Genomic DNA, 115,343 nt, shown 5'->3' with positions numbered 1-115,343 from the left:
GCACATACGTGGACAGCACCTCCCTTCTATTCAGCCTCTGTCAAAGCTCCCGCAATAGCACAGAGTCCCCATAAATTCTCTTTTTTAATCTTCTCATAAAAATACATTGAAAATTTTGTCTGAAACGACAGATCGGTATCAAAAGCGATTAGATTTGCTTTGTGAGTGTATTATAAACTCTAAATTTTGATTTGTCCAGTCTTGACAGAGACAGAAAATCTAATAATTTGTGAACATTCTGTGAAATTAGCACTCACCTCTTGACAGTGCTAATAATCCGTATTATATTACACATAGAACAAATAAAACAGATAAAACAAATTCTTCAATCTCTTTTTAAATGGGATCCGGAAAGACATTGAGGAATTGTTCTATAATAAGGAGGATATTACTATGATGCTCAACAGAAGAAATTACGGTTACAATTTATTCGATGAATTATTTAAAGATCCATTTTTCACCAACAGCTATGAACAGAGCGATACTTCTCTGATGAAGACGGATATTCAGGAAAAAAATGACTACTATATGTTAGACATCGAACTGCCTGGGTATCAAAAAGAAAATGTTCAGGCAGAGCTAAAAGATGGTTATCTGACAATCACTGCATCCCGGACAGAAGAAGCCTCGTCGGACGACAACAGTCGTTATCTGCGAAGGGAACGTTTTGCCGGAACCTGCAAGAGAAGCTTCTACGTCGGAGATCAGGTAGAACAGGAAGACATCAAAGCCGGATTTAAAGACGGTATCCTGAAAATTTGTATTCCCAAAGAAATCCCGAAGAAAATTGAAGAGAAACCTACCTTTATTCAGATAGATTAACCCCCCTTTAGCGGCGAACAGCCTATATACAACAAAAATTCCCCTTAGGGCTGTTCGCCTTTGTATACCTGATAATAGAAGGAGCCATTGCTAAGCGGATGAGAAATCATCCGGGAGCAGTGGCTCTCTTTTTGTATCAGAATTTCTTGTACACAGAGGGGTTTTTTTTGAAAACTTCTTGCACTCTCTCCTAGAAAAAGTTACACTTAATACAGTATTGACAGATTTTTCAAGGAGGCTGCTATGAAACAACTGATTTGCCTTGGAGACAGTCTCACCGACTGCGACCGAATGTTTACTCCCGACGGACTGGGGTATGGATACGTCCGTCAGCTAAATGACATGTTGCTGAAAAAAACTGCCTGGAAAACCGTCAACCGGGGTGTAAACGGCTTTACCTTAAATCGTGTGCTGGAAAATTTGAGCGCCGATTGCCTGAAACGAGACCCGGATGCAGTGACTTTGCTGGTGGGAATCAATGATATCAGTATGTGGATGTGTAACACCTCGGTATCTGTATTCTATCAATTGCAGAAATTCCGCTTAAATCTTTTAAAGCTATTTCGAAGACTTACCCAGTATACATCCGCCTCCCTTTACCTTCTAGAACCTTTCGTCTTTCCACGTCCAGCGGAATACTATAATTGGTTCGAACCCTTAAACGCCATGTCTCAGGTGATGCAGGAGCTCTGTGAGGAATACCGTGTTACTTTTATTCCCCTTCATCGTCCTCTTAACGACCTGGCACAGCAGGTGGGCTATTCTGCCCTGACCATCGACGGAATTCATCTGACACCGTCCGGTCATCGCATCATAGCGGCCAAACTTTATAAATATTTTGAGAATCCAGCATAATTTTTTCGAATTCCTTCATACTAACTCCCAAAGGAGTGAAAACAGATGAAGGAAGAAAAATTTCAAACTAATAAATATTGTATTTACGATGATGACATTTTAGGGACCAATGCCTGCACGGAGTGCACCGGTCTCATGCCCACTCCTGCTTCTAACAAAGAAGAGTGGGAAACTTACCAAGATATTTTTCAATTTTCACCAATGACGGAGACCAGGAGTGTCGAGGAGTCTTCGGTTCCAGACCCAAAAGACAAATAAACTACTCCCCTGGCATCCAAAAGGAGTACCTATGAAAAAGCAGCTTTTCTCAGCTCTATTCTGCTCGGCTGTGTTTGCCCTGAGTGGATGCCGGGAGTCCTCTCACGAAAAATTAAACGATCTTTTTGCTCACCAGGAAACTGCGACGGAGGCCCCCACGGCGACAGCCACCCCCACACCTGCCACACAGAGAACAAAAATTGATGAATTGTCTGGAACCTTGATGGCATTTGATGGCAGCCAAATTCTAGTCCGTCTGAAAGATCGCTCTGTCTGCTCTTTTCCTGTAGACAATGCCTCCTTAGAATGTAGACAAGGAATGCTCGCTGGCAGCGAGATTGTAATCATCTATGAAGGGAAATGCGACTTGGAGCACCCAGAAACTTTGAATATCCTAAAGGTAGCCGACCCCGTCGACTCCCAGGAGCTAAGAGTTCGAACCGTAGCCGGACAGGTAACTGACATGACTCTGAACACTCTGAGCATCCAGACCTCGCAAGGAGAGTCCCTGCGTTTCCAAACCACCGGGACAGAGCAGTTCTACTCCCAAGGAGTACAAAAAGGCACCTCTGTCTACATACACTTTCAGGGTAAATTCTATAAAGACGGCCAAGGGCAACTAGACACTCGCAATGTAAAAGTTCTGGATATTTCCGATCTGGAAACCATACCGGAACCCACACCCACTCCGACCCCTGACCCATCCCTAGAAGACAAAGAACAAATCAAGTATCTGACAGGGACCATACTCAACTGTAAGAACTATACACTGCGTCTACAACCAACAGGCTCTTCAAAGCCTTTGAAAATACCATTGAAAAATCTGACTGCCCGTTTTTCCTATGGAATCCACGAGGGCAGCCGGGCCACAATATCCTATACCGGTACCATTGACGGAACAAACCTAAAAGAAGCACAAATTCTCTCTATCGTTGGAGATGACCTTTCCATCCTTCCTCAGTCCCAGCAGACTGCCACGTTCACTGGCACGGTTCAAGCCTCTACCGGTAGCACAATCACTGTACTGACCGAAGAGCAGACTTTCGTGACCTGCGATATCTCCGTAACAGAACAAAAAGCGTCCGACTTGCCGCCGGGCACTTCTGTATCCATCACTTATAATCCTATCCAGGCCGCGACCACCGCCATTTATCCGGTCTTAGAGCTGCAAATACTGACCACTGTCTGAAGCTTTCTGTGGGGAGCGTCCTCGCGGCGCCCCCGCTGTGCTCTAGCCTCTCCGGAAACGTCTCTGAAGCTCTTCCTCGTTTTTTCGAATCCATCTATCCAGATTCTCCCCCTCACCGAGTACCTTCTGAAAAGCCCGGTACTCATCCACCAAACCCTGCCCGTGCAGTACCCGGTAAGCGCCGCCGTCACTTCCCAAAACGACCTTCGCACCGTACTCCCACGCGGCCTGAAGATTCTCAGCTTCTTTTTCCCAGATTTTTTTGAGTACTTCGTCCTCATACCGGCCGTCTCCAATCAGGTTATACACAGTAACCACTGTGGGTACCCACAGAGAAGAGCTGTCCGCCAGCATCCGCACGGTATCCTCCGAGATATAATTTCCATGCTCGATACTGTCCACGCCACTCTCTATGGCATCCCGCACTGCCTGGTCTCCGTTGGTATGGCTCATCACAGAAAATCCCTCCTCATGGGCAATATGTACCATCTCTTTCACTTCACTTAGAGACAGCGCACTTCCTGTCACTCTTCCTCCATGTTTGAAGTCCATCAGCCCAGTAGTCATAATTTTTATAAAATCCGCCCCTTGGTCAGCTGCCTTTCTGACCAGAACCGCATACTCCTTCATGGTATCAAAGCCATACCCTACAATAGAGCCGTAGTGCCCGTTTTTATGAATCGCAAAAACTGGGGAACGATAGTCAATTCCATATTCCGCAGCGAGCTCTTTTGCTTTGAGAGACACACCGAGATTATCCCCGCCCTCTCTCACATAGAAAATCTCATTCTTCACATACTGCTCAAATACGTGGCGTATCCAATCTTCCCGCACACCCCGCTCCTGGCGCCTGACCGCCTCCCGATAATTCACTCCATCCATAAAAACATGCGCATGACATTCTCCAAACATGATTCATCGCCTCTTTCTTACTTCCTCTGTCTCCAAAATTCTTCTATTTCATTCCTAGATGCCTTGACATTTCCCTGAACAAAAAACGGTTTTCCGCCTCCTCGTCCATTCAGTGCTTGATTCATCTGTCTGACCAGTTCTCTCAAATCTCCGCCCTTTTCTCCAATCGCATACTTGAAGCTACCATCCCCGGAATCGGAATATACCGCACACCGGCCCTGGCAGGTCTCCATGACTGCTGTCGCTAACCGGCGCACACTGTCAGCCTCCATCCCTTTTTCAAACAATAGCACATCTCCCGCTGCCAACCGGCGCCTCGCCTCCTGCTCGAAAGCCTCTGCCTCCATATCCATCACTCTACCTCTCAGCCGAAAATTTTCTTCCGCCAAACGTCTCACTGCCGCAGCCGTCTCTCCTGGCTTCGCGGACAGCTGCACGGATATTTGATGATTTTGTTCGGATATCTCATTCAGGTAATCCAGAACTCTCTTTCCACTAATCATCTCCATACGGACTCCTTCTCGGAATTTCTGTACAGACAGCAGTTTGACCATACCGATCTCTCCTGTATATGTCACATGTAGACCGCAGCACGCACACAAATCTGTTCCCGGAAATTCCACGAGCCGAACCCAGCCGGAGAGCTCCTTCTTGCTACGATAACATAGCTGTTTCAGTTCTTCTTCGGTGGGGTAGAGCACACGAGTCTGTATATTCTCCCAAATCACCTCGTTAATTTTTTCTTCCAGCTTTGGCAAGTCTTCTTCCGGCACAATTCCATTGAAGTCTATGGTAATTCGATCTGTTCCCATGTGAAATCCCACATTGTCGTAACCATATTTTTCATGAATCAGGCCACTGACAAGATGCTCCCCTGAATGCTGTTGCATCAAGTCAAAACGCCTATCCCAGTCGATATTTCCCTCCACCTGGCTTCCCACCTCCAGCGGACAGTCTGTATCATGCCAGACTTCCCCGTCCTTGCTGTGGACTTCCAAAACCTTAGCCTTGCCAAGCGTCCCTGTATCGTAGGGCTGGCCTCCTCCTTCCGGGTAAAACGCAGTCTGGTCTAAGGCAACTTCATAACCTTTCTTACCAGGTCTGCACTGAACTACCTTCGCATGAAACTTTCTCTGATATACATCTTTGTAATATAATTTTTCCGCTGCCATCTTCAACTCTCCTCAAATTTTACTGGCCTTTATTGCCTGCCCGTTTCAAGACTCGCTCGCAAGTCTTGGCGCGGGATTCGGGTCGACTTCACCGACATCATTCATCTCCGAATCCCTGCGCATTCTCGCGGAGCGTTTATCTGATGGGGGGAATATCCCCCATCGGATAAATTTTCTCTAACTGCCGGCGCAGCTTTTCCTCCTGCTCCTGTACCATCAACAAACCGCTGTGTGCAAAATACCTGGGGCAAGGATGGTACTGTAAATATTTTCCGCTGTCTGCGCTTCGTGTGAGATCTGTGAGAAAGACCAACATTTCCTGCCCCTCTCCCCACACTTCCTCCACAAATTCCAGGGCCCGATCTATAGCTGCGGCGATCTCCCCTTCCTTTTTGCGAAGCCCAGAAAGTTCTCTTTGAAATTCTGCCTTAAACACTTCGAAACCTTCCTGCCAGTCCTGGCTTCTCTGTTCCTTGACCTGATAGGCTGCTCGCCGCAGCGTGCGCAGACATCTCTCCTCTGTCTTCTCCTCTTCCTCCCCTAGAACACCAGCCTGCCGGCGTGTCTGCACCGCATATTCCTGCTGTCTGATAAACTCTGCAAAAATCACCTGGGCTTCCTGTTCCTTTCGTCCCTCTCCCCAAGTCTTCAATGTCGTCAATTTCTGGTGCAGTCTATCCAGAGTCTTTTTCTTAGCCTCATACTGGCTGAGCGTTCCATGAATTCCTGACAGCAGCAGCTGAACAGCTCCTAGCCTCTCGTCAATTCTGGCCTGCTGCAGTTTTTCCTTCATTTTCTGCCTGCGGGCAAGGTCCATCGTGCCGTCCAGCACCTCCCCCATGGGGTAATCTCCCTGATACCTCCGATACAGCCGATAATAAGAGGCAAAATCCTCAGCGATGGCTGGGCACTGCAGATACTCACCAATCACATCTTCTGTCACTGGGATATTCATTCGCTCATACTCCCTTAAAAGTTCCGCTAAGTCCTCCCAGCCCCTGGCTGTGACAAACTGCCTCTCTTCTCCTTTGGCCTCCATGTGGTAAAAATTCTGCGGCTTTACTTCCAGATAAGAGAGAACCGCCCCATGAATGTTGGCACTTTGCGCGTATTCTCTCCAAACATTCACATCTGCCTCCACCTGGATGCACCTCACCCTATCCAGAGTTACCATATCCAGCTCTCGAGCCGACTTATTATACTCGCTGGGATTTCCCGCAGCCGCAATCACCCATCCCTGGGGAATCTTATGATTCCCGAAGGTTTTGCACTGAAGAAATTGCAGCATAGTCGGAGCCAAAGTCTCTGATACACAATTAATCTCGTCGATAAACAGAATTCCCTCCTGCTTCCCCGTCAGTTCCATCTGCTCATAGACAGCAGCGATAATCTCACTCATTGTATACTCAGTAACTGTATATTCCTTGCCCCCGTATACCTTTTTCTCCACTAGAGGAAGTCCCACCGCGCTCTGCCTAGTGTGATGGGTAATCGTATACGCCACCAACCCCACCTCACACTGAGCGGCGGCCTGTTCCATCACTGCCGTCTTTCCGATTCCCGGCGGCCCAATCAACAACAGTGGCCTCTGGCGTCTGGACGAGATCCGGTAGTTCCCCTCCTCGTCCTTTGCCGTATAGGCCTGAACCGTATGAATGATTTCTTCTTTTGCCTCTTTGATATTCATGACCTGCTCCTTTGCTCCGTGGACGAAAGGTCCAGATTCAGATTCAGTCTCACTGCCCAGTCCGGCGCCTTTCCCTTCTCATACTGGCTGTTCAAAAATACAAATGCCGTCTCATAGTCAGGCCCCTTTTCCGGAAAAATCCCATCCCCGTCCGTGAAATACAACAGCCCTTTTAAGTTTTTCAGCTCTCCTTGCTTTCTCTTTCTCTCCACCAACTGAAATACCGGGCGAAAATCTGTCCCGCCGAATCCCCGGACTTTCAGATTCTGTACGTAAGCTTTCCACTCTTCCTGGGAGCGTATTCTCGTATACCCCTGAATCATAGAATCACACTGTATGATTATTACATTCATCCTATTAAAAAAGCTCTCCCTAGAACTCAAAATTTGATAGGTTTCCTCCATAAATTGTCGTACAACCTCTCCCGAACAGGAACCGGAGGTGTCGATTGCGATCACCAATTCTTCCAGCCGATGAACCTCCATGGATTCCAGAGGTTCCAAAAGCAGCAGTTTTTCATAGTGTTCCCGGCTGTAGACATACAGAAGATAGTCAAAACTCTCCATATCTATTAAAAGCTCCTCTCGAAAAACTGCATACCGTCTCAGAAAGCTGCGATAATCATAAGTTTTCTCTTTCTTCAATGTCAGAAGCGCCTCCACCGTCCCGCTTTTGACTCCGGTTCTGCGCTTTTGTTCCTGAGCTTGGATTCCAATCTGAGACCGAATCTGGTTCCAGCAGCGAGCCACCTCTCCCATGCGCGCAAGTCTTTCTTGAGCCCCGGAATCCCCCTTTTTTCCACAAGTCTCCCGGTTTGTACTCTCCGTTTTCCACAGACTATGATCGTCTCGGTGGAAAACCTTTTGTATCTCTGCCACATCCTGTGGATTCCTCAAAAGCCATCTATAAACCTCATCCGCTTGCACCGGTAAGGATATCTCCTCTAGCTTCTCATACCACTTTGACCTCATAAGCTCTGGCTCTCCCTGAGCTCCTAATTCATAGACTTTTTCTGAGAGATATTCCACGGTCCAATCACAGGCTGCATTCCAGAACTCCTCCTTTTTCTTTCCAGAGGCAGGCACATGGAGATACAACAGGTGCAGCACCAGATGAAAATATTCTCGCAGCAGTGTCTCCTCTTCCTCCAAAAACTTTTTCACCGTCTCCTGTGGATGATAAAAAAGAATTTCACCATCTGTGCCCAAGCCCTCAATCTCATAGGATGGACAATAGGAAAAATACCCGAACGCGGCTGAAAACTCCGGCATTTTTAGCTGAAGCCGGCTTCGTATTACCTGCAGGACTCTTGCCCCCTGCATTTCCGGTTCATACCGTTCTTCTCCGCCCATCTTATCTCTCTTTGCTTGAATCCCCGTCATCTTCCCTGTCCTCAAAGTTCATAGTCTTTCTCCGCAAACCCTTCTCGATATTTCAGACCCAAAAGCCAGGCCACTACCTCCGTCTGTCCGCAGGCTCTCGCTCTTTCCAGATAGAAATCCAGAAAGTTCAAATCCAAAATTTTCCTGTCCTTCAAAATCTTCAAGCCGGCGACCTCGCCTGCCTGAATCAGCTCTTCCGCCGCTGGACGCCGCCTTTTCCTGAGATAACACTCATACTCTTCTCTCACTGCCTCTGGAAGTTCCTGCCCTCTCAAAAATTCTTGAAGCGCAATGCGCAGACGCAGTTTCTCCTGCTGTGTGGAACGAAACTTATCTAACGCCTCTCTCCTACTCTCCATATCACACCTCTTCTCCAAATCGAAGCACTGCCGTATTGCGTCATGTGCATCCCTAGCGGAGTTTTTTATCGGAAACCTATAAGATTAAAGTGGGCAAGCTCATCTCAATTTCCCATCCTCGTTAATCTTAAAGCGCTCAGCCCACTTTACGCGCCGCCGCTTCACCGCTTTGCGGTGAAATTCCTCATTGCGGCGTGCGCATCCTTCGCAGAGCATTTTTTTGTTATAGGAAACCCTATAACAAAAAACGATCTTCCATGCCATTATAGCACAGAAGATCGTCTTCTATCCATATTATTCATATTTGCTGGCAGCTTTCAGCCTGGACATGGCCCTGGAAAGCGCAGCTTCATTCAGATGGTACTCCTGAATGCTCCTCTTTTGGCGAAGCCTCTCCTCAGCTCTCGCCTTTGCCTCCTCAGCACGCACACGGTCAATATCTGCCGGATTCTCCGCTGAATGGACAAAAATTTTGCCGCTGTTGTTGACGAATTCTACCATTCCACTGCTGACAACTGCTTCCATCTCTGTGCCATCCTCCTGGCGAATTGTCATAAGGCCAGGCACCAGGATCGCGATCAAGTCCTCATGGTGCGGTAGTATCATCCACGGCCCTCCGATGACCGGCAGGTTCATCGCCTGAGCTTGCCCCCTAAAAAAGACTTTGTCACTGGCAATGACTTCCAGTCCAAATGTAGACTCTGTAAGACCCATGGCCATCCTCCTTTATGCCTCAGACATCTCAGCTTTCGCTTTCTCAACTACTTCATCAATGGTTCCCACGTTGAAGAAAGCATTTTCAGGATACTCATCCATCTCTCCATTGATAATCATCTTAAAGCCACGAATTGTCTCCTTCAACGGCACGTACTTACCTGGTATTCCGGTAAAGGTCTCCGCCACATGGAACGGCTGGGACAAGAATTTCTGTATCTTCCTGGCACGGAATACGATTTTCTTATCATCCTCAGAGAGCTCTTCCATACCCAGAATCGCGATGATATCCTGCAGTTCCTTATACTTCTGCAAAATCTCCTGCACTTTTCTGGCCGTCTCATAGTGCTCTTCTCCGACCACATCCGCCTCCAGAATACGTGACGTAGACTCCAGCGGGTCCACGGCCGGATAAATACCCTGTTCCACAATCTTTCTGGAAAGCACCGTCGTCGCATCCAGATGAGCAAAGGTAGTGGCCGGCGCTGGGTCCGTCAAGTCATCGGCTGGCACATAGACCGCCTGCACAGATGTGACAGAACCATTTTTCGTAGATGCAATCCTCTCTTGCAGAGCGCCCATCTCATTTGCCAAAGTTGGCTGATAACCAACCGCGGATGGCATACGGCCCAGCAGTGCAGACACCTCCGAACCTGCCTGCACAAAACGGAAAATATTATCAATAAACAGAAGTACATCCTGGTTTTCCTTGTCACGGAAATACTCCGCCATTGTCAGACCTGTCTCCGCTACACGCATACGCGCTCCCGGCGGCTCGTTCATCTGTCCAAATACCAGAGCAGTCTTCTTGATAACGCCGGACTCACTCATCTCCGTCCACAGATCGTTACCCTCTCTGGAACGCTCTCCCACACCGGTAAAAATAGAATATCCGCCGTGTTCTGTGGCGATATTCTGAATCAGCTCCTGAATCAGTACGGTCTTTCCTACTCCGGCGCCGCCGAACAGACCAATCTTACCGCCTTTCGCATAGGGAGCCAGAAGATCAATAACCTTAATCCCAGTTTCCAGAATCTCTACCACTGGACTTTGCTCCTCAAAAGTGGGGGGCTCCCGGTGTATCTCCCAGTGTTCCGCGTTATCCAACGGCTCCTTACCGTCAATCGTCTGTCCAAGCACATTGAACAGGCGGCCCAGCACCTGATCTCCCACAGGCACCTGAATTCCACTGCCTGTGGCAGTCACTTCCATATCCCTGCAAAGCCCCTCACTGGCAGACAACATGATACAGCGCACAATATGATTTCCCATATGCTGAGAAACCTCCATCACACACTCTTTTCCTCCGTTGTTCACCTTCAGGGCATCCTGGATACTTGGAAGTTCGCCGTCTTTAAACTCTACGTCTACAACAGGTCCCATGACCTGTACAATCTTTCCAACGTTCATGCTTCTCACTTCCTTTTCTGTGCTTTTGCTCCCGCGATCACCTCTGTGATCTCTTGGGTGATCGCTGCCTGTCTGGCACGGTTAAACTGAATAGACAGATCTCTCAGCATTTCCTTCGCGTTGTCTGTGGACGACTGCATCGCCATCATTCGCGAATTATGCTCGCTGGCATAGGCTTCCACCAGACATCCATAGATCAGGCCTGTCAAATAATTCGGTATCATATAATCCAGTACTGCCTCCGGTGAAGGGTACAGAGTGATAAGTTCCCGGTGCAAATCCAAAGGAATATTCCGCTCTACAACCTCTTCTTTCTCAAGAGGAAGCAGCTGTTGAACGACAGTCTCCATCTGCACAGCATTGATGACCTTGGTATAAATGATACGAACCTCATCCAATTCTCCTTCCAGATAGCTCTCCACAATCAACTCAGAGAGCTCTCTGGCTTGATGCAGACTGGGTTTTTGAATATTCTGTTGGAAATCCTTATCCATATCCACATCTTTTTTCTTTCCGAAATATTGCTGCCCCACAATACCCAACACATACAACTTGCCATGGCCTGCTCTGGCCAGCTCCGCTTCTGCCAATTTTATGATATTGTGATTATAGGCTCCCGCCAATCCCTTATCAGCAGTCACCACAACCAACCCAATCCTGCGTTCCTCGCCTTGCTTATCCGCCCGCTTGTTAAAGAACTCATGTGTCATATCTGGCACATGGCGTAAAACTCTGGCAATCGCAGACTGTATTCCATAGAAATACGGCTCCGCATTTCCCAAAACAGTCTTCGCTCTTTTCAGCTTTGATGAGGAAATCAGATACATGGCATTTGTAATCTTCATGGTATCCTGAATGCTTTTCATCCTAGCCTGAATCTCTTTTTCATTTGCCATAGTCTCACCTGCTCTTCTTAAATTCCTCAGCTGTCTGAAGAATCTTCTGCTCCAGTTCCTCTGTCAATACTTTTTTCTCTGTCAGCTCCTGACCAATCTCAGGATGATTTACATCAAAATAGCGAAGCATATCCGTCTGGAATTTCTTTACCTGCTTGATCTCCACATCCACCATCATTTTATGGGTAGCCACCACAAGCGTAATAACCTGGTCTGCCATGGAAAGAGGATTGCACAGCGGTTGCTTCAACAATTCCATCAGACATTTACCGTACTGAAGCTGTGCCTTAGTAGCCGCGTCCAAATCAGAAGAAAACTGTGTAAACACTTCCATCTCACGGTACTGCGCCAAGTCAATACGAATACTTCCTGAAGCTTTCTTCATAGCCTTAGTCTGTGCTGCTCCGCCCACACGGGACACAGACAGACCCACATTGACAGCCGGGCGCATGCCTGCGAAAAACAGATCCGCTTCCAAAAAAATCTGTCCGTCTGTAATGGAAATTACATTGGTAGGAATATAGGCTGAAACATCCCCGGCCTGAGTCTCAATGATCGGCAGCGCTGTGATAGAGCCGCCACCGGCTTCTTCACTCAGACGACTCGAACGTTCCAAAAGTCTTGAGTGCAGATAAAAAACGTCTCCAGGATAAGCTTCTCGTCCCGGCGAACGTCCCAGCAACAAGGAAAGCGCACGGTAAGCCACCGCATGCTTAGATAAATCATCATAGACAATCAGCACATCTTTCCCCTGATACATAAAATACTCCGCCATTGCAGTCCCCGCATAAGGGGTAATGTACTGAAGAGGTGCACACTCACTGGCTGTAGAGGCAACCACAATACTGTAATCCATCGCACCATATTTCTCTAAAGTAGACACAGTCTTTGCCACCGTGGATGCTTTCTGTCCAATGGCCACATAGATACAAATTACCTCTTTTCCCTTCTGATTCAAGATTGTATCAATCGCGATAGAAGTCTTACCAGTCTGTCTATCCCCGATAATCAGCTCACGCTGTCCACGGCCAATGGGAAACATGGAGTCAATGGACAAAATTCCTGTCTCCAACGGAACACTGACCGATTTTCTGTCGATGATTCCCGGTGCCTCCTGTTCCACTGGACGGTAGTCGCTCTCCTTAATATCTCCTTTTCCATCGATTGGCGCTCCCAGAGCATTCACAACCCTACCTATAAAGGCATCTCCCACCGGGATACCAGCCTTCCTCTGAGTCCTAGCCACCTTTGTGCCTTCGCGGACTCCTTCATCACTTCCAAACAAAATACATCCAATACTGTTCTGACGAACATCCTGTACCATTCCTTTTAAACCGTTCTCAAAAGTCACGATTTCACCGTACATAGCATGGTCAATTCCATAAATTGTCGCGATTCCATCTCCCACGGAGATGACCGTTCCCACTTCCTGATCCTTGCAGACTTCCTCATAATTTTCGATCTCTTCTTTCAGGATGGAAATAATCTCATCGGAACTAATCGAACTCACTTCATTCACCTCCGCATTAATTTTTCTCCAAGTCTCTGATAACGCGCACGCAAACTCCAATCATACTCATGGTCGTCCGCCTGCAAAATAAACCCTCCCAGCAAAGACGGGTCCTCTATCAATTCCAAGAGCACCTGCTTTTTTCCGAAATGGTTACACAAAAACTGTTTCATTTCATCCATCTGTTTCTGGGTAGGTTTGGTCACATAGATAAGCCTGGCCGTCATGATTTCCTGGCATTTTTTCCTATATTCCTCATATCCTTGAAAGATCTCCTGGAGCAATGCCGTCTTTCCATGAACGTTCACGACTTTGATAAAATTCTGAATTTCCTTTGGAAAAATTCTAGAGATGGCTCTATCCTTTGCCTCACGGGAGATTGTCGGATTTCCCAATACCCCCTGAATTTGCGGAACATCGTTCAGAATTCTCTCCGCCTCTTGGATCACAGACAGCTCCATTCCCAGTTCATACAGAACTTTTACATAACTAATGGTTGTCTGTACCATAGGCACCACCTGCTTTTTTCAAAAATTGATCGTATAGCTCTAAATCCTGCTCTTGACTGCTCTTGTCCCCGCTGACCTTCATAGCAGCCGCCAAAGCAAGCTGAGCCACCTGAGTCTGCAATTCCTTCACAGTCTGGTCTTTCTCTCTTTGGATATCCTCCCGAGCTTTTACCTGAATCTGCTGCGCAGTGTTTTGTGCTTCCTGGAGCATACGCTCTGACTCCTTTTGAGCTCTCTTCTTGGCATCTTCCAAAATCGCCTCGCACTCCACATGTACATGCTGCAGATTCTCATCATACTTCACTTTTAATTCTTCTGCCTCTTTCTGACTGTTTCGGGCATTTTCAAGTCCTTCTTCGATCATTGTCTGGCGCTGGTCCATGACTCTCATGATCGGGCCAATCAAAAATCTCTTCATCAAAAAATACAAAACCAGCAGGTTGATGATGGTGAAGAGTAGGTTGATATTAAGCTGAATCACCTATCTCACCCGCCTTTCTTATAACATAATAATAATCAACAAAGCGATAACAAAACCATAGATCGCGGTTGCCTCTGCCAGAGCACAGCCCAGTAGCAAAGTAGATCTGATCTTACCTTCTGCCTCCGGCTGTCTCGCAATTGCATCCACTGCCGTTGCAGTTGCCTTTGAAATTCCCACTCCTGCTCCGATACCTGTAAGTACAGCAAGCGCCGCTCCGATTGCAATCAACATTGTAGACATAACTTTTTTCCTCCTAAAATAATAATATCTTTTGCCTGATTTGCCGGCAGACCAGACAGGACCGCCTGCGTTCTCTAAATTGCAGCTGTCTTCTCAACAACAGCCGTATTCTATTCTATAGCTTCACTGATAAACAATGAGGTCAAGAATACAAATACATAGGCCTGAATAAATCCATCAAAGAAATCAAAATACAAGCTCAAAAATGCTGGTATCACTGCCGGTACCACAAATTCTACTAATTTCATGATGATAAATCCGCCTAAAATATTTCCGAATAGTCGCATACACAGCGAAGTCGGACGAATTGCTATCTCCATTATATTAATGGGAAGCATCACCGGCGTGGGTTTCGCAAAACTTTTCAGCCACCCCTTTACGCCGCTTTGATGTATACCGGCATACTCGACCAGCAAAATACTCATAATCGCCAGTCCTGCCGTCACATTCAAATCCTTTGTAGGTGGAACAAAGCCAAATATCCCGACTATATTCGCGAACCCTATAAATAGGGTAATCGTAATCATATAGGGAACATACCGTTTGCCCCGTTCTCCCAGAACACCCATAAAAAACTTCTGGAAAAAACTGATGGCTGCTTCCAACAAAAGCTGCTTTTTGCTGACATTTTCCACCCTCAGATTCCGAACCAGAAGAATCGCCAAAATGGTCATAACTGCCATGATAATCCAAGTAACAACAACCGACTCTGAAACCGGTATTCCCCCAAATACTGGAATCTCAAACGCAGTTTTGCAATTCAGCTCTTCTATTAAACGCTCTGATATATTTCCCGTCTCATGTCCCTCCCTTTTGCTTATAGTCTCCAGGCTTTAAGCCCTCTAAAAATGTCCTTATCCCGGTCAGGCCGAGCCCTCTAAACGGCCTACTCCAAGATTCTTATATTTTACTCCCACCCCTTGAAAAATCAATAGAAAAAATAAACTATCTTTTAACAATTTCCCTCGTCAAAGTTCGCCAATTTGCATAAAACACATCGAAAATCCCCAGAATTATTATAGTAAACTTTTATCAACTCTTTCCTTATTTTTGTTGTTTACTCCGCTTTTTTTGTGAAATATGCAAATTTTCCATTCCTTCAAATATACAAGGTATACAAAGTACAGAAAAGTACAATTTTCGTTCTTGTTTGAGTCCTAAGTATCGTACACCTCTTGTTCAGAAGCACAGCACTTTGCGCATCGCTGCAATACCGCGGACAGCACACAACAAAGCCGCATATCTTCATAGTTTGCAGATATGCGGCCTCTTATACTATCTCTCTTTCTATTTTCTAGATTCATCCTTTGGCAATTTTGAGTACAGAGTCTTTGTGCTGACTCCTGGAATCATGCCAAGTTTGCCGGACAGCGCACTGATCGTCTCGTTGGGCGCATCCATCACAATACTGATAATTGAGATTTCCCGCTCCCGGTAGGGAAGTCCCATCCGTCCAATAATGCAGCGGCTATAATCGTGCAGAATCCGATTGATCTTCTCCGCTGCCTGTCCATCCTCCACGATAATTCCTATCAATGCAATTCTCGTTTCCATACAATTTTCCCTCTTATATTCTTAACTTCCACTGCCAGGCGGCAGCGCCATCACACAGGTATAGTCTCTCTCCGGCAGTGAAATCGTCCTCACTCTCACCGGAACCTGAAAGACCTCCTCCAAATACTGTTCTCCGAGTATCTCCCCGGCCTTTCCATATACAGACCTACCATCTTTCATCAACAGCAGGGCCCGGCTGGAAATTTCCACCGCATGTTCTGGAAAATGGGTATTGATAATTGCGGACAGTTTTTTTTCACCGCACAGCCTCTTTAACACTTCCAGCACAATCATCTGATTTTTGAAATCCAGATTCGACTCCGGCTCATCCAGAATCAGCAAAGAGGGCTCCGTGACCAACGCCCTGGCTATCAATGCTAACTGATACTCTCCTCCGCTGATCTGATTGCACAATTTGTTCTTTAGATGAGCGATTCCCACTGTCTCCAAACTCTCATCCACTCTTTCCCAGTCTTTCGCCCCCGGCTGGGCAAACGGCCCCAAATGCGCACTGCGCCCCATGACCACTAGTTCCCCGACCGTATAGACAAAGGAAGGATATTTCGCCTGAGGCACATAACCTACCCGTCTCCAAAATTCCTTCTGCCGAATATCCCGGATGTCCTTCCCATCCAGATAGGACCCTCCGCTAGTCCAAGGCAGTAGTCCCAGCATGCATTTCATCAACGTAGTCTTTCCGGCTCCATTCGCGCCCAGCACAGACAAAATCCCTGCTTCCTCAAACACGAAAGATATATTCCGAAGAATTTCTCTTCCCTTTTCATAGCAAAAGCAGCCATCCCTCACTTCAAATTTCATTGAGCAATCCCTCCTGTTCTTCTCAGAAGAATGATAAAAAATGGCGCGCCAATAATCGCAGTGAGAATCGAAACTGGTATCTCTGCCGACAACATACAGCGAGCCGCCGTGTCAATCACTAGCATGAAAATAGCTCCTAGCCCCATACTGGCCGGAATCACCCTCTGATTATTGCTTCCAAACAGCATCCGGCAGATGTGAGGAATCAAAAGCCCTACCCAGCCAATCAATCCGCACATGGACACAACGGAAGCAGTAATCATCGCAGCCGCCAGCACCACCACCGCACGAATTTTTTTCACGGATATTCCCAGGGAAATCGCCTCTTCCTCGGACAGCGTCATCGCGTTTAGCTTCCAGCGGAATAAAAACAGCAACGCCATGCCCGCCAAGATAAACGGAGCTCCCAGCACCAAAGTCTCCTTTGTCGTACTGGATAAACTTCCCATCAGCCAGAAAGTGATCGTAGGTAGCACATCCTGCGGGTCTGCCGCGTACTTTACCAGCGATACCAGAGCTGAAAATAAAGAACCCACAACCATTCCTGCTAAAACAATCATCACCACGGACGCCCGTCCGCCGCCTTTTTTGGGCCTGCTAACCATATAGACCAGGGCGACAGCCAAAAGCCCTGCAGCCAACGCGCTGGTCTGAATCGCCATGGAAGGCCAGCCAAACAAAATAGCCAGCACCGCGCCAAAGGATGCTCCTGTCGCTACTCCCAGCGTGTCCGGAGTCGCCAGTGGATTCGCAAACAGCGCCTGAAACGCTCCTCCTGCGCTGCTAAGGCCCGCTCCTGCCAGCAGAGCCAGGCCAATTCTGGGTAAGCGCACATTCAACACCACATTTTCCACAGTGCCGGACACTTCCTGCCCGGCCTTCGGAAAGAACACCGACCAGATCTGCCCCAACGTAATTTCATATCTTCCCATCGTCAGAGCAGCCAGGGAAAACAGCACAATCGCCGTTACAATCCCTATCGCCCATCCGACAAACCACTTTCTGGAATGTTCCATCTTACGTTCTCCAAACCGTCAGTCAAAATTTTCGGCTGCTGCCGAGGAAGGATTGTACATTCTTTCAATCTGGTCGTCTGTCAGACTCACCTGGTACAAATCCTGATAGTAATCTTTTACTTCCTTCGTGATATCCAAATCTGGAAAGAGATCTGGATATACTGTCTTAGCCATCCAGTACAGCGTCACAGGAGTGTCCGCACTAGGCGTATAGCTGCGGTAGGTTCCCAGAGGCATCTTATAGACCTGTTTATCCTGTACCGCTTTCACTGTGCTCCAATCGTCACCTCCCACGGCGTTATGATACAGGTCTTCCGGCTGAGTCGGCGTAAAATTCGTGATAATAATCACATCCGGATTCCACTGGTATACCTGCTCCATATTAATAACCGCATTGGAATTGTCCACCTCTATCTCTTCTGCCGCATTCAAAGCTCCCACAGCATCACACCAGAACTGGCCGAAAAAATGCTTTCCGGAAGTGACCATCTGCTGGTCATCATACTGGAACAGGAATAAAACCTTCTTTTTCTCTTCCTGTGGAATATCTTTTACCATTTCCTGCACCTGCTCATACACTTCTTTGCTGTAAGCTGAGATCTCCTCACTCTTATTACTGTTCTCAGGGAACATCTGACTCAAAAGAGCCGTCCACTGATCGTAAGTCTCCAAAATATCATAGTCCCACTTGCTAGGAGAGATGCCCACAGCCGGAATCTGTGCGTTTTCCAGCGTGGAGATCAGCTCACTGTTTCCAGCGCTACAAAAAACTACATCCGGCTCTAAAGCCAGCAGCGACTCCACATTCAGATCTGCCCCATTCATAAAGCTAGTATCTGCATCCAGAATCTCTGGAAACAGCTCTCCTAGCAGTCCAGACTCGGCGGCGCTCATACACACGGGGTCGATTCCCACCAGCTTCTTTGCAGACCCCAAAAATACAGTCAGCACGGAGGCCATGGGGTAAATGTCAGCCACTACGATTCGGTTGATCTCGGCTGGCACTTCCACCTCCCGGTCCGCATGGTCTGTGATTGTAATTGTATCCTTGCTCACTTCCTGCTCCGAATCTTTATCCGACATCTCCTCTGTCTTAGAGTCCTCTGCCTCTTTTGTCTCACCGCCGGCGCAGCCAGCGAAAGTCCCCACGGTCAACGTCAGACACATCATCATCGCCATTAGCTTCTTCTTCATCTTTCTACTCCTTTTCTCATCCATTCATTCCACGAAGTTCCCACAAACACAGGAATCTCTCTTCTCCAGATTCTTCCTGAATAACCCTCATGAGGAAATCCCAAAAAAGGTACGTCTTTTGGCTGCACTCCTTTGTATAGAGGATCTGCAATCACCAAAGAAGCCTGTTTCATCTCCCTAGAAATCTCCACCTCACCGGTACAACGGCCGTCTGACCGGTCTAGTACACCGGCATCCAGCTCCAAAGGACACAGTGCTCTCGCCGGCAGCCCAAAGTCCAGCTCCAAGCCGCGGCACATGGATGCCGCCCAGACAGCCTCTCCTATCACCAGGACAGGCTTACTCTCCCATTTCTCCTCAGAAATTCTCCTCCCGCCGGCTGGCCTTTGGTCTTTTCCGGTCTCTGCCGCGATATCCAAAGCCGCCAGCACCTCTTTTGTCATCCCTTCTCCGGTGGGAAGCCCCACCACATAAGGGATTCCATACTTTTCTTTCAGCACTTTCGCCAAAGCCATTCCCGCCGAAGACACCACTAAATTCACTTGGGCTCTTCCTGCCTCCATCAGTTCTTCCCAGGAGCTTCCCATTGCCCAGCAGCTCACCACCGGACAGCCTGCCTCCTCCAGCAGCTCTCTCATAGCCTCCACCGTGCCGGTCACAGAGAAATCCAGCGGTGTGACGCCCAACAGATTTACACTGGGGTGCTCTCCTCGCGGCAACTTCTCCACCTCATCCGGACAGAAACGTTTCGCGATTCCCGCGAGAGCCGTCGACACTCCTTTTACATAAGAACTCATCCCCGTAGTGGAAAAACCAAAAGAGGGAATCCCACTCCGTCTCTCGATCATCCTAGCCAGTCCTGGAAAGTCTGTCCCCATCATCGTAGGGATCAAAGTTCCCGCCAGCGCTACAAAACGGGGACTGAGCTGTCTGGCTGCGTCCACGACATCCCTGACTGTCTTCTCTTCATCCCCCAACACAGCCTCCATCTCCGAGAGTCCGGTGATATACACCATACTCGGCATGTGGTACCAGCGTGGTTCGTCGTGAGTGTTGTAGGTGGAATTACACCCAGATGCGTCATGCATAACCGTCATACCGCCCATCTCATAGAGAGCCGAACACACTCCTGACACATCCGCCGTATAAGTGGATAATATTCGATTCACCTGGTTCATCCACAACACCCCCATCCTTTTACCTGTATAATCTTCTCCACATCAGCCTCCTTCTTTGCCGCCTCGCGCATCCAGCGGGCCAGACAAATCACTCCGTCGTATCCCAGTAGTCCGCTACCTTCCACCATATTCACCAGAAATTTCGTCCCGGTATACCAAGCCGCCTTCTGTCCAATCGCCAAAAGCCTTCCGCCGTGCTCCTGCGCCTTGCTGTGGGGCAGCATCCCCATTTTCACCTGGACAGTCGCATACAATTTCAACTCAGGCGCGTTTGCTTGCAGCCATTCAAACGCAGATCTCTCAGGTTCAATAAAATTGTCCGCATAGACCTCCTTCACAGATATTCCATGCGAAATCAAAAGCTTTGTCAGTCCCAGCGGGCGGCTAGTAGCCGTATAGTCGACAGCCACTGCCACGCCTTTCAGCTCTTTCGCAGTCTCAGCCAACTCTTCTTCCGCCTTCCGACGCAGAATGTCAAGATTCGGAAGTTCCATCTTCAGGTACTGAGACAGTTTTTGCAAATTCTCGTCGATCTCCTCATAATCATAAGACAACGGCAAATGAAGATGAGGAATTCCCAGCCTTCTTTCCAATTCTTTTGCCGCAGCCACTGCGGCTGGATTGCAAGTAATATTAAGCTGACTCTCCCCCAACTTCTGATAATCTTCATAAGTTCTGCACAGACAGATATCTCCGATTTCATAGCCTGCTCCTCGAAGCATCTGAACGAACTCACTGCTCTCCTGAGTGAGCTCATTGTTTCCAATAAAATTCACCTTCCTGACCGGGGTCATTCTCTCATGAATCAGGCTATAAAGCTGCATCCGCATTTTGGAGTCCGGAGTCATCTTGCTTTTTCTCATAATGGGATTCATATAGCAGTCTGTAAAATCCACGTCTGGAAATTTCTCTCTGAGTCTTCGATATACATAGTCCAAATCACAGCCTATGAAGTGGTGCACACAGCTTGTATAGATCAGTACGGCCCTAGGTCTCTCAGGCATCCGGTTTAAAATATCGGTGGTCCCCTCGATAATCAGAGTCTCCATATCTCCATCCAGAAGGTTGTGATCTTCCACGGAAATCGTGGAGAATCTATCTGACGCGCCCATCTCGGCAGCCGTCAACACCACACCTCTTAGACATGCCTGGGCACAAACGAAAATCTGATGACTCTCCGGCAGCAGCATCCCTATATGAACAATGTTCCAAGTGCCCCTAGCTGGCGCCGCGTATTCCAGTCCCGATACGAAAGGTGCCGGAAACTTTGCCTCCTCAATAGTCACACAAGCTCCTCTCTCGTCCAATTCCCCCAGTGCTCTCATACTTCCTCCTTTTTGCAGGCGGTCAGCACCTGCCTAGCCAGCTCCTGATATCTAGCTGCCATCTCTCCATCTGGAAACGCCTCCATCACCGTTTTACGTTGTTCCTCTGCCTTTTGTACCTCCTCGCTGAAAGGCAGAATACCCACAATCTCTGAATGAATATCCTCTGCCAGCTCCTGGACTTTTTCCCTCTCTCTGGGAACGTTACGGCTGTTTAGGATAATCCCGCCCAGCGAAGCGTATCCTCTGTCCTCAAAATTTTCCACGGCCATGGCAATATTTGCTGCGGCGTGAATAGCCATGTTCTCTCCTGAAGTCAGCAAAAACACTTTTTCCGCGTAACCCTCACGGATAGGCATCGCGAATCCTCCGCAGACCACATCCCCTAATACATCATAGAGCACGATATCCGGTTCATAAATCTCAAAGGCATCCTTTTCTTCCAAAGTCTCCAAAGCTGCGATGATTCCTCTCCCCGCACAGCCCATTCCTGGAGTCGGTCCTCCTGCTTCCACGCAGAGAACTCCTCCTGCGCCTTCTGTGACCAGTTCTTCCAAGGGCACACTCTTACCCTTCTTTCGAATCAAATCCAAGACCGTATCCACGGAGTGATTCCCGTGGAGATAACTCGTGGAATCTGCCTTGGGGTCGCAGCCAATCTGCATGACCTTCAGCCCCATTTTCGCGAAGGCCAAAGACAGGTTCGAAGCCGTCGTGGACTTTCCAATCCCGCCTTTCCCATAAATTGCCATCTTAATCATACCTTATCCTCCCAACAATAGTCTCCCCGGTCTGACACCACCTGATAGCCGATAGCCGCGATGGATTCCTCCAGCCTTCTCTGACTCTCGGCGGCATCATCCTGAGTCCCTATCTTATTGTCATATAATAAATAATTTTTTCTCATATCCGTAGGCGAGATATTCGGCATCACCACATTGGCCCCCGCCAAAATCCCCTGTTCCCTGCCGTCAGCCACAATCGTTCCCAGCGCCGTGGTCGCAGGCAGCAGGACTCTCGGATGAATCAGACGAATTAAACTCAAAAGAAACAGAGTATCCTCCAATGTCCCCGCCTGGCAATCTCGAAAACAAGTGTCATGATGAGGAATAAACGGTCCGATTCCCACCATCTCAGGCCGAAATTCACCGATGTACAGCAAGTCCTGCGCCAAATTCTCCTCTGTCTGGTAGGGGGAACCTACCATCATCCCGCAGCCTGTCTGATAGCCAATATCTTTTAAATCCCGCAGACACCGCAGACGATTCTCCAAGCTTAGCTGAGGTGGGTGAAGCTTCCGGTAATGCTCCGGACAGGCAGTCTCATGGCGCAGCAGATAGCGGTTCGCACCTGCATCAAAATACCTCTGATAGCTCTCCTTGCTTTTCTCACCGATGGACAGTGTAATCGCACAGTCCGGGTATCTGTCTCGGATTGTGCTCACCAATTCCACGATTTTTTCATCGTCGAAATAAGGGTCCTCCCCTCCCTGAAGCACAAAGGTACGAAAGCCCGCCCGATATCCCCAGTCACAGCAGGCATAGATCTCCTCCGGCTTCATCCGGTATCTCACCACATTCGCATTTCCAGCCCGTATTCCACAGTAATAGCAATTGTTCTTGCAGTAATTTGTGAACTCTATCAGCCCACGAAAATAAATCTTTCTTCCATAATACCTGTCTGTCAAGGTCCTGGCCAGACCTGCCGCGTACAGCCGGTCTTCCTCCGTCTTGCTTCTCAACAGCCCTGCCAGTTCCTCCTCTGACAGCAGCTGGCCTTTGGCCAGCCAGTCAATTTTCTCCCTGTTTGTCATAAAATTCCCCCTATCCCATAAAAAGTGGGCAAGCCCACTTCCGGCTCCCATCCCCTCAATTTTTGAGGGGCATAGCTCACTTTGCGTGCCGACGCAACACCGCTTTGTGGTGAAATTCCTCTAACATAAAAAAGAATCCTGTTTGCAGGATTCTCCGCCTGCGGCGGGTCACTTTAACGACAACTTCTCTTTCGTCGCAGTACGATCTTGTGATATTTTGTATGATAGGAAGACATTTTCACTCATCGGCGTGACAAAGTCTTTCCTATCATATAAAAAACCCTTTCACCATTCGGCAAAAGGGTATAATATCTCCTGTAAAAGTCTCTGTCCGCTCACCTTTACACTCCGGGCCACGCCCATCGTCTTTCAGCACGATTGGTTATTACATATTCAAATTCTGCGGATTCCTGTCAGACAACTCTTCCGGGTCTCCTGCTGAATTCAGTATAACACTCTCCGCTTCCAAACACAACCTGAAATCTTATTTTATCAGGTTAAAAAATAATACTTTTCCGGTCTCCGTGCGAAAGAGCTTTGCTCTTTCCTGTATCTTCTCCTGAGTCCATTCCTCTTCCAAAGCACTTACCCATAGATCTGCCTCCACCAGAATCTGACATTCCATGCCATCAATATGGTCATAGTCATGGTGCACCTGAATGAACCGCGTGATCTTCTCCACCCACGAGGCCGGATAACCGCAATCGTTCAAAAATTCTTTGGCTATGGCAGGAGCCTCCTTTTTCTGAAGCTCCTGGCTGGCAATTCCATACTTTTCCTTACAGTGCTTTATGCCAATGTCATGGAGTATCGCAGCCGCTTCCAGAATCATCTGTTCTTCCTCAGACAGTCCTTCCTCCCGTCCAATCATCCCTGCCAAGGCCAGAACCTTCAAAATATGCCCACTTCTGCGGGGATGTCCTTCCTCATACTGGAGAGCCCTTAACAGTAAACCATCCTGATCTGCCATCTCATCTTCCTTTCTCTTTTACCCTTTCAGGTTGCTGATATCCTGAACTCCATCATTGTAATCATCCACGTCAAATTCCTGATCTCGAAAATAAAACTTTCTGTCCTCCTCTGTGATTTCCCTCAAAACTCTACAAGGATTCCCCACGGCAATCACATTGTCCGGCAAGTCCCTGGTCACCACGCTGCCAGTTCCAACAACCACGTTGTCCCCGATATGCACATTTGGATTGACCACCACGTTTCCTCCAAGCCACACATTATCTCCAATCGTGACTTCCTTTCCATACTCATATCCAGAATTTCTAGAATCCGGGTGTATCGGATGCCCCGCAGTATAAATAGAAACATTAGGACCAAACATCACATTTTTCCCAATCCGAACTCTCGCCACGTCTAAAACTGTCAGATTATAGTTCGCGTAAAAGTTCTCTCCCACCTCAATATTACTTCCATAGTCGCACCGAAATGGCTGTTCTATGTAAACGCTTTCCCCGCATTTTCCCAGAATCTCTCTGATCAAGCGGTCCTGCTCTTCAGACTGTTCCGGCGTCAGACCATTGTACTTAAAGATTTTCTTTCTCGTCTCCAACCGTTCCTCACTGAGTCCATCTAACCAAGCCTTATAGGGAAGGCCCGCCAACATTCTCTCTTTTTGATTCATAATATATCCTCTCATTCTCAGTCTTGAAGCGCAAACTGCACGGCTGCCTTCGCGTGGGCCGTGGTGGAATCGATGACTGGTATCTTCGCATCCTTTTGCTTAATCAGAAGCGGAATCTCTGTACACCCTAAGATCACACCCTGAGCACCAGACGTCTCCAACTCCTGAATCACCGACTGGTAATATTCCCTGGATTCCTGCCGCAATACTCCAAAAGTCAGCTCATCGGTGATCACTCTGTAAATCTTTGCATACTCGCTCTCTTTTGGAGTAACGACATGAATTCCAAATTTTTCTTCCAGTCGGTTCTTGTAAAAGGGCATCTCCATGGTAAAAGGAGTTCCCATCAATCCTATGGTATCCAATCCTTTCTCCTGTATCTCCTCCCCTACCGCGTCGGCGATGTGGAGAAGTGGCACCGATAAACACTCCTGAATCTGCTCTGCGAATGCGTGCATCGTATTGGTGCACAAAAGCACACAGTCTGCCCCAGCTCGCTCTAAGGATTGACACACTTCTGTCAATTTCCTGCACAAAATCTCATGTTCCCCTCTCTCCATGTGTCCAATCATCTCATGAAGGTTCACCGTGTACATGATACTCTGAACCGTATTATCCTCACCTAACGCTTTGTTTGACTCCTCATTGACAATTTTGTAATATTCTATGGAAGATTCCCAACTCAATCCTCCCACCATTCCGATCGTTTTCATGTGTTTTGTTTCCTCCTTCTAGACAATTCCGCGACTGCCGTATAAAGAACATCTGTGGATGAATTCAGCGCCGTCTCACAGGAATCCTGAATGACTCCTACGATAAAGCCCACTCCCACTACCTGCATCGCTACATCATTTGATATTCCAAACAGACTACATGCCAGTGGTACCAGTAAAAGAGAGCCTCCTGCCACCCCAGATGCTCCGCAAGCACTGACCGCAGATAACACGCACAGAATCAGTGCTGTTCCAAAGTCCACCTGAATCCCCATTGTATTCGCAGCCGCCAAAGCCAACACAGAGATCGTAACAGAAGCACCTCCCATGTTGATAGTGGCTCCCAGCGGAATCGACACAGAATAGGTGTCCTCATCCAATCCCAAATCCTCACATAATTTCATATTTACCGGAATATTAGCCGCTGAGCTTCTCATAAAGAAAGCTGTAATTCCGCTCTCCTTCAGGCACCTCAGTACTAGTGGAAATGGATTTTTGCGAATTCCCAAATAGACAATAATCGGATTTACCACAAAAGCCACAAAGGCCATACTTCCCACCAAAAGTAGAATCAGACGCCCATAGCTGAGCAGAGCTTCCAGCCCCTGCTGAGAAATTGTAGTGAACACCAAGCCCATAACTCCAAAAGGTGCACAGCTGATTACCCACTTGACAATTTGAGACAGAGCGTCAGAGATATTTTCAATCGCCTTCTTTGTGCCGGCTGAGGATTTCTTCAGGGCCAATCCCAGCAAAACCGCCCAGGCCAGAATTCCAATATAATTGGCATTCACTAAGGCATCTACCGGATTGGATACCAGATTCATCAACAGCGTTTTGAGGACTTCTCCGACTCCTCCTGGAGCAGCCATATCCTCCACGCCTTTGCTCAGTGTCAACGTAATAGGAAATAAAAAACTGGCGGCTACAGCCACACAACCCGCCAGAAACGTGCCGCAAATATAGAGAATCACAACCAGCTTCATGTTGGTCTGCTTTCCTTCTTTATGCCGCGCCAGAGCCCCCATAACCAGAAACAACACCAACAGAGGAGCCACCGCTTTCAACGCCCCTACAAATAAATCTCCCAACAGAGAGATGACTGTAAACTGAGGCACCACAAGCCCCAACAGAATTCCTACGATCAATCCCCCTATGATTCTCTTCACCAAGCTGATCTCATTCCATTTAATAAGAATATTTTTCATAGTCCCCTCCTCTTTCGTTTTTTCTGAAATCATATTTTTTTAAAGTATACCACTTTCAAGAATAAGAGAACAACACTAAAAATCCATAAATTACCGGTTGATGAATCAGATAGATCTCCAAAGAATGCCTTCCTACAAATTCTAAGGGCCGTATCCGCGGACCTGCCAGCACTACCAGCCACTTCCTCTCCTTTAAAAGCCGGTAGAGAAAGTATCCTACGCCAAACAAAAACAGCCATGGAAACAGTCCGAAATAATCTGTGGAGTAAAAATTCTTCTCCGGTAGCCCAAGGTAGGTGGTAAATAGATTCCGGTACCACGTCTGCGGCAGCGCAAGCAGATTCCACCGTTCAAATCCTAAAAATCCATCTCCCACATTTCGAGTTATCCCAAACAGCAGGATACTTCCTGCCAACCCAGGTATCGGAGCAATGTAACGCAATAATTTTTCCAGGGGAATCCAAAGAAGCATTGCTGAACCTATCAATGTCAGAACCCCAAAGATCACCTTACTCTGAGGCATAAATACCAAAGTCACCGCTGTAACCAAAAGACCGGAGCCGAACACAGTCAACCCCCTTTTGAGTCTTCTCTCTCCCATCGACCAGCAAAACCCCGAGAGCAGTATAAACGTCCAGCAAATGGCCTGTTGCCACCAATAGGCGCCTCTCGTCGAATACCATTTCCAGTCTACGCCCAAAATATACACCAAATCCCAGATCATATGATAGACTACCGCATTGACCAAGACCGTGCCCCGAATCACGTCCGGCAAAGGATAACGTCCCTTCTGTAATGTATTTTCCACCATCCTGCTCTCCCTTTCCACGTGCCTGCACTTTCTCGCGACAAAATCACCGGAGAAATCCACGTTCACAGCGTACTTGTGTTATAGGAAAGGACTTTCACACATTAGTGTGACAATGTACTTCTCATAACACAAAAAAACACCATCCCCACGGCTCCAACTTATCCGCAAAAACAGTGCTTTCCAATGCGCCTTCAGGGGCTCGAACCCTGGACACCCTGATTAAGAGTCAGGTGCTCTACCAACTGAGCTAAAGGCGCATCTTATGAAATTGTATGTCGCATTATCTCTAACGCACTGCCTATTATAGCTGAACCATTCGAAAAATGCAAGAGGAAATTTTACATTTTTTTCATTTTTTTGAAATTTCCATTTTTCTGTTCTAAGTCCGTCATTTTTCCTACTTTTTCTTTCTGCGCATATCTCCTAATTTTTTATCCATCTCTTCTGCCGACTTTTTCAACCGCAGCAGCTGCCCATTGGCGCTTCTGTGAAGATAACCCCACTGGGCAGTTGTCTGCTTTAATTTCTTCAGAGATGCCATTCTATCACCGTCTCACATATATTTACTATAATCTATGCTACAGCTGACCACAGGTGAATCATGTCCTCTCTACCTAGCAGTCACTAATTTATATATGGGATTACCCAAACTGGAAAATTTCTCCTCGTACTCCGTCATCACGTTGCCTTCACACATCTTAGCATCGTTATGTAAATCGTAAGTGCAAGCCAGCAGTCTCCACCCTGCCTCTCGAATCTCTTCCAGAGAAAATTCAAACAGTCCCCTGTTGTCTGTCTTAAACTCCACTACTCCCTCCGGAACTAAAATTCGCTCATATCTGTTCAGAAATTCCCGAGACGTGAGGCGCCGTTTCGCATGACGTGCCTTTGGCCACGGGTCGGAAAAATTCAGATATATCTTTTCCACCTCTCCTTTCCGAAAGATCTCCGGCAGCAACCTGGCATCTTCCCTCATAAACAATAGATTCGGTAATTCATCAATCTCCGCCATTCTTTGCAGTGCTCTGAGCAGTACGCTGTCATACATCTCAATTCCTAAATAATTAACCTGGGGATTACGTCGTGCCAGTTCCATCAAAAATTGTCCTTTTCCCATGCCAACCTCGATATGTATCGGCCCAGTCTGTGGATAAACCTGTGCCCAGCCTCCTTTTTTCTCCTGCGGCCTTTGCACTACGAAGGCACTTTCCATCACTGCCTCCTTAGCACCAGGTATGTTTCTCAAACGCATATTTTTCTCCTTTTCCATATAAATATATAAAACGTTTTGTAATTTCTGATTAGTATCAATCATATAACTGATAATAAAAGAAAATCAAAACGAGCTCTTCTACTTTTTCAGTATTATATGACAATTCCAAATTTACAAATAATAATTTCGTCTTCTGTTAAAGTATATTTGTTCTTTTTTGATTCCAAAAAAGTCAAGGGAATTTCGACATTTTCTTCTATTTTTCACCGATTTATCACATCTGACCAAAACATTTGTTTAAATCCAATTTATGTAAATCTGGATAATTTTTTTAAAATCCTGTGGATAATGTGGATAACTTGGTGTATAACTCGGATTTACAAGGTTTTTAACTCATCGGAATGTGGATAAGAATGTGTGTATTACTTTTTATCCAGGTTTTTCCATATGACATTTTTGTGTATTTTCACCAATTATCGTTTTTCTACGACAAATATCCCTATTTATATCCAGAAAAATAATTACTTCTACTCTAAAAATGAACTTTCGACATAAACCTCTTCCACAGAATCATATTTTCCACCGAAATGATCTCAGGACTGCTTTTCTTCCACAAGATGATTCCTCTCTGTTCTGCCTTGTTTCCGCACGGGAAAATTAGCGATAATCTGCCCTTTCTTTGCTTCATTCCCCAAATATCCCCAGAAGACGAGACTACCTGCAAAATCTACAGGCGGCTTAAATAGTCCTGTACTGATGACACTGCATTGGCTCCATCTGACGCAGCGGTGATAATCTGGCGCAGCTTCTTTGTTCGGACATCCCCGGCCGCAAAGATTCCCGGCATATTCGTCTTTCCGTCTTCACCTGCCACAATATAGCCGCCTTCATCCATATTCACAAGCCCTTGATATGGTTCGCTGTTGGGATGAATCCCCACCGCCACAAAAACACCGTCAACCTTCACTCTCTGGCTGCTGCCGTCCTTCACATTTTTCAGCAGAATCGCCTCGACCTGTTCTTCTCCCTGGATTTCTTCACAGACTTGATTCCAACAGAAAACTACATTGGGAAATTGAAACAGCCTCTTTTGCAGAATGTCATCTGCTCTTAACTGATCTCTGCGATGTACTACATAGACCATCTTGCAGATTTTGGCGAGAAAGATCGCGTCCTCCACAGCCACATTTCCGCCGCCCACCACGGCCACAGTCTGGTCCTTGTAAAAAGCGCCATCACAAGTAGCACAGTAGGATATGCCCATCCCTGACAGTCTCTCTTCTCCCTTTGCCCCCAGCAGACGGTGACGCGCTCCCACGGCTAAGAGTACCGTCCTCGCCTGAAAGTCTTTCTTTCTGGTTCTTATTACTTTTGTACCGTCTTCCTCCACATGGATTTCCTTTACGTTCACTCTCTCAGATACCAGTCCCAGCTGGTCCGCGTGACTGCGGATTTTCTGGCCAAACTCCGCTCCGGAAATCCCCGGAAGTCCCGGGTAATTATCTACCTCATAGGTGCTAGCTGTCTGTCCTCCGCTCACAAAATTTTTTTCCAGCAGCAAAGTATGAAGCCCTGCTCGCAGAGCATAGATCGCAGCTGTCAGTCCTGCCGGCCCTGCCCCTACAATAATCAAATCATAGATCTTTTCATCCATATTGGTCTCCTTTCTCAAAAGCCGAAATCCATATTTGTCAACAATTATAGCATACCCGATTCTTCATTCCAATAAAATATAAAGATGATCGAAATCTCAAAGGAGCTTCTATGTTTTCCATAAAATCCCGTCGGCCCCTGTTCATCAGTCTTGGTCTTTGTCTCGCACTCTGCCTGGGGCTTGGTCTTGGATATCTTACCTCTCACGTATTTTCCGAAGACGCAAAATTTCAAAAGTTTACTCGACAGCTGTTTCAAAGCGAAGTCAATGGCAGCACCTTAAACCTCCACTATACTTTAGCCCATCCTGAAGATTATAAAGTCGCTTCCGAGCAAGTCACTCTGGGTACTATCCCCACAGACCCTTCTTCCACTTACTCCCAGCTAGAAAACTACGAACAGTCTCTCCAGGATTTCTCCTACGAAGATCTCTCCAAAGACAATCAGCTGACTTTAGATCTGCTTTTGCTGTACTTTCACACGGAACGTTCCCTAGGTGACCAGTACTTATTAGAAGAGATCTTGAGTCCTAGCCTTGGCACCCAGGCACAGCTTCCAATACTTTTGGCCGAATACGCTTTTTACGACAAGCAAGACATTACAGATTACTTAAAGCTTTTAACCTGTGTAGGTGATTACTTCAAAAGTATCTTGGACTTCGAGCGCGAAAAATCCCAGGCAGGATATTTCATGAGCGACACTACTCTTGACCGAATTTTAGAACAGTGTCAGGCATTCATCAAAAACCCCTCTGACAACTATCTTCAAGAAATTTTCCAGGATAAACTCAATGATTTTTCTGGACTGTCCAAAAAAGAAAAGAAGCAATGCATCGCCACACATCAAAAACTGATAGAGAATTCTCTGATTCCAGCCTACGAAAACCTGATGGAAGGCCTAGAAGAGCTTCGTGGAACTGGAAAAAATGAAAATGGTCTCTACTATCTCGACGGTGGGCAGGAATACTATCAGTACCTGCTGCGCAGCCAAGTGGGAGTCTACGCCTCCCCGGAAGTCATAGAGCAACGTCTCTACCGACAACTCTTCGCGGACTATCAGGAGATGTCTGAACTTCTCGAAGAACACCCTGATCTAATCAGCCGTGTCTTCTCAGAAGATCTCCCCAAATCAAAACCCAAAGACACTTTAGAGGAACTGGAATCCTTATACCAGAAGGACTTTCCCAAATTAGAAGAGCCAAAGTATGAAGTAAAATATGTCCATAAATCTATGGAAGACTATCTAAGCCCCGCTTTCTACCTCACACCTCCCATTGACACCCAAAGTCCAAATACCATCTACATCAACCAGGCCAGCCAGACCTCTAACCTGGAATTGTTTACCACTTTAGCCCATGAAGGCTTTCCCGGGCATCTCTATCAGACCTTATATTTCAGTCGCCAGGACCCTGACCCTATCCGCAATTTGATCACCTGCGGCGGTTATATCGAAGGCTGGGCCACCTATATAGAATCCTACGCCTACGGTTACGCAGACGCTGCCCCTGAGCTCACCCGTCTTCTCTGGCTGAACCGCTCTGTAAACTTAAATCTCTACTGTCTTTTGGACATTGGAATTCACTATCACGGTTGGACTTTAAGTCAGGTCAGTCAGTACTTAAAAATGTTCGGTTTTCAGGACGAAGCTGTGATCGAGGAAATCTATCAATACATCATTGAGACCCCCGCCAATTATCTTCGCTATTATGTTGGATATCTGGGATTTTATGATCTGAAAAGTGCTGTTCAGCAAAAAGAAGGGAATTCCTTTGATCTAAAAGAATTCCACAGAGATGTCCTCGAAATTGGGCCGGCGCCCTTTCCCATCGTACAAAAATATTTGGGTCTTTCCTCAAAAAATTGATATTTATTTAACCGCTTAAAAACAAAAGTCTGTCGTTAAGCCTTGTTTGCCTGAATCCTAACGGCTCAGTTCAGGCAAACAGGCTCTGCCTAATAACTGCCGTCAATATTTCCGAAAAAACGCACGCAGTTTATTCAATGCCTGAGTCAGAGCATCCATCTGAGTCTCATCCAAATCTGTCATGATCGCCTGAATCATATCGTCGTGGAATTTTTGATGATGGTAATAGGCTTTCTCTCCTTTTTCTGACAGAGAAATCAAGACCACTCTGCGATCCTCTTCACTGCGTGCCCGATTTACATATCCTTTTTTCACCAAATTATTCATTGCAATGGTCAGTGTACCCACTGTGACCGATAGACTCTTGGCCACAGAAGACATACTGCGCGGCTCCTCAGTCCCTACAGCCTCCAAAATATGCATATCATTCACAGAGATATCTCTGAATTCAGATGAGGTCAATGCCTTCTCTTCAATCCCTAAAATTTCATTAAACAAATTCACCAAAATATCATTCAACATCTTATAGTGCTCCATGGACTCACCTCCGCCGCTTTTGCAATCTTCAATAGTTTTCCCATAAAGGTGATAATATTATACCATCTTTTCCTTTGGTATTCAAAATATTTTTAAAGATTATCTGTACAAGAAAATCTTTCTTATTTTTATATAATTTGCTATAATATATAATAAAAAATAAAGTGGATAAGTTTACTTCAGCTCCCCCTCAGTCTTGAGGGGCGCAGTTCCGCTTTGCGCGCTGCTGCAACACCGCTACGCGTTGAAATTCTCCATTGCGGTGTTCGCATCCTTAGCGGAGCGTTTATGTGATAGGAAAGGGCTTTTACTCATTAAAGTGACAAGATCTTTCCTATCACATAAAAAATCTACATATTTATCAAGAGAAACTATGAGGAAAATACTATGAGTCGAAACAATATACCGTTAAATGACAGAGAAAAGAGCAAATCCAAGATCAGCCTCATCTGTTCCATCGCAGCACTGGTCATTTTGTGTTTTTGCTTTCATCAGGCAGATCACGTTCTGATCACAGGCCCCGCTGAGAGGGCGGCAGCCAAAAAAGAGGCGGCAGAGGCCAAAGCAAAAGAGGAGGCATCCACTCCCAAAGTGACCACAGCGAACATTGTCGCCGTGGGTGATAACCTGTACCACACTAAATTATATGAGTCCGGTATGAATGACTCTGGTGAATGGAATTACGACCATGTCTATGAGCACATGACTTCCTATATCCAGGAAGCAGATTTGGCCTTCATTGACCAGGAAACCGTCTTGACTCCTAATCATGATGAAATCAGCTCCTATCCGTCTTTTGCAACACCTCAGGAGGTGGGCGATGCGGTCGTAAAAGCTGGTTTCGACGTAATTGAGACTGCGACAAACCACATTGACGACTTCGGCTTGGATTTAATCAAAGACGAGTTAAATTACTGGGAGACCAATCATCCCGAAGTCACTGTCATAGGAACCAACGCGACGGAAGAAGAGCGCGATGAAATCAAAACTGTCACTGTCAACGATATCACGATCGCTCTCCTGGATTATACATACGGTACCAATAACTGTCTGGCCACCGGCGAGGATGCCTATATTATCAATACTTTTGACAAAGAGCAAGTGGCCACCGACATTAAGAAGGCAAAAGAAATCAGCGACTGTGTAATTTTCGTTTCCCATTGGGGAAATGAAGAAGATCCCGCCCCCAGCGAATACGAAAAACAGTGGGCAACTTTCCTGATGCAGCAAGGAGTTGACGTCTGCATCGGCGGACACCCACATATACTTCAACCCTATGGAACCTTGTCCGACGATCAGGGCAATGAGATGCTGATTTTCTACTCTCTTGGAAATTTCGCATCGACACAGCAAGATATGACAGGATTACTAGGTGGTATGGCCCAGTTCACCCTAGAGAAAACGGTGAAAAATGGAAAAAGTTCCGTGAAGGTAATTTCCAAATCCGTGGAACCTCTGGTCATGCACTACAATCATGACCAAGGTGTCTACGCTCCTTATCTGTTAAAAGATTACACCAATGAGCTCGCCGCCGAACATAGTATGCATGAGGTCCGCACCGACGAGTTCACCGTGGAGACCCTCTATGAGCTGTACGATGAAATCATGTCCCAGAAAGTAGAGCCCTCCACCGGCACAGGACTGCTGGAAGTCCACTTTGACGGGTATATCAATATGGTCGACCCGGATGGAAATATCGTAGATGATTCCTACCAGGGGACCTCCCAAGATTCAAACGGCAATTCCGACGGTGAAGAAGGCACAGACAGTTCCAGTTCTGATGAGTCAAGCTCCGATGGTTCCGACTATGATGACTCCGACTACGATGATTCTAGCTATGACGACTCCGGCTATGATAATTCCAGCTACGATGATTCTAGTTACGACGACTCTAGTTATGATGATTCTGGTTACGACGACTCTAGCTATGATGATTCTGGCTACGACGACTCTGGCTATTAATCTATGGCACAAACCCTCATGCCGCCTATCGGCGGCACCTCCAAAAAGTATAAGCTGCGGATTGCTCTGTGCGCGTCGACAAGCAAGCTTACCAACCACCGTCCGTGACTAATACAGTAAAAGAATGCCGTAAAATCCTCAAATCTGAAGGTTTTACGGCATTTTCTCTTATCTTTAAAAGATCTCAGTCTTTGATTCCGAACATTTTTTTCGCGTTTCGGCAGGTCACTTCCACCACCTCTTCACAGGAGATTCCCTTGATTCTGGCAATCTCCTCCGCGACATAAGGCAGGTTCAGTGAAGTATTCCGTTTTCCCCGATGTGGGACAGGCGCTAAATAAGGACAGTCCGTCTCCAACAAGATTTGTTCCAACGGAGCATACTCCGCGACCTCTTTTAATTTCTTCGCGTTTTTGAATGTCACCACCCCACCGATACCAATATAAAGTCCCATGTCAAGATATTCCTTTGCCATCTCTTTTGAATAGGAAAAACAGTGTATCACACCGCCAGACATCTCTGCTGCCCGCAGCCCCTTCATCATTGTCAAAGTATCCTGCGCCGCTTCTCTGCTGTGAATGATGAATGGAAGCCTCTCAGACCTGGCCACTTCCATCTGAGCTTCGAACCATTTCTTTTGAATCTCATGGCTTTCTTTATCCCAATAATAGTCCAGCCCGATTTCCCCCACAGCCACCACTTTGTCCAACCGACAGTACTCCTGAATCCTTTGCAGAATCTCTTCATTCATCTTTCCTGCGTCATCCGGGTGGACCCCCACAGCTCCGTAGACAAACGGATATTTTTCTGTCAGCTCGAGGGTTTTCTCCAACCCATCAGCCGCGGCACATACATTGACGACATACTCAATTCCATTTTCCCTCATGGAATTCAGCAGTTCTTCTCTATCCTCGTCAAACGCTTCATCATCGTAATGAGCATGGCTCTCAAATATCATTGTTCTCTCCTCTTTTTCTTTTGCTTATTGTCCCCCTATTATAGCCCGCTTTACTTGCTTTTACAACTCATCCTGACCTTTTTAAGTAGCTGAATCACCGGGAGATTCGCCAGAGCCAGGCCATAGACCATCAAAAGCTGCCACAGATGAAGCGTCTGTATCTGAAACAATCCATGAAGAGCCGGCACCAAAAGAACCAGGTTCAAAAGCACAAATCCCACTGCAAAAGCTCCTTGAAGATAGCGATTATTGAAAAATTCTCTTCGAAAGATCACAGGACGAGAGGACTTACAGTTATACCCATGAACCAGTCTGGACAGACACAAGGTAGCAAACGCCATTGTACTGGCTGTAAGAGTTCCTCCATAGCTCAAGCCAATCAAAAAAGCAATTCCCGTCATCACCCCGATGCACAGGCCATCCAGACCAATATTAGAGAGAAATCTTCTCGTCAGTATAGATTCATTCATAGGACGTGGTTTTTCTCTCATGACCTGGGACGTATGAGGTTCCAGCCCCAAAGCGATAGCCGGAAGGCTGTCTGTCAGCAAGTTGATAAATAGCAGATGCACCGGGGCAAAAGGTACTGGAAGTCCCAACAGTGAGGAAAATAGTACCACTAAAATCGCAGCGAAATTTCCTGAGAGCAAAAACTGAATAGAGTTTTTAATGTTGGCGTACACATTACGGCCATTCTCCACAGCCTTCACAATCGTAGCAAAATTATCATCCGTAAGTACCATAGAAGCTGCATCCTTGGATACTTCACTTCCAGTAATTCCCATAGCGACTCCCACGTCCGCCTGTTTCAATGCCGGAGCATCATTCACACCGTCCCCGGTCATCGCGACAATGTTACCTTTTTCCTGCCATGCTCTCACAATTCGAATTTTGTGTTCCGGAGATACCCTCGCATAGACGGACACTTTCTCCACAAAATCCTTTAGCTCTTCATCGCTTAGGGCATCCAGCTCACTTCCTTCGCAGGCCTGGTCCCCCTCTCTCAGAATACCGATTCTCCGCGCGATGGCCGATGCTGTCACTTTGTGATCTCCTGTAATCATTACAGGGCGTATCCCCGCCTCTATACACCTCTTCACAGCCTGCGCACTCTCAATCCTAGGCGGGTCCATCATGGCAATCAAGCCGAAAAATGTCAAGCCCTGTTCATCTTCCAAAGTCAGTTCTCTGTCCTGTTCCAGTTTTCGGTAAGCCACTGCTAGCACTCGAAGACCATTCTGAGAATACTCCTCGTTGACTCTGCGGATTTCCTGGAGATCTTCGTCTGTAATCGGACGTTCCTTTCCCCCTGTGCAGATCATGGAGACTCTTCTCTCCAGCACATCCACGGCCCCCTTCGTAACCATCGTGTAGCCGTTCTGAAGCTGGTGAAAAGTAGACATCAGTTTTCTGTCACTATCAAAGGGCAGCTCTGACAGACGAGGATACTCTTCCCTGATTGTCTGAGCCTGAACTCCCAATTTCTCTCCGAGAGCGACCAACGCAGTCTCTGTCGGGTCTCCAATCTCCTGCCCATCTGTGACAGATGCATCATTACACAGAACACTCATCCTCAGCAGCTGCACATGAGATGGATTTTCCACGTCAAGCTCTTCTGCTTTCACACTCTGTCCATCTACATAGTAGTGTTCCACTGTCATTTTGTTCTGTGTCAGTGTCCCGGTCTTATCTGAACAAATCACAGACACGCTTCCCAGCCCCTCTACAGCTTGAAGTTTTCTTATGACAGCTCCTTCTTTGGACATTTTTTGTGTTCCAAAGGCAAGCACAATCGTGACAATGGAGCTCAGAGCTTCCGGTATCGCGGCCACAGCCAAGGCAACCGCAAACAGAAAGGCATCTGCCAGCTCTCCTCCTCGAATCATCTGCAAACCAAACAACGCGCCGCAGAGAATCAGAATGATCACAGACAATTTTTTTCCAAATTGGTCCAAATTCATCTGTAATGGCGTTTTCTTCTCAGAGGCCGTCTTTAAAAGGCCAGCGATCTTTCCCACTTCTGTTTGCATTCCCACAGCTGTGACCAAGAAGCTTCCTCGGCCATACGTGACAAAACTCCCTGAGTACACCATATTCTTGCGGTCTCCCAAGGCCAGTTCCCCTTCCAGCCTCTCCGAAGTCTTCTCCACTCCCATGCTTTCCCCAGTCAAAGCGCTCTCATCGGTCTTCATACTGGCATTTTCGAGGATTCTTCCATCGGCAGGTATATAATCACCGGCCTCTAAGTACACCTCGTCTCCCACTGTCACCTCCCGGCTAGGAATCTCCACGACCACGCCATCCCTGAGTACCTTAGCACTGGGAGAACAGAGCCTCTTCAAGCTGCTCAAAGACTGTTCCGCTTTCACAGTCTGCACGGTCCCCAGTACCGCGTTCATCGTGATGACCACTAAAATCACAAGTGCCGATTCTCCTTCACCCAAGATCCAGGAAACTGCCGCAGATATCATCAGAATAATCACTAGAAAATCTCGAAATTGTTCTGCGAATATCCCCAACAAACTTTTCTTTTCCCCCTCGATCAGCTCATTTGGACCATACTCTTTCTGTCTGTTCCTCACTTGGTCAACAGTCAAGGGCTGACTTCCCTGATTCACTTCCTGGCGAATCTCTTCCTCTGACATCTGATAGTAAGTTTTCATACTCATATTTTTCCTCCTGTCCCACTGTGATGCTACTCCTAAAGCTGAGATCACATCTTTTGTTTGATGCTCTCTGTCCGAGGACGAGAGCGTTTCACATTTGATATAGTGTTATGCAAAAGGAATTTTTTTATAACTTGGGGAATAATAAGAAAAAAATAAAAAAAGACCCTATTGCATAACTGCTATGCAATAAAAGTCTCGCTACTTACTTACGATACGGACCAGAATTCTGATCGTACTGACGACATCGCAAACACTTTCGTGCCAGCTACTCCCTTTTATTTGATAAGTACTATAAAACAAATTTAGAGAAATGTCAATAGCATTTTTTTATTACAGTTTAGCCAGCGCCATTCGTAAAACCGCACTGCGTGCTTATCGTGGCTAACGCCACCGTTTTACTCATGGAAAGGCGCTCAGCTTATACAGATATCCGCTCGCAAAAACATACAAGTATGTTTTATGCTTCCCGTACACTATATGACTGAACTGATACTATCCATATTCCTGTTATAACAGAGTTGACAGGAATAAACCGTCGGCTTTACAATAAGTATGCCCTCCACGGTAAGTGGCCTCTTGAGGAAAACAGTATACAACATGGGAGATTAGAATATTGAAACTAAAAAATATAATTTTTAGCCGTGCGGTCTGCATCTTTTTCATTCTGGTCCTACTCTGTCTGAGCGGATGCCAGACTTCCGGCTCCAAACAGCCTATTTCTTTGACTACCTTCCAACTGAATACGGTAATCACAATTGCCATCTATGATTCCCAAGATCAACAGCTTTTGCAGGAGTGCGAAAAGCTCTGCCAAAAATATGAGCAGATCTTCAGCCGCACTTCCCCAGAAAGTGAACTTTATAAACTGAACCATGGTGAACTAGAAGATAAAGACGGAGTCTCTCATATTTCTAAAGAATTAGCTGAACTGATCCAGGAAAGCTTAAAGTACGCTGAGCTATCCCAGGGTGCCTTTGACCCCACGATAGGCCCTGTCAGCTCTCTGTGGGATTTCACCAGCGAAAATCCGCAGATTCCCGGCGCAAAAGAGCTTCAACAAAAACTGCCCCTAGTAGATTACAGACAGGTACAGCTTAACGGGCAGGAAATCCGTTTTCTCCAACCTGAAATGCAACTAGACTTGGGTGCCATTGCAAAAGGTTATATTGCCGACCGTCTCAAAGACTATTTAGAGGAACAAGGCGTCACCAGTGCGACCATCAATCTGGGAGGCAACGTGCTTTGTATCGGCGGACATACCGATGGAAAACCCTTTTCTGTCGGTATCCAAAAACCCTTTGCTCAGCGCAACGAGGTACTTTTGTCCGTGGACGTGGATGATCTTTCCGTAGTCTCTTCCGGAATTTACGAGAGATATTTTGAGTCAAATGGAACCCTGTATCACCATATTTTAAATCCCAAAACGGGAATGCCTTATAATAATGGGCTGACCTCAGTCTCTATTCTTTCTTCTACCTCAGTGGAAGGCGATGGACTGAGTACAGCCTGTTTCGCCCTCGGACTAAAAGACGGCATTGCTCTTTTAGACAGTCTGGAAGGTGTCTGCGGAGTGTTCGTGGACGAAGACGGAGAACTGCACTATTCTGAAGGTTTTCCTACTTCGGAATGAGCGAACCGTTGGGATTATCACGTAAAAGCGGAGCAGTCTCTCATCAAATTCTGAGTGACTGCTCCATTTTTTACGCTGCCGTATTTTATGAAATCATATCTGGCCAGGAGAGAATCTCCTCTGAGAGAATTGTATCATAATCTCCCTCGATCTCCTCACTTCTTCCTGCATTTCTCAGGTTTGCCTCAACACCCCAGCCATTGTCCTCATACTCCCATACGTGATAGCGAACGCCCCGAAACATGAAGTCAATGCTTCCACAACCATCTTCTTCCGTATAAGAATACTCAATCTTTTTTCTCTTCAATGCATCCTGCACTTTTTCCAAACGCATCTTTCCTACCTCCGATTTTACAACCGTACTCTCGGAACGTTCTCACACTCAGAGAGCACATCCTTCTGATGCAGAAATTTGCCTCGGCAGTTTTTCCTGCACACTTTGATATTCAGAGACGACAGCGGCCGCTCCCCCATCCACCGGCAGTCTCTTCCCCCTCTAATTTTATACTCTCTTCCATAAAATGGCAACGCTCTATTTCAGTCATTCTGCATTCCAGCTCTCATCCACACTCTGACCGGAAAACTGAGAATGGTATAGACGTTCATAGACTCCTTTTTTCTCCAACAAAGACTCATGTGTTCCCTGTTCCACGATATTGCCATTCTCAATCACTAGTATCAAATCCGCATCCCGGATTGTAGACAGACGATGGGCAATGACGAAAGAAGTCCGTCCCTTCATCACCCTGTGCATTGCCTCCTGAAGTAGCCTCTCCAAACGAGTGTCCACTGAAGAAGTAGCCTCATCCAGTATCAGAATCTGCGGATCTTTTAAGATTGCCCTGGCTATCGTCAGAAGTTGCTTCTCGCCCTGGGAAATGTTATTACCCTCCTCATTAATCATGGAGTCATACCCATGGCTCAACGTTCGGATAAAATGGTGAACGTTCGCCATCTTCGCTGCCTCTATCACTTCATCTTTGCGGGCTCCCAGTCTACCATAACGGATATTTTCATAGATACTTCCACTAAACAGCCAGGTATCCTGAAGTACCAAGGAAAACAGCTCTCTTAGCTTCTCTCTGTCCATATCCCGTACATCTACACCATCAATCTGAATGGAACCTCCCTGGACATCGTAAAATCGCAAAAGCAGATTCATCAAAGTAGTTTTTCCCGCACCGGTGGGTCCCACCAAAGCGACTGTCTGCCCCTGACGCACCTCGAAACTCACATCATCCATCAGAATCTTATCATCCTGGTAACCGAAGCGAACGTGATCAAAAGTCACATTCCCTTTGACCTTGGACAGCTCCAGAGCTACTTTTCCCTTCTGCTCTTCTTCCTCCTCGGACAACAAGGTGAAAATACGCCCCATGGCCGAAAACGCTGACTGTACCTGAGCTGAGAGTTGAGATACCTGGGAGAGAGGGTCATTAATCTGCCAGATATAACGGATAAACGCCTGTAAATTTCCAACTTGAATACTGCCCTGAATTACAAAGATACATCCTAGTACTGCGGAAGCTCCGATGATCAGATAGGTAACCAACGAGATACACGGTGAGATCAGAGAAGACACAAACTGGGCCCGAAATGCGGCCTTTCCCATACGTTCATTCACATCCTGAAATTTCTCCACCGCGGCTTCCTGCTTGTTATACAGCAAAATCTCATTGAAGCCTCCGTACAGCTCCGTGATGGTCCCATTCAGCTCTCCCACGGTCTTCTGCTGCAAATCAAACAACTTCTGGGAACGTTTCACGAACGTTCGAGTAATCAGATAGGTCAACGGTATAATCAGCAGCGCCACCAACGTCATGACCACGTTGATTCGAAACATCATGATTACCGCCAGCACAAAAGTAAGAACACCCGTCAGTACTTTAGCCAAAGTCTGCTGCAAGGCATTGCTTAAAGTATCCACATCGTTGGTGACACAGCTGAGCACATCCCCGAAAGCATGATCGTCAAAATACCTCACTGGAAGTCTCTGTATCTTTTTTTGAAGAGCGTTTCTCAGGTCATGCATAATCTGCTGTATTGCATTGGTCAGGAAAAACGCCGACACTAACTGAGAAAGCGCGCGCATCAAATAACAGAGTCCAAGAATCAGCAAAATCCGAAACACCAAGTCAAAATGCACCCTGGCCCCAGTGACTCCCTCTAAGATCCCCGCTGCATCATGGGCCAACTGCGTCGTCACTGCTCCCTCTATCGTGGGGTTAATTGCGTACAACCCCGTCGCCAACACAATCGCACCGAGACCGACAAGAAATTTTCCCTTGTAAGGGCGGACAAACTTCAGAAGTTCCCTCATACACTGTCTCCACCCAATCTTCCTATTCATACTCCAATTCCTCCTCGCTGAGCTGAGAAGCTGCTATCTCATGGTAAATCCGGCAGCTCTTCAACAGCTCTTTGTGAGTTCCACAGCCCACGATTCTGCCCTCATCCAGCACAATAATCTGGTCTGCATCCATAATCGTCGAAACTCTTTGCGCCACAATCAACACCATCTGCCGGTCTACTTCCTTTTTCAGCTCCCTTCGCAGTGCCGCATCTGTTTTAAAATCCAACGCGGAAAAAGAGTCGTCATAGATATAAATTTCTGGTTTTCTCACCAGAGCTCTGGCAATAGACAGCCTCTGTTTCTGTCCTCCCGAAACATTTGTGGCGCCTTCTACGATCTTCTCCTGAAACTGCTTTGGTTTTTCCATAATGAAATCATATGCCTGGGCCACCTTAGCCGCGTGGATGACCTCATCCATCGTGGCGCTTTCTTTACCAAACCGAATGTTCTCTTCTATCGTTCCGCTAAAAAGGTTCGCCTTCTGAGCCACAAAACCAATCCGGTCTCGAAGTCTGCCCAAATCCCAATCTCTGACATCCACTCCGTCCACAAGCACTCGTCCTTCGCTGACATCATAGAATCTGGGAATCAGCTGAACCAACGTACTTTTTCCTGAACCGGTACTTCCGATAAATGCCACGGTCTGACCTTCTTTCACTGTAAAAGAGAGGTCTTTCAACACTGCCTCTTCTCCATCTGGATAGACAAAAGTCACATGTTCAAACTGAATGCTTCCTTTCTCATCAGGCTCCATATTCTTCGGCTGGTTATGTATCGTGGTCTCCGTGTTCAGTACCTTCAGAATCCTTTTCGCAGAGACATTGGCTCTCGGATACATCATAAATACCAGACAGAACAACATCACCGAGAACATCGCATGGAACAGATACTCCATGAAAGCAACCAACTTTCCAATCTGTAACGAACTGGAGTCAATCATGTAACTCGCCACGAAATAGATCGCAATCACCGCCAAATTCATCAAAAAGAAAAACACAGGCTCCGTAGACGTCATGAGTTTAAACAATCTCTTAGACTGGCGCATAAAATGTACATTTTCCGCATCAAAGCGCTGGGTCTCATGCTGGTCATTGTTAAATGCGCGAATGACACGAATTCCTGTCAAATTTTCTCGGAATATCCGGTTAAGATTGTCCAAAGACGCCTGCTGTCTCTCACTGATCGGCTGAGAAATTTTTCCTACTAGAACAACCCCGCCAATGATAATCGGAACTGTAGAAAGTATAATAAGAGAAAGCTTCAGTGACGTCGTGATCGTCAAAGTAAAGCTCACCGCAATCATCACGGGAGTCAGCAGCGCAGTCCTCAGAATGATATTCATAAACATCATAATCTGAAAAGCATCATTGTTCGTCCTGGTAATCAAGGATGCTACTCCGATCTGGTTCATTTCGCTGTGTGAGAAAGTCTGAACCTTCGCAAATACATCCCGCCGGATGTCTCTTGTCATGGACGTAGAAATCTTCGCGCAGCAATACCCCAGCAGTATCGTGCCACAGACTCCTATCACGGAAATTACCGCAATCTTTAACCCCATCTGCATCAGATAGGTCTCATCTTGTCTCATAACCCCTTGGTCAATCATATCGGATATGATCGTCGGAATGCCCAGCTCTACCAGCGCAAAGCCAAACACCGCGACAATATTCAAAAACAGTAACCGTTTATAACGTTTCATATAGTGCAAAATAAGTTTCATTGTCTATCTCCCATTTATCGCAGTATCCCCTTCCTCGGGTCTTCAAAAAGTCTCTTTTTCACACTGTCCAGGGAAATCTTCTCCACCTGGAACTGTCCTTCCTCAATTTCCATCACTGCCATCGTCAAACCCAAGCCAAACCTCGGTCTCCCGCAGGCTCCTGGATTCAGCCAGAGTCGCCCGTCTATGGTCTCCTGATAATATTTATGGCTGTGTCCAAAAATCACAACATCCACATCTTCCAGTCTCCGCGATACGTCCCTTTTGTCATGAGTTAGAAAAAAACGTACCCCCTCAATCTCAAACCGCAGAGATTTCTGCAATTTTTCGCGGAACCGCCAATCATTGTTGCCGCGCACCACATACACATTACCCAGACGACGTATTTCTTCCAGTACCTCCTCCGTCGTGATATCTCCACCATGAATCACAGCATCACAACCCTTTAAAATCTCTTTTACCTCACAGCGCAACACGTCATGTGTGTCCGATATAATACCAACTCTTTTCATAATACTCCTCTGTTACGGACCAACTTTTCATGTCCTTCTTTCATCCCCGTCTCACAGAATCAAAACAAAGTGGGCAAGCCCACTTCAACTTCCCCCATCCCCTCAATCTTGAAGGGCTCTGCCCCACTTTGCGCGTCGTCGCAATACCGCCTTGCGGTTCACTACCTTATTGCGGCGTGCGCATCCCTAGCGGAGCGTTTGTGTAATAGGAAAGGACTTTCACGCATTAGCGTGACAAGATCTTTCCTATTACAAAACAAAGTGGGCAAGCCCACTTCAACTTCCCCCATCCCCTCAATCTTGAAGGGCTCTGCCCCACTTTGCGCGTCGTCGCAATACCGCCTTGCGGTTCACTACCTTATTGCGGCGTGCGCATCCTTAGCGGAGCGTTTGTGTAATAGGAAAGGACTTTCACGCATTAGCGTGACAAGGTCTTTCCTATTACACAAGTTCAGAAAGGAGCGTTCTCAAAGAACGCTCCCTGTCTTAGACTATTTCCTGTTCTTTTTTCGTTTTTTATAGGAACGATAATTCTTCATATTTTCTTTCAGATGATGGCGGAGTTCTTTTCTGTCCATCTTCTTCAAGCGTTCCTGTTCTTTCTGCCAGATTGATTCTCCTTTCTCCATGTCTGTCAAAATCTTCTGAGCCCTGTCTACCACATGGTACCTGTCAAAGAAATACTCCGAGTAAATATTTGTAACCTGGTGTCCCCGATGCTCCAATTCTTTAGCCACAAGTCTGATCGCATCCATCTCTCTTCCGCCATCAGCTACCAACAGAAAAATATAACTATCTTTTGGAAGTACGATTCTCCATATGATATGATTCAATTCATAGGAAATCTGTCCATATCCGCTGTGATAAATAAACCCTACAGCTCTGTTAGCTTCATAGATATGCGAGGTCTCTTTATAATCCGACATTTTTTTGCAGACCACATTTGGATGACTGCTCAAACTTTCCGCATACTGTCGACAATGTCTATTCATATCATCATAATATATAGTACAATTTTCCATATTAATCCTCCATCATCCTTTTTTGTCATTCTGCTACATCATCTATATTCGCCTCTCTAACCTCCTAACACTGTCTTGATCATTGACTTACTCCACTTTAATACTATTGTATACTTTTTTCAGATAAAAATCAACACAACGTTGTCTTGTCCATCGCCCTGTCCGTGCTAAACACGTGTCACTGGCACGCAGCACCGTTTGCCGGGCTTATCGCGCAAAAAATGCACGAGGAAGTTTAAACTTCCTCGTGCATATTTTCATAAACTTTCTGAGAGACTCTCTCAAAGGCTCCTATATCTTTCTGGGAAATCCCCCGAAAAATATCCCCAAACATCTGCTCTCTCACTTGGTGCATTTTGGCGTAAACTGCCTCCGCGCTTTCCTCTGGAATAATCCTCAGACATCGCCGGTCAGCCTCATCAGGCATAGTCCGCACCAGCCCTTTTTTGACTAACCGCTCAATAGACTGCGATACATGCCCTTTCGTGTACTGATTCTGCTCCGTAATCTCCTTTGAAGTATTCCTCTGTCTGTACCGGCAAAGAAAATACAAAATATCCAGATCAATTCTTTTCAAGCCATATTTCGATTTAAGGCCTTCCAGACGCTTCTCATACACTCTCTTGTACGCATTCCCGCTGATCAACATTTCTGTTTCCCAATTCATGGCATCCCCGTCCTTAAAATTTGGGACTATCATACCACAATCTCCATCTTTGTCAAGTACCCTTGACCTTTTTTGTTATGTCACATGTAATAGTTCAACTCATGTAGATGTCCATTCGCAAAAACATATAAGTACGTTTCATACTTCCCGTACACCGTATGACTGAACTGATACTGTCACATCACAGAGTGAAAAGTCTAAATACCTGCTCTGCTGTATCTGCCAGATTTCTATAAGCCTGCTTTGTGTCCATGGCTTCCTCTAAAGTCACAATCGAACGCAGAATTGGAAAATACGCATCGATTCCATTTTGATTGCAGGCTCTAGCCCCGTCTGTCACACTTCCGCCAAATCCAATCACAGGTTTTCCGTATTTTTTTGCCAGACGTGCCACACCTATAGGAGCTTTTCCCATGGCAGTCTGCTCATCCAATCGCCCTTCTCCAGTGATCACCAAATCAGCCTGCGCAATATCCTGCTCCAGTTTCAGTTCTCTTAATACAATCTGTATCCCAGATTCTAAGACCGCCGGAGTAAACGCCAGAAAAGCAAACCCCAGCCCACCAGCTGCTCCTGAACCAGCCGTGTTAGGGTCCGCTCCTGGAAAAACACTCTCCGTAATCTTAGCATAATTTCCCATCCACTCATCCATCTGGTCGATCATTTTGGGCGTAGCTCCTTTTTGAGGCCCAAATACCGCACTGCATCCCTTCTCTCCACACAGGGGATTGGTCACATCACAAGCAATGTGAAACTCACACTCTCTTAACTGAGGCAAAACTCCCTCATCAGAGATCTTCACCAAATCTCTCAATCCCTGAGCTCCCCTAGCTACCGGTTGCCCCTGACTATCCAGAAAGCCATATCCTAAAGCCTGAAGCATTCCCACACCTCCGTCATTGGTGGCGCTGCCGCCGATACCCACAATGAACCTGCGGCAGCCTTTTAAGATGGCATCTTTAATCATCTCTCCCACCCCGTAAGTGGTAGCCTTCATGGGGTCCAACTGTTCTCTGGGAACCAGGGTGATGCCTGCCGCCGCAGACATCTCCAAAATTGCAGTTTTAGACTTCTCCAAAATTCCATATTCACAGTTCACCGTTTTTCCCAACGGGCCCGTCACTGTCACCTGACAGAGCTTGCCACCCATACCTTCCACCAGGGCCTGAACCGTACCTTCTCCTCCGTCCGCCAAAGGCCGCACCAGTACCTCCGCCTGTGGGTCTACCCGACGAATCCCTTCAGTAGCTGCCCGCCCCGCTTCCATCGAACTTAAACTTCCCTTAAAAGAATCAATCACTGTGACAATCTTCATAACACCCCTCCGCTCATACAACTTTTTCTGTATTTTATCAAAAATCCCAAGAGAAAAGTATATTCTATGTAACATACTTTACATAAATTTTTCATTTAAATTTGTTCTCAATAACAAAATTTATGATATAATACGGATGATTTATCTCACAGAGTTTTTTTAGTCTTAAATTTATCTATCCCTAAAATGGAGGAAATTATGTCATACCCAATCAGCCGGCCTCTGGCCTCACAGATTGTAGACGCAGTCAGTGATGTCTGCGAAAAAAATATAAACTTTATCACCCCTGACGGCGAGATCATCGCCAGCACAGATTCCAGCCGGATAGGAACCTACCATGAGATTGGAAGACGTGCAGCTCAGAGCGGTACCCTCATGGAGATTCCTCAGGATAGCCTCTATCCTGGCACGAAAGCTGGAATTAATCTTCCAGTTTATCACAATGGAGAACTTCTAGCTATTATCGGAATCAGCGGAGATCCCAAGGAAGTCTCCAAATATGCCCATTTAGCTGAGAGAATCACTCGTCTTCTGGTCTGTGAGAGCGAGGGAAACCTACACCTTAGAGATTTGGAACAAAAAAGAGGTTATCTGATTCAGAAGCTGTTAAAAGGTGCCCCCATCACTCCAGAAGATCTCGAAACTCTGCCGTCAGATTTGAACTTGGAACTTCAAACCCCTTCACGCATTCTCTTGATACAGCTTGGCCATCAGTTTCCCCAGACGGGTATCCCGGCCGTGGAACCTGAGATTTATCACCTATTCCGCAGTCTTGAACTGACGCTTTACTGTTTCCAGTATCCCAGAGAATATTTGGCCATACTGCCGGAACCTAAGCTGACTAACTGCCGGGAAACCCTGTCCCATTTTGGGGAAAAGCACAAAGGCAGCCTCTGCATGGGTATTGGAAAATGCACCTCTCCGCAGCAGCTCATGCATTCCTATCAGACCTGCCAGATTGCTCTGAAAAGCGCCCAGCTGTCCGGAAGCTCTTGTGTTTTTTTTGACCAGCTCTACCTGGAACTGCTGCTGTCCGACGTAAGCTCCGACCTTCAGCAGGAGTACTTTTCCAGGACTGTCTCCCACCTCAGCAGCGAGGATAGAGAGCTGCTGCTGGTATACTATGAGGAAAATATGTCCCTTGTGGCAGTCTGTGAGCGGCTCTACCTTCACAAGAATACTCTGCAGTACCGCTTAAACCGGATACGGAAGGTCACAGGGCTTAATCCCCGGGATTTTGAAGATGCGGTAATCCTCTATTTGGGGCTGAAATTAAGTCCTGTCCCATCATAGAGGGCAGCCACGGGAATCTTCTCTGTCTTATCCTCAAATTTGACCGTCAAAACCTCCTCCCCAGTCAGCTGCAGCGGTGCTCCCGTACCCTCATCCAGAATCGTATCTTCATCCACAAAGGTGTATCCGCAATAGCCGTTCCGGTGATGCTTATCCCCCAGCGGATTCACATGCCGTGCCTTCACTTCCACTACATCTGGATTGTGGGAGGTTCGCACCGCATTGATATATATGCCTTCTCTGTCTGGCTGAAAACTTAAAGTGACCACTCCTCCGCTCTTCTCCCAGGTTACTTTCACATCCTCAGAGTCAACAGTCCATGTGCGCTCAAAATAATAAGTATAGCCTGCCCACAAAAGGACACAGACCAGTGCCGTGACTGCGGCTGCCCTCCACACAGCTCTGTGGGCCTTTCGAAAAGGGCGCAGTTCCTTTTTCCGGACCTTTATCTTCTCCTCTGACAGAACAAGCTCTTCCCGCATGGAGTCCAGGCATCTCCTGCACTCCGCACAGGTTTCCAGGTGTTCCTCTATGGCTTCATTGCTGGCCTGGCTAGTCAGCCCGTCCAGGTAATTCGGCAGCAAATCCCGTATAATCTCACATTTCATTTTTCTTCTCTCCCTTCGCTATTTTTTGTTTGGCCCGGTAGAATGTAACCCGCGCCCAGTTCTCATTTTTTCCAAATATCTCACCAATCTCCCTGAAAGAAAAGCTTCCGGTTATCCGAAGCAGGAGAACCTCCTTGGAGGTCTCATCCAAAATGTGTACTCTCCGAAATACCTCCATCTTTTCTTCCTGGATACAGACTCTTTCCTCCAACGCAGAATTTTGGGATACCATCTCTTCCTGAAGCGGCAGGCTTGTCTTCTTCCTCCTTCTGTCCAGCTCTCGAAACCACAGATGCTTCGCAATCTGACAGAGCCAGGTGGAGACCTTGCAGCTTCCGTCATATTTTTTCGAGCTTCTCACTGCCTGATAGAAAGTCTCCTGAGTCAGCTCCTCTGCCGTATCCTCATCCCTGCACAGTGTCATCAAAAAACGAAACACCATTTCCGCATGTCTTTGATAGACGACATCCATATCCAGCATTCCCTCACCTCCTTCCCCATATATATCCGCATTCTCTTCGTCTTGTTACAAAAAATATCAACTTTTTATAAATAATTATCCCCGTCAGCACGCAGCACCGCTTGCCGGGTCTATCGCTCAAAAAAAGAAAGCCCTCTTTGCAGTGAGGGCTTCCATATCTTCACATTTTCAGTTGATTCTCAAAAACTTTGCCAGATGTTTGTTGTTTCCCATGACAAATAGTCTCTCCGATTCCCGGAACACGTGGTCCGGCCCCGGCAAGGAATCCAGTTGTCCGTCATGCTTCGTCGCCAGAATATTGACTTGATAGCGCTGCCTTACTTCCAACTCCAAAATCGACTTTCCAATCCACGCAGTTGGAACTGTAGTCTCATAGATCGAATACTCTTTTGTCAGCTCAACATAGTCGAATACATGGTCTGAGCTGTAGCGTACTGCCGCCCAGGTAGCCATCTGCCGCTCTGGATAAATCACGTCGTCAGCTCCGTTGCGCAGCAGGAACTTCGCATGAACGTCCCGGCTGGCCCTGGCAATCACAAAACGACCACCCATCTCTTTTAGGAGAGCCGTAGTTTCTAGAGAGCTTTGGAAATTATCACCGATCGTGACGATGCAAAGATCAAAATTCCTCACACCCAAGGACGCAATAAACTGTTCATTGGTGCTGTCCCCAATCTGCGCGTTTGTCACATATTGCAGACATTCATTGACCCGCTCCTCATTCCAGTCAATAGCAAACACTTCATGTCTTAATTCTCTAAACTTAATCGCCATATGTCGTCCGAATCGGCCCAAACCAACCAGCAATATAGATTTCATAATGTTCTCTCCTCTTTTTAGCCTACTGTGATCTTCTCCTTAGGCATCTGAGCCATCACTGGAACCTGATCTCCATGCAGCGCGTATATCATTGTAAGACCGCCCACGCGTCCAAAATACATCAGCAGTATCAAAATTATATGTGAGGCATCCCCCAACTCCGGAGTTATCCCCAGCGTCAGCCCCACCGTTCCGATAGCGGACGCCGTCTCAAACAAAGCTGTCAGAAGTGGTATATCCTCCAAGGAACAGATCAGCACTCCTCCCGTCAAGAACAAAATCAGATACAGAGTACAAAGAGCCGTCGTATGCCTGATAATCTCAGAAGGAAGCCTCCTGCCAAAACATTGTATATGGTCCTGTTTACGAAACACCGAACGGATACACAGAATCGCCGTCGCCAGCGTCGTAGTCTTAAATCCACCCGCCGTAGACCCCGGCGAACCACCGATTACCATGAGTACGATAATCAGAAAAACCGTGGGTTCCGCTGCCAGCGTCAAATCTACCGTATTAAAGCCTGCAGTTCGAGGCGTAACAGATTGAAAAACTGAAGCCCATATCCGCTCAGACAACGATGAAAATCCCCAGACAGACTTACCAAATTCGGCAAAGAAAAAATAGACTGCCGGAAGTATCAAGAGGCAAGCTGTCGTAACCAGAACAAGTTTCGTCTGCAATCGGTAATACCGAAATCTCAATTTATTCTTTCTTAGATCATCCCAGACAAAAAATCCAATACCTCCGATGATAATCAACAACATAATCGTGAGATTTACAATAGGGTCCGCTTCGTAATGAGTCAGAGAAGAAAATTCCCCCTTTTCTCCCATCAAATCAAATCCTGCATTACAAAAAGCCGTGATAGAATGAAAGACCGCAAACCAAAGCCCCTTGCCCAGCCCCATCTGCGGACAAAATCTAATAGCCAGCAAAATTGCTCCCACGCTTTCCATCAGAATCGTCGATTTAATGATAAATCCTGTCAGCCTGACGATTCCTCCCATCTGAGGTGCAGAAATAGATTCCTGCATCAAAAAGCGTTGATTTAGACCAATCTTTCTGCCCGTAACTATAAATATAGTGATCGCCATAGTGACGACTCCCATACCGCCCACTTGAATCAGCAGGAGAATAATCACCTGGCCAAACACACTCCAATAAGTAAACGTATCAAAGACAACCAATCCCGTCACGCAGGTTGCAGATGTGGCAGTAAAAAGAGCGTCGATAAATTCCGCTCCCCTCCCATCTTTCGTCGCAAAAGGCAGCATCAGCAACAACGCTCCGATTAAAATCGTGCCGGCAAATCCCACGATGATGATCTGTCCCGGCTGTATTTTTGTTTTATTAAAAAACATGTCTCCCACCTGAGCTCTATTAATTTTTCATTAGAATATCATATTCTCAGTTAAAATCTGATTAGGATTCTCATTAGACTATTAAGATTGCATAAAGATTTTTAAATTTCTCTTGACACTCAGGAGAATACTTTCATCCCTATCCATTTTCCCAACAGAACCCCAACCACACAGCAGAGAATACTCAAAGCTATATAGAGCACAGCCGTCCTAATCTGATGATTTTCAATCAGTGTAACCGACTCCAAAGAAAACGTAGAAAATGTCGTAAATCCTCCGCAGACACCAGTCTTCATAAAAAGCAAAAAATTCGGCGGCATTGAGATAAACACCAACGCCGCCTGAGCAATCATCCCAATCAGCACCGCACCGAGAATATTCGTAACAAACGTCATCATGGGGAACTCCCACCTCACTTGAATCAGACTCAGACAATATCTGAACACAGAACCCACAAAGCCTCCGCAGCCTACAGATAAGGCTGCCACAAAAAAGCTCTCTCTCATTCCATCTATCATTCCTTTCCTCCCAGAAAAGCAGCTTTTCCGCATTTCTATCTTCTCTTCCGGAAAACATCATCTCTTCTGTGAAAAATGACAATTCCCACAATCACCGCTACTGCCACAAAAATAATCTTTCCCCAGTCAGCGAACGTCAGAGAAGTCAAATCAAAGCAGCGTACATTCACCCACATCTGGTTAATTTTGTCATTGTTCTCCCGATCAAAATACTGCATAACCACGGTTCGTTCCAACACGTCCTGAGGTGGATACTGAGCATAAAGCTGCCGGTTCGTCTGCTGTGCATCCGCAGTGATAATATAATCCTGATCTGAATTGTCACCACTGAAGAAAAATCCAACCGGATATTCCACGGTCCCCTCTTCCTCTTCCGTTCCATAACACCAGTCTGCATAGGAGAAAATAAGATCTGAATCTCCTCCCGCTATCACTGACGTATAGCCAATATAGTCCATATTCCGCACTACGTTGTCAGGACGAGAAATGAAATTAATAAAAGCCTCCGCCGCCTGTTGCTTTTCAGGGTCTCCCTTAATGCCATCCTTTAGCATGACCCATCCGTCGAACCATATGTTCGTACATTCTTCTGGAACCGCGTAACACAGAGTATAGTCATCCACATCCGCCTGGTCCATGGTATAGACCGCATCGCCAGACCACTGATAATTCGCCAGGACTTTTCCCGTCACCATATCCGATTTTCCACTGTCGGATTCGAAAGAGTAGGCGTTCTTCTTAATCTCTTTTAAGGTATCCTCCGCCGCCTCCACAGTCTGGTCATCAGTCCGGTTCATGATCTTGGCCATCATCTGTTGCCGCTGCGCAGACTTCACCAGCTTATCTTGGAGCAACTCTTCCTCATTCAGTATTCCCAGAGCCGCAAAATAACTATCCCTCACATTGTCCTTAATCGTAACCTGCCCTTTATATTTCGGATCTTTTAACAGTTTCCAGTGGGAAGCCTCTTCCTCAGAAATCACCTGGGGATTATAGACAATTCCTGTCGTTCCCCACATATACCCTGCCGCAAACTTACTCCAAGGTTGTCCTTCTATGGTATTTTCATCAAAAATATTCTTAATATAGCCGGATACTCCGCGAATATAGTAATTATTTTCTTCCCCTGTATCAAAAAAATTTTCAGACAGAGGCTGCAATCTGTCCTCGGAAATCAACTTCATAAACATATACTCAGAAGGGCAGATTAAATCCATAGTATTGCCTAAGGTAAGCTGGTTATAAAGGTCTTCATTATTCCCATAGGTGGAGTACTCCACTTCCACCTGGACTCCATAAGTCGCCCAATACCACTGCTCAAAGTCTTCTACGATGGAATTCTCTCCTAGAATCACCGAATGATTCTCATCTTCCAACTCAATCGCTTCATCCCATCCACCTTCGTCGATGTATTCCTCCCAGTTAGCGACGCGCAGCACAATCTTATCCGGAGTTTTCTTCCCATTCTCAGCCGCCTGGGAGACTGCCACAGGGGTAAGCGGAAGCAAAGAAATCCCCAACAGACCAACCGTCACTCTTTTTATGACCGTTCTTTTTCTATCTCTCCTTCTCATGTACCGCACCTACCTCCTGACTGTCCTTTCTTCTGGATACCACCAGATTCATCAATACCACAGCCAGAACCACGACCACAAAGATCACTGTAGATAACGCCCATAGCGCTGTCTTGATCTGTGTCTGTGCCCCTCTGGTGGCATTGACCACATAGGTACTGATCGTGTCAAAAGTCGCCGGCTTCGTATAAGTAGTAATGAAATAATCATCCAGAGAAAGCGTGATAGACAACATAAATCCCGAAATGATACCTGGGATGATCTGTGGAATCACCACCTTGCGCAGCGCCTGAAACGGCGTAGCTCCCAAATCCATGGCCGCTTCATACAGCCCGTTATCCATCTGCTTTAGCTTCGGCATCACAGACAGGTAGACGAACGGAGTACACAGCACCATATGTCCGATCACCAGTGGAACGAATGTACGCTTATCAATTCCCAGAACGACAATCAAAAGTATACAGATAGCAAACGCTGTCACCACCTCGGCGTTGACTACAGGAATACGATTCGCCGTCTCCAAAAGAGTCCTGGAAAATGGTCTGGAATAAAAAGAACCGATCGCTCCTAGAGTTCCCAAAATCGTAGCCAGCACAGCCGCTCCGACAGCCAGTACAAAAGTTCCGATAATCATGTCTCTCAGATCAGACATCGTAAACAAGGTCACATAGTTCTTCAAGGAAAAGCCTCGAACCGCACCTATCGTCGTCGATTCTGTAAAGCTATAGACAGCTAGAACCGCCACAGGTATATACATAAAAAGCGCCACCAAAACTAACCATGTATAGGAAATCACTTTCTTCATCATAAGATAGCCCTCCTGTTTTCAATCCCACTCTGGTCCACTTTCCCTGTAAAATACGAAACAATACAAATTCCTGCGAACAGAATCAATGAAATCATGGAGCCATTATTCCAATCATAAATGTTGAAATAACTTCCAATTAAGGAGCCCATAATATAAGTACTATTATACACCATATCCAAAATCACATAGTTGGTCATAGCCGGAAGAAAAATCATTGTCACTCCGCTGACAATCCCCGGCATAGACAGCGGAATCGTCACCCTGCAAAAAACTGCCGCCGGCCCTGCCCCCAGATCTCTGGCAGCCTCCAGCAAATTCTCATCCAACTGCAAAAGTGTGGTGTACAGCGGTAAAATCATAAATGGAAGAAAGTCATAAGTCATAGCAATGATTGTATTTAAGAATGGATGCAACGACAAATTCCCCTCCAACAATGTCAAAATCTCTTTCAGAGCTGTAACACGAAGCGTAAAATTTATCCACATAGGCAAAATGAACAGCATCAAGAGTACATGTCCCCGCTTCAGACCGCTGCGCGCCAGTACATAAGCCACTGGATAAGCAATGGCGAGGCACACCAGCGTGACTATCACCGCAACCAGCATACTATAACATAGAGTTCCTATGGCATTCCCATTGGAAAAAAAGCCGATAAAATTGTCCCAGGTAAACTGTCCGCTTCCATCCGTAAACGCATAATACAAAATCACGGCCAAAGGGGCCACGATAAAGCAGACTAGAAACAGCGCGTAAGGGATACAGAGCTGTTTTCTATTAAACCGCAAATTACGCATGGCAGTATCCTCCTTATTTAAATTTCAGTCTAATCTCATCTCTCGGTATGACCAGACTGACATAGTCGTTCTCATTCCAGAGGTCATCCTCATCCAACACAAAGTCGTCTTCTGTGCTAGTACGCACTGTATAGTTATAGTGGTTTCCTTTATATATGAAGGAAACAATATTTCCACAAGCACCCCCCTCATCCGGGTCGTCACTCATAGAGACTGCCTTCACCGGCACTTCAACAATCACTTCGTGACCAGATAAATCCAATTCTTCACCATCTGCAATTACCAGAATACTTCCTTCTTTCAGATAAGCACCCCCATACAGCTGAGTCAAATCACAGTCATATTCTCCGCCTGCAAAGGCCACTTTACCCTCTTTTGTGATGTTTCCTTCAAATACGTTAATCAAAGTTCCCGCTGACATCACGTGAATTCCATCCGGCTCAATGCGCATTCCGATCTGACTGCCTGTCTGAGCATTTTTCGTGCTTTGAATCACCACCTCATTGTCCCCTGAAAGAGCAGTAATTTCATAGTACATTCCCTTGAAAATTGCAGAATCCACGATACCACTGATCTGCCCCTCGCCCGGCTTTGTAACCAATACATCTTCCGGCCTCACTACCACATCCACCCGGGTATCCTTTGGCACGTTGTCCACGCATGGAAAATCGCAGCCGCAAAACCGCACCGTCATGGACCCAGTCATCTTTCCCTCAAAGATATTACTCTCGCCAATAAAATCCGCCACAAACGCATTCTTTGGTTCATTATAGATTTCCTCCGGCGTGCCTACCTGCTGAATCATTCCATTAGACATGACCACAACCTTATCTGACATCGTTAACGCTTCTTCCTGATCGTGGGTCACGTAGATAAATGTGATGCCTAAACTCTCGTGCATAGATTTCAATTCCAGCTGCATCTCTTTTCTCATCTTCAGGTCTAAGGCTCCTAAAGGCTCATCCAAAAGAAGAATATCCGGTTCATTCACAATCGCACGAGCAATGGCTATTCTCTGCTGCTGTCCGCCGGAGAGCGTAGATATCCTTCTTTTCTCAAACCCTTCCAAGTCTACCACCTCTAGCACCTGTCTGACTTTCTCATTAATCTGACTTTTGGGAAGGCGTTTCAGGTTCAGCCCAAAAGCCACGTTGTCATACACGTTTAAATGCGGAAACAACGCATATCTCTGGAAGACGGTATTTATAGGACGCCGATTCGGCGGCAAATAGCTAATATCCTCCCCATTGAGCAGAATCTCCCCCTCTGTAGGGAACTCAAATCCCGCAATCATACGCAAAGTGGTAGTCTTTCCACAGCCTGAGGGTCCCAGAAACGTGACAAACTCTCCCTTTTGCACTTCTAGATTAAAATCTTCCACAACTACCATATCGTCATAACATTTTTTAATGTTTTTTAACTCAATAATATTCGTACCCACGGGCCTTTTCCTCCCTTTCTCACAGAATTTACTCGCAGAATTTCTTTGCTTCCAGTTTTTCACAGCCAATTTTCCAAATAATATACCGTCAAAATTCTGCAAAATGTTTCGTGCCTAATCTTTTCCAGTTTATGAAAACTACTGCTTTTTGTCAATAGATTTTGGTGCTTTAAGACACTTTCTAACAGCAGGGCTTTTTTTAAATGTCTTGCAAGCCGATGCCGATACAGTCCGGCGTCAAACTGCAGTTTCCACAGTTTGTGTGTATACTTTTTCAACTGTACAAGGATTTTATCAGTCTGACAAATATAGGCTTCCCTTTTTCCCTACATATGATAAGATAGAAGAAACATCTATGTGTGAAATTCAGGAATAAAATGGACGATTCCACTTTAATTCCCTATCCCCTCAGTCTTGAGGGGTGCTGCTCACTTTGAGCGCCACCGCAACACAGCTATGCGGTGAAATTCCTTATTGCAACGTGCGCATCCGCAGCAAAGCGTTGACGTGATAAGAATTTTTTACACATTAGCGTAAAAAAGTTTTTCCTATCACATAAAAATGCATAGAAACTCAGGCACATACATAAGAAGATATACTGAAGAGATAAGGTTGTGATGATATATGGAAAAAAACGTATCATGGACTGGATTTTGGAGAGCATTAAAGGAGGAAATCAAAGAAATGTTTTTGCCAGCAGGACATAAAATATCAAAAATGGGAAAAGGCGTTTCAAAGCGTACCCGAACTTTTAAAAATTCTTTTACCACAAGAATGCAGATCAATAATAAGGAACAGGAGATAGAGAAATACTTTCTGGAACTTGGACACCGTTTCTACGAAGACCATGTGGACAATCCACCTCTAGAATACCGTGACTGCATGGAGGCAATCTATGTTCTGAATCAAGAAATCTGTGGCGCCAAGGAACACTTAAAGCTCCTTCAAGGTATCCGTCTGTGTCCAGACTGCCAAGGAGAAAGTCCCATCGACGCAGCTTTCTGTGCCTACTGTGGGCATCCGTTTCCACCTCTCGAGGAGGATACCCCTTCTCTTCCTGATGAGCGTCTTTGTCCCAGATGCGGTGAAAAGCTGGCCGATAACGCAATTTTCTGTATTAAATGCGGACTCAGATTAGACGAAATACCGCCAGAAATGACGGACCATCAGAAGGAACCCGTACCCCCGTGGGCAGACCCTGCCATTTCGCCTGAAGAACCCACGCCGACGCAGACAGACTCGGACATTCCAGCAGAAGAACCTGCTCCGACACAGACAGACTCAACTAACCTGCCTGGAGAACCCGCTCAAACGCAGACAGACTCGGACATTCCAGCAGAAGAACCTGCTTCGGTTCATCTGGAAAAGCCGAACTCAACAAAATAGGAAAGTGACCACTCTTTCACGCAAAACCGCCGGGACTGCTGCGTAAAGTCCCGGCGTTCTCAAAGAAAGAAATTTAAGATTTTATCCTAATTGGCAACATATTCACTTATGTTTCTTCATACGTATAGGAACCACAGTCTGCGATTTCATATCTCTCTCGTGCCTGCACCGTTTGGGTCATTTGGCGCACTGCTCGATCAATATGTATCGCTGCTCTTTTAAGCCTTTTATCGCTCCTCTCTGTTTAAATGCAGCAGACCTACCGGCTCTGCTTATTAAAGTGTGCTGGTTTCCGATATCTTCACCTCTCTTTCTTCTATCTAATAAATTTATTTTAAGAGAAAATTGTGTTCATTTTTTGACCATTTTCTATACATTTCATAAGAAATTTCTTAAAAAAGCAGAAATTATTTAGCTATGTCATTTTCCAGGACAGCGCAGCACAAACAGTCTAGCTGTCATATTCAAATATCCTGCACAGAATCCATCAGATTCCTCGTACCTTCCTCCCAAGAGTGGTCGATGATATCCTCTACTTTCCCCTTTTCAATGATCTGTCCTTGGTACATGACACTCGTCTCGTCGCAAAGTGCCTGGACTAGCCCCAAATCATGAGAAATAAATAAACTCGTCAGGTTCAACTCGTTTTTCAAGTTTCTCAGCAACTCTACAATGTCTGCCTGTACGAATACGTCCAGCGCACTGGTAGCCTCATCGCAGATCACCCCTAGGACCTGGCCCAAGCGCCCATGCAATAGCCGCTCTTTGGCATTCCAAAACACAACATCAGACTTAAAATTGATCTTCCCCATTCCATGAACTCTTTGCCTCCAAATGTCAATTCATACTCTTCACTGCTTAGAGTGCAAACATCGGTGTAGGATTATAAAATTCATCCAACACATCAGATATTCTCCGGCTGCTATCCGCCGCGATACCGTAACTAGCTTACCACACAAAAGCGCTATAAAGCGAAGAATCTCTACTCCACTTCACAGCGCCTATATCTTTTATCCTAAATATCATTCATCCTGGAAAAGCTCTTTTTCCAGCGTCTCATGCAACTTCCAAACAAATCTTTCATTTTTTAATAATTCTCTGCTTTGATATGGAAATATGCCTGCGGATGAGCACAGACCGGGCAGACTTCCGGTGCCTGCTTGCCAATCACAATATGTCCACAGTTCGAACACTGCCAGATCATATCCCCGTCTCTGGAAAATACCAAGCCGCCCTCAATGTTCGCCAAAAGCTTACGGTATCTCTCCTCGTGCTCCTTTTCAATTGCAGCCACTCCTTCAAACAGCGCTGCAATGTCATCAAATCCTTCTTCTCTGGCCTCTTTCGCGAAGGTCGCATACATATCCGTCCACTCATAGTTCTCTCCTGCGGCGGCATCCTTTAAGTTCTCCAATGTCGGACCGACTTTTCCTCCGTTTAAAAGCTTAAACCAAAGTTTTGCGTGTTCCTTTTCATTGGCTGCAGTCTCCTCAAAAATCTTAGAGATCTGAACATATCCATCTTTTTTCGCCTGAGACGCATAATAAGTATATTTATTTCTGGCCTCCGACTCCCCTGCGAACGCAGTTCTCAGATTCGCTTCTGTTTTTGTACCTTTTAAATCTGCCATCTCGTTAATCCCCTTTCGCTTGAAATTTTATTCTTTATATGATATATATACCATTTTTATCCAATATTTTCAACTTATTTTCTTTTAAATTTTGTCATGTATAGAAAATTCCTCTGTGCTACGATATATCCCAATAATTTCATTTCAAGACGCGGCAGTTGCGCCGCAAAATCCCTATTGTTTTTACTTTTTCAGCTGCCCTTCTTAAATTCGTCTATCAGTCATTTCCTTTTCTCTTTCCCAATTATGGAAGCACTTCGCCAAGGATACTCATAGCACAGGAGGCAGCAGTAAGCAGCTATGCTCTTCGCACAAAGTAAAACACAATCCTCAAAGTTGAAGGGATTGCGGAAATAGGTTTGCCCTCACTTTGTCCTTTACACCGAAAAGGCTTCTCTCTATCATGAAAAGAGAAATACTATAAAATCATTGAAACATTTAAAAGACTCGACTCTGCTGGACCGCTTTTTGTTCTCGGAGGTTATAGACAATCCCAAATGTCTCGAGACAGTCCTGGAAATCATTCTAGGACGGGACGTCTTGCTTCGCTGTCTTTCCCAGACGGAAAAGGAGAAGGACGGTATCAGTATACCTTCGAGATGCGATGCCCAGAAGCTCCCGGGATTCCCCTAGCAGACGGCGCGGTGCGAATTTTTCTGAACACCCATGGTCACAATCCCCAGGAAGTAAGCCCGGGAAAAAGGGCGTCTACTTGGACTTGAAGAAGGACACTCATTAGGGCAGCAGGATGGCTTGGCACAAGGTAAATCTCTCCTCTTAAAAAATCAAATTCAAAAAAACTCCAAAAGGGCCTCCCTCCGGAGGAGATTGCTGATGTTTGGGAAGTAAAGGTCTCCACCATTTTCGTTACCGGCAAAAGAATGACTCCTCTATACCGATGGCTCTCCATCATTTCTTATTTATCTTTCCAAAACTTCCGCTGCTCTTTCCAGTTCCTTCCGGATGGAAATATGTTGCGGACAGACTTCCTCGCACTGGCCACATCCTATACACTCTGATGCTTTTTAAACCCCTGTCCTTCCGTATGCCAAGCATATTTTCCCCTGGCTGCTTCCAGATTGTCATAGAGGTTATAGATATTCACAGACTGAAACGTTCCATAGATTGCGATATTCTGTGGGCAGCCTTTCATGCAATATGCACAGGCAGTGCATGGCACTGTAGGAATAGAATCCAAAATCCCCCGCGCTCTGACAATGGTCTGCTTTTCCTCTTGATTTAGCGGATGAAAGTCCTCCATATACGAGAGGTTATCCATCATCTGCTGCATATTGGACATCCCGGACAGAACTGTAATAATGCCCTCCAAAGACGCTGCATATCGAATCGCCCAGGAGGATGGAGACGCTCCGGGATTTACCTTCTCAAAAAGCTCCCTCACCGACTGAGGCGGAGCAGCTAAATTTCCTCCTTTGACCGGCTCCATAATAATCACAGGTTTCCCATGCTTACGGGCCACCTCATAACATTTTCTAGACTCTATCGTGGGTTCTTCCCAATCTGCGTAGTTAATCTGTAGCTGCACGAATTCCATCTCCGGGTGTTTCGTCAAAAGCTCATCCAGAAGCTTTGCTTTGTCGTGGAAGGAGAAACCCAAATGCCGAATCAGTCCCTCTTCTTTCTTGCGGGCAAGAAAGTTCCAGATATCATAGTCGTCAAAAAAATGGGTCCTCTTCTCTCCCAGGTTGTGCAAAAGATAAAAGTCAAAATAGCCCGCGCCCGTGCGTTCCAATGAAATGTCGAACATCCGCTGCGCTTCCTCCTTCGTCTTTGCTCCTGCCCAGGCTGGCAGTTTCGTGGCCAGCAAAAACTGATCTCTCGGATAGCGGTCCACCAGTGCAGTCTTCACGGCTTCCTCTGACTTTCCGTTCAGATAGCCATAGGCTGTATCAAAATAGCAAAAGCCCTTTTCCATAAAGGCATCCACCATCTGCTTCGTCTCCTCGATGTCTACTTCTTCCCCCGCCATGGGAAGACGCATCAAACCAAATCCCAACTTTGGAATCTGTTCTCCTAGGTATCTCTCCATGTCTGCTCGTCTCCTTTCTTACCGGCGCAATTTTCTCATCATGCCGCCGTAAATTCCGTTGGTCTCTTCTGTTATTATACCCTGTATTCTCTATTACCGCAATCGGTACCGTTCACAGCAATCGTCAGCTCGCTGGGCAAGTCTGTATCCTGACAACAGGATTTTCACTGTCTCACATCCTTATTAGAGCAAATGTTTTTCAGGACGGCTGATCTTTTTTTGACGAAAACAATCATTCTGTAGCATCCAGAGTACATTTATTCTCACCAAAAGTTCCGCTTAAAAAATGCAGTAAAATATATACGTAATATGCACTTTGTATTATAGTAAAAAAAGAGGAGGATAGTAATATGAGTGATATAGATTTCAGACAAAATGGAAAACGAATTTCTGGCTCAAACGGCTCATCTGGATATGATGAAGGAAACAGATTAATCATCGACGGAAAAACTTTCTATAAAGAAGGAAATAATAGATATTATTGTCCAGATGATGGGAAAATTTATAATACTGATAATGGTCATATCTCTACTTTAGAAGACGGTATAATTGGAACATATGATAAATACGGTGCTCATATTTATGGAAATAAATCAAACCCAAATTCTGACAACGTTCACCGTAATCATAGCAACTCATCTAAAAAAGTAGATGCGACAACTGCGATGGGGATTTATTATACCATTGAATTGATTAAAAAACATTTCATTGGTATCTTGATTTTCATTAACATCCTTGCACCCATTTTTGTAAAAATAGGCACATTAATCGGAAATGCATATTTGGGATTTGCCATTGGATTTGTTATTAGTATTTTTATTGCTAGCTGTATAGAAAAATTAATTAAGTCTTTTTATCAAATAATAAAATATGGCCATATTAAAGGAAAGTTTTTTTTAATCTTAGGAATCTTTGCGTTATTCTTCTTAGGATTATCTATTTACTCTATATTCGAAGGAAAGGGCATGATTGCGGATAATGAACGACACATGGCACAAGATCCAAGTTATAGTATATATGCGAACGAACGCATACAAACCGCTAAAGATAATATAAATGATAGTATACAATATTGTCTTGTCTCCTCAGTGATTGCAGTAGTCTCCGGCACAATCTTTATTGTAAGAAACCAAACTCAAAAAAACTAGAAATAAACTGTACCCTAATAGTAAAATATCTAAAAAACTATATTGAACTATTAGGGTACAATTTATTTCTTTTGTCAACAAAACACAAGCATATCTTTACAACAACTCAACCCAAATCTCCTAAAAAACCATAGACAATCACTAGTGTTGCCCTGCCTCCCTTCTCTCCATTTTCAATTTTTAAGCCCCCTCCATGCCGGGCCGCAACCTTGCAGCAGAAGTACAGGCCAAGCCCCAAATGACCCTCTGAGGCTCTGTGCTTTTCGGACGTATAGAAAATTTTTCCGGCTTTGGCCAATGCCTCCTGACAAAAACCAGGGCCTGAATCCTGTACTGTGAATATCAGGCGGCCATCCTTTTCCTGGACTTCCAGCACAATCTCCTGTCCCTCTTTCGAGAATCTCACTGCATTGTCAATGAGATTTCTGATCGCCCGCAAAAGCTGCATCTCCTGGCCCCGAAATGAGAAGCCTTCCTCCGACTGTCTTGCCACCTCTTCACCCATACAGACCTTCAGAGAAATCTTCTTGGCAGCACACAGAGCTTCTCCGTCTTCCCTACACCGTTCTATAAATTTTTTCAAAGGCAGCTTGCGAAACTCCTCGCTGGATTCCCCCGAGCCGGCCGCCACACTGCGCAGCTCCTGTACATATTCCTCTAAATGCAGCGTTCCCCTCAGAATCGCCTCCACACTGGCTTCCTGCCAGGACGCCAGCTCTTCCTCTTCCAGCAACTCCGCGTTCCCACGTATCACTGTCAGCGGCGTCTTCAGATCGTGAGAGAGAGAAGCCAGCTCCTGGTTCCTCTGCTCTTCCATTGCCCACTGCCGGGAAAGAGAGGCCGCCAGCTCCACCCGGAGCTTCTCGATGGTCTCCAACGCATCATTTAGTTCTCGAATCTTTCCCTCCGGCAAAATCGGCTCATCCAGTCTTTGACTGGCCACCAAATCCGCGGCGGCTCTCACTGCTCTCGTGTCATTTTGCAGAATCTTCGTATATTTTCTGGTTCTAGTCACAGCTATGACACCCCAGCACACAAACAGCAAAAGAGTAGCCGTCACCTGAAAATCCGGAAGGTATCTCTGCAGCATAGGGTTTACATAAGGCATCGAATAATCATAAGCCAACACGCACCGACTTCCATCCTTCAATGACACTGCATGAAAGAACTTAGAATACGGAAAAACACGCATTCCATCGTCACCTTCCACATTCTTCGCCTGCTTCAGCACTTTCTCTGACATCTTGGCTTGCAGCACCGTACCATCCTCACTGACTAGGCACCAGTCATAGTAAAAGGGAATCTCTTCTCCTTGAAATTCTTCCTGTCTAAGAAGCCGCTCCTGTGTCTTTTGCAGATTTCTGGCCCCCACGCTGGCCTGATAGACAAATCCTACACTAATACAGGCTACCACAGCCATCCACCAGAGCACTGTGCATACTGCCACCATCACGCCCGTCGTGACGAGATATCTCCAAAACAGGCTGCTCAGCTTCCACTTTCTATCTGCTCTTCTCTTAACCATCGATAGCCAATTCCCCAGACAGTCTCTATCGGGGAGACTCCTTCCTTCTTTAATTTCGCCCGTATATTTTTGACATGTTCCGTGACTGCCGACTCATCCGACGTCCCTTCCCAGCCAAACACCGCCTCATAAATCTGTTCTTTGGAAAAAGTCTGACCTGCATGGAGAGCCAGATACTCACAAATGCCGTATTCCCCTTTCGTCAATCTGACCAGGTTTCCCTGACGGTATACGGCCCGCTCTCCCAGGTCAAAGTCCAGTCCCGCTCGCCGTACCCGGTTTTGAGGGATACGCTGTTCCCTGCGCAGATGGGCAGCAATCCGAGCACGCAGTTCTCCCAATCGAAACGGTTTTGTCAAATAGTCGTCTCCGCCGATTCCCAGCCCAGTCAAAATATCCGCTTCCTCCGTCTTTGCAGTCAGAAATACGATCGGACAGTCCGCCAGCCCCCGGATCCTCCTGCAAGTCTCAAAACCATCCTCTCCGGGCATCATCACATCCAGGACAATACAGTCTGCCCACCGCAAATGCTGTTCCCGGATTTCACCACCGCTTTTTAACACCGTGACCTGGTGACCATCCCTTTCCAGAGCTCTTTTCAGTAATGTACAGAGATCTTCATCATCATCTACCGCTAAAATATTTGCCATACTCTCTCCTTATCACCAGCCCTCGGCAGCTTGAATACTCCATGTACAAGATGTCCATCCTGTAGGGCACAGCTTACTTTCTATCCTTCATCATCGCAAAATTTTTCTTATAATACGAATCCCATCGCTAGACAGGACAACCCATATAGAACATAGATATGCGCAGGATAAAAGGCATAGAAAAGTCGTTTGCAGCCTGCGCCTCTTTGCCCATTATAGCACAGCATCAATATCCCCGCAAAAATTCCATACCACTCATAATAGGTAGTAAACATCTGGCTTATGGAAAAATCTGGCTGTGAAGACAAAACTCGCATCACAACCCCAAAAAACCACGAGAAATCCACTGCCATAAAAGCCAGTACCTGCCAGCCTCTGCGTCTTCGAAGTCCATACAGAATCAGACCCAAAACCAGATAGACAATGGATACATCTGGCGACATATTAAGTGTCGGAACCACCGTGTGACTCAAAAAAGCCACCACCGGAACCGCTGGCGTAAAAAGCTGACAGAAGATTCCCACCACGCCGAAATACCACACAAACGGTAAAAACAGCGCACAAATTCCTCTCAGAAGCTTTTTCTCCCCAATCCAGTCCATTCCCTGCCACATAACCATTAAAATTACAAACTCCGCCATCACCGCGTTCGCAGGATAAAAACCATCTGCTCTCACAAAAAGACCAAACGCCTTCATCAGATATAAAATCAGGCCCATTCCCACCGCAATGCCATAAATTCTGAGAAAATATTTCTTTCTGCTTCTGGTATGGGTAAATCCCTCCACCACGCAGAATAAAAACAGCGGTCCGCTGATTCTTCCTGCCATGCTGAACCACTCCGGCACCAGGCCTGTATACCCAAAAAAGTAGTGAATGTGGTCCAGCAACATCGTCACCAGCGCAACCATTTTCAGCGCTGTCCCCGACAGCCCCACCTCTCTTTGAACAGAAACTGCTCTTTCCATCTCTAAAATCCTCCTGTCTTGAATGTATCCCCGGAATCTCCCGCCGAGTCACGGTAAGGAGACACGCAACATACAAAGATACCTGCTGTGTGTCTTTGTATCTTGAGAGTAACAACTATTTCTAAGGATTTTCTAAGGATTCTCAAAATATTCGAGCACAGAGAGGTTTCCTCTTTCTGCCTTCGACACTCTGTGTTAAAATAAGACCAACACCCGACGACCGCAAACATTACTTCCAGAATTTTTGAATTCTAACAACAAATGCATAAAAGAAAGGAGAGCTGCCATGAGACAATATATTGTTGACGCTTTTACGGACAAAATATTCTCTGGAAACCCTGCTGCTATCTGTATTCTGGACAACTGGATTTCTGAAGAAATGATGAAAAATATAACCATTGAAAACAATCTTTCCGAGACTGCTTTTGCCGTAAAAGAAGGAAAACAGTACCATCTACGCTGGTTCACACCGGAAGGCGAAATCAACCTCTGCGGACATGCAACCCTGGCCTGTGCCTTTGTTATTTTAACTCAATTGGAAAAAGATAAAGACTGTGTCGTGTTCTCCACCCTCAGCGGAGAACTGGCCGTGACAAGAAAAGGCGAGCTTTTTGAGATGGATTTTCCAGCCTACGAATTAAAACCGGTATCTGTCACTCCTGAGATCACCGATGCAATTCAAGCCGTACCTAAAGAAGTCTGGATGGGCCGCGACCTTCTGTGTATCCTCGATGGGGAAGACGCCGTCAAGTCTCTGGTCCCAGACCTAGATAAAATAAAAAAACTGGACGGTCTGCTGCTGCATGTAACCGCCCAGGGCACAGATACTGACTGTGTCTCTCGGACCTTCGCCCCCAAATGCGGCGTTTCTGAAGACCCTGTTTGCGGCTCCGGTCACTGCCACATCATTCCCTATTGGACAAAAACCCTACAAAAAAACACCCTTACCTCCTATCAGGCGTCTCGGCGCGGCGGCACGCTCTACTGCCGGATGGAAGGAGACAGAGTGATTCTCAGCGGAAAAGCCGCCCTCTACTCCGTCGCAGAGCTTTTTATCCATTGACTATTCTGCCTGGTATTTTCTATAAAAATGGCAGCATGTCCAGATCAGACCCGCTATTGCTGCAAAATACGCCACTGGCGCTACCTGCCATTCGCACAGATAATGTCCGGCGATAAATACTAGGCAATCATTGAAAGCCCCCCAATAAGCCAGAAGGTTTGCGGGAAGGTAATCCCAAATCTGGCTCAATATTCGGTACTGTTCCGGAACATTGAACAAAAGGGAAAATAGCAAGAATCCCACCATGACTGCCATGGGAGTCATATTGCTCTTCAGCCTCTCTCCCAGTACCATGGCTGCGGCACCGTGAAGCAGCGCCGTCAACAGACTAAGACCAACCAGTATCAAAAGGAGTTCTCCTGCCGTCAACAGCCAGACATCACTGGGTTGAAAAAGCTGAAGCTGCGCCTGAAAGCCATCCGTTCCATAGATCACAAAAACGGGAACTAAGAAAAAGGGATACATAAGTAAAGTGCTCCCCACAGAAAAACTCAGACCCGTAAATAGTTTCGCCCACAACAAAGGCTTCCGTCCATACTGGCTACTCCTGGTCAACACGGCAGTCTTTCTCAAATGATCTTCAGAAAAAATAGCTGGAATACAGATGGCAGCCAAGAGCGTCTGCATCACTCCTAGCGTATAGATCAGATCGACTGCCATTCGATATCCCCGGGAATAGTGATAAGTCAGCGGTTGGTTCAGCTCCTCATCGAGAGCACGCAGATACTGCCTCTCTTTTGGAGTTTTAAAGGTTTCCGTCCACTCTTTTTCCATCTTTTCTCTTCTCATGAAATAAAGCTCTTCCTGAGAGATGTCAAAGCTGTCGTCCCCAGTAACCTTTATCACAAAAGCCATCAGTTCATCGGGAATCTGGGAACTTCTCTCAGCATCTAATCCGGCCAGCTCGTCCAAAAGCTGTTGGTCGATTTTTCTCCCCTCATAGCGTTCCGACACAGCCTGATCTTTTTTCAGCATGTTCCAATGGGAATCCACCTTTTCCCCCTCCACATAGTAACTTCCAAACAGCTCGCTGCTGCCGGAAAACACGCAAAACAGACATATGATCCCAAGGGTAATCCACACACTCTTTCTCTTCAGAAGCTTCCTGTATTCGAAGCTTACCAATAGCCAAAAATTTTTCATAAGTCATCCTCCCCAAATTTTTCCAGATAGAACTCTTCCAACTGTTCCCCCACGGACTCCAAAGGGCCGTCAAAGGTCAGTCTCCCATCCTGCATCAGTAAAATCCGATCCGCGATTCTCTCCAAATCCGAGACAATATGTGTAGACAGCAGCACAATACTCTCCTTTCCCAGCCGTTCCAGCAGTCTGCGGAAGCGTACTCGTTCTTTTGGGTCCAGCCCCGCCGTCGGTTCATCTAACACTAGAATTTTAGGACGGTTCAAAAGCGCCTGAGCAATTCCCAGCCTCTGCTTCATTCCTCCGGAATAAGTCTTAATTTTCTTTTTCCCTTTCTCTTCTAACCCTACGGTCTCCAGTAGTTCTTGACTCCGGTTCCTAGCCGACCGCTTATCCATCCCTTTCAGCACGGATAAATAGATCAGAAAATCTCGTCCGGTGAACTCTGGATAATAACCGAAATCCTGCGGAAGATAACCTAAGTTCTTCCGGTATTCTTCCGTGGACACATCCTGTCCCTGGAACGTCACCGTTCCGCTGGTGGGCTTCAAAACGCCGCACAGCATCCTCATAAATGTTGTCTTTCCCGCTCCGTTGGCCCCCAAAAGGCCACATACCCCTGGTCTCAAAGTCAAAGATACCCGGTCCACGGCAATCTTATTTTTAAACTGTTTTGTCAGTCGGTCTACTGTCAATTCCATACGTATTCCTCCGATTGTTCTATAAATTTTACACATTCCCGTACTGTGAGTATTGTCAAGACCAACAGCCCCACAGCCATCCCCCCTGCCCCAATCAACTCAGGTAAAGGCTGGCCCAGAATTCTCAGCAAAAGTCCCGCCGTGCTCACAATCACTGTCAACACCATACACAGATAGGTACCCTCTCTGCCGTGTACTCTGCGGACAATCCACATGCTCAGAAACGCGTTCACCAGATAGGGACTCAGTACCATGCCACTGCAATAAAGCAAATCTGCCCGTGTCTTGCTGAACCCCACGCACACCAAGAAAACGAGCACTAGCAGGTCGCAAAGACCCAAGATCAAAATTCTAGAGACCACCACATATTTCATGGAAAATCTGGAAACTAGTTCCAACTCCTCCATCCCACACTGTCTGGAACGGCTGCATTCCGCAGCTACAGCCAGTGGCAAAAACGGCGTCACTGCTCCCATAATCCATAAAATCTGTCCTTCAAGCCATCCAAGATTCACCGTCGCCAGCATCAGCAGGGCCACCGCCCAATTCCACTTTCTGACATAGGAAATCTGAATCCTCAGAAATTGCCAGTGGGATATCCCCGGTTTTTCCACACCCCAAAAGAATTCTTCTTTTCTCTGAGCCGGCGGTGCCTCATATAACCGGGCCAATTCCTTTTTCAGCCTCTTTCTCATTTGCCTTCCTCCTCCCTGAGTTCTATTTTCAATTTTCTTAAAATCTCCCTCAGTCTCCGATACACTGCGAAACGGGAAAGTCCCAGGATCTTCCCAATATCTCCCACGGGTACCTCGTTGACATATCTCAAAAAAATCAGTTCTCTCTCCTCTTGTTCCAATCTCTCTATCGCCCTCTTTAAATCCGTCAGAGTCAAAATTTTCTCCTCCTGTCCCTTCACTGGAATCTCCTGTTCCAGAGGCAATGATGTTTTTCTTCGGCAATAGTCCATGCACCGATTCCTGGCAATCGTGTAGAGATAGGGAAGCCTTTTCCCCGTCTCCTGGTACCCGTCAGCCTCCAAAAAGCGCAGAAATGTCTCCTGGGTCACATCCTCCGCCCATTGCTGATGTCTCAGTCTCATATAACAGTACCGATATATTTTTTCATACTCTTTCTCCAAGTCCATGGACATCCCAGAAAACCTCCTTTCCTCCGTATGTACACCTGAAATTTCCGCCGGCCGTACCAGAATTCCCCGTGTATATTAGTTTAACGGATTACTGACCTGCAATGTGCGAAGAAATTCTTTTTCTTAAAATTTACATTATAACTTCTTTAAAAAAATCTGCTGAGAATCGGTAACAGCACAGTACCCCTATACTTTTAAGGCAAAAAAAACAGGCAAAATTCCTCTCTGCCTGCTACACTAGTGATGTCTGTCTGCACGTCAAAAACGGGAACGCAGATTCCTCTGCATTCCCGTCTTCGCCTTATTTTTCTCCGTATAGTTCATCCATACAAGTCTTATATGCGCACTCTGTCGGAGTGATCCCCAGTTCTTTTGCTTTCTGTAAGTTCTGCCAAGTATTCTTCGGCAGTACCCGATCTATATCCGCATAAGTCCTTTCCAGGCTCGCATCATTCTGATACTTATACTCTTCATATCCGAACATTACACCTGCGGTGTTGTGCCACCAATCGGTCTGGAACAAAATTCCCCGGTCAGCGATCAGTTTTGCTAGCCTACACTCTTCTTCCACACTGCTAGCTTTGATCTGATTGTTTGCAGAACCCCAGATAATACGGCAGTTCAACTTCGGAATCGTCTCTTCGCTGAGGATTCCACCCATCGCACACGGACTGAACACATCTACCTTCGCATACAAAACTTCGTCAGGAGAAATCGCTTTGATGTCTATACCTTCCCTGTGATATTTCTCCACAATTTCCTGCTGTCTCTTGCTGTCGATATCTGCGACCAGAATCTTCGCCTGCTTCACATCCTTCGCGATGTTGTCCACCATCGCAGCCCCTACTTCACCCAGGCCCTGAACCGCAAAGGACATACCCGTCATGTCACTGCTGCCAGTCAGGAATCTAACTGCTTCTTTTAAGGCTACATAAACACCGTAGGCAGTTGGCGGCCCAGAAGAGCCCAGAGGACCGTTTGGCCCACAGGTGTACTGGACACTAAACCCATTGTCCTTCATTACGTCCGTCATCTCTGTTGGGAATCCCATATCTGGTCCTGTAGAGCAGCGAATCTCATCCAAACAGAATGCCAGGAACCCGCATACATCCATGTCTTTCAAATCCAGCTCATCCATAATCACACAGGATTTGCACCCTCCCACGGGAAGTTCTCCGGCAATGTTCTTAAAGGTCATCGCCCTGGCCAAATTCAGACCGTCAATGATTACTTCCAACTCATCTTCGTCTTTTCCATGACGGCGGATACCGCCCTTCATCACACCGTGTCTAGTGTTATTGATTCCTCTCTGGCGATTGTGCATATTTCCAAGATATTTAATATCCAGACGTTTATTATAAAAACAGTCAATGCCAAAATGTTTGCCCTGGCGAAGCAAATCAATCACCTGCTCCAAATAATCTCCGAGCCCATACTTCACAAACATCTCTCTCGTCTCTTGATCGTTGAGGAGACGCGCAGACCTCGTCTTAATACTCTCCACATAAAAATCATGGTTATAGCGTGACCAGTCAAAATCCTCGTCCCAGTCCTTAGACGCCTGCAAAAATACATGATCGGTCTTCCAATCATACTGAATCCGAAGAGTTGTCAACCCTTCCTGAGCCAGCGGATAAAATAAACTCCTTTTTTCCATAATGGACCTCCTAATATTTTTTTCAATCACGCGCATGATTTTTTGAATACTTTGTTAAAAAAAGAGGATGTATGTCCTGCTCTTTTTACGGAACAGACAACATCCTCATTTCTCGCTTTCAGTATTCTCTTTTGATGAGGCAATAATAGCATACTTTCACTTTTCTGGCAATAGACTAATTTTCACAAATAGTCTCAGATAATTTTGTCTATTTTGATGTCACTTTCAGCGAACAAAAGTTTTCGTTTTCATCCATCTAAAATCCCACCATCATAGCCGCTAAAATCACAGCGGCAGCCACCACAATTGTCAAAAAAACTTTCACGACGGTAAAAACTCCTGAACCCTGCTCTTTCTCTCTCTTGTCTCGTGGCACATAGGTTTCCTCTTCCAATACTCCCATGCCTTCTAGGGCTTCTCTGGCTCTAGGAAGATCTTTTTTACCTACATAAATCTCCTCACCTTCCAGAGAATTTCCTCCATAGATATCCATAACGCTACCCTGCCTGTAGGCGGGAATTCTATTTTTGCTGAGAACTTCCAAGATCATCTCCGCCTGAATTCTATCTCCCACGGAACAAAGCTTCACTTCTCGAAATTCTCCCATAAAATCTCCTCCTAATCTAAATACTTGGCTTCCTGTTTCTTTCTCTTTTTGCGGGCCGTTCTTCCCAGAAGCGCCAGGCAGATGAAACATAGAGCTGTGACTCCCAGGAAAAAAGCGGCTACATACCCTGCTATCTCCACATCTGGCCCTGCTTTTTTTCTGATTACAATTCCATAGAGGACGGAAAAAATGCCTGAACACACCACACTACCCAAGAGATTCTGCCACACGCTCATACTGCTCTGATTATTCGTCCAAATCCCATTTTTGACATAGCCTACCAGACAGGTCACGCCGCCCGCGATCAATATCAGTGTCTCTCCAATTACATTTTCTATACTTCCATTCCAGAGCAACTGAACCAATATGACAAAGACGGCGGTCAAAAACATCACATAAAACCCCAGCGCCCCAGCCTTGGCTGTAATCTGCTCTTGTCTCTCATCCAATCCATTTTTTCCCATTTTTATTCCTCCTCCCAAAAAAGGTCGTCCAAGGTCTTATCCAATTCCCGGCAAATAGCGATGCACAACTTCAACGAGGGGTTATAATCACCCGCTTCGATCATGCCAATCGTCTGCCTCGTGACACCGATACGATTCGCCAGCTCAATCTGAGATAAATCTTTTTCCATTCTCGCCAGCTTCATCCGTAGGTTCTTCATTCGTCCCCTCCTCTCCTGTGTTTATCATACGCCTTTCTCTTCAATATGTCAATTATATTTGACAATTATCATATATACTTGTCACAGCAAAACTCTAAGAGATTGAAAGCTCCTTCGTATATTTTTTCATCCGCGCCATCACGAAGACTACCACCACCAGCTCTGTCACAGGCATTGCCATCCAGAGTGCATCTGGCCGCAAAAGAACCGGCAAAGACAGAATTAACAACCCGCTGATCACCATTCCCCTGGACACTGAGACAAAAAACGCTGCCTTGGGCTTCATCAGTGCCTGGAAATAATAGGTTGAAAATATATTTAGTGGCAGCAACAAAAAGGAAATTCCATAGACCCGTATAATTCCCGGCGCTATTTGCAGAACCTCCGGTGTCGGACTCATGAATATCTTGATAAACAAATTTGGAACCATCAGCGTCAACGCTGTCCAGAATGCGCTGAAAAATACCGCCATAGCCAATGAATATTTCAACGTCTCCTTGATTCTGCCTCCCAGCTTCGCGCCGTAATTGATCGAAATAATTGGTTGAGCCGCCTGTCCCACGCTGTAGGCGCAGCACTGCACAAAGGTGCTGACGTTGACAATCACTCCATACACCGCCAACGCATCGGTTCCTAAATACTTCACAATCTGTCGGTTAAACAGCACTGTTAGGATTCCCATGGCCACGTCGATGAAAAAAGTAGAAAAACCCGTAATGACAATTTTTCGCATTTTGTCCAATGCTCTGAATGGCCGCACCAGTGCAAGAGTGTTTCTCTTGGTCAAAAAATGGGTGAGCATCACAAGGAATGTGATCACAGACCCCATCGCCGTCGCCAGACCTGCACCGAAAATCCCCATGTCCAGCACAAAGACAAAGACGTAGTCTCCCACCACGTTGAAAATTCCGCCGGAAAGCACCGCCCCGGTGGCCAGACCAGGATTTTTGTCGTTCCGCAAAAACGCGGCCAGCATTTGATTAAACAAAAAGCAAGGAAATACATACTTAATCGGTACCAAATATACCTGTGCCAGTGAAAGCGTAACCTCCTCAGCCCCGAAAAATAGGAGAACCGGCCGCTCAAAACAGATAATTCCCGCCCATGCCAGGGACGCCAGCACCACAGATCCTATCACAGCCGCTGTAAAATACTCATTCTCATCTTCCTTCTTATTTCGTTTTCCCCCGCGCAGCGTACTGAAAATTACGGAACCGCCTATCCCCATCAACAGGCCTAAACTATAGATCACATTCCAGATCGGAGCCACCACGGCCAAAGCCGCCACTCCTTCCGGTCCTTGGTATTGCCCGACCATAGCCATGTCCACAATGGAATAAATAGATGTAATCAGTGCGCTCCCAAACGCCGCTGCCAGATACTTAAAATACAGATTCTTAATCTTTCCTCTTAACAAGTCCACGTTGTCTCCTCCTTCGACTATAACCTTGAATTCATTTACACCGTCGGCCTGTACGGCTTTTTTATTGCATAGGGAACAAAGTTTCCTACGCAATAAAAAAGCCGGATAAAATAATAGGCATCACAGCCTATCACCTTATCCAGCTTACCATTTCTCATTGAATGACTCGCCCTCCGAGTGAACACCTTGATTATACTATATACAACTCTTTTGTCAAGCTCATCTGCGGATTTTTTGAAATCCCTCCACCTTCTGATAAGTCCTCCCCAGGTCCAAAACCAGGTCCAGGTTTTCATCCAAAAAGAAGGTGTCCTCCTCTCCATAGCGTCCTTCTATGACGCGAAACCATCCGTTGTCACAGTCCGCCCAGACCGCCCTGTTTTTCTTCAGAGCCAAAACAGCGTTCCCGTCTCTGTCATACAATCCCCTGCTGCCATAGTAATCCTTGCTGATGGAGTCATAGAATGTTCTTCCAGAGTCCACCCAGATGTATCCATGTTCATCGAACCCGGCATCTACATACTCAGCCGGCATGATCTCTCTCCCCTCCTCGTCCTCAACTCCAACTCCGTTCTCCCCCTTCTTCAGTCTCAGCTCTCCCTGCGGATCTTCCGACGCCGAAGCCTGCGCTTCCTCCATGCGAAGATTTTCCTCCTGGACCAGTTCCTCCACACTTTCATACTGAGACGGCACCGCGGTCTCTCCATCCGGCCTGACAGCTCCGAATTTTCCGCTGACAGCATCTTCCGCTAGAATCAGCCCTTCCCTCTCCAGGAAAAAATAAGAGGAATAGGAGTCCGCCACACACTCTCCTCTCTCATTGAACAGATATATCCCAGTAGCATCCTCTGCCTCAAACAAAAAAGTGTCGGAGTATGCCTCCTGCTGATAGACGGAAAGAGTTCCCAAGGAAAGTACTTTCTCCCCTCTCTCATTGATAAAATAATTATTCAGCTCTTTGTCCCTCACCAGGGCCAGATATTCATACGGCTCTGTGTCATAAAAGTGCACCTTAGGCTTAACCAGTTCTCCTGCCAGGGCCATGCCTCCTGCTGCAATTCCCACCAGAACCAGCACAGACACTGCAAAAGCCCCCCTTCTCCTTCGTTCCGGGGCACACGGACTCCTTCTGGAAATTAACGCACTGACCAAAAAAGCGGCCGCAAACAGAACTGCATTCCATACCCTTCCCAGATTTGTCTCCTCCAGCAAGAACTCCGCTCCGTAGGTGATGCACAAGGCCCCGATGCAGACATTCACCGCCTGCAGAGCCTCCAGTTTCCAGAGTTTCCGGTTCAGGCTCCACAGCAGAGCCGTCAAACCGCCGGCTACCAACAGCATCCCAGCCACATTCTCATTGCTGTATACTCCCCAACCAAAGTCCTCCTCCATGTTATGGCAGGGAAACAATTCCTTGTAAATATACGGCCACCGTATCACTATACTATAGAAAATCAGCAAAAAGACTGTAAAAACTCGGTTACCTTTTGTCCGCCTCCACCCCAGGATCAGCGAGAGCGCTGGCAAAAGCAGAAGAACCCAGGAATACCGCACCTCTACGTTCAGATCACTGTCGCACCTGAAAGCAATCCAGCACAGTATTACATTGACCGCCGTCAGATTCCTCCGCCCATAATTTCCCAATATTCTCAGATAAAAGACCGCCAATCCTATGAAAATCAGCGCCTTGAATATGTCCATAATCGCCCCTCCCTTTCCACTGAAGGTATTATAGCATAGCCTAAGCGCTGATTTGTGTTTAATCCTCTCGCCTAACAGTTTCCCCTCACAAAACGCTGTATCCGCTCCAAGCCCCTCTTCAAAGATTCCTCATCCGCCGCATAGGTAAACCGAATATACCCTTCGCCTTCTTCCCCAAAGCCCGTCCCCGGAACCAACACCACTCCTTCTTTGTCCAAAAGTTCATAGGCAAACTCTTCCGAAGTCATTCCTAACTTTTTAATGTTGAAAAACAGATAAAATGCCCCCTGCGGCTGTACAGCGCTCAGACCGTCAATACTATTGATGCCCTGGTATACCAAGTCCCTCCTGGCCTTAAACTTTGCCACCATCTCTTCCACCCGCGCGTCACAGTGTCTCAGCGCGTAGGCGCCTGCATATTGAAAAGGTGCACAGACACAGGCCGCCGTCACATCATGAGTCTTCGGCATCTGCGAGAGAATCCACTCCGGCCCCACCGCATAACCTACTCTCCATCCAGGCATCGCATAAGTTTTCGAAAAAGAGTTCACAATGACCGTCAACTCCTCCATTCCTTCCACCGAGGCGATGCTGAAATACGGTTCCTCATTGTAACGAATGTCTTTATACACCTCATCGGAAATCACGACGATCTGGTGTCTCACACACAGAGCTGCAATCTCTCTCAGAGTCGTCTCGTCAATCACTGCACCTGTGGGATTACACGGAGAATTCAAGAGCAGCATTTTCGTCCTGGGTGTCATTCGCTTTTCAATTTCTTCTGCTTTTGGCATCCATCCATCCTCCTCCGCCGTGGGTACAATCACAGGTTTGCAGTGGCAGATGAAAATCTGATTAATATAGGACGGAAAATACGGGCCGCAGATTAAAATTTCATCCCCCGGGTCCATAACCGTCTGCATGGCCACCAAGAGTGCCTCTGTGGCTCCAACAGTGACAATCACCTGGGAATCTGCCTGAATGTTTCTTCCGGTTACAGATTCATACTTTTGGGCAATCGCTTCCGTCAGCTCTCGCACACCTGCATTCGGCGTATATTTGGTATATCCTTCCGAAAAGTACCGATTCGACACTTCCACAATCTCTTTCGGCGTCATAAAATCTGGCTCTCCGACTGTGAAGTTCAGCACGTTCTCTTTTTTCCGCGCCAGATCATACATCACACGAATCTTCGATTTTTGAATCTGCCGTGTCAGCTTTGAAGTCTCCATATTCTATTCCCTCCACTGTCAAATCAAACATTATATACCTGGTCAATAAACTTCTGCACACTGGGATGAGAAGGATGTGAAAAAAACACCTCCGGCGAATCTGTCTCTATGAACTGTCCTTTCTCCAAAAACGAAATCCTGTGAGCTGCCTCCCGGGCAAATCCCATCTCATGAGTCACCACAATCATGCTCATGCCTCCTTTCGAAAGCTTCGCCATGATCTGCGTGACCTCTCCAACCATTTCCGGGTCCAAGGCACTGGTAGGTTCATCAAACAGAATAATATCGGGATGCATATTCAGCGCTCTCGCTATGGCTACCCTCTGTTTTTGTCCCCCTGACAATTCCCAAGGCTTTGCATTTGCCTTATCCGCCAATCCCACCTGCTCTAAATGTTCCATTCCGGTCTTGGCTGCCTCCTGCTTAGAGACATGCAGAGAGTGTATCGGCCCAAAGGTGACGTTTTCCAGGACACTCATGTGGGGAAACAGATTAAAGTCCTGGAATACCATCGCGCAGCGCTTCCTAATATCCTGTACGTTCTTCTTTGTGACGGCTTCCCCCTCTACTAGAATCTCTCCGCTGTCTATCTGCTCCAGATAATTGATGCAGCGTATGAGGGTACTCTTTCCGGCACCGCTGCGCCCACAGATCACATGTGTCTCACCTTTTAAAAAAGTAAAGTTAAAATGATCCAGTACTTTTACCTCTCCACCTTTAAAAGACTTGCAGACATCCTTAAACTCCACAAGAACTTCCCTTTTCTCACCATCCATCACTGTGTCACCTCCCGCATACGGGCCTTTGATACACCCGTCACCTTATTCTCTACCCTATTGGCAATGATATCAATCACCCAACAGATCACAAAATAAATCAAACCGACAATTAAATATATTTCCATCGGCTTATAGGTCACCGCCATAAGTTCCTTTGCATTCCACATCAAATCCTGTAACCCTACAACGGAGACCAGCGTCGTATCTTTCACAACCAAAATATACTGCCCACAGAGCGTAGGAATAATCTGTTTCATAATCTGGGGCAGGTAAATACTGAACATAATCCTAACAAATCCAAGACCGAGAGACTTTCCTGCCTCCATCTGGCCTCTGGGAATCGCTGTCAGACCGCCCCTGACCACCTCCGAAACATAAGCGCCGTGATAGAGAGTAAGCGCAACGAAAGCCGTCATAAACGCTGAGGACATGTTCACAGTAAAATAAAGCATCATCAACACAACCAACGGAGGAATTCCTCTCATCGCTGTCACATAGAGATCAATGATCTGAGAAACAACCGGAATCTTTCGAAATCGAACGACTCCCACTAAAATACCTACAATCAGTGTTGATACCACCACACACGGAACCAGTTTAAATGTGATGCCGATTCCGTCCACTATATACTGTACCATCTCAAGGGCTGTCACTTTTATTCCCCCTTCTACCTTTTCACGACTACCTTGTTCTCGACTACTCTTCCAACTATCGTAAAGATCAGGAAGATCGCCACATACACAACACCGACAATCCAGATGGCCGTAGGGCTGAAATAAGTTGCGTAATACTGACTTCCTGCCCTGGTCAAATCCATAATCATAATCATTGAAAACAAGCTCGTATCTTTAATCACTATGGAGGACTGCCCCAATAGCATCGGAATGGACGCGCGAAACGCCAGCGGAAATGTGATACGTCTGATAATCGTCAGCCGCCCCAATCCCAAACTCTTCGCCGCCTCGACTTCCCCTCTGGGCATATTTTTGATAGAGCCTCGGATAATCTCTGCCACAAACGCTCCTTCATTCAAGGTGATTGATATCACGCCGCAAAAAACAGCCGGTATATCGACGCCCACCAGAGGCAAACCATAAAACAGAAAAAACATCACAACCAAAAGAGGTACATTTCTAAAAATCACTATGTAAATTCTGATAACCGCCGATAACACCCGCAGATTCAGACATCTCAGTGAAGCGAGAACACACCCCCAGACCACTGATGTCAAAATCGCCACTATGGACGCGAGAACCGTTATCTTTAACCCTGACAATAAATCTGGAAGCCAATTCGCAAACTGTATTGCATTCATATGGATACTTCCTTTCCAAACCGCTGCTTACCAGCAGGCTTCTGAAATCAGAGGCTGTCATATCAGAACCCGTCCACAGGAAATGACAGCCTCTCTGCATGTTATTTTTCTAATTTTATACGGCAGAGTCTGTGTACGTCGGCTCCCATTTTGTGCCAATGTATTTCTCGTAAATCTCACCGTATGTACCGTTCGATTTAATGTTTCTCAAATACGAATTAAAAGATCCCAGCAAGGTAGTATTCAGATAGGTATTGTCCACAGCAAATGCCATCACATCTGTATAACAATAATCCTCCATAATCTCCAGCCCCTCATTGGCTGCCACCAATTCTTTCGCAATCGCCAGATTTGTGACCATACCATCCGCACGTCCCGCGTTCACCGCAGCCAGAGCGTTTGGTGTCGTGTCCACCGCACTCATAGTAGCGTTGGGAAATACGTCCGCAACTACACCTTCAAAAGAGGACCCTGTCTCCGTAGTCAGCGTGACGCCTTCCTGGTTCACCTCATCCAAGCTGGAAAAAGCGCCTTTCTTACAGATTACAACTCCATAGTCGATTCCCACTGGGTCAGAAAACATCACATTTGTACTTCTCTCTACAGTTCTGGATAGGTTCGTACAGATGATATCTGCTTTTCCACTATTTACCGAAGAAATCAGCGAACTGAATTCTAGCGGTTCTATGGAGCACTCCACACCGAGCTGATCACAGTACCCCTGAATCAACTCCACCGCCATACCAGTGTACTCTCCTGTAGAATCATCCTTGTAAGTCCACGGTGCATTTCCAATGTTCAAGACGACTGTCAGCTTTCCATTTTTTAAGACTTTATTCAATGTCTGCGCCTCTTTGTCCGCAGAAGCGCTTCCATCCGAGGAAGAGGAACCGCACGCACCTAGACATACCATCAGCATTGCCGACAGCATGAATGCTACGACTTTCTTCATCGCTCCTATCTTTTTCATAAGTTACCTCCTTACACAGAACCTCGTTTCGTATTTACTCAATAACAACATTTTCAAATCAGTCCATATCCGCTAATATTTTTTCTATCTTCTTTTTGTTTGCTGCATCCAGTTCTCCCAACGGTCTGCGTGGAACACCTACATAATCCAAGCCTTGAGCCTGAAGAGTATATTTACAAACCTCTTGCCAATGAGGAACTCCATCTACCTTGTCATAGAAGAAATAGTCAATGTACGGCTGAATGTTATTTTGCGCCTTAATCGCCGCATCTACATCTTTTGCGGAAGCCGCATCCCAAAGCGCGCGACACTGTTTCGGCAGAACTGCTGGAAATCCGGAGAGCCATCCGTCAGCGCCGGCCAGAATACCTTCCATTGCACAATAGTCATGACCATAGAATACGTTAATCTTATCTCCCATATGGTATTTCAGCTCATGCACACGATTAGGATCTCCGTGGGCAGCCTTGATATCCTGAATGGTTCCATCATCAACCAGCTCTTTTACCTCCGCCGTCGTCAGTTCATATCCCGCAAACCAAGGATTATTGTAAACCATAATACGGATATCTAATGCCTCTCTCAAGTCACGGTAATGCTGCATAACGCCTTTTTTATGAGGGTTAAAATAATAAGGCAAAATAACCATAACGCCATCCGCACCGCAATCCTGGGCATATTTGCTCATTTTAATGGTGTTCAGTGTATCGTAACGTCCCGTACCGACAATCAGCGGAACCTGTCCATCTAAGAAAGAAGCTACATGGCCGATAATCTCTCTTTGTTCCTCCATATTCATCGCCGCATTTTCACCGGTACTGCCGCAGATGGAGATAGAATGGGCACCGTTATCCAACAGCCATGTCAGATACTTTTCCATTCCTGTTTTGTTGTAAGTCTGATCTGCATTCCAGATCGTCATGGACGCGGGGCAGATTCCATAAGGTTTTTTTGCACTTTCTTTTACTTTCATTTTTTTACTTCCTTTCCTTTGATATATTTTTATCCGACTTCCGTCGAATTGGTATCTTTTAATATTTTATTTTTAATTAAATATTTTACATTTTTAATTTTTAATTAATTCAAAAATAAAAAGGAACCTCTTCCTTCTTTTTCTAATCTTTAATTCTAGATATAATTTTTTCACACGCACCCTTAATATGTCTCGTCACAACAGCACGCGCTGTATCAAAATCTCCGTCTTTCAATGCCTGCAACAACTGCTCATGCTCATCAGCTGCTACTCCTTGCTGTTTCGAAGTATGGCTGCTCTCTAGATAATTCGCAACCATAAACTGTCCCTGCACTTTTTTAAACAAGTCAAACAAACATTCATTTCCCGCCTGCTGTACCAAAAGCTTGTGAAAAGCCAAGTCCGTGCGTCTGGTCTCGACCATATCATTTGCAACATTTGAGTTCAAGCAGTCCTGGCTAACCTTCTCAAGCCTCTGGAAATCCACCGCTATGTTCTCTCTCTCAATAATATGCAATACCTCTAACTCCAATAAAAGGCGAACGTCACAGATGTCTTTCACTTGTTTTTTATCAAAGGATTCCACATAGACGTGTCCTTTCGAAGAAAACTTGACCATACCAAGTGTATTCATCTTTTTCAAAGCTTGCTGCACAGGTGTACGGCTCACATCATACCGGTCTGCCATCTCGTCAATATTTAAAAGAGCTCCAGCCGTCCACTTTCCGCAAACAATTTCATCATAAAATTTTTCAAAAATAACAACGTCTAAATTTTTTTTAAGCGCCACTTAATTGTTCCCCCTACTTGATTAATTGCATTATACCTGAACAACATTTTATTTGCAATATACACTTTTCATAAAAAAATTTATTATTTTTTATTTATAATTTTTAATTAAAAATAATATATGAAACTTTTCTGAAAATTTTCATTATAAACGGATCTTCCTTTGGAACCTTAAGCATTCGCGTGATAGAAAAGCATTCTTTCGCATCAACACAACGTAATTGTTTTTAGAACACTGTAAAATGCTATTTACTACCTTCACTTTCTTTTTTATGATATAATTTTTATATATTCAAAATTATTTTAATGCGGGGAGGGAATTCAATGAAAAGTTCAAGTAAAGTTATTATAGCTGGCATCTTGATTTTTGCCTTATATGGAATTTTCAGTAATTCAAAAAATAGCAGTGACGATCTCTATATAGCTCCAAGTACAAATCAGGAAATGCAGTTTGACTATACGGTACCAAGTAATCCCGTCCCAAATGATTCTGGCTCAAATCCAGTTATCATACCAGACAGCTACAGCGACTATACTGTATCTGAACCCGTACCAGAATGGTGCGGCATCTGCAATGGTCTTGGTTCCTGTAACATCTGTGACGGCATAGGAACCTACAGTAATTACGGACAAAGTATTCCTTGTACAGCGTGCGGCGGCACAGGGAATTGTTGGAAATGCGGAGGAAGCGGATATAAATAATTAATCAGTCTATAAATTACTATCTTTGGCTCTTTGTGCACTGCCGCAACACCGCAGTGCGGTGAAATGACTTATTGCGGCATGTGCATCCTCAACTCTCATATTTTTTTCTTAATCTGCACAAACATTCTCTCTATGGCATAGGCCACTACGAATACCAACAAAATCGCTGTTCCGGCTGTTCCATACTCATAACTCTGCAGATTTCTAGAAATCACAAAACCAATGCCTCCGGCTCCCACCATTCCCAGAACCGCGCATTCTGAAAAATTTGTCTCCAGGCGCATTCCCGTCCAGGCCACGATCTGTGAAAACGCTGCCGGCAAAACGGCGTTTGTAAAAATACTCAGCCGGCTGGTCCCTACTGCCTCCAGTGCTTCCACTGTCTCCTCGGAGATACTCTCAAAACTCTGGGCAAAGGATTTTGTGAAAAATGCCGTTGTGTGTACGCACAGACCTGCAACTCCAGCCTCCGGTCCCATCCCTAAACACACCATCATAAGCAGTACCCACACAGGGGTTGGAACTGCTCTCAAAAAGGTAAAAAAAGACTGTGTTATCACTGACAACCAGGGAAGCCGAAAGATGTATTTGGCTGCCAGCATTCCAAAAATAACTCCGAAGCCCAAACTATAGAGTAACGAGAGTACCGCGATAGATACGGTCTCCAACATCGCCTCTCCGATCACACTCATATTTGCAAAATCCAAGTGCCCTAGCTCCCAAAAAACACCACCAATGTCTGGAACACGACTTAGTAGCTTTATCCAGTCTATTTGAAGATAGAACAAACTCGCCACCGTGAGCACCACTGTCGCAACTAAAAAAATCGGTACCAAGCGGTTTCTGTTCTGGCATTTTACAGGTATTTTCCTGTGACACTCCAAGATCAAAGGCCGTCCTATTTTCTGTTGTGCAATTTCATTTGTCATTTCTGTATCTCCTTTCGAAGCCGCTCTGTCACCCGGTCCACTAAAATCACCATGACGGCCACCAACAAAATGATGCTCAGCGCCACATCGTACTGAAATCCCTTGATATAAGAAAACAATGTCAGTCCCACACCGCCTCCTCCTACCATTCCTACGATCGTCGACGCCCGTATATTTACTTCAATACAGTACAAAAACCAAGATAAAAACCCGCTGAGACAGGAAGGAAGAATCGCCTGGGACACTCTCTGTGGAAAACTCGCTCCTACAGCCTGAAGACTTTCCACGCAGTCCTGAGACACATCCTCCATCGTCTCCACAAAAGCTCTAACCATAAATGCAAAGCTCGTAATACACAGGGCTACAAACCCCACACCTGTTCCTATTCCCAGTGAAGAAAACAAAATGAATGCCCAGACTAGCGCCGGAATATTCCGTAAAAATGTGGCAAAGCCTCTCACATATTTCGCTATTCTCGGAAACGGTGAGACCTTTTCGCTCCCAAACAGGGAGACAAAAAATGCCAGAATCGCAGCAATTGTCGTGGAAGACAACGCTAATGCCAGCGTCACCAAAACACTGGCGAACACACTAGGAATTCGACTGGCCTGAGGCAACGCTGGTGGAAGGAAATCTTTCGTGATGAAATCCCAAAAAGCATCTCCATTCCTCACCAGAGTCGTCACCCGAAAATTCGTGTACCAGGAGGTGAGTAAGAACAGCAAAATGCAAACTGCCAGAAATCCCGTATACCAGATCTTCTGGCTACGCGCAATCAGCGGAATCTTCTCTCTCAACGGTCTCACCTCCCATCATCAGATTCTCCTTAGACGTCCCGTAAATCCGCTCTATAAAATAATCATTCAGCTCATCAGGCGCTCCGTCAAAGACGATTTCTCCCTTTGACAGGCCGATAATCCTCGTAGAATACTTCAAAGCCACATCCAACTGGTGGAGATTCACCATACAGGTGATATTTCGGCGCTGTGTCATATCCCTCAGCAAGTCCATAATTGTCTTGGCGCTAGAAGGGTCCAAAGATGCTATCGGCTCATCACACAGCAGCAGCTTCGGTTCCTGCATCACTGCTCTGGCAATTCCAACCCTCTGCTTTTGCCCACCTGATAAATCGGAAGCCCGGTTATAGCAGTATTTCTCCATTCCCAACTCTCCCAACAGCTCTATTGCTCTCTTTTTATCCTCTTCTGTGTATCTTCCAAACACTCCGCGGATACCGCCCATATATCCTAAACAGCCATGCAATACATTCTGCAGCACAGAGAGGCTGTAGACCAGATTATAGTTCTGAAATATCATTCCGACCTCTCTTCTCAGCCGCCTGAGATTCTTTCCTCTCTGCTCTGAGACGGAGACGCCATCCAGACTGACTGTACCTCCGCTGATTGTAATCAGCTTGTTCACCGCCCTCAAAATCGTGGATTTCCCTGAACCGGAGGGACCGATGATGGAGACGAATTCTCCCTCCTTCACCTCAAAGCACACATCCTTCAGTGCCCGGACGCCATTAGGATATTTTTTGCTCACATTCTCAAACTTCAACAAACTTTTCATATGCTGCTTCTCTCCTTATTCCTGATTCAGCGTTTTATTCAGTTCCACAATCGGCTCATAGTCCTCAGCACTGCACTCCACAAAACGCGCGCCTTCTTTCTTGATTACATCGGTAAAATAGGCCTCATTGTCATAAGATGTCAGGAAATCTGTCAGCATCTTCTTTGTATCCTCGTCCACAGATTCCGCCACTACCATCCCCTCAGCCGGAATCGCGTCAGACTCATGTATGATCTTCACATCTGAATCCTTGGCGTTCCCATTGGCAATCTCAGACGCCAATATCTGGTCAGAAATTGGCACCACATCCACATCCCCTTTTATGACTGCCTGAAGACCTGCCTGGTGAGAACCTGAATAACTCACCGCCTCCAAAAAGTCCCCGTTTGTGTGAAGCTTGTCAGAATTTAGTTCCTCGTCCGGAAATGCATGGATGATGTCCATTGCAGGTACCAGATTTCCCGAAGTGGAATCTGGGTCCACGAAGGCCATGGTCTTTCCCTTTATATCTTCAATGGAATTGATCTCATCATTGGAGGCGTTGGCCACCAGTACAGAGTGATAGACGGCTTTCTCAGGATCTCCGTCCTCAGCCTTCATCACAATCGGTTCCGCGCCTGCTCGTTCTTCCGCCAAGGCCACAGACAGTGCTCCCAGATATGCCATATCTGCCTTGTCCGTGCGCAGCGCCTCGATGATCGCATTGTAATCGCTGGCCTGTATCTCTTCTACTTCACATCCTAGAGCCTCCTCCAAGTCCTTTGCTAAGCCATTGCGGGCGTCTGTGCTCTGGTCCGTGGATTCATTGGGCGCATATGCGATCGTAAAAACCCCATCTTCTCCGCCGGCTGAACTTTTTTCCTCGGTCTTTGCCGCCTCGCCGTCTGCCTCCTGACTGCCGTTTGCTCCGCATCCGGTTATCATCACAGAAGTTCCTAAAATAACTGCTATCGCCATTGCACTGATTTCTGTAAATTTTCTCATGATTTTCTCCTTCTCTCGCTTTAGCTTTTTCCCATCAATATATCTCTTTTAATATATCCTCTATCATAACCGGAGTGAGTTCCACCGGATTGTTATCTACCCTTCCCTTTGTCATACCTCTTTGAGCCAACCGGAAAAGCTCACCGTACTCCACCTGCCACTGGCTCAGTGAAGACGGGATTCCTGCTTTTTCAAATATCTCCTGAATCCTCTGTTTCACTTCCTGTGAGCTTTTTACACCCATGGCTTGAAGCAGAGCCCCCATGTCTTTTGTCTTCTTCTGGTTCCTCTCCAGGATAGGCGCCAGGAGCATTCCCACTGCGGTACCGTGCGGAATGCGGTACTCCATGGTGAGTGGATAGGAGATCGAATGACAGGCCGTCGTCTTTGTGTTGCTAAATGCCATCCCCGCCAACAGACTCCCCTGGGAAATCCTATCCGGTGCGTCAGGATTACCCTCTAGCAGACCATCTATCTGCCCCATGATAAGCTTAATCGCTCTTAAGGCCAGTGCCCTTGAAACCACATTGGAGTTTTTCGCCCAATAGCTCTCCGCCCCATGTGCAACCGCATCGAGTGCTGACGATACTGCCAGGTTTAAAGGCATCGACTCGGTCAGACTAGAATCCACCAGAGCTGCATATGCATAATTGCCGTGATCCTCCAAAGACCTCTTCACCCCTGCCTTTGGGTCCCAGACAGTTGCCCAACAGGTCACTTCGCTCCCGGTTCCCGCTGTTGTGGGAATCCCAATCCATTTGGCCATTTTAGGACCATACTGCTTCTTTTCTATGAATATGCGCAGGGCTTCTGCCGAGGTAATAGACTTGCCGTAGAGACAACACAGTGATTTCCCTACATCCAGGGTGCTGCCGCCACCCACAGCCAGAACCACCTGAGGCCCAAACGGCTCTGTTTTTTCCAAAATTCCGTACAGCTGTTCCACTGTAGGATTAGATTCCTGAAAACACATGGGAAGTACCGAAAAATCTTTTTCTTCTCTCAGCTGCCGAAACGCTTTTTGTTCAAAAACCGACTCATTCCAGACAAGCAGGAGGATTCGCCCTCCCTCCGGAAGAAGCTTGCGGGCCAAGTCCGCAGTCTGTTTCGTGCAACCCCTTCCCTGTATCACTCTCACAGGATTATAAAAATAATTCCAATCCTTCTCTTTGCTCAATTCTTGCATTTTTATGCTTGCTTTTCCTTTCTTTTTACTGTTATTTGCTGTTTATATCTAGATATTATACCAAAATTACAGCATAAACAAGCATATTCAGTTAAAATATAAGTAAAATATAAGTAAACAAAAAAAAGAGACAAAAGTCAGAAATTGTGTGCATTAAATCAAAGTGAACGCCACAGTTTCTTCCTTCTGCCCCTGCCTTTTCTATTCAATTTTCAAACCTTTTTGGCCGTATTCTTCTTTCAGCCTGTCCGACACCCCATCGTCCATCAACAATCTGTCCACCTCATTGAAAGTCAGTACATTCTTCTTAGAACGCTTTCCCAGCTTACTGGAATCCATCACTGCGATAGTCTGCTGGGAATTTCTCGCAAGAATTTGAATGACTCCTTCCTCATGGTAACGAAAATCTGTAAAGCCATCCTGATAATTAACCGCGTTAATCGAAAGAAACGCCAAATCGGGATAATAATTTTGAAATTCCTGCTCGCAGACCGTACCATAGGTAGATTTTTCCATCACATCCACCATTCCTCCGATGGATATGAGCTCAATAAGCGGATTCTGCATTAAGATCTGGGCCGCTGCCAGATTATTGGTGACAACGGTAAAATGTTCGTTTCGCAAAGCCAACTCTTGAGCCAAAATTGTGTTTGTGGTACCCGCATTCAGAGCAATCAAAGTGCCGTCTTTTACATAACGCACAGCTTTTTTTGCCGCTTCTCTCTTTAAATCGCTGTGAATAATTTCTCTCCCTTTAAAGTTCGAAAAAGCTGCCAGCGTGTCCGGAAGGCAGGCACCTCCTCGCACACACTTGACCATTCCCTGGCTCTCCATCGTTCTCAAATCCCGCCGCACGGTGTCCACAGAGACATGAAGCAGCTCCGTCAAATCACTGATTTTTACCACTGCCTGCAACTGTAGTTGTTGCAGGATTACCTCTGCCCTTTGATTATAAAGCATTTTCTTACTCTCCATCTATTCCAAAAGTCCCAGTTTTACAGTCATATAGAGCGTCTTCCAATTCCCGGAGTCTTTTCCCACTGACTGAGGATTATTCCCCAGAGTCCTACTCCTCTCCACTGTAGTCGCCACGAGCTCCCCGCCTAAGTCATCCACCACGATAAATGGATTTTTCATCCAAGTATACACACCATTTTTTTCTCTCAAAAGAGCTCTGAACGCACCCAAAATCGGATAGATGAAACCTGTCGGTGAGAGATATTCCATCCTATTGCCATAAAATTTAGACCTATACAGCTCTCCATTCTTGGCCACTGACACACCTTTGGTCAAACCGTATTTTCCAACTGGAAATTTCTCTTTATAATATTTCGCCATATTTATCTCAATATAATCATAGAGTTTAAATAAATCCCGCATAATCGGTTCCATTTTTATGTATGGATTCTCTGAAGACTCCCCGTACCGTTTGTGATAGTCAATATAAGTATTAATACATTTCTTCTTACTGCTGTAAGAAGCTGTAGGAAATTTCTCCATGTCTGGATACAAATCTAGGTTAAACATATTCAAAATTGCTAATATGTCTGTGACATCTATATTCCCCTGATCGTTTTCCTCAAAATAAATATTCGACGCGTAAGGCTCATACTGCACAGCCCTCTTGATAATCTCAAAACGTTTCTCCAATTCAGCGATGGATTTATCTTGAACCTGTGTCGATGTGTTCCTCGCCGCGGCCAGCCGCTGAAAAATGTCCTCCACCCCTGTCAGAAATTCCAGCTTCACAAACTGTCTGCCATAATCTAGTTTATCTCGGTTCTCCAGAATAACTTTATAGGTGTGACCGCCATCCACATCCCCATGGCACTCAAAATCATCAAATGATACACAGATCTCATTGGAATAGTTGTTAAAAGTGACATCCGCCGCCGAAATACATAGCCCTCTGTTCAACAGGTAAAAATCTAGATATGACTCGTCCAGCAGAGAAGCCTTAATCTTTTTCGGTACTCCCATCGTCAGTTTTTGTTTTCTGGGATTAGTCTCCATTGGAATATTATCTGGTAGATTTTTAACGTCACAAATTGCCATGTACATCATTGCTTTTTTCTCTCCGTCCTCTTTTGAGAGGTAAGGATTTGGAATCTTCCGAATGGATTCCACCTTGAATTTCAACTGTAAACCCATATTTCTCTCCTCCTTTTGTATTCCGTCTATCTACACAATACTAATATTTTCCATTGATTTCAACGCTATATATGACGTTTTATGTTATACTAAGTACCAAAGAGAGGTTATATATATGATTTCACCAGATAAAATCAATTACTATTTTGGAAATAATCTGAGAAAATTTCGGGAAGCTAAAGGTTGCAGCCAGGAAGAGTTCGCTGAAATTTGTAAGATCAGCCGCGCCTACTATGGACGCATTGAACGCGGTGAACACAGCATCACCATCGAAAAGTGTGCACTGATCGCTCAGGCGCTGGGTATCCACATCTCCGTCTTGTTCACCGACCTCCCAGACTAACACAATGCGATATTTTTTCTACGCTAACAGAAAAACCCCGGAAACCTTACGGTTCCGGGGTATCTTACGCTTGAACATACGGTATCCTACGATACCAAATCTATAAAATTTAAGGTAGTTCTTTTCGCTTTGCTTAAAGAACGGCTTTCTCACTAAATTCGTGCCGAGCACTCATCAAGTGTTCGATACCAATGATTACTCAATGATGGTAGCAACACGGCCTGATCCTACAGTACGTCCACCCTCACGGATAGCAAAAGTAAGACCCTGCTCCATAGCGATCGGATGAATCAGCTCGATGCTCATCTCTACGTTATCACCAGGCATACACATCTCAGTACCTGCTGGCAGCTCGATTACACCAGTAACGTCTGTTGTTCTGAAGTAGAACTGCGGACGATAGTTGTTGAAGAATGGAGTGTGACGTCCACCCTCGTCTTTGGTCAGAACGTATACCTGAGCGGTAAATTTCTTATGGCAGGTAACGCTACCTGGTTTAGCCAGAACCTGTCCTCTTTCGATTTCAGTTCTCTGAACACCACGAAGCAGAGCACCGATGTTATCACCAGCCTGAGCCTCATCCAACAGCTTACGGAACATCTCAACACCAGTTACAACAGTCTTCTTGGTCTCTTCTTTGATACCAACGATCTCAACCTCGTCAGATACATGCAGAACACCACGCTCTACTCTACCAGTAGCAACAGTACCACGTCCAGTGATGGAGAATACGTCCTCGACTGGCATCAGGAATGGCTTGTCAGTGTCACGCTCTGGATCTGGAATGTACTCATCAACTGCATCCATCAGTTCCAGAATCTTGTCGCCCCACTCGCTGCTCGGATCTTCCAGAGCTTTCAGAGCAGAACCCTGGATAATAGGAGTGTCATCTCCCGGGAACTCATACTCGTTCAGCAGCTCACGGATCTCCATGTCTACCAGCTCTAACAGCTCCTCATCGTCTACCATGTCACATTTGTTCATGAATACAACGATGTAAGGAACACCTACCTGACGGGACAGAAGGATGTGCTCTTTTGTCTGAGCCATAACACCATCGGTAGCAGCTACAACCAGGATAGCACCGTCCATCTGAGCAGCACCAGTGATCATGTTCTTAACGTAGTCGGCATGTCCTGGGCAGTCAACGTGTGCATAGTGTCTCTTGCTGGTCTCATACTCTACGTGTGCGGTAGAAATAGTGATTCCACGCTCTCTCTCTTCTGGAGCTTTATCAATATTGTCAAATGCCACAGCCTCACCTAAACCTAATCTAGAGTTCAGAGTCTTGGTGATAGCAGCGGTCAGAGTTGTTTTACCATGGTCAACGTGTCCAATGGTACCAATGTTACAATGTGGTTTGTTTCTCTCAAATTTAGCTTTAGCCATTTTAAAACGTCCTCCTTAATCATTTCGTGCCCACTGGGCGCATTTATTTTCGATTTGAACCTGCTATCCTTGATTATATTGCAAATCAAGGATATTTGCAAGCATTTTGTATACTGTACGATTACAGCATCAGTCTTTCTTGGAAATAATCTTTTCCTGAACAGATTTTGGCACCGGCTCATATCTGTCAAAGAACATGGAATAATTACCACGTCCTTGAGTTCTAGAACGCAGGTCTGTCGCATAACCGAACATCTCGGACAGCGGAACAAATCCACGAATCATCTTTCCTCCACCGATATCGTCCATACCTTCGATACGTCCGCGGCGGGAGTTGATATCACCGATAACATCTCCCATGTAGTCCTCCGGAGTTGTTACCTCCACTCTCATGATCGGCTCAAGCAGTACCGGAGCAGCCTTTGACATTGCATCCTTGAATGCCAGAGAACCGGCAATGTGGAATGCCATCTCAGAGGAGTCGACTTCATGGTAAGAACCATCATATACATTCGCGTGAACGCCTACTACCGGGAATCCAGCCAGAACACCGGCCTTCATAGCTTCCTCGATACCTTCACCGACAGCCGGAATGTATTCCTTCGGAATCGCACCACCGACTACTGTGGATTCGAACTTGAACAGTTCTTCTCCATTGGCGTCCATAGGCTCAAATTTAACTTTACAGTGACCGTACTGTCCACGTCCACCAGACTGTTTTGCATATTTGCTATCCACTTCCACAGCCTTTGTAAAGGTCTCCTTGTATGCTACCTGAGGTGCACCTACGTTTGCTTCTACCTTAAATTCACGAAGCAGACGGTCAACAATAATTTCCAGATGCAACTCACCCATACCAGCAATGATCGTCTGACCAGTCTCATGATCGGTGTGTGCACGGAAGGTCGGGTCCTCCTCAGCCAGTTTTGCAAGCGCTTCGCCCAGTTTACCCTGTCCAGCTTTTGTCTTAGGTTCGATTGCCAGCTCGATAACAGGTTCCGGGAACTCCATGGATTCCAGGATAACCGGATGCTGATCATCACAGATCGTATCACCGGTAGTAGTGAATTTAAATCCGATCGCAGCAGCGATATCTCCGGAATATACCTTATCCAATTCCATACGTTTGTTGGCATGCATCTGCAGAATACGTCCCACACGCTCTTTCTTGTTCTTCGTAGCATTCAGCACATAAGAACCGGAGTTCATCATACCGGAATATACTCTGAAGTAAGCCAGCTTACCAACGAATGGGTCAGTCATAATCTTAAATGCCAGTGCGGAGAACGGCTCATCGTCAGAGGAATGTCTCACGATTGCATTTCCATCCATATCTACACCCTCGATAGCCGGGATGTCAGTCGGAGCTGGCATGAACTCTACGATAGCGTCCAGAAGCTTCTGAACACCTTTGTTTCTGTACGCAGTACCACAGCATACAGGAACTGCTGAACACTCACAGGTAGCCTTTCTCAGCGCTACTTTCAAAGCGTCAACAGAAGGCTCTTCGCCTTCTAGATACTCCATCATCAGATCGTCGTCCAACTCACAAATCTTCTCTACCAACTCTGTGTGGTACAGTTCTGCGTCGTCTGCCATATCCTCTGGAATATCTACAATACTAATATCTTCACCTTTTTCATCGTTGTAGATGTAGGCTTTCATCTCAAACAGGTCAATAATACCTTTGAACTCATCCTCTTTGCCAATCGGCAGCTGAAGACAAATCGCGTTTTTTCCCAGTCTGGTTTTGATCTGGTCTACCGCGTTATAGAAATCCGCACCCAGGATATCCATCTTGTTGATAAATGCCATTCTAGGTACGTTATAAGTGTCGGCCTGACGCCATACGTTCTCAGACTGAGGTTCTACGCCACCCTTTGCACAGAAGACGCCGACAGCACCATCCAGTACACGGAGTGAACGCTCAACTTCCACCGTGAAGTCTACGTGTCCTGGGGTATCAATGATATTGATACGATGCTCCAGAGCACCTGGCTTCATCTTGCACTGTTCCTGCAAGGTCCAGTGACAAGTGGTAGCGGCTGAAGTGATTGTGATTCCACGTTCCTGTTCCTGCTCCATCCAGTCCATGGTAGCGGTTCCTTCGTGAGTATCACCAATCTTATAGTTAACACCGGTATAATATAAGATACGCTCTGTCAGAGTGGTCTTACCCGCATCGATATGCGCCATAATACCAATGTTTCTGGTTCTCTCTAATGGATATTCTCTTCCAGCCAATGGATTTTCCTCCTCTAGAATCTGTAATGTGCAAATGCCTTGTTGGCCTCTGCCATCTTATGCATGTCTTCTTTCTTCTTCACGGATGCACCGGTATTGTTCATCGCATCCAGAAGTTCATTCGCCAGTCTCTCCTCCATGGTCTTTTCGCCTCTCTTACGAGAGTAGGTTGTCAACCAACGAAGAGCCAGCGCCTGACGTCTGTCAGCTCTTACCTCGATCGGAACCTGGTAAGTTGCTCCACCGATACGTCTTGCTTTTACTTCCAAAGAAGGCATCACATTATTCATTGCCTCCTCGAATACTTCAAGTGCTGGTTTGCCTGCTTTTTCTTCAACTTTGGCAAATGCTCCGTATACAATCTTCTGAGCGACACCCTTCTTACCATCTAACATAATGTTATTGATAAGCTTGGTAACCACTTTATTATTGTACAGCGGATCTGCCAGCACGTCTCTTTTCTGAGTATGTCCTTTACGTGGCACGTTACTTCCCTCCTTAATCATTCTGTGGCTTACGCCATTTTCGATTATCTCATAGGTACTCACACAGATTACTCACAGCCCCTGACTGGGCAGCGCCCATCTGGGCTGCTTGGCTGTCATCCAGCCAATGTATGTTCGCACTGGTAAAATTCTATCATATTTAACCCGCAACCGACAGGGTATATGGAATAACCGTACAAATTGTAATCGTCTCTGTGATTCTATTGATTCAATAATCTTTTGTCGAATTATTTTTTAGGTCTCTTAGCTCCGTATTTGGAACGAGCCTGTTTTCTGTTAGCAACACCTGCGGTGTCCAGAGTACCTCTGATAATGTGGTATCTGGTACCTGGCAAGTCTTTTACCCTTCCTCCACGGATCAGAACAACACTGTGCTCCTGCAGGTTGTGTCCCTCACCTGGAATATAGCTGGTAACCTCGATTCCATTGGAAAGACGAACTCTGGCGATTTTTCTCAAAGCTGAGTTCGGCTTTTTAGGAGTTGCGGTTTTAACAGCGGTACAAACACCTCTCTTCTGAGGAGAAGACATGTCACTCGTTTTCTTTCTTAAAGAGTTGTAGCTTTTCTGCAGCGCTGGTGCTGTAGATTTCTTAACTGTAGTCTGTCTTCCTTTTCTTACTAACTGGTTAAATGTTGGCATTCCATTTCACCTCCCGATTTTCTCTCCATTTCATGTTCATGGGTTCTGCGGCTGCTATTAAAATTAGGCATGAAAAAAGATTGCGCTTTTCATGCACGCTCGATCATTATAGCCCGCGAAACCGCTGCTGTCAAGGAATTCCGCAAAAAAAGTTTGACTTTCTGTAACTATTCAGCCATGCAACTGATAAGGACAAAAATCCGGAGCAAGCCTGCTTGCAGAGGAGTTTTGCTCTTATCAGGCATATGGCGCTTAGCCATAAGCGAGGATTTCGCCGCATATGCGGCGATATAAGCAGCAAAACAGCCAATCCGAGCGGTTATAGCTGAATAGTTACGACCTTCTTGTATCATTCTGTCAAAAGAGGTATAATACCAGGGAAACAGCGGCCAAAACTGCTCTTAATATAAGTAATTACAGTACGTGAGGAGGCGCTATGAAAAAACATCTAACAGTATTTTATATTCTTTTATCCCTATTGGGAATTATTGCCGCTATTGGAATTTTTATTCTGGGTTTTACAGCCTTAAAAAAAGCACAGAGTACCCAAGAACATGTAGAACAGACTTTGGAGCAAGCTGAAGCTCAAAAAGAGAGTCTGCAAGCGCAGGAGAAGCAGATGAAAAAAGTACAGAAAACAGAAGAACAAAAACAGATCGCAGCAGAGGCCGCCAAGAAAGCCGCTGAGGAAAAAGCAAAGGGGGAAGCTGCTGCTGACGATGAGGACACTTCCAACAAGCCCTCCGTCTTCAACAGTTCAGGAAGCACCGGCGAAAACGTCAATACCGCTTCCAATGGCCATGTAGTGTGTATCGACCCCGGGCACCAGGGCGAATGGGTAGATATGAGCGCCACAGAACCTAACGGCCCAGGTTCCTCTGTGCCAAAAGCAAAATGCAGTACAGGAACCTCCGGCAGCTACACCGGTCTGAACGAATATCAGCTCAATTTGGATGTCTCACTGAAACTTCAGCAGATTCTCATCGACCGGGGCTATCAGGTCGTCATGACCCGTACTGACAACGACGCAGCGATCAGCAATGCTGAGAGGGCCTTATTTGCTTCGGACAACGGCGCTGAAATCATGGTACGTGTGCATGCCAATGGAGACGACTCCCACACTGCCAGCGGTGCACTTACTATGAGCCCATCTTCTGGCAATCCCTATGTGGCCGACCTCTATGACGAGAGCAACCGACTCTCCCAGTGCATCATTGATTCCTACTGCGCAGCCACAGGTTTCAACAATCGGGGAATCATTTACACGGACGATATGACGGGTATCAACTGGAGTAAAATTCCTGTCACCATCGTAGAAATGGGGTTTATGACTCATGAAACGGATGATCGCCAGATGGCTGATCCTGCTTTCCAGGAAACCATGGCCGCAGGTATCGCGGACGGAATCGACGCCTACTTCGGCTTAGCACAATAACACAGGTGGTATTATTATGAAGAAAATATCTAACTCATCCTCCTCTTTTCGCACAGATAATCGAGGAAATACCGGCTTGATCGTGCTGATCACAGTATTGGTCTGCCTGGTTGTTTTTTTAACTGTTGTCTTAGGAATATTCGCCAAGAAAACTGCTTCTATAGACAAACAAGTCACAAAATTAGAAAAAACCGTAAAGGAAATATCAACTCTCTCCGGGACATTAAACTCAGCCAGCGCCAATGACACTACTTCCTTCTCCGCAGATGAGGCACAGGCCGAACAGAGCTCCTCCAAAGACAATAAGTCCAATTCCGCGGAAGATGGCACGCTCTCTTCTCCCAAAGGAGAGACCAAAGTAGTCACTGGCGATCTGTCAGATCTTCAAACCCAGCTTCAGACACAGGTAGATACTCTAAACGCCTCTGACGGCAATTGGGCTATCTACGCTGAAAATCTGAACACAAACGCCAGCTGTACCGTCGGAGACTCTCAGATGCAAGCGGCTAGCCTAATCAAGCTTTTTATCATGGGTACGGTTTATGAAAACTATGACGCGGTCTGCGAAGCCGGAGGCGGCCGGGAAACTGTAAACAGCGCACTCACCTCCATGATCACAGTCAGCGACAACGACGCAGCCAATAATCTCGTCACCTGGCTAGGCGGCGGCGATTCCTCTGTCGGCATGGCTGCTGTAAACTCTTTCTGTGAGGAACACGGCTATACAAACACTCATATGGGCCGTATGCTCCTGGCAGATAATACAGGTGACGACAACTACACCTCCGTGACCGACTGCGGAAAGCTTCTCCGGGAGATTTACAATAATAGTGAATCTCTCACCTACCCTGAACTGATGTATAAGCTTCTGAAACAGCAGGAACGTCGAAACAAAATTCCTGCCGGAATCCCTGACATCGACGGCGCACAGGTCGCCAACAAAACCGGAGAGCTGGACACTGTGGAAAACGATGCTGCCATTATATACAGCGCACCGCGCAATGATTTTATTCTGTGCATCATGGCTCAGAATCTCACCAACACCGCCCAGGCCCAGGCCAATATCCAAGCGCTGTCCAACGCAATCTATGGCTATTTCAACCAGTAAAACCCGAGAACTTTTCATAACAAAGTGGGCACGCCCATTTCAACTCCCCATCCCTCAATCTTTGAGGGGCGTGTCTCACTTTGCGCACCACCTTGCGGTGAAATCCCTTATTGCGGCTGTACATCCTGGCCGGGGGAGGACTTTTTATTTACTAGGAAAATCTGTTGGATTTCCTAGTAAATAAAGAGCGGCGCCCCTCATCCTTGAAGGAGCGCCGCCTATTCATACTCTTCTTAAATAAGACGCAAGAGCATAACCACTCTTCCCCCCATACTCCACCTGGTAAAATCCATTTCCGGCTTCGCCATAAAAGATCACTGTCTCCCCAAGAGGAATCTGACAAATCTCAGATGCAGAAGTACTAGGACTCGTCCGCAGCGTAATGCTCTCCTGACAATTCACTACCTCATAAACCTTTTCCGTGCCATTGCCAACTACCGCATCGGGCGACAGATAAGAAGAGAGTGCATAACCCGTATTTCCATTATAGATAACCTTACTGAAACCATTTTCTGCTCCGCCCACATAACTGACCGATGCTCCTAGGGGAATCTGACAGATCTCAGATGCAGAAGTACTGGGACTCATCCGCAGTGTGATACTCTCACGACAGTTCACCACGTAATAGGTTGGGTAAGACTGCTGCCGACTATTCTCGGATGAATTCGGCACTGTGGACAGATAAGAAGCCAAACCATATCCTGTTCTCCCATCATAGATAATCTTATAGAATCCATTCTCCGCCGTCTCCACATAGCTCACTGACGCTCCTAGAGGAATCTGGCAAATCTCAGACGCTGAGGTACTAGGACTCGTCCGCAGTGTGATACTCTCACGGCAGTTCACCACGTAATAAGTTTCATAATTTACCGAATTTGGAGACTCAGAAGACTCCAATGCCGCAGGCTCCTGGACCATATCAGGATTTTCCTCGTTTTCTGGCACAGTGCTGTCCTCTTTAGAGGCTGGAACATCCGTGGGAGTCGGCAACGGTGATGCCTCCGTTTTCTGCACCTCCTCCTGACTGCTGACTTCCTCCTGACTTGAAACTTCTGTGTTGTCGGAACTCAGAAAAACCATTGAGCACAAAAAGCCGGCCGCAATCACTGCAGCTGCCCCAACTCCCAGAAAAACAATCTTATTTTTATTCTTTCTGACGGGCTTTTCTGACATCAGACTGTTTTGCCGGACATCTTTCGGAACTGTTCTTCCAATTGCCACGGTCTCCTCTTCCTGAGGAGAAATTCCCCGTCTTTCTCCCCTCGCCGCTCTTTGCAGTTCTTCTCTTAACTGCACCGCGCTCTGATACCGATACTCCGGGTAATAGCTGCACGCCTTCAGAATAATCCCTGCCATTGTCTCACTGGCCTCACAGGGCACAGGCGGCTGTTCTCCACTCATTCTCTTTTGCAGCGCCTCTTCCCTGTCCTGATAAGTCAAAACCTCTCGGTATGGGTCCAAAAACGGCCCTCGGTTATGATTTAAAAGGCGGTACAACACAACGCCGAGAGAATAAGTATCTATGCTGGCATCATATTCTCTCCCGTAGAAGACCTCCGGTGCCATGTAGGAGTAGGTTCCCTTTTGAGACATTGCTCTGCCCGTCTTCTCCAGCTTTCTGGCAATTCCAAAATCTCCTAACTTGAAATTTCCCGTCGGCGAGACAAAGATATTCTCTGGCTTAATATCCCGATGGATTATTCCCTGCCTCTCACAGAGAATCAGTGCACTACAGATATCAACTCCCAGGCGAATTACTTCTTTCTCAGTCATCTTCCTATGACGGAGATACTTGACAAAACTTTCCAAGAGCTCCATCCGTATATAGATATCCCAGCGGATGGCATCTGGATGTTCCACCACTTTAAAGTCTTCCACCGCGACAATATTGGAATTTCCTTTCAGACGCTCCATCATCTCAATCTCATTGATACATTCGTCCACAATTCCTCGCAGATACCTACGCACGGATTTCTCGTCCATGCCTTCCATTCCCAGTTCATCCATCTGGGCACCGCTGTAGGGAATTGTGACAATCTTGATTGCCGAGTAAAATTCCCGTGTTCCTTCCACTCTCCTGGCCCTGTATACTTTTCCAAAGGAGCCCTCTCCTAGTTTATCTATCAGTTCCCATTCTGGCCAGCCCGAATATCTCTCTTCCATATCCCTTCCCTCCATTTATTTCTCATCTGCCACTTTGATATATCCAAAGATATCCCGGAAGCAGTTTCTCATTCTTTTCCATAATAACTGGAAATTCTTCTGAATCCAGCGGACAGTCTCCTGTCCCATTCTCCACTGTGATTGCCGCAATCCCTAATTTTAATACAAAATAATCACTGCACCCTGCACTATCTGTTCCATCTGACACCGTAGAATGAGCCTCATATCCTGTAATCTCACTGACTGTCTGTGCCAATTTCTGGTCTTCCAAATACACCTGACCCCGGCTGCCATAGTCCCAGTACACCAGATTTCCCGAAGAATGGTAAGCCATACAGCCCACGACAGGGTATCTTTGGGGAATGCTCAAAATCGCCTGTGTCTCCGTCTCACTAGCTGGTACATCCCCCTTGTATCTCTCTGAAGATGGGCGAAGGCTTCCTTGAAACTCCTGCCATCCCACATCAAAATTACGATTTAAATCCACTCCTCTGGCATTGGCTTTCCAGTTCTTCCAATAATCTCTACCGTCGGCCCCATCAGCCTCCCGGCACTGTTTCAAAATCTGCCGGCACTCCTTATCATGGATTCCTTTAGGTCCATACTGGCTGATCGTCACACCATCAGGATTTGCCATGGGAATCACGTGCACACACAGGCCCTGAAGGAGCTCCTCATAGGTCATATTCCGATAACTTCCAATTTCATAGTTTCGAAGAAACAATTCTAGCTGTCTCATCGCCACCTGAGTGTTCATATATTCCCTGCCATGTATCGACGCCTGAATCATCAAATGGCGCTCAGCCTTTTCATCCCCCAGAACAGCCTCCTTGATACTTCTTCCATCTGCTGTAACTCCCAGCTCCTTCACCTGGATTTGTCCCGGAAAACACAGCTCCATAGTCTCTAGATCTTTCACCATCTGCTCATATGTGTACAGGCTATCCTGCGTCTGCACAATCTCTTTCGGAATCTCTGTCACTGGCGGTTCCTCCCTTTTCTCGGACTCTGAGCGCCTGACTTGGCCGGAAGTCATTTCCAGCTTTTCGCTGCCTTGGTCCTCAGACTGTCCTGACCTTTGATGCACCACAAAATACAGTCCTACGCCCAGCAGAAAACAACCGATGAATCCCAGCACCATCCAAAAACCCTTTCTCTTCATCTTATGTCTCCTCTCCAGACTCTTCTACAACTCCTCCGCCTCATAAGACATTTCCCAGATCTCTGAAAACACAGCCAGAGGACAATCTGTCAACAGACACATTAAAATAAAACACTCATAAGGATTTACGATATACAGTTCTCCCATGGAACACTCTTTTAAAATCTGTTGAATCTCGCGCCGGAAAAAGCGGTATCTCTCCTTGGCATCCGCGTCTTCCATCTCCTGGGAAATGATAAAAAATTCCAGGGTAATCAAGTCAAACCTCTCCACCTGCTGTTTTCTGTTCAAGATCTGGTTGATTCGCTGACGGCTCAGTCTCTTCTGAGCAAAATGCTTTGACAGAATCGAGGCAGACATCTTTTTCAGGTTTCCCATATTGTCTACAGGCACACCGTTAAAAATCACTTTTTCCACATCCCCCGGGGATATGTCCTGTGCTTTCCACCTTTTGCTGCCTCTGACTTCCTCCACGTCTTTTTGATACATTCTCGCAATAATTCTGCGGCTATGCTCCATGAGCCTGACGAACCATCGGTAAGCCTCCTGATCGCTCTTTAGGCTCCCTTCCCGCAGTAAGCCCAGATATTTCCAGACCCCTTCATGGGTATTCAGACGAATCTGACCGCTTCTTAACACATCCAGACAGTCCTTCAAATCTCTTTTCTGTCCCGTAACGGGGAGTTCTTCATACCGCTGCTTCATCCTCTGTGCAGCCTCATAGCCATGGTGGTTCCGATAACAGTACCAATAGATCACCTCGCAGGGATCTGTAAAATCAAAATCCCTCTCCCTCTGCGCTTTCAGTAAAAACTCTTTGACTTCACCGACCTCCATACCCAGACCAAATCCCAGCAGAAAAATAGTCTCCCTTTTCACAGACGCCTGAGTCAGCCAATTCGCCGCCAATGTTCTAAGTTTCGTCGATGTCGGTCTCATCGATTTCGGAGTTCCTGTCTGTTCAAAAGACTGGATAATAATATTCTTATAATCCTCCAATGGGACCAGAGAAAACGGCTTGGCAATCATCGAACGTTCATAGAGATACCTTCTCAGATAATCCCCAAAAGATACCATCCCCATTTTCTTATAGAGATACTGGAAGATCACTTGTGCATCCTGGTCTTCAAATTCATCTAAATTTACTACATGATAGAAATCTTTATAGGCACGCTTGGTAAACTCAAAATCTCTCACCGTGTTTTGTACTGTCCGCTCAAAGTCCAAATCCTGCCATAAACTTCCCATCTTCAACACCTTCCCGATTTACGGCTGCCGTCTGAGGTACCTTACAAAAGACCACAGCAGGCAGCACGCTTGATTATTTTTTTACACTTCTCAAAACTAATCCACTCAGAATACAGAACACTGCCACAAAAACCACCAGAAGAAACCAATCCTGCGCGATATGAGCTTTGGTAAACTCAAAAAATGCCTCAGCCTCATGAGGAAACTCCTGTATCTCTCCATTGACCTCAACGGTATACTCTAACCCGTTCAGATTCGCGGACGACCCAAATCCCTCCACGGACCATCGGCAGATCGTAAACCAGGACAGAACCGTAGTGACTCCTTTCAGCTTAAACAACAGACCTGAGAACAAAATCTGAGGCATCAGCAAAATGGGCGCTGCCGTCATGGCTCGATCTGGATTTTTAAACAAGGATGACGCAAAAAGACCCATAGCTGTCGCAGAAAACGCCGTCAGGAATGCCGTCAGAAACATCTCCAAAAATGGCGGCAGAAACAGCCCCTCTTCCGGAATTCCTACCGTCAGCCAAAAAACTCCGATCAACAACAGAGACTGAACCAAGCACAGGACCCCCAGAACTAAGAGCTTAGATGTGATGTAGGCCCCCAAATGCAGCCCAGTCATATATTCTCTACGCAGTATTGCTCGCTCCTTGCAGACTTCCTGAATCGCATTCAACATTCCTATCCAAAACGCAGAACAGGACAGGGCGAAAAGAAGAGATTTCGTAATATCATACCGCTCAAACTGATAACCATTTTTCACCAGAGAAATCAGCAAGGCCAAAATCGGCGCTTGAAGCAGCACCATAGCCAGCCTCTGCCTGTCGTTAATCAAAAGCTGTAAATATCTAGAACTCAAAATCCCTGTCTGCCTCAAACGGCTATGCTTACTCTTAGCTTTCTTGCTATAAGACTGCCGGGAATGCACTTCTTTGTACCCGCCGCCTTTTCGTTCTCTCTGGGCTTTCTGATTATACAGACTTTTCCACCGCATTGGGTCTTCTGTCATCATGTTATACACATCCACCAGGTTGTCCACGTGGAAAAATTCTTCCGCTTCCCGGGTGTTCCCATAAAAGCACAGATTACCACCTCGGCCCATAAAAACAATTTTATCGCATACCTGCAAATTCAGCGTACTATGTGTAACTAGAACTACAGTCTTTCCGGTGTTTGTCATATTTTTTAGAGTACGCATCAAATTTCGCTCCGTACCTGGATCTAACCCAGACGCCGGCTCATCTAAGAAAAACAAGGTTGGGTCCGACAACAATTCCACTGCGATACTGGCCCTCTTCTTCTGGCCGCCACTCAGTTGGCGTATCATAGTATTCTCTTTGCCTTTTAGTTCCACAATATCGATAACTTGATGCACCCGCTGCCGTCGCTCTTGCTCAGACATATCATCCGGTAGCCTCAGCTTCGCCGCGTAATCCAGCATCGAAAACAAGGTCAAGTTATCGTAGACAATGTCCTGCTGTGGTACATACCCAATAATGTTTTTCAAGGCATCATAGGTGTCATATAACTCCTCTCCGTTAATCAGAACCTGGCCGCTGGTCGGACGGTTATATCCACAAATCGCATTCATCAAAGTCGTTTTTCCCGCGCCAGACCCGCCGATAATAGCCACCAGCTCTCCCGGCTCAATGGACAAACTGACATCGTTACAGATATTAAAAGTCTCTCCCTTATTTTTCACTGTCCTCACAAGATGGACTGCTTCGATTCCCAGCCCGCGTTTATAGCTGCAATAATAGAGGCACCCGTTGGCAAAAATCAGACGGGTATCCACAATTCGTAGCACATCTTTTTCTTTAAGCGGTTTTCTCCCCTGAACTCTTCTGCCGTTGACGAAGGTTCCATTGGTGCTGCTGTGGTCCACAACGAAGAAGGCATCACCCTCTCTTACAATACTGGCATGTCTCTTAGATACGCTGACGTGATTTAAGACTACGTCGCACCGCTGCTCTCTTCCTATCAAAAGCTCTCCGGCCTTTCCCATCTCCCGTTTTTTCCATGAGTGATGTTCTGAAGAAGTATTGAAGAAAAACAGTACTCCGCTTGTCACACTTCGCCTCTCATCATCAATTCTCAGGATATCTCCCTCTCTCAAAAGACCACTGGCTACTCTTGTCCCATTGAATAAAAGCCCATTGGTGCTGTTCAAGTCTTCCACATACACTCCATTGGCCGTCAGCCGAAAAAATCCATGATGCTTGGACACATTGGGCGAAGGCAGTACCAAATCATTATCCGGAGACCGTCCAAATGATATATACTCTTTGTGAAACTGTCCCAAGTCCACCTCTCTGGGCGACTGTTCTCCCACAAAAACTGTCAGACGACGCATTCCTCTCCCGCTCATATGGTACCCTCCATAATGGCTGGTACAATCCATCCCTCCCTGATTCATAAATAACCACTCCTTCTAAAATTTTCGATACCACTTTTCGGCTTTTTCTGCCCGTAGCTCACACAAGATGATTGTCGTGTTGTCTCTCCCACCTCTTCCCATAGCAGCCTGCAACAGATAAAAAACTGCATCTTTCACCTCGCTGTAGGCCCCCATAATCTGGGCGATTTCCTCGTCACTGAGCATATCCGTCAGCCCATCCGAACAGATTAAAAACCGATCTCCTTCATGGTATTCCCCGCTGACCACATAGGGTATCAGCCTAATTTCTTCCTCTGGGAGCCCTATATACTGAGTCAAAGGTGCTTTCTTATAGTTTCCGTTGACGCGTGCCACGTGATCTTTCGAAATTTGCCGAAAAGCTCCATCATACGCCTGGTATACTCGGCTGTCCCCCACGTTGCAGACTCCAATCCGCGTTCTTCCAAATACAAGCAATGCCGCCGTCGCCCCCATGCAATCTACCCTGTGTTCCCAGGCATAACGGCACACCTCATTGTTCATGGAGATACAAGAGTTTCTGAGAAACTCCTCTACATAATCCTGACACTCTCCCTCATCCTCTTGGTAACACTGCTGAAAGGTATCTGCCGCTAAAAAAGCCGCTGTCTCTCCACAGCTCTCTCCCCCCATTCCATCAAATACCCCAAAAGCAGGAACTGTCTTTTGACTCACCTGGCCCTCCACAATTGTCGCCATTCCACCGTTGAGCCTTTCCAAATAATTTCCCAACACCCAGAAATTATCTTCATTGTTTTTTCTAACTTTCCCTCGGCTGCATGTATAAGCATACTGAATTTTATATGACATTTTTGCCTCCTAATTATAGTCAAAACCGCTTTCGTCAGTTGCGTCAAAGGCAGTCTCATCTTCTGAGACTGCCTTTGCCAAGTTCAAGACTCGCAAGCGAGTCTTGGCGCGGGATTCAGGTCGGCATCAGACGACATCATTCACCTCCAAATCCCTGCGCATCCTCGCGGAGCGTTTATCAGACAGGGAATTGACACCCGCCACGGATACCAATTTCTTGTTCACTCCCTACAGAGACGGGAGTCTTCCCCATCTGATAAAGATTTTTTACTATATATACCTAATATCTTCTTCTGTAATTGGCATACTGTTCAATCTCCACTGTCCATTCTCTTCCACAAAGTCAAAGCTCAACTTTAAGTTTCCTTCTGAGATATCCTGACTCAACACTCCCATGAATTCCGAGACGTAATGCTTCTTTCCCTGACCTTCCATCTCCATAAAAACCTGGCCTGCCACTCCTGTCTGGTCTGGCGAAAGCTCTCCTTCCAACTCGTAAATTTCAAAAAAAGTAACTCCCTCTATCCGCCCGTCACTGCGTATGTCTTTGATTTCATTGTACTGCTCAGACACCTCGCCGCTCTCTATCGCTGTCTCAGAGAACAACTCGCTGACCGTTCCAAAATCTTTTCCTGACAACGCGTTCTGAAGAATCATCTGCAAAGCAGCCCCGGAACGTTCTACCAATTCCGTCTCCAATTTCTTAGAAGGCCTCAAAATCACCTCATACTCAAAACCCTGATCGTCTGTTCCCAGAGTCAGGTTCGTCTGATAAGTCTCCATTCCTTCTTTTTTTACCTTTATCTGATAATCCCCTGAAAAAAGCTGCGGAACCTGCAATTCTATGGTTCCATTTTCATCAGAAACGCCTTCCATCGAAACCTCCTGCCCATTCAATTCCAACTGACTGCCCACGGGCAAATAAAACGTGACATCTCTCACTGTCAAATCCTCCACCGTCACTCTCCAATTCTGAAAGAACAACCAGTTCCTTCCTTTGGATACCAACGTCGTCACTTGTTCTTGAGGTTTTCCGCTGTCCCAGGCGGTATCTTCATAAATCACCGTGAAACCCTTTGTCTCTCCTTCCTCGCTTTCACCTTCCATAGACCATGAGTCCACACCTGCTCGATTCCTCATGGCATTCACAAACATCTGCCTGGTCAAAAACTCTGAATCAGACACATCAAGGCAGTCGTAGACACGATTCCAATCTCCTTCCTCGCGCGCCTCCCAATAATTTTCCAGAATTTTCTCTGGCTTTGTCATGGAATTACCAATCACACCAAAGAGTACAGCCAAAGCTATAAGTAGAACTGCCTCGACTCCGATGATAACTTTAGCCAGATTGGAATTTTTCTCATCTCCCTGAAAATCTTCCTCAGACTCCAGTAAATACCGACAATTCATACAGAACCTGGCCCCCTGGGGATTGTCTTTTCCACACCTCGGACAAATCATCCGACCCTCCCCCTTTCTATTGGCTGCCAGCCGCCACATAACTGGAATACGGCACCGGTTCCATATTGTCGTAATAAGTCTCCAAATTATCTGTAAATTTTTCGTCCGACACGGTGACTTCCGCATGTTGGCCTATTTTCTTTTCGGAGAGCACAAAAAATCCTATCAACACCAAAAACAACGCACAGACGACCCCCAAAATAGCTGCTGTCAGCTGCCAAGTTTTTTGACTTTTTTGTGGCACGTATCTTGAACGCAACGACATGTTCTATCTCTCCTTCCTGTTATTTATTATATATTTTCAATAATAATTACCCACTGACATTAATGGAAGGGAACTAATTACCGATACCAACAAAAAGAACACAATCACTACAATCAAAATATAGAAAATAAGCTCTCCCGTCAGCAGCGCGTAAAGTCTACGGTCTGGATTGATTTCCACCGCATTCCGATACCCCTCGACGAAAAACAGATACGAAGCCAGCATTCCCAAAATCAGTATCATCACTGCCGGCAGCAGCAATATTCTCGAAGAAATAGAAAACAGCAATGAACTGATTAGCGTCGCCAAACTATTAATTAAATACTTATACCCTACTGTACAAATCATTTTGTGAATCGTGGTCTGCCCTCGAAAGGCTTTCGCCATGAGCATGAGCACTGCTGCTTCTAAATACGCAACAGCAAAAACTCCCACAAGCGACAGCAAAAATATTTTCAACACGGGTAGCTCCACCATCCCGTAAGACAGGGACTTCATTTTTTGATTCAGGAAAAGCGCTGACAGCAAAATCAAAATCGGCTGAACACTCAGCATCTCTAGTCCTAAGATACTGCTATTCTGCTTCGATATCGTACGCATCGTGGTATCTGGACGGCTCAAAAGTGCCGGTATCTGTGCGAAAATATTTCTGGTATGTCTGAACAAATCCTCTTTTCCACCGTTCTGCCGCTTTTCGTTAAAGGCACTCTGATGGAGGTTCTGACGGCCATCTCCCTTCCATTCATTTACATCCTGATAATATTCCTGCCGATATGGTTCCTGATTATAACCGCTCTGTGAATTTGGTCCCTGACGGTAATCCCCTTGTGGATATGTATCTGACCGGTAGCCTCTTGACTGGTGTGATTCCTGACGGCGTTTCTGCCGGCCTACTTCCCCCCAATATAGCTCCTGATGGTAATTTCCCTGTGGATTCGGCTCCTGACGATAGCCTCCCTGTGAGTAATTTCCCTGTCGGTAACCTCCCTGGAAATACTCATTTTGCTGCCCTGGTCTTTGGCCGTAAGTGTCGGACGGGAAACCTTCCCTGCGATATGGCTCTTGGCGGTAATTCCCCCGTTCATATCCACCCTGACGGTATACTCCCTGGCGATAATTGTCTCTTTGACCGGACCTCTGTTCGGCACCTTTTGCCCCAGCATCTGTTTCTCTTTCCTCTCTAATCATCCGGTTCTGACAGTCACAGCTCTCGCCTTCCTGTAATTCTCTCCCACAATTAGTACAAAACCTTGCCATGTATTCCCCTCCTCCTATGTGCCTCTACTATACCAAAATCATAATTTCACCTGTAATTTTAATTATACCAAAAAACATCTGTTTTTTTAACACTTTCAGCAGAATTGAATAGGAAAAGACCTTCTTCCCTATCACCGTGATATTGCGGATTGCTCCGTACATCGCACTCCCTCAATCCTGACAGGCATTCGCACTCCGGCGCATACGCCTGCGTGCTCATATCTGTTGCCCCGTCCAATGTCTGTGCATCTCGGCAAGTAAGCTTGCCTGCCGCTGTCCGGAAGCTTATGCAGTAAAAAAATACAGCAAACAGGATTATTTCCTGTTCACTGTAGCACTTTAACCATTTATTCTATTGTCCTCGCTGGTATTCTCTTCCTCCTCTTCATTTCTCTGTTCTTTTGGGGAAAGCTCATTAAAATATTCCCAAAATCGCTTTCTGGCCTCCTGGTATTTTGCCCTACTGACAGGGATTTTCCGTCCACTCTCCAATATAATTCCTTCCGCCGCAAAGCTAGCTATCTGATTCATATTCACCATGTAGCTTTTATGACACCTTAGAAAATTCTCTGGCAAGAGCTTTTCCAGTTCGTCCATTTTCATATAGACTGTCCACTTCTCCCTGTCGCCCATAAGTGTGATAACTCGCTTACTACTCTCAGCATAGTGAATACTTCCGCACTTCACTCTGTATAAAATCCCTCTATTTGCCAAGACTATGCTCTTATTCTCTAGCTCCTGAGCGCGTTCCCATCCTTTCTTTAAAGCTTCCCAAAGCTGCTCAGAACAAATAGGCTTTTTCAAAAAATATACCGGATTCACTGCAAAAATCCTGGAAATATCCGCCAAAATGTTTCCCGTAAAAATAATTGGTATCTCATGGTGTCTCTCTAAGATCTTTCCAGCAACTTCTAACCCACTCGTCTTTCCCAATTCCATATCTAAAAAGATGACCGTAGGCAACTCCTCTCCCTTTTTGATCTCCATCAGCATTTCTTCAGGCTCCTGAAAAGTCATAATCTCATCTCCGGTACTCAGATATGCCTCCATCATTCCTGTCAGCTCTTCCAGCGCCTTTTCATTTCCATCGCACACTAAAACTCTGCGAGCACCCATAATTTCATTCCTTCTCGTATCTATAATTCTACTCTAATTACTTTCCACTCTCTGATATACTTCTCAACCAGTTATGATATCATTGATTTTTTTAGAAACATCATAGTTAATTATATCAGGATTTTACCCCCCGGTATACTTTCTATTACATTTAAACGACTATTCATTACATTTAGATTTCAACCAACACCAGCACATCCTTTCAAACTTGAGGAGCACACTCTACGAAAGAACAAAGTAGGCAAAACCACTTCAGCTCCCCATCCCCCCAATCTTTGAGGGGCGCAGCTCACTTTGCGCACCGCCACAACACCGCCTTGCGGTATACTACCTTATTGCTGCGTGCGCATCTTTAACGGAGTATTTATGTTATAGAAAAGGACTTTCACGCATCAGCATGACAAGTCCTCTCCTATAACACAAAAAATCCCCTCTTATCTGAATCTTCTCCAAATAAGAGGGGATTATACTTTATTCTTCTGTCAGAATCTCTTCGGGCTCTGTCTGAACTGTAGATTCATCAGAAATCTCGCTGATTTCCAACTCCACATCTTCCAGCTCACTCAGTTCTTCCTCCTCGGTCGCCTGAGCTACGAGCTGCTCATCTGTATCTAATTTCACTTGGCTGTAACGCTTCATACCTGTGCCAGCCGGAATCAGTTTACCGATGATTACGTTCTCTTTCAGACCGATCAACGGGTCAACCTTTCCTTTAATCGCTGCCTCCGTCAGAACCTTCGTAGTCTCCTGGAAGGACGCCGCTGACAGGAAAGAATTTGTCGCCAGGGAAGCCTTCGTGATACCTAACATCACCTGCTTGCCCTCTGCCGGTTCTAAGCCTTCCTCTTCCTTCTGCGCGTTTACTTCTTCGAAATCTAGTACATCCACCAGAGTACCCGGCAGGAAATCGGTGTCTCCATTGTTCTCGATGCGAATCTTCTTCAGCATCTGACGTACAATGACCTCGATATGCTTATCGTTGATCTCAACACCCTGAAGGCGGTATACACGCTGCACCTCCTGGATCATGTAATCCTGAACAGCGCGGACACCCTTAATCTTCAGAATGTCATGAGGATTTACACTACCTTCTGTCAGCTCGTCGCCGGCCTCCAGAACCTGGCCGTCCATAACCTTAATTCTGGAACCGTAAGGAATCAGATAGGTCTTGGAATTTCCAGTTTCCACATCGTTGACTGTGATCTCACGTTTTTTCTTAGTATCACTGATCGTAGCCACACCCTTGATCTCGGTGATAATCGCGAGACCCTTCGGCTTTCTGGCCTCAAACAGCTCCTCCACACGGGGAAGACCCTGTGTGATATCTCCGCCGGCCACACCTCCGGTATGGAAGGTACGCATGGTCAGCTGAGTACCAGGCTCTCCGATGGACTGCGCGGCAATGATACCTACAGACTCTCCGACCTGTACAGATTCTCCGGTCGCCATGTTGGCTCCGTAACACTTCGCGCAGATTCCCACCTTGCAGCGGCAGGTAAGGATCGTACGGATCTTCACGCGGTCAATGGCACCGCCAGTCTCATTGCTGACGCCCTCTTTCATGATGCGGGCCGCACGCTTCGGCGTAATCATATGGTTCGCTTTCACGAGGACCTCTCCGTCTTTGTTGCAGATAGTCTCACAAGAATATCTTCCGGTGATACGCTCTTCCAGGCTCTCAATCTCTTCCTTGCCGTCCATGAATGCCTTCACATACATACCTGGAATCTCTCCCTTGCCCTCACAGCAGTCAGACTCACGAACAATCAAGTCCTGAGAGACATCCACCAGACGTCTGGTCAGATAACCGGAGTCAGCGGTACGAAGCGCGGTGTCGGACAGACCTTTACGGGCTCCATGGGCGGACATAAAGTACTCCAATACGTCCAAACCTTCACGGAAGTTGGATTTGATCGGCAGCTCGATGGTGTGACCGGTCGTATCAGCCATCAATCCACGCATACCTGCCAGCTGTTTAATCTGTTTGTCAGAACCACGGGCTCCTGAATCCGCCATCATAAAGATGTTGTTATACTTATCCAAACCGGACAGCAAAGCGTGAGTCAACACATCGTCTGTCTCTTTCCAAGTCTCCACGACCTCCTTGTAACGCTCTTCCTCGGTAATCAAACCACGCTTGTAGTTCTTCGTAATCAAGTCCACCGTATCCTGAGCTTTCTTAATCAGCTCCGGCTTCTGTGGTGGCACGGTCATATCAGAAATAGACACAGTCATGGCCGCTCTCGTGGAATATTTATAACCCATGGATTTAATATCGTCCAAAACCTCAGCAGTCTTGGTTGCACCATGTGTATTGATAACCTTTTCCAGAATCTGTTTCAGACCCTTTTTACCCACATGGAAGTCCACTTCCAGGAGCAACTCATTTCCAGGAACGCTTCTGTCCACAAAGCCTAAATCTTGAGGAAGAATCTCATTAAACAGGAAACGTCCCAAAGTAGACTCGACAACTCCTGTGACTTCCTCTCCATCTGGCATAGTCTTTGTACAGCGCACTTTAATCTTAGACTGAAGGGTGATCGCATCGTTCTCGTAAGCCAAAATTGCCTCATTGACGCTGCGGAAGTATTTTCCTTCTCCCTTATAGCCTGGTCTCTCCTGGGTCAGATAGTAGATACCGAGCACCATATCCTGTGAAGGAACCGCCACCGGACCGCCGTCAGACGGCTTCAACAGGTTGTTCGGAGACAACAGCAGGAAACGGCACTCTGCTTGAGCCTCCACGGACAGCGGAAGATGAACTGCCATCTGGTCGCCGTCAAAGTCTGCGTTGAACGCAGTACAAACCAGAGGATGCAGCTTGATCGCCTTACCTTCTACCAAAATTGGCTCAAACGCCTGAATTCCCAGACGATGCAAAGTAGGGGCACGGTTCAACATAACCGGATGCTCTTTAATTACCTCTTCCAGAACATCCCATACTGCCGGCTCCAGCTTCTCCACCATTTTCTTGGCACTCTTTATATTGTGAGCAGTGCCATTAGACACCAGCTCCTTCATGACAAACGGTTTGAACAGCTCGATTGCCATTTCTTTTGGCAAACCACACTGATAAATCTTCAGCTCTGGTCCTACAACGATAACCGAACGTCCGGAATAGTCCACACGTTTACCCAACAGGTTCTGACGGAAACGTCCGGATTTACCTTTCAACATATCAGAAAGTGATTTCAGCGCACGGTTTCCAGGACCTGTGACTGGACGACCACGGCGTCCGTTGTCAATCAGTGCATCCACTGCCTCCTGGAGCATACGTTTCTCATTTCTGATAATGATATCCGGTGCTCCCAACTCCAATAAACGTTTCAGACGATTGTTGCGGTTGATAATTCTGCGGTATAAGTCGTTCAGGTCGGAAGTTGCAAATCTTCCACCGTCCAGCTGAACCATCGGACGCAGATCCGGTGGAATCACTGGGATTACCGTCATCACCATCCACTCAGGGCGGTTGCCGGATTCCCGGAAGGACTCTACGACTTCCAGTCTCTTGACGATTCTCGCCCGCTTCTGTCCTGTGGACTCTTTTAAACCTTTTTTTAATTCTACGGACTCTTTCTCCAGATCAATACTCTCCAGAAGCTCCTTGATCGCCTCAGCGCCCATTCCTACACGGAAGCTGTAGCCGTAGGATTCTCTGGCATCCTGATACTCACGTTCAGTCAGCACCTGCTTGTACTGAAGCCCGGAACCTGCCGGGTCCAGTACAATGTAGTTTGCAAAATACAACACTTTCTCCAAAGTTCTCGGAGATAAGTCCAAAATCAATCCCATGCGGGAAGGAATTCCTTTAAAATACCAGATATGAGAGACAGGAGCAGCCAGCTCAATGTGCCCCATACGCTCACGGCGAACGCTTGCTTTGGTAACTTCCACTCCACAGCGATCGCAGACGACACCTTTGTAGCGAATCTTCTTATATTTCCCACAGTGACACTCCCAGTCCTTGCTGGGTCCGAAGATACGCTCACAGAACAATCCATCTTTTTCTGGCTTCAGAGTTCTATAGTTAATGGTTTCCGGTTTTAACACCTCGCCTCTTGACCACTCTCTGATTTTCTCAGGGGACGCCAGTCCGATTTTGATGGCATCGAAAGTCATTGGCTGATAGGTTTCATTGTTGTTCATTTCTGCCATTTGTTTCTTACCCCTTTCTACTCTTCTCTGTCAAGAGAATCTTCCAATTCAATCAAATCTTCATCTTCGTCTTCGCTGTCGTCTTCACTCTCGTCGATGTCTACCAGCTCTTCACCGGAAAATTCCTGCTTCGTATATCCCATTGCTCCGTAGGACTCATCCTGCGAACGATGACGATCTCCCTCAATGATGGAGTGCAGATCTGTATCACCGTAATCCACGCTCTCCATGATCTCCACCTCGGTCTGGTCTTCGTTGAGGACTCTCACGTCCAGACCCAGGGACTGAAGTTCTTTTAAGAGAACCTTGAAGGATTCCGGAATACCCGGCTCAGGGATATTGTCTCCCTTGATGATCGCCTCATAGGTCTTCACACGGCCGACCACATCGTCAGACTTCACAGTCAGAATCTCCTGCAATGTATAAGATGCTCCGTACGCTTCCAGAGCCCAAACCTCCATCTCTCCGAAACGCTGTCCGCCGAACTGAGCTTTACCGCCCAGAGGCTGCTGTGTCACCAGGGAGTACGGGCCGGTGGAACGGGCATGAATCTTATCGTCAACCAGATGATGCAGCTTCAAGTAGTGCATGTGTCCGATCGTTACCGGGCTGTCGAAATACTCTCCGGTACGTCCGTCGCGCAGGCGCACTTTTCCGTCTCTAGAAATCGGTACGCCCTTCCAGAGCTTACGGTGTTCCAAATTGTTCTCCAAATACTCCATTACATCCGGAGCCAGAACTTCCCTATATTTCTCCTTGAAGTCCGCAAAATCTTCCATGTTTACATAGTCGTTCGCCATATCCAAGGTATCCATGATGTCATTCTCGTTGGCACCGTCGAATACCGGAGTGGCAATGTTAAAGCCCAGAGCTTTTGCCGCAAGACTCAGATGAATCTCCAACACCTGACCGATATTCATACGTGACGGCACGCCCAGAGGGTTCAGCACAATATCCAGAGGACGGCCATTTGGCAGGAACGGCATGTCTTCTACTGGCAGCACACGGGAAACAACACCCTTGTTTCCGTGACGTCCGGCCATCTTGTCACCCACAGAAATTTTTCTCTTCTGAGCGATGTAAATGCGGACAGACTGGTTTACTCCCGGAGACAGCTCGTCACCATTCTCTCTCGTGAA

112 protein-coding genes and 1 tRNA gene (2 of these 113 only partly in view) are annotated in these 115,343 nt (G+C 46.3%); 16 read left to right on the top strand and 97 right to left on the bottom strand.

Annotated elements, in window-relative coordinates; all coding sequences use genetic code 11:
* On the bottom strand, positions 1-4 hold the beginning of the coding sequence (locus BLHYD_RS01410; protein ID WP_050769866.1) for a prepilin peptidase. Its footprint begins 503 nt before the window's first position; 4 of the gene's 507 nt are visible here — the first part of the coding sequence; the start codon lies at positions 2-4; its stop codon lies beyond the left edge, outside the window.
* A gap of 389 nt (positions 5-393) precedes the next feature.
* Between BLHYD_RS01410 and BLHYD_RS01405 the strand changes: the two genes are divergently transcribed.
* From BLHYD_RS01405 to BLHYD_RS01390, 4 genes are all read left to right on the top strand, one after another.
* Positions 394-822, top strand: coding sequence for an Hsp20/alpha crystallin family protein (locus BLHYD_RS01405; RefSeq protein ID WP_005946819.1), 429 nt, complete (start codon positions 394-396; stop codon positions 820-822).
* 243 nt (positions 823-1,065) lie between these two features.
* Positions 1,066-1,677, top strand: coding sequence for an SGNH/GDSL hydrolase family protein (locus tag BLHYD_RS01400; RefSeq protein ID WP_005946815.1), 612 nt, complete (start codon positions 1,066-1,068; stop codon positions 1,675-1,677).
* A 45-nt stretch (positions 1,678-1,722) separates the two neighbouring features.
* Positions 1,723-1,935 carry a hypothetical protein gene (locus tag BLHYD_RS01395; protein ID WP_005946813.1) on the top strand — a complete coding sequence of 71 codons (213 nt, stop codon included), beginning with the start codon at positions 1,723-1,725 and terminating at the stop codon, positions 1,933-1,935.
* A 31-nt stretch (positions 1,936-1,966) separates the two neighbouring features.
* On the top strand, positions 1,967-3,124 hold the full coding sequence (locus tag BLHYD_RS01390) for a hypothetical protein (RefSeq protein ID WP_005946812.1): 1,158 nt from the start codon (positions 1,967-1,969) through the stop codon (positions 3,122-3,124).
* A gap of 42 nt (positions 3,125-3,166) precedes the next feature.
* Here the strand turns inward: BLHYD_RS01390 and BLHYD_RS01385 are convergent, their stop codons facing one another.
* The 30 genes from BLHYD_RS01385 to trxB all read right to left on the bottom strand — a co-directional run bounded on the left by BLHYD_RS01385 (position 3,167) and on the right by trxB (position 30,530).
* Positions 3,167-4,036: an amidohydrolase family protein gene (locus BLHYD_RS01385; RefSeq protein ID WP_005946810.1), complete on the bottom strand. Its 870-nt coding sequence runs from the start codon at positions 4,034-4,036 to the stop codon at positions 3,167-3,169.
* A 17-nt stretch (positions 4,037-4,053) separates the two neighbouring features.
* On the bottom strand, positions 4,054-5,208 hold the full coding sequence (locus BLHYD_RS01380; RefSeq protein WP_005946808.1) for an alanyl-tRNA editing protein: 1,155 nt from the start codon (positions 5,206-5,208) through the stop codon (positions 4,054-4,056).
* Between the two features lie 136 nt (positions 5,209-5,344).
* Complete coding sequence (locus BLHYD_RS01375) at positions 5,345-6,895, bottom strand: ATP-binding protein (RefSeq protein WP_005946807.1); 1,551 nt, start codon at positions 6,893-6,895, stop codon at positions 5,345-5,347.
* Entirely contained in the window at positions 6,892-8,277 is a 1,386-nt protein-coding gene (locus BLHYD_RS01370; RefSeq protein WP_005946805.1) for a vWA domain-containing protein, read from the bottom strand. The genes BLHYD_RS01375 and BLHYD_RS01370 overlap by 4 nt, the downstream gene beginning before the upstream one ends.
* Before the next feature lie 11 nt (positions 8,278-8,288).
* Positions 8,289-8,636, bottom strand: coding sequence for a hypothetical protein (locus tag BLHYD_RS01365; RefSeq protein ID WP_005946803.1), 348 nt, complete (start codon positions 8,634-8,636; stop codon positions 8,289-8,291).
* Between the two features lie 294 nt (positions 8,637-8,930).
* Positions 8,931-9,350, bottom strand: coding sequence for an ATP synthase F1 subunit epsilon (gene atpC, locus BLHYD_RS01360; RefSeq protein WP_021845249.1), 420 nt, complete (start codon positions 9,348-9,350; stop codon positions 8,931-8,933).
* Between the two features lie 12 nt (positions 9,351-9,362).
* On the bottom strand, positions 9,363-10,760 hold the full coding sequence (gene atpD / locus BLHYD_RS01355; RefSeq protein ID WP_005946798.1) for a F0F1 ATP synthase subunit beta: 1,398 nt from the start codon (positions 10,758-10,760) through the stop codon (positions 9,363-9,365).
* Positions 10,761-10,765: 5 nt separating this feature from the next.
* Positions 10,766-11,656 carry an ATP synthase F1 subunit gamma gene (atpG, locus tag BLHYD_RS01350; protein ID WP_005946796.1) on the bottom strand — a complete coding sequence of 297 codons (891 nt, stop codon included), beginning with the start codon at positions 11,654-11,656 and terminating at the stop codon, positions 10,766-10,768.
* Between the two features lie 4 nt (positions 11,657-11,660).
* Positions 11,661-13,166, bottom strand: a complete 1,506-nt coding sequence (gene atpA, locus BLHYD_RS01345; protein ID WP_260784455.1) for a F0F1 ATP synthase subunit alpha — start codon at positions 13,164-13,166, stop codon at positions 11,661-11,663.
* A 5-nt stretch (positions 13,167-13,171) separates the two neighbouring features.
* On the bottom strand, positions 13,172-13,675 hold the full coding sequence (gene atpH / locus BLHYD_RS01340) for an ATP synthase F1 subunit delta (RefSeq protein ID WP_021845252.1): 504 nt from the start codon (positions 13,673-13,675) through the stop codon (positions 13,172-13,174).
* Entirely contained in the window at positions 13,656-14,156 is a 501-nt protein-coding gene (gene atpF, locus BLHYD_RS01335) for a F0F1 ATP synthase subunit B (protein WP_005946788.1), read from the bottom strand. Before atpF ends, atpH begins: the two co-directional genes overlap by 20 nt.
* A gap of 18 nt (positions 14,157-14,174) precedes the next feature.
* Positions 14,175-14,390 (bottom strand): ATP synthase F0 subunit C, encoded by a 216-nt coding sequence (gene atpE, locus BLHYD_RS01330; protein WP_005946786.1) that lies wholly within the window; start codon positions 14,388-14,390, stop codon positions 14,175-14,177.
* A 119-nt stretch (positions 14,391-14,509) separates the two neighbouring features.
* The gene (locus tag BLHYD_RS01325) at positions 14,510-15,172 is read right to left on the bottom strand and encodes a F0F1 ATP synthase subunit A (protein WP_081447120.1); all 663 of its coding nucleotides are present in this window, start codon (positions 15,170-15,172) and stop codon (positions 14,510-14,512) included.
* Positions 15,173-15,686: 514 nt separating this feature from the next.
* Entirely contained in the window at positions 15,687-15,953 is a 267-nt protein-coding gene (locus BLHYD_RS01320) for a TM1266 family iron-only hydrogenase system putative regulator (protein ID WP_005946780.1), read from the bottom strand.
* A gap of 21 nt (positions 15,954-15,974) precedes the next feature.
* A complete protein-coding gene (locus BLHYD_RS01315; RefSeq protein ID WP_005946779.1) occupies positions 15,975-16,772 on the bottom strand; it encodes an ABC transporter ATP-binding protein in 798 nt (265 codons plus the stop codon).
* The gene (locus tag BLHYD_RS01310; RefSeq protein ID WP_005946777.1) at positions 16,769-17,788 is read right to left on the bottom strand and encodes a FecCD family ABC transporter permease; all 1,020 of its coding nucleotides are present in this window, start codon (positions 17,786-17,788) and stop codon (positions 16,769-16,771) included. The genes BLHYD_RS01315 and BLHYD_RS01310 overlap by 4 nt, the downstream gene beginning before the upstream one ends.
* An 18-nt stretch (positions 17,789-17,806) precedes the next feature.
* The gene (locus BLHYD_RS01305; protein ID WP_005946775.1) at positions 17,807-18,982 is read right to left on the bottom strand and encodes an ABC transporter substrate-binding protein; all 1,176 of its coding nucleotides are present in this window, start codon (positions 18,980-18,982) and stop codon (positions 17,807-17,809) included.
* The gene (locus BLHYD_RS01300; RefSeq protein ID WP_005946774.1) at positions 18,979-20,160 is read right to left on the bottom strand and encodes a nitrogenase component 1; all 1,182 of its coding nucleotides are present in this window, start codon (positions 20,158-20,160) and stop codon (positions 18,979-18,981) included. The genes BLHYD_RS01305 and BLHYD_RS01300 overlap by 4 nt, the downstream gene beginning before the upstream one ends.
* Positions 20,157-21,485: a nitrogenase component 1 gene (locus tag BLHYD_RS01295; protein ID WP_005946773.1), complete on the bottom strand. Its 1,329-nt coding sequence runs from the start codon at positions 21,483-21,485 to the stop codon at positions 20,157-20,159. Before BLHYD_RS01295 ends, BLHYD_RS01300 begins: the two co-directional genes overlap by 4 nt.
* A complete protein-coding gene (locus tag BLHYD_RS01290) occupies positions 21,482-22,246 on the bottom strand; it encodes a nitrogenase iron protein NifH (protein ID WP_005946771.1) in 765 nt (254 codons plus the stop codon). The genes BLHYD_RS01295 and BLHYD_RS01290 overlap by 4 nt, the downstream gene beginning before the upstream one ends.
* Positions 22,243-23,298, bottom strand: coding sequence for a [FeFe] hydrogenase H-cluster radical SAM maturase HydE (hydE, locus tag BLHYD_RS01285; RefSeq protein WP_040350420.1), 1,056 nt, complete (start codon positions 23,296-23,298; stop codon positions 22,243-22,245). Before hydE ends, BLHYD_RS01290 begins: the two co-directional genes overlap by 4 nt.
* A gap of 484 nt (positions 23,299-23,782) precedes the next feature.
* Positions 23,783-24,268 (bottom strand): HD domain-containing protein, encoded by a 486-nt coding sequence (locus tag BLHYD_RS01280; RefSeq protein ID WP_021845257.1) that lies wholly within the window; start codon positions 24,266-24,268, stop codon positions 23,783-23,785.
* 18 nt (positions 24,269-24,286) lie between these two features.
* Positions 24,287-24,931, bottom strand: a complete 645-nt coding sequence (locus BLHYD_RS01275; protein ID WP_021845258.1) for a sugar O-acetyltransferase — start codon at positions 24,929-24,931, stop codon at positions 24,287-24,289.
* Between the two features lie 17 nt (positions 24,932-24,948).
* Entirely contained in the window at positions 24,949-25,644 is a 696-nt protein-coding gene (locus BLHYD_RS01270) for an aspartate/glutamate racemase family protein (protein WP_021845259.1), read from the bottom strand.
* Positions 25,641-26,852 carry a serine/threonine transporter SstT gene (gene sstT, locus BLHYD_RS01265; RefSeq protein ID WP_040350418.1) on the bottom strand — a complete coding sequence of 404 codons (1,212 nt, stop codon included), beginning with the start codon at positions 26,850-26,852 and terminating at the stop codon, positions 25,641-25,643. Before sstT ends, BLHYD_RS01270 begins: the two co-directional genes overlap by 4 nt.
* 55 nt (positions 26,853-26,907) lie before the next feature.
* Positions 26,908-27,663, bottom strand: coding sequence for a heparan-alpha-glucosaminide N-acetyltransferase (locus tag BLHYD_RS01260; RefSeq protein WP_021845261.1), 756 nt, complete (start codon positions 27,661-27,663; stop codon positions 26,908-26,910).
* 184 nt (positions 27,664-27,847) lie between these two features.
* A tRNA-Lys gene (locus BLHYD_RS01255) sits at positions 27,848-27,920 on the bottom strand.
* 140 nt (positions 27,921-28,060) lie between these two features.
* Positions 28,061-28,204 carry a hypothetical protein gene (locus BLHYD_RS01250; protein ID WP_005946620.1) on the bottom strand — a complete coding sequence of 48 codons (144 nt, stop codon included), beginning with the start codon at positions 28,202-28,204 and terminating at the stop codon, positions 28,061-28,063.
* A 69-nt stretch (positions 28,205-28,273) separates the two neighbouring features.
* The gene (trmB, locus tag BLHYD_RS01245; protein ID WP_040350482.1) at positions 28,274-28,915 is read right to left on the bottom strand and encodes a tRNA (guanosine(46)-N7)-methyltransferase TrmB; all 642 of its coding nucleotides are present in this window, start codon (positions 28,913-28,915) and stop codon (positions 28,274-28,276) included.
* A 688-nt stretch (positions 28,916-29,603) separates the two neighbouring features.
* On the bottom strand, positions 29,604-30,530 hold the full coding sequence (gene trxB / locus BLHYD_RS01240) for a thioredoxin-disulfide reductase (protein ID WP_005946614.1): 927 nt from the start codon (positions 30,528-30,530) through the stop codon (positions 29,604-29,606).
* A gap of 110 nt (positions 30,531-30,640) precedes the next feature.
* Here trxB and BLHYD_RS01235 point away from each other — a divergent pair, with 110 nt between their 5' ends.
* On the top strand, positions 30,641-32,392 hold the full coding sequence (locus BLHYD_RS01235; RefSeq protein ID WP_005946612.1) for a DUF885 domain-containing protein: 1,752 nt from the start codon (positions 30,641-30,643) through the stop codon (positions 32,390-32,392).
* Positions 32,393-32,494: 102 nt separating this feature from the next.
* Here the strand turns inward: BLHYD_RS01235 and BLHYD_RS01230 are convergent, their stop codons facing one another.
* A complete protein-coding gene (locus BLHYD_RS01230) occupies positions 32,495-32,929 on the bottom strand; it encodes a MarR family winged helix-turn-helix transcriptional regulator (protein ID WP_021845265.1) in 435 nt (144 codons plus the stop codon).
* 387 nt (positions 32,930-33,316) lie between these two features.
* Between BLHYD_RS01230 and BLHYD_RS01225 the strand changes: the two genes are divergently transcribed.
* Positions 33,317-34,891: a CapA family protein gene (locus BLHYD_RS01225; protein WP_005947978.1), complete on the top strand. Its 1,575-nt coding sequence runs from the start codon at positions 33,317-33,319 to the stop codon at positions 34,889-34,891.
* 184 nt (positions 34,892-35,075) lie between these two features.
* Here the strand turns inward: BLHYD_RS01225 and BLHYD_RS01220 are convergent, their stop codons facing one another.
* Positions 35,076-35,849 (bottom strand): TatD family hydrolase, encoded by a 774-nt coding sequence (locus BLHYD_RS01220; RefSeq protein ID WP_005947976.1) that lies wholly within the window; start codon positions 35,847-35,849, stop codon positions 35,076-35,078.
* A gap of 50 nt (positions 35,850-35,899) precedes the next feature.
* A complete protein-coding gene (locus tag BLHYD_RS01215; protein ID WP_055164484.1) occupies positions 35,900-38,512 on the bottom strand; it encodes a cation-translocating P-type ATPase in 2,613 nt (870 codons plus the stop codon).
* Positions 38,513-39,131: 619 nt separating this feature from the next.
* On the opposite strand from BLHYD_RS01215, the gene BLHYD_RS01210 reads away from it, so the two are divergent.
* On the top strand, positions 39,132-40,148 hold the full coding sequence (locus BLHYD_RS01210; protein ID WP_005947970.1) for an FAD:protein FMN transferase: 1,017 nt from the start codon (positions 39,132-39,134) through the stop codon (positions 40,146-40,148).
* 85 nt (positions 40,149-40,233) lie between these two features.
* Here the strand turns inward: BLHYD_RS01210 and BLHYD_RS01205 are convergent, their stop codons facing one another.
* The 7 genes from BLHYD_RS01205 to BLHYD_RS01175 all read right to left on the bottom strand — a co-directional run bounded on the left by BLHYD_RS01205 (position 40,234) and on the right by BLHYD_RS01175 (position 47,737).
* Positions 40,234-40,482 carry a hypothetical protein gene (locus tag BLHYD_RS01205; protein ID WP_005947968.1) on the bottom strand — a complete coding sequence of 83 codons (249 nt, stop codon included), beginning with the start codon at positions 40,480-40,482 and terminating at the stop codon, positions 40,234-40,236.
* Between the two features lie 207 nt (positions 40,483-40,689).
* Positions 40,690-42,498: an ABC transporter ATP-binding protein gene (locus tag BLHYD_RS01200; protein WP_005947964.1), complete on the bottom strand. Its 1,809-nt coding sequence runs from the start codon at positions 42,496-42,498 to the stop codon at positions 40,690-40,692.
* Positions 42,491-44,221, bottom strand: a complete 1,731-nt coding sequence (locus BLHYD_RS01195; protein WP_005947962.1) for an ABC transporter ATP-binding protein — start codon at positions 44,219-44,221, stop codon at positions 42,491-42,493. Before BLHYD_RS01195 ends, BLHYD_RS01200 begins: the two co-directional genes overlap by 8 nt.
* A 14-nt stretch (positions 44,222-44,235) precedes the next feature.
* Positions 44,236-44,733 carry a metallophosphoesterase family protein gene (locus BLHYD_RS01190; protein WP_005947960.1) on the bottom strand — a complete coding sequence of 166 codons (498 nt, stop codon included), beginning with the start codon at positions 44,731-44,733 and terminating at the stop codon, positions 44,236-44,238.
* Between the two features lie 491 nt (positions 44,734-45,224).
* The gene (locus BLHYD_RS01185) at positions 45,225-45,755 is read right to left on the bottom strand and encodes a hypothetical protein (protein ID WP_021845271.1); all 531 of its coding nucleotides are present in this window, start codon (positions 45,753-45,755) and stop codon (positions 45,225-45,227) included.
* A gap of 235 nt (positions 45,756-45,990) precedes the next feature.
* Entirely contained in the window at positions 45,991-46,455 is a 465-nt protein-coding gene (locus BLHYD_RS01180) for a MarR family winged helix-turn-helix transcriptional regulator (RefSeq protein WP_005947956.1), read from the bottom strand.
* A 148-nt stretch (positions 46,456-46,603) separates the two neighbouring features.
* A complete protein-coding gene (locus BLHYD_RS01175) occupies positions 46,604-47,737 on the bottom strand; it encodes a glycerate kinase family protein (protein ID WP_040350481.1) in 1,134 nt (377 codons plus the stop codon).
* A gap of 198 nt (positions 47,738-47,935) precedes the next feature.
* Here BLHYD_RS01175 and BLHYD_RS01170 point away from each other — a divergent pair, with 198 nt between their 5' ends.
* Positions 47,936-49,030, top strand: a complete 1,095-nt coding sequence (locus BLHYD_RS01170; protein ID WP_040350480.1) for a CdaR family transcriptional regulator — start codon at positions 47,936-47,938, stop codon at positions 49,028-49,030.
* On the opposite strand, the gene BLHYD_RS01165 is transcribed toward BLHYD_RS01170, so the two are convergent.
* From BLHYD_RS01165 to BLHYD_RS01125, 9 genes are all read right to left on the bottom strand, one after another.
* Positions 48,994-49,638: an anti-sigma factor family protein gene (locus tag BLHYD_RS01165; protein ID WP_005947948.1), complete on the bottom strand. Its 645-nt coding sequence runs from the start codon at positions 49,636-49,638 to the stop codon at positions 48,994-48,996. The two genes, BLHYD_RS01170 and BLHYD_RS01165, sit on opposite strands and share 37 nt — an antisense overlap.
* Entirely contained in the window at positions 49,628-50,119 is a 492-nt protein-coding gene (locus tag BLHYD_RS01160; protein ID WP_005947946.1) for an RNA polymerase sigma factor, read from the bottom strand. Before BLHYD_RS01160 ends, BLHYD_RS01165 begins: the two co-directional genes overlap by 11 nt.
* 168 nt (positions 50,120-50,287) lie before the next feature.
* Positions 50,288-50,938, bottom strand: a complete 651-nt coding sequence (locus BLHYD_RS01155) for a potassium channel family protein (RefSeq protein WP_005947944.1) — start codon at positions 50,936-50,938, stop codon at positions 50,288-50,290.
* A gap of 17 nt (positions 50,939-50,955) precedes the next feature.
* A complete protein-coding gene (locus BLHYD_RS01150) occupies positions 50,956-52,299 on the bottom strand; it encodes a TrkH family potassium uptake protein (RefSeq protein ID WP_005947941.1) in 1,344 nt (447 codons plus the stop codon).
* Between the two features lie 119 nt (positions 52,300-52,418).
* Positions 52,419-52,817: a fluoride efflux transporter CrcB gene (gene crcB / locus BLHYD_RS01145; protein ID WP_005947939.1), complete on the bottom strand. Its 399-nt coding sequence runs from the start codon at positions 52,815-52,817 to the stop codon at positions 52,419-52,421.
* Between the two features lie 35 nt (positions 52,818-52,852).
* Positions 52,853-54,391 carry an extracellular solute-binding protein gene (locus BLHYD_RS01140; protein WP_005947937.1) on the bottom strand — a complete coding sequence of 513 codons (1,539 nt, stop codon included), beginning with the start codon at positions 54,389-54,391 and terminating at the stop codon, positions 52,853-52,855.
* The gene (locus tag BLHYD_RS01135; protein WP_005947935.1) at positions 54,375-55,199 is read right to left on the bottom strand and encodes an ABC transporter permease; all 825 of its coding nucleotides are present in this window, start codon (positions 55,197-55,199) and stop codon (positions 54,375-54,377) included. Before BLHYD_RS01135 ends, BLHYD_RS01140 begins: the two co-directional genes overlap by 17 nt.
* Positions 55,196-55,993, bottom strand: coding sequence for an ABC transporter permease (locus tag BLHYD_RS01130; protein ID WP_005947933.1), 798 nt, complete (start codon positions 55,991-55,993; stop codon positions 55,196-55,198). Before BLHYD_RS01130 ends, BLHYD_RS01135 begins: the two co-directional genes overlap by 4 nt.
* Before the next feature lie 13 nt (positions 55,994-56,006).
* Entirely contained in the window at positions 56,007-57,434 is a 1,428-nt protein-coding gene (locus BLHYD_RS01125) for an ABC transporter ATP-binding protein (protein ID WP_021845277.1), read from the bottom strand.
* Positions 57,435-58,058: 624 nt separating this feature from the next.
* On the opposite strand from BLHYD_RS01125, the gene BLHYD_RS01120 reads away from it, so the two are divergent.
* The gene (locus BLHYD_RS01120; RefSeq protein ID WP_005947930.1) at positions 58,059-58,820 is read left to right on the top strand and encodes a zinc ribbon domain-containing protein; all 762 of its coding nucleotides are present in this window, start codon (positions 58,059-58,061) and stop codon (positions 58,818-58,820) included.
* Positions 58,821-59,284: 464 nt separating this feature from the next.
* On the opposite strand, the gene BLHYD_RS01115 is transcribed toward BLHYD_RS01120, so the two are convergent.
* A complete protein-coding gene (locus tag BLHYD_RS01115; protein WP_005947928.1) occupies positions 59,285-59,632 on the bottom strand; it encodes a hypothetical protein in 348 nt (115 codons plus the stop codon).
* 275 nt (positions 59,633-59,907) lie between these two features.
* Positions 59,908-60,450: a rubrerythrin gene (gene rbr / locus BLHYD_RS01110; protein WP_005947927.1), complete on the bottom strand. Its 543-nt coding sequence runs from the start codon at positions 60,448-60,450 to the stop codon at positions 59,908-59,910.
* A gap of 497 nt (positions 60,451-60,947) precedes the next feature.
* On the opposite strand from rbr, the gene BLHYD_RS01105 reads away from it, so the two are divergent.
* Complete coding sequence (locus tag BLHYD_RS01105) at positions 60,948-61,172, top strand: hypothetical protein (RefSeq protein ID WP_040350478.1); 225 nt, start codon at positions 60,948-60,950, stop codon at positions 61,170-61,172.
* Between the two features lie 198 nt (positions 61,173-61,370).
* On the opposite strand, the gene BLHYD_RS17270 is transcribed toward BLHYD_RS01105, so the two are convergent.
* Positions 61,371-61,460, bottom strand: a complete 90-nt coding sequence (locus BLHYD_RS17270; RefSeq protein WP_330361132.1) for a 4Fe-4S binding protein — start codon at positions 61,458-61,460, stop codon at positions 61,371-61,373.
* Positions 61,457-62,500 carry an aldo/keto reductase gene (locus BLHYD_RS01100; protein WP_005947923.1) on the bottom strand — a complete coding sequence of 348 codons (1,044 nt, stop codon included), beginning with the start codon at positions 62,498-62,500 and terminating at the stop codon, positions 61,457-61,459. Before BLHYD_RS01100 ends, BLHYD_RS17270 begins: the two co-directional genes overlap by 4 nt.
* 350 nt (positions 62,501-62,850) lie before the next feature.
* Here BLHYD_RS01100 and BLHYD_RS01095 point away from each other — a divergent pair, with 350 nt between their 5' ends.
* Entirely contained in the window at positions 62,851-63,648 is a 798-nt protein-coding gene (locus BLHYD_RS01095) for a hypothetical protein (RefSeq protein ID WP_005947922.1), read from the top strand.
* A 106-nt stretch (positions 63,649-63,754) separates the two neighbouring features.
* On the opposite strand, the gene BLHYD_RS01090 is transcribed toward BLHYD_RS01095, so the two are convergent.
* The 3 genes from BLHYD_RS01090 to BLHYD_RS01080 all read right to left on the bottom strand — a co-directional run bounded on the left by BLHYD_RS01090 (position 63,755) and on the right by BLHYD_RS01080 (position 66,791).
* A complete protein-coding gene (locus BLHYD_RS01090; protein ID WP_005947921.1) occupies positions 63,755-65,173 on the bottom strand; it encodes a sensor histidine kinase in 1,419 nt (472 codons plus the stop codon).
* Positions 65,137-65,823: a response regulator transcription factor gene (locus BLHYD_RS01085; RefSeq protein WP_005947920.1), complete on the bottom strand. Its 687-nt coding sequence runs from the start codon at positions 65,821-65,823 to the stop codon at positions 65,137-65,139. The genes BLHYD_RS01090 and BLHYD_RS01085 overlap by 37 nt, the downstream gene beginning before the upstream one ends.
* Positions 65,824-65,930: 107 nt before the next feature.
* A complete protein-coding gene (locus tag BLHYD_RS01080; RefSeq protein ID WP_005947919.1) occupies positions 65,931-66,791 on the bottom strand; it encodes a TraX family protein in 861 nt (286 codons plus the stop codon).
* 286 nt (positions 66,792-67,077) lie between these two features.
* Here BLHYD_RS01080 and BLHYD_RS01075 point away from each other — a divergent pair, with 286 nt between their 5' ends.
* Complete coding sequence (locus tag BLHYD_RS01075; protein ID WP_040350477.1) at positions 67,078-67,854, top strand: PhzF family phenazine biosynthesis protein; 777 nt, start codon at positions 67,078-67,080, stop codon at positions 67,852-67,854.
* On the opposite strand, the gene BLHYD_RS01070 is transcribed toward BLHYD_RS01075, so the two are convergent.
* The 18 genes from BLHYD_RS01070 to BLHYD_RS00985 form a co-directional block, all read right to left on the bottom strand.
* On the bottom strand, positions 67,855-68,997 hold the full coding sequence (locus tag BLHYD_RS01070; protein WP_005947916.1) for a hypothetical protein: 1,143 nt from the start codon (positions 68,995-68,997) through the stop codon (positions 67,855-67,857).
* The gene (locus BLHYD_RS01065) at positions 68,994-69,695 is read right to left on the bottom strand and encodes an ABC transporter ATP-binding protein (RefSeq protein ID WP_005947915.1); all 702 of its coding nucleotides are present in this window, start codon (positions 69,693-69,695) and stop codon (positions 68,994-68,996) included. The genes BLHYD_RS01070 and BLHYD_RS01065 overlap by 4 nt, the downstream gene beginning before the upstream one ends.
* Positions 69,686-70,390 (bottom strand): hypothetical protein, encoded by a 705-nt coding sequence (locus tag BLHYD_RS01060; protein WP_005947913.1) that lies wholly within the window; start codon positions 70,388-70,390, stop codon positions 69,686-69,688. The genes BLHYD_RS01065 and BLHYD_RS01060 overlap by 10 nt, the downstream gene beginning before the upstream one ends.
* Positions 70,387-70,845, bottom strand: coding sequence for an RNA polymerase sigma factor (locus tag BLHYD_RS01055; RefSeq protein WP_040350476.1), 459 nt, complete (start codon positions 70,843-70,845; stop codon positions 70,387-70,389). The genes BLHYD_RS01060 and BLHYD_RS01055 overlap by 4 nt, the downstream gene beginning before the upstream one ends.
* Positions 70,846-71,143: 298 nt before the next feature.
* Positions 71,144-72,499, bottom strand: coding sequence for a Glu/Leu/Phe/Val dehydrogenase family protein (locus BLHYD_RS01050; RefSeq protein ID WP_040350475.1), 1,356 nt, complete (start codon positions 72,497-72,499; stop codon positions 71,144-71,146).
* A gap of 256 nt (positions 72,500-72,755) precedes the next feature.
* Positions 72,756-73,106: a putative signal transducing protein gene (locus tag BLHYD_RS01045; protein WP_005947906.1), complete on the bottom strand. Its 351-nt coding sequence runs from the start codon at positions 73,104-73,106 to the stop codon at positions 72,756-72,758.
* 11 nt (positions 73,107-73,117) lie between these two features.
* Positions 73,118-73,570, bottom strand: coding sequence for a DUF6773 family protein (locus BLHYD_RS01040; protein ID WP_005947904.1), 453 nt, complete (start codon positions 73,568-73,570; stop codon positions 73,118-73,120).
* Positions 73,571-73,572: 2 nt separating this feature from the next.
* Positions 73,573-73,770, bottom strand: a complete 198-nt coding sequence (locus BLHYD_RS01035) for a helix-turn-helix transcriptional regulator (protein ID WP_005947902.1) — start codon at positions 73,768-73,770, stop codon at positions 73,573-73,575.
* A gap of 94 nt (positions 73,771-73,864) precedes the next feature.
* On the bottom strand, positions 73,865-75,193 hold the full coding sequence (locus BLHYD_RS01030; RefSeq protein ID WP_260784454.1) for an MATE family efflux transporter: 1,329 nt from the start codon (positions 75,191-75,193) through the stop codon (positions 73,865-73,867).
* A gap of 35 nt (positions 75,194-75,228) precedes the next feature.
* Positions 75,229-75,351, bottom strand: coding sequence for a hypothetical protein (locus BLHYD_RS01025; RefSeq protein WP_260784453.1), 123 nt, complete (start codon positions 75,349-75,351; stop codon positions 75,229-75,231).
* Positions 75,352-75,412: 61 nt separating this feature from the next.
* Positions 75,413-76,894: a hypothetical protein gene (locus tag BLHYD_RS01020; RefSeq protein WP_005947898.1), complete on the bottom strand. Its 1,482-nt coding sequence runs from the start codon at positions 76,892-76,894 to the stop codon at positions 75,413-75,415.
* Positions 76,895-76,965: 71 nt separating this feature from the next.
* On the bottom strand, positions 76,966-78,126 hold the full coding sequence (locus BLHYD_RS01015) for a pyridoxal phosphate-dependent aminotransferase (RefSeq protein WP_005947896.1): 1,161 nt from the start codon (positions 78,124-78,126) through the stop codon (positions 76,966-76,968).
* Positions 78,127-78,149: 23 nt separating this feature from the next.
* Positions 78,150-78,902 carry an amino acid ABC transporter ATP-binding protein gene (locus tag BLHYD_RS01010; RefSeq protein WP_005947895.1) on the bottom strand — a complete coding sequence of 251 codons (753 nt, stop codon included), beginning with the start codon at positions 78,900-78,902 and terminating at the stop codon, positions 78,150-78,152.
* Positions 78,902-79,558, bottom strand: coding sequence for an amino acid ABC transporter permease (locus BLHYD_RS01005; protein ID WP_021845414.1), 657 nt, complete (start codon positions 79,556-79,558; stop codon positions 78,902-78,904). Before BLHYD_RS01005 ends, BLHYD_RS01010 begins: the two co-directional genes overlap by 1 nt.
* Before the next feature lie 14 nt (positions 79,559-79,572).
* Positions 79,573-80,220, bottom strand: coding sequence for an amino acid ABC transporter permease (locus tag BLHYD_RS01000; protein WP_005947891.1), 648 nt, complete (start codon positions 80,218-80,220; stop codon positions 79,573-79,575).
* A gap of 115 nt (positions 80,221-80,335) precedes the next feature.
* Positions 80,336-81,190 carry a substrate-binding periplasmic protein gene (locus BLHYD_RS00995; protein ID WP_005947889.1) on the bottom strand — a complete coding sequence of 285 codons (855 nt, stop codon included), beginning with the start codon at positions 81,188-81,190 and terminating at the stop codon, positions 80,336-80,338.
* A gap of 58 nt (positions 81,191-81,248) precedes the next feature.
* Positions 81,249-82,163 (bottom strand): dihydrodipicolinate synthase family protein, encoded by a 915-nt coding sequence (locus tag BLHYD_RS00990; protein WP_005947887.1) that lies wholly within the window; start codon positions 82,161-82,163, stop codon positions 81,249-81,251.
* 142 nt (positions 82,164-82,305) lie between these two features.
* Complete coding sequence (locus BLHYD_RS00985) at positions 82,306-82,953, bottom strand: GntR family transcriptional regulator (RefSeq protein WP_005947885.1); 648 nt, start codon at positions 82,951-82,953, stop codon at positions 82,306-82,308.
* 323 nt (positions 82,954-83,276) lie between these two features.
* On the opposite strand from BLHYD_RS00985, the gene BLHYD_RS00980 reads away from it, so the two are divergent.
* On the top strand, positions 83,277-83,654 hold the full coding sequence (locus BLHYD_RS00980) for a hypothetical protein (protein ID WP_005947883.1): 378 nt from the start codon (positions 83,277-83,279) through the stop codon (positions 83,652-83,654).
* Between the two features lie 98 nt (positions 83,655-83,752).
* Here BLHYD_RS00980 and BLHYD_RS00975 read toward each other — a convergent pair whose 3' ends face one another.
* The 7 genes from BLHYD_RS00975 to BLHYD_RS00945 form a co-directional block, all read right to left on the bottom strand.
* Positions 83,753-84,586 carry a PhnE/PtxC family ABC transporter permease gene (locus BLHYD_RS00975; RefSeq protein ID WP_005947881.1) on the bottom strand — a complete coding sequence of 278 codons (834 nt, stop codon included), beginning with the start codon at positions 84,584-84,586 and terminating at the stop codon, positions 83,753-83,755.
* Positions 84,583-85,383, bottom strand: a complete 801-nt coding sequence (phnE, locus tag BLHYD_RS00970) for a phosphonate ABC transporter, permease protein PhnE (protein ID WP_081447127.1) — start codon at positions 85,381-85,383, stop codon at positions 84,583-84,585. The genes BLHYD_RS00975 and phnE overlap by 4 nt, the downstream gene beginning before the upstream one ends.
* A complete protein-coding gene (gene phnC, locus BLHYD_RS00965) occupies positions 85,352-86,158 on the bottom strand; it encodes a phosphonate ABC transporter ATP-binding protein (RefSeq protein ID WP_005947877.1) in 807 nt (268 codons plus the stop codon). Before phnC ends, phnE begins: the two co-directional genes overlap by 32 nt.
* Before the next feature lie 15 nt (positions 86,159-86,173).
* Positions 86,174-87,142, bottom strand: a complete 969-nt coding sequence (locus BLHYD_RS00960) for a phosphate/phosphite/phosphonate ABC transporter substrate-binding protein (RefSeq protein ID WP_005947875.1) — start codon at positions 87,140-87,142, stop codon at positions 86,174-86,176.
* A gap of 34 nt (positions 87,143-87,176) precedes the next feature.
* A complete protein-coding gene (locus BLHYD_RS00955) occupies positions 87,177-88,328 on the bottom strand; it encodes a phosphonoacetaldehyde reductase (RefSeq protein WP_005947873.1) in 1,152 nt (383 codons plus the stop codon).
* A 201-nt stretch (positions 88,329-88,529) separates the two neighbouring features.
* Positions 88,530-89,288: a DeoR/GlpR family DNA-binding transcription regulator gene (locus BLHYD_RS00950; protein WP_040350474.1), complete on the bottom strand. Its 759-nt coding sequence runs from the start codon at positions 89,286-89,288 to the stop codon at positions 88,530-88,532.
* Between the two features lie 15 nt (positions 89,289-89,303).
* Positions 89,304-90,479 carry an AIPR family protein gene (locus BLHYD_RS00945; protein ID WP_005947869.1) on the bottom strand — a complete coding sequence of 392 codons (1,176 nt, stop codon included), beginning with the start codon at positions 90,477-90,479 and terminating at the stop codon, positions 89,304-89,306.
* 115 nt (positions 90,480-90,594) lie between these two features.
* Here BLHYD_RS00945 and BLHYD_RS00940 point away from each other — a divergent pair, with 115 nt between their 5' ends.
* Complete coding sequence (locus BLHYD_RS00940) at positions 90,595-90,822, top strand: helix-turn-helix domain-containing protein (protein WP_005947866.1); 228 nt, start codon at positions 90,595-90,597, stop codon at positions 90,820-90,822.
* A 195-nt stretch (positions 90,823-91,017) separates the two neighbouring features.
* Here the strand turns inward: BLHYD_RS00940 and tuf are convergent, their stop codons facing one another.
* From tuf to rpsL, 4 genes are all read right to left on the bottom strand, one after another.
* Positions 91,018-92,211: an elongation factor Tu gene (gene tuf, locus BLHYD_RS00935; protein WP_005947864.1), complete on the bottom strand. Its 1,194-nt coding sequence runs from the start codon at positions 92,209-92,211 to the stop codon at positions 91,018-91,020.
* Positions 92,212-92,340: 129 nt separating this feature from the next.
* Positions 92,341-94,455, bottom strand: coding sequence for an elongation factor G (gene fusA / locus BLHYD_RS00930; RefSeq protein ID WP_021845424.1), 2,115 nt, complete (start codon positions 94,453-94,455; stop codon positions 92,341-92,343).
* A gap of 14 nt (positions 94,456-94,469) precedes the next feature.
* A complete protein-coding gene (gene rpsG / locus BLHYD_RS00925) occupies positions 94,470-94,940 on the bottom strand; it encodes a 30S ribosomal protein S7 (RefSeq protein WP_021845425.1) in 471 nt (156 codons plus the stop codon).
* A gap of 248 nt (positions 94,941-95,188) precedes the next feature.
* The gene (gene rpsL, locus BLHYD_RS00920) at positions 95,189-95,602 is read right to left on the bottom strand and encodes a 30S ribosomal protein S12 (RefSeq protein WP_005947857.1); all 414 of its coding nucleotides are present in this window, start codon (positions 95,600-95,602) and stop codon (positions 95,189-95,191) included.
* A 436-nt stretch (positions 95,603-96,038) separates the two neighbouring features.
* Between rpsL and BLHYD_RS00915 the strand changes: the two genes are divergently transcribed.
* Both BLHYD_RS00915 and BLHYD_RS00910 read left to right on the top strand, forming a co-directional pair.
* Positions 96,039-97,037, top strand: a complete 999-nt coding sequence (locus tag BLHYD_RS00915) for an N-acetylmuramoyl-L-alanine amidase family protein (RefSeq protein WP_005947855.1) — start codon at positions 96,039-96,041, stop codon at positions 97,035-97,037.
* Positions 97,038-97,053: 16 nt separating this feature from the next.
* Positions 97,054-98,145, top strand: a complete 1,092-nt coding sequence (locus BLHYD_RS00910; RefSeq protein WP_005947853.1) for a serine hydrolase — start codon at positions 97,054-97,056, stop codon at positions 98,143-98,145.
* A 222-nt stretch (positions 98,146-98,367) separates the two neighbouring features.
* On the opposite strand, the gene BLHYD_RS00905 is transcribed toward BLHYD_RS00910, so the two are convergent.
* From BLHYD_RS00905 to rpoB, 11 genes are all read right to left on the bottom strand, one after another.
* Positions 98,368-100,308 carry a serine/threonine protein kinase gene (locus BLHYD_RS00905; RefSeq protein ID WP_260784452.1) on the bottom strand — a complete coding sequence of 647 codons (1,941 nt, stop codon included), beginning with the start codon at positions 100,306-100,308 and terminating at the stop codon, positions 98,368-98,370.
* Positions 100,309-100,330: 22 nt separating this feature from the next.
* Positions 100,331-101,470 carry a M14 family zinc carboxypeptidase gene (locus tag BLHYD_RS00900; RefSeq protein ID WP_005947847.1) on the bottom strand — a complete coding sequence of 380 codons (1,140 nt, stop codon included), beginning with the start codon at positions 101,468-101,470 and terminating at the stop codon, positions 100,331-100,333.
* A gap of 24 nt (positions 101,471-101,494) precedes the next feature.
* Positions 101,495-102,718, bottom strand: coding sequence for a hypothetical protein (locus BLHYD_RS00895; RefSeq protein WP_005947845.1), 1,224 nt, complete (start codon positions 102,716-102,718; stop codon positions 101,495-101,497).
* Between the two features lie 73 nt (positions 102,719-102,791).
* Positions 102,792-105,140 (bottom strand): FHA domain-containing protein, encoded by a 2,349-nt coding sequence (locus BLHYD_RS00890; protein WP_005947843.1) that lies wholly within the window; start codon positions 105,138-105,140, stop codon positions 102,792-102,794.
* A gap of 15 nt (positions 105,141-105,155) precedes the next feature.
* Positions 105,156-105,950, bottom strand: coding sequence for a PP2C family protein-serine/threonine phosphatase (locus tag BLHYD_RS00885; RefSeq protein ID WP_005947841.1), 795 nt, complete (start codon positions 105,948-105,950; stop codon positions 105,156-105,158).
* A gap of 270 nt (positions 105,951-106,220) precedes the next feature.
* Complete coding sequence (locus tag BLHYD_RS00880) at positions 106,221-107,411, bottom strand: zinc-ribbon domain-containing protein (RefSeq protein WP_021845429.1); 1,191 nt, start codon at positions 107,409-107,411, stop codon at positions 106,221-106,223.
* Positions 107,412-107,427: 16 nt separating this feature from the next.
* Positions 107,428-107,676 (bottom strand): hypothetical protein, encoded by a 249-nt coding sequence (locus BLHYD_RS00875; protein WP_005947837.1) that lies wholly within the window; start codon positions 107,674-107,676, stop codon positions 107,428-107,430.
* A gap of 36 nt (positions 107,677-107,712) precedes the next feature.
* A complete protein-coding gene (locus BLHYD_RS00870; protein ID WP_040350473.1) occupies positions 107,713-108,933 on the bottom strand; it encodes a Yip1 family protein in 1,221 nt (406 codons plus the stop codon).
* A gap of 339 nt (positions 108,934-109,272) precedes the next feature.
* Positions 109,273-110,049, bottom strand: coding sequence for a LytR/AlgR family response regulator transcription factor (locus BLHYD_RS00865; RefSeq protein ID WP_005947831.1), 777 nt, complete (start codon positions 110,047-110,049; stop codon positions 109,273-109,275).
* Between the two features lie 471 nt (positions 110,050-110,520).
* Positions 110,521-114,204: a DNA-directed RNA polymerase subunit beta' gene (gene rpoC / locus BLHYD_RS00860; protein ID WP_005947827.1), complete on the bottom strand. Its 3,684-nt coding sequence runs from the start codon at positions 114,202-114,204 to the stop codon at positions 110,521-110,523.
* Between the two features lie 17 nt (positions 114,205-114,221).
* Positions 114,222-115,343 carry the 3' end of a DNA-directed RNA polymerase subunit beta gene (gene rpoB, locus BLHYD_RS00855; RefSeq protein ID WP_005947825.1) on the bottom strand. It continues 2,733 nt past the right edge of the window, so 1,122 of the gene's 3,855 nt are visible here — the last part of the coding sequence; its start codon lies off the right edge, out of view; it ends in the stop codon at positions 114,222-114,224.

The sequence above is a fragment of the Blautia hydrogenotrophica DSM 10507 genome, assembly GCF_034356035.1.
In the GTDB taxonomy this organism is placed as follows: Bacteria; Bacillota; Clostridia; order Lachnospirales; family Lachnospiraceae; genus Blautia_A; species Blautia_A hydrogenotrophica.
Note: the sequence above shows the minus strand (reverse complement) of the source record. Positions and strands in the feature narration are given on the sequence as shown.

What these genes read in the sequence shown, in the direction of transcription:
- BLHYD_RS01405 (WP_005946819.1), top strand. Translation starts at nt 394, where the DNA reads ATGATGCTCAACAGAAGAAATTACGGTTACAATTTATTCGATGAATTA.
- BLHYD_RS01400 (WP_005946815.1), top strand. Translation starts at nt 1,066, where the DNA reads ATGAAACAACTGATTTGCCTTGGAGACAGTCTCACCGACTGCGACCGA.
- BLHYD_RS01395 (WP_005946813.1), top strand. Translation starts at nt 1,723, where the DNA reads ATGAAGGAAGAAAAATTTCAAACTAATAAATATTGTATTTACGATGAT.
- BLHYD_RS01390 (WP_005946812.1), top strand. Translation starts at nt 1,967, where the DNA reads ATGAAAAAGCAGCTTTTCTCAGCTCTATTCTGCTCGGCTGTGTTTGCC.
- BLHYD_RS01385 (WP_005946810.1), bottom strand. Translation starts at nt 4,036, where the DNA reads ATGTTTGGAGAATGTCATGCGCATGTTTTTATGGATGGAGTGAATTAT.
- BLHYD_RS01380 (WP_005946808.1), bottom strand. Translation starts at nt 5,208, where the DNA reads ATGGCAGCGGAAAAATTATATTACAAAGATGTATATCAGAGAAAGTTT.
- BLHYD_RS01375 (WP_005946807.1), bottom strand. Translation starts at nt 6,895, where the DNA reads ATGAATATCAAAGAGGCAAAAGAAGAAATCATTCATACGGTTCAGGCC.
- BLHYD_RS01370 (WP_005946805.1), bottom strand. Translation starts at nt 8,277, where the DNA reads ATGACGGGGATTCAAGCAAAGAGAGATAAGATGGGCGGAGAAGAACGG.
- BLHYD_RS01365 (WP_005946803.1), bottom strand. Translation starts at nt 8,636, where the DNA reads ATGGAGAGTAGGAGAGAGGCGTTAGATAAGTTTCGTTCCACACAGCAG.
- atpC (WP_021845249.1), bottom strand. Translation starts at nt 9,350, where the DNA reads ATGGGTCTTACAGAGTCTACATTTGGACTGGAAGTCATTGCCAGTGAC.
- atpD (WP_005946798.1), bottom strand. Translation starts at nt 10,760, where the DNA reads ATGAACGTTGGAAAGATTGTACAGGTCATGGGACCTGTTGTAGACGTA.
- atpG (WP_005946796.1), bottom strand. Translation starts at nt 11,656, where the DNA reads ATGGCAAATGAAAAAGAGATTCAGGCTAGGATGAAAAGCATTCAGGAT.
- atpH (WP_021845252.1), bottom strand. Translation starts at nt 13,675, where the DNA reads ATGGTACAGACAACCATTAGTTATGTAAAAGTTCTGTATGAACTGGGA.
- atpE (WP_005946786.1), bottom strand. Translation starts at nt 14,390, where the DNA reads ATGTTGATTGCAATCGGAGCGGCGCTTGCTGTACTTACAGGTATCGGA.
- BLHYD_RS01320 (WP_005946780.1), bottom strand. Translation starts at nt 15,953, where the DNA reads ATGGAAACGAGAATTGCATTGATAGGAATTATCGTGGAGGATGGACAG.
- BLHYD_RS01315 (WP_005946779.1), bottom strand. Translation starts at nt 16,772, where the DNA reads ATGAAATTTGAAGTGAGGGATGGCTGCTTTTGCTATGAAAAGGGAAGA.
- BLHYD_RS01310 (WP_005946777.1), bottom strand. Translation starts at nt 17,788, where the DNA reads ATGGAACATTCCAGAAAGTGGTTTGTCGGATGGGCGATAGGGATTGTA.
- BLHYD_RS01305 (WP_005946775.1), bottom strand. Translation starts at nt 18,982, where the DNA reads ATGAAGAAGAAGCTAATGGCGATGATGATGTGTCTGACGTTGACCGTG.
- BLHYD_RS01300 (WP_005946774.1), bottom strand. Translation starts at nt 20,160, where the DNA reads ATGAACCAGGTGAATCGAATATTATCCACTTATACGGCGGATGTGTCA.
- BLHYD_RS01295 (WP_005946773.1), bottom strand. Translation starts at nt 21,485, where the DNA reads ATGAGAGCACTGGGGGAATTGGACGAGAGAGGAGCTTGTGTGACTATT.
- BLHYD_RS01290 (WP_005946771.1), bottom strand. Translation starts at nt 22,246, where the DNA reads ATGATTAAGATGGCAATTTATGGGAAAGGCGGGATTGGAAAGTCCACG.
- hydE (WP_040350420.1), bottom strand. Translation starts at nt 23,298, where the DNA reads ATGACAAACAGGGAGAAAATTGACTGGCTGGCCAAAGGCCAGCTGCTG.
- BLHYD_RS01280 (WP_021845257.1), bottom strand. Translation starts at nt 24,268, where the DNA reads ATGGCAGATCAGGATGGTTTACTGTTAAGGGCTCTCCAGTATGAGGAA.
- BLHYD_RS01275 (WP_021845258.1), bottom strand. Translation starts at nt 24,931, where the DNA reads ATGAATCAAAAAGAGAGAATGTTGGCGGGCCTTCCCTATAAGGCTTGG.
- BLHYD_RS01270 (WP_021845259.1), bottom strand. Translation starts at nt 25,644, where the DNA reads ATGAAAACGATCGGAATGGTGGGAGGATTGAGTTGGGAATCTTCCATA.
- sstT (WP_040350418.1), bottom strand. Translation starts at nt 26,852, where the DNA reads ATGAAAAATATTCTTATTAAATGGAATGAGATCAGCTTGGTGAAGAGA.
- BLHYD_RS01260 (WP_021845261.1), bottom strand. Translation starts at nt 27,663, where the DNA reads ATGGTGGAAAATACATTACAGAAGGGACGTTATCCTTTGCCGGACGTG.
- BLHYD_RS01250 (WP_005946620.1), bottom strand. Translation starts at nt 28,204, where the DNA reads ATGGCATCTCTGAAGAAATTAAAGCAGACAACTGCCCAGTGGGGTTAT.
- trmB (WP_040350482.1), bottom strand. Translation starts at nt 28,915, where the DNA reads ATGCGTTTGAGAAACATACCTGGTGCTAAGGAGGCAGTGATGGAAAGT.
- trxB (WP_005946614.1), bottom strand. Translation starts at nt 30,530, where the DNA reads ATGGATGAAAAGATCTATGATTTGATTATTGTAGGGGCAGGGCCGGCA.
- BLHYD_RS01235 (WP_005946612.1), top strand. Translation starts at nt 30,641, where the DNA reads ATGTTTTCCATAAAATCCCGTCGGCCCCTGTTCATCAGTCTTGGTCTT.
- BLHYD_RS01230 (WP_021845265.1), bottom strand. Translation starts at nt 32,929, where the DNA reads ATGGAGCACTATAAGATGTTGAATGATATTTTGGTGAATTTGTTTAAT.
- BLHYD_RS01225 (WP_005947978.1), top strand. Translation starts at nt 33,317, where the DNA reads ATGAGTCGAAACAATATACCGTTAAATGACAGAGAAAAGAGCAAATCC.
- BLHYD_RS01220 (WP_005947976.1), bottom strand. Translation starts at nt 35,849, where the DNA reads ATGATATTTGAGAGCCATGCTCATTACGATGATGAAGCGTTTGACGAG.
- BLHYD_RS01215 (WP_055164484.1), bottom strand. Translation starts at nt 38,512, where the DNA reads ATGAAAACTTACTATCAGATGTCAGAGGAAGAGATTCGCCAGGAAGTG.
- BLHYD_RS01205 (WP_005947968.1), bottom strand. Translation starts at nt 40,482, where the DNA reads ATGCGTTTGGAAAAAGTGCAGGATGCATTGAAGAGAAAAAAGATTGAG.
- BLHYD_RS01200 (WP_005947964.1), bottom strand. Translation starts at nt 42,498, where the DNA reads ATGAATAGGAAGATTGGGTGGAGACAGTGTATGAGGGAACTTCTGAAG.
- BLHYD_RS01195 (WP_005947962.1), bottom strand. Translation starts at nt 44,221, where the DNA reads ATGAAACTTATTTTGCACTATATGAAACGTTATAAACGGTTACTGTTT.
- BLHYD_RS01190 (WP_005947960.1), bottom strand. Translation starts at nt 44,733, where the DNA reads ATGAAAAGAGTTGGTATTATATCGGACACACATGACGTGTTGCGCTGT.
- BLHYD_RS01185 (WP_021845271.1), bottom strand. Translation starts at nt 45,755, where the DNA reads ATGGAAAATTGTACTATATATTATGATGATATGAATAGACATTGTCGA.
- BLHYD_RS01180 (WP_005947956.1), bottom strand. Translation starts at nt 46,455, where the DNA reads ATGATAGTCCCAAATTTTAAGGACGGGGATGCCATGAATTGGGAAACA.
- BLHYD_RS01175 (WP_040350481.1), bottom strand. Translation starts at nt 47,737, where the DNA reads ATGAAGATTGTCACAGTGATTGATTCTTTTAAGGGAAGTTTAAGTTCG.
- BLHYD_RS01170 (WP_040350480.1), top strand. Translation starts at nt 47,936, where the DNA reads ATGTCATACCCAATCAGCCGGCCTCTGGCCTCACAGATTGTAGACGCA.
- BLHYD_RS01165 (WP_005947948.1), bottom strand. Translation starts at nt 49,638, where the DNA reads ATGAAATGTGAGATTATACGGGATTTGCTGCCGAATTACCTGGACGGG.
- BLHYD_RS01160 (WP_005947946.1), bottom strand. Translation starts at nt 50,119, where the DNA reads ATGCTGGATATGGATGTCGTCTATCAAAGACATGCGGAAATGGTGTTT.
- BLHYD_RS01155 (WP_005947944.1), bottom strand. Translation starts at nt 50,938, where the DNA reads ATGAAATCTATATTGCTGGTTGGTTTGGGCCGATTCGGACGACATATG.
- BLHYD_RS01150 (WP_005947941.1), bottom strand. Translation starts at nt 52,299, where the DNA reads ATGTTTTTTAATAAAACAAAAATACAGCCGGGACAGATCATCATCGTG.
- crcB (WP_005947939.1), bottom strand. Translation starts at nt 52,817, where the DNA reads ATGATAGATGGAATGAGAGAGAGCTTTTTTGTGGCAGCCTTATCTGTA.
- BLHYD_RS01140 (WP_005947937.1), bottom strand. Translation starts at nt 54,391, where the DNA reads ATGAGAAGGAGAGATAGAAAAAGAACGGTCATAAAAAGAGTGACGGTT.
- BLHYD_RS01135 (WP_005947935.1), bottom strand. Translation starts at nt 55,199, where the DNA reads ATGATGAAGAAAGTGATTTCCTATACATGGTTAGTTTTGGTGGCGCTT.
- BLHYD_RS01130 (WP_005947933.1), bottom strand. Translation starts at nt 55,993, where the DNA reads ATGCGTAATTTGCGGTTTAATAGAAAACAGCTCTGTATCCCTTACGCG.
- BLHYD_RS01120 (WP_005947930.1), top strand. Translation starts at nt 58,059, where the DNA reads ATGGAAAAAAACGTATCATGGACTGGATTTTGGAGAGCATTAAAGGAG.
- BLHYD_RS01115 (WP_005947928.1), bottom strand. Translation starts at nt 59,632, where the DNA reads ATGGGGAAGATCAATTTTAAGTCTGATGTTGTGTTTTGGAATGCCAAA.
- rbr (WP_005947927.1), bottom strand. Translation starts at nt 60,450, where the DNA reads ATGGCAGATTTAAAAGGTACAAAAACAGAAGCGAATCTGAGAACTGCG.
- BLHYD_RS01105 (WP_040350478.1), top strand. Translation starts at nt 60,948, where the DNA reads ATGTCTCGAGACAGTCCTGGAAATCATTCTAGGACGGGACGTCTTGCT.
- BLHYD_RS01100 (WP_005947923.1), bottom strand. Translation starts at nt 62,500, where the DNA reads ATGGAGAGATACCTAGGAGAACAGATTCCAAAGTTGGGATTTGGTTTG.
- BLHYD_RS01095 (WP_005947922.1), top strand. Translation starts at nt 62,851, where the DNA reads ATGAGTGATATAGATTTCAGACAAAATGGAAAACGAATTTCTGGCTCA.
- BLHYD_RS01090 (WP_005947921.1), bottom strand. Translation starts at nt 65,173, where the DNA reads ATGGTTAAGAGAAGAGCAGATAGAAAGTGGAAGCTGAGCAGCCTGTTT.
- BLHYD_RS01085 (WP_005947920.1), bottom strand. Translation starts at nt 65,823, where the DNA reads ATGGCAAATATTTTAGCGGTAGATGATGATGAAGATCTCTGTACATTA.
- BLHYD_RS01080 (WP_005947919.1), bottom strand. Translation starts at nt 66,791, where the DNA reads ATGGAAAGAGCAGTTTCTGTTCAAAGAGAGGTGGGGCTGTCGGGGACA.
- BLHYD_RS01075 (WP_040350477.1), top strand. Translation starts at nt 67,078, where the DNA reads ATGAGACAATATATTGTTGACGCTTTTACGGACAAAATATTCTCTGGA.
- BLHYD_RS01070 (WP_005947916.1), bottom strand. Translation starts at nt 68,997, where the DNA reads ATGAAAAATTTTTGGCTATTGGTAAGCTTCGAATACAGGAAGCTTCTG.
- BLHYD_RS01065 (WP_005947915.1), bottom strand. Translation starts at nt 69,695, where the DNA reads ATGGAATTGACAGTAGACCGACTGACAAAACAGTTTAAAAATAAGATT.
- BLHYD_RS01060 (WP_005947913.1), bottom strand. Translation starts at nt 70,390, where the DNA reads ATGAGAAAGAGGCTGAAAAAGGAATTGGCCCGGTTATATGAGGCACCG.
- BLHYD_RS01055 (WP_040350476.1), bottom strand. Translation starts at nt 70,845, where the DNA reads ATGTCCATGGACTTGGAGAAAGAGTATGAAAAAATATATCGGTACTGT.
- BLHYD_RS01050 (WP_040350475.1), bottom strand. Translation starts at nt 72,499, where the DNA reads ATGGAAAAAAGGAGTTTATTTTATCCGCTGGCTCAGGAAGGGTTGACA.
- BLHYD_RS01045 (WP_005947906.1), bottom strand. Translation starts at nt 73,106, where the DNA reads ATGGGAGAATTTCGAGAAGTGAAGCTTTGTTCCGTGGGAGATAGAATT.
- BLHYD_RS01040 (WP_005947904.1), bottom strand. Translation starts at nt 73,570, where the DNA reads ATGGGAAAAAATGGATTGGATGAGAGACAAGAGCAGATTACAGCCAAG.
- BLHYD_RS01035 (WP_005947902.1), bottom strand. Translation starts at nt 73,770, where the DNA reads ATGAAGAACCTACGGATGAAGCTGGCGAGAATGGAAAAAGATTTATCT.
- BLHYD_RS01025 (WP_260784453.1), bottom strand. Translation starts at nt 75,351, where the DNA reads ATGAGAAATGGTAAGCTGGATAAGGTGATAGGCTGTGATGCCTATTAT.
- BLHYD_RS01020 (WP_005947898.1), bottom strand. Translation starts at nt 76,894, where the DNA reads ATGGACATATTCAAGGCGCTGATTTTCATAGGATTGGCGGTCTTTTAT.
- BLHYD_RS01015 (WP_005947896.1), bottom strand. Translation starts at nt 78,126, where the DNA reads ATGGAGACTTCAAAGCTGACACGGCAGATTCAAAAATCGAAGATTCGT.
- BLHYD_RS01010 (WP_005947895.1), bottom strand. Translation starts at nt 78,902, where the DNA reads ATGGATGGTGAGAAAAGGGAAGTTCTTGTGGAGTTTAAGGATGTCTGC.
- BLHYD_RS01000 (WP_005947891.1), bottom strand. Translation starts at nt 80,220, where the DNA reads ATGAATGCAATACAGTTTGCGAATTGGCTTCCAGATTTATTGTCAGGG.
- BLHYD_RS00995 (WP_005947889.1), bottom strand. Translation starts at nt 81,190, where the DNA reads ATGAAAAAGATAGGAGCGATGAAGAAAGTCGTAGCATTCATGCTGTCG.
- BLHYD_RS00990 (WP_005947887.1), bottom strand. Translation starts at nt 82,163, where the DNA reads ATGAAAGTAAAAGAAAGTGCAAAAAAACCTTATGGAATCTGCCCCGCG.
- BLHYD_RS00980 (WP_005947883.1), top strand. Translation starts at nt 83,277, where the DNA reads ATGAAAAGTTCAAGTAAAGTTATTATAGCTGGCATCTTGATTTTTGCC.
- BLHYD_RS00975 (WP_005947881.1), bottom strand. Translation starts at nt 84,586, where the DNA reads ATGACAAATGAAATTGCACAACAGAAAATAGGACGGCCTTTGATCTTG.
- phnC (WP_005947877.1), bottom strand. Translation starts at nt 86,158, where the DNA reads ATGAAAAGTTTGTTGAAGTTTGAGAATGTGAGCAAAAAATATCCTAAT.
- BLHYD_RS00960 (WP_005947875.1), bottom strand. Translation starts at nt 87,142, where the DNA reads ATGAGAAAATTTACAGAAATCAGTGCAATGGCGATAGCAGTTATTTTA.
- BLHYD_RS00955 (WP_005947873.1), bottom strand. Translation starts at nt 88,328, where the DNA reads ATGCAAGAATTGAGCAAAGAGAAGGATTGGAATTATTTTTATAATCCT.
- BLHYD_RS00950 (WP_040350474.1), bottom strand. Translation starts at nt 89,288, where the DNA reads ATGCTTTATAATCAAAGGGCAGAGGTAATCCTGCAACAACTACAGTTG.
- BLHYD_RS00945 (WP_005947869.1), bottom strand. Translation starts at nt 90,479, where the DNA reads ATGGGTTTACAGTTGAAATTCAAGGTGGAATCCATTCGGAAGATTCCA.
- BLHYD_RS00940 (WP_005947866.1), top strand. Translation starts at nt 90,595, where the DNA reads ATGATTTCACCAGATAAAATCAATTACTATTTTGGAAATAATCTGAGA.
- tuf (WP_005947864.1), bottom strand. Translation starts at nt 92,211, where the DNA reads ATGGCTAAAGCTAAATTTGAGAGAAACAAACCACATTGTAACATTGGT.
- rpsL (WP_005947857.1), bottom strand. Translation starts at nt 95,602, where the DNA reads ATGCCAACATTTAACCAGTTAGTAAGAAAAGGAAGACAGACTACAGTT.
- BLHYD_RS00915 (WP_005947855.1), top strand. Translation starts at nt 96,039, where the DNA reads ATGAAAAAACATCTAACAGTATTTTATATTCTTTTATCCCTATTGGGA.
- BLHYD_RS00910 (WP_005947853.1), top strand. Translation starts at nt 97,054, where the DNA reads ATGAAGAAAATATCTAACTCATCCTCCTCTTTTCGCACAGATAATCGA.
- BLHYD_RS00905 (WP_260784452.1), bottom strand. Translation starts at nt 100,308, where the DNA reads ATGGAAGAGAGATATTCGGGCTGGCCAGAATGGGAACTGATAGATAAA.
- BLHYD_RS00900 (WP_005947847.1), bottom strand. Translation starts at nt 101,470, where the DNA reads ATGAAGAGAAAGGGTTTTTGGATGGTGCTGGGATTCATCGGTTGTTTT.
- BLHYD_RS00895 (WP_005947845.1), bottom strand. Translation starts at nt 102,718, where the DNA reads ATGGGAAGTTTATGGCAGGATTTGGACTTTGAGCGGACAGTACAAAAC.
- BLHYD_RS00890 (WP_005947843.1), bottom strand. Translation starts at nt 105,140, where the DNA reads ATGAATCAGGGAGGGATGGATTGTACCAGCCATTATGGAGGGTACCAT.
- BLHYD_RS00885 (WP_005947841.1), bottom strand. Translation starts at nt 105,950, where the DNA reads ATGTCATATAAAATTCAGTATGCTTATACATGCAGCCGAGGGAAAGTT.
- BLHYD_RS00880 (WP_021845429.1), bottom strand. Translation starts at nt 107,411, where the DNA reads ATGATTTGTCCGAGGTGTGGAAAAGACAATCCCCAGGGGGCCAGGTTC.
- BLHYD_RS00875 (WP_005947837.1), bottom strand. Translation starts at nt 107,676, where the DNA reads ATGTCGTTGCGTTCAAGATACGTGCCACAAAAAAGTCAAAAAACTTGG.
- BLHYD_RS00870 (WP_040350473.1), bottom strand. Translation starts at nt 108,933, where the DNA reads ATGGCAAGGTTTTGTACTAATTGTGGGAGAGAATTACAGGAAGGCGAG.
- BLHYD_RS00865 (WP_005947831.1), bottom strand. Translation starts at nt 110,049, where the DNA reads ATGGGTGCTCGCAGAGTTTTAGTGTGCGATGGAAATGAAAAGGCGCTG.
- rpoC (WP_005947827.1), bottom strand. Translation starts at nt 114,204, where the DNA reads ATGGCAGAAATGAACAACAATGAAACCTATCAGCCAATGACTTTCGAT.